This window comes from Virgisporangium aurantiacum (genome assembly GCF_016863635.1).
Taxonomy (GTDB): Bacteria; Actinomycetota; Actinomycetes; order Mycobacteriales; family Micromonosporaceae; genus Virgisporangium; species Virgisporangium aurantiacum.
Window position 1 is genome coordinate 1 of record NZ_BOPG01000065.1, and the last position, 112757, is coordinate 112757.

Genomic DNA, 112757 nt, shown 5'->3' on the forward strand with positions numbered 1-112757 from the left:
CCACCACGCCAACCGCTACGCCGACACCATCCGCGCCAGCGGCAACCGGGTGGTCGTCGAGTCCGGCTTCGGCTGGAAGACCGCCTGACCCAGCAGCACCCCTGACCAAGCAGCACCCCGAAGCCCCACCCCCGCGCGGAACCCCCGGCGCGCGGGGGTGGGGCCGCCCGTGTTTGCGGATCTTGGACTCCGTGCGGGCCTGTGGCACCTCGCGCAGTCCAAGATCTCGGAAGCGGCCGAGCGCCACGGGTCACCCGGATGGGGTCGGCCGGATGGGCGTGGCTTTTAGGACTTGGCGCGCCGTTTGTACTATAAGTTCTCCGTGGCGCTACAGCAGCCGACCGAGGTCGGCAGGGTGGTCCGCCCCATCCGGCGCCCGCGGCCCCGAGGTGGGGCGGACGTTCCAGCGGCGACGGCCGCCCACCCGCCCGCGACCGACGGATCCGCGCAGAACAGCAAGCGCTCACGCCGTCTCGGATGGGTTTTTGCTTTGAGCGCCGGTGTGCCGTTGGCCGCGCTGTCCGCGATTCTGCCCGCGACCGCGGCCGTGCCGCTCACGCACGGAGTGCGGGGAGCGGCCGTCGTCGCGGCCGCGATCGCGGTGGCGCGGCGCGGGAAGGCCTGGGCCCTGATCGTCGCGGCCTGCGCGGCCTGGGGAGCACTCGCGGCCGTGCCCGGGCCGAGCCTGCTCATGCTGCTGCCCTACCCGTTGGTGGCGGCCGGGCTGGTGTGGCTCTCGCGGACCGGTGGGCCGGTGGCGCCGGGACTCCTCGTCGACGCCGCCGTGATCACCGGTGCGGCGGCGATCGGTGGCTGGCTGATCGTGGTCGAGCCGGCCGGGGGGAGGCTCGGCACCGGGCTGGCGTACGTGGTGCTCGACCTTCTGCTGGTGGCGGCGGCCTTGCGGCTGGTGGGGTTCGGCGGACGGCCGCCGCCCGCGCATCTCATGCTCACCGCGGCCGTGGCGGCGCTGGTCGGCGGCGACATCGTGCACGCGCTCGGATCGCCCGCGTTTCCGCTGCACACGCTCTGGACGGTGGGCGTTGCCGCCGCCGCCCTGCATCCGGCCAGTGCGCGCCGGCCGCGGGGACGGTCGGGGCCGGTGGCGGTGTCGCCGCGGCGGCTGGCGGTGTTCGCGGTGCTCGCGCTCGGGGTACCGGTGGCGCCGGCGCTGGTGCAGGACGCGCCGGCCACCGCCCTGGTGCCCGGGTTCCTCGGCGCCGGCGTGGCGCTGCTGCTCGTGGTGCGGCTGGCGATGCTGGCGTCGCTGGTGGGGAAGACCGCCGAGGCGCTGGCCTACACGCGCGCCCAGCGGGAGGCCCTGCGCGACGAGCTGGCCCACCGCGCCAACCACGATCCGCTGACCGGGCTGGCCAGCCGTGCCGCGCTCACCACCCGCCTCACCGGGCCGCAGCGGCACAGCAGCCTCGTGCTGTTCGACCTCGACGGCTTCGCCGAGATCAACGACGCGCACGGGCACGAGATCGGCGACGCGCTGCTGATCGAGGTGGCCGGCCGGTTGCGAACGAGTTTCAAGGGTTCCGTGCTCGCCCGCCTCAGCGGCGACGAGTTCGCGGTGCTGTGCCGGGGCGACGGCGAGGCGGCGGCCCGGCGGGCGCTCGCCGCCCTGCGGCCGGCCTACCGGATCGGCGGACGGGAACTGCACGTCACCGCGAGCGCCGGGATGGTGCGCATCTCCACCGCGGCCGAGGCGCTGCGCGACGCCGACCTGGCCCTCGACGCGGCGAAGACCACCGGCCGCGACCGGCTGGTGCTCTTCCGGCCCGAGCTGAAGGAGGCGCTGCTGCGCCGGAGCACGCTCGCCGGCGCGCTCCGCCACGCGGTCACCCGTGGCGAGCTCGAACTGCACTACCAGCCGGTGGTCGAGCTGGCGACCGGGCGGATCGTCGCGGCCGAGGCGCTGATGCGGTGGCGGTACGCCGGCGAGTCGGTGCCGCCGCTGCACTTCGTGCCGCTGGCCGAGCAGACCGGGCTGATCGTCCCGATGGGGTGGTGGGCGCTGCGGGAGGCATGCGCGCAGGCGGCGCGGTGGTTTCCAACGGCGGTCACGGTCAACGTGAGTGCGCACCAGCTCCGCGAGGACGACTTCGCCGGCCGGGTGCTGGCGATCCTGAAGGCGGCGAAGGTGCCGGGCGAGGGTTTGATCATCGAGGTCACCGAGTCGGTGCTCATCACCGACGCCGACGCGACCCGGGCCACCCTTGAGCGGCTGCGGTCGCACGGGGTCCGGGTGGCCGTCGACGACTTCGGGACCGGCTACTCGTCGCTGTCGTACCTGATGTCGCTGCCGGTCGACGTGCTGAAACTCGACAAGGCGTTCGTGGCGCAGCGTCAGGACGCCATCACCGGCGCCGTCCTGAAACTGGCCGAGGTACTCGATCTGGTGACGATCGCCGAGGGCGTCGAAGACGAGGATCAGGCCGGTGTGCTGGCCCGTCTCGGGTGCCCGTGGGCACAGGGTTACCTGTACTCGACCCCTGTCCCAGCGGCCGACATCGATGCGCTCCTCGCAGCCGACAAAACCCGTGCTCACTGATTCGCACCGGCTGTGCGTCTCCCCCGCACCAATCCGGAGGTTGTCTAGGTGACGAAGTACACATGACGACTTCGGGAGGGGTGACATGGTGGTGCAGGAACTCGCGAGCATGCGGGCGGAAGCCCTGTTCGTGTCCGACGTGCAACGATCCGACCCGCTGACCGCCGACCTGGTGCGGGAAGCGGTGTCGCAGAACGTCCGCCGGTACGGCCCGCGCGGCCTCGCCGCCAGGGTCGCCGAGGAGTACGGCGAGCACCCCGAGTGCGCCGTCGGCCGCATGAGTTGGTGCCTGGGCACTGTGGAACTCGCTTACGCGTGATTGATTGGGTCCGTGCTGTTCGCGGACCTCGCGGCCACGTCGGCCGCGGTGGCGGCCACCTCCGGCCGCCTCGCCAAGATCGACCTGCTCGCCGCCTGCCTGCGCCGGCTGGCCACCGACACCGCGGATCCCCGCGGGCTCGCCGCCGGCGCCGCCTATCTCGCCGGTGAGCTGCTCCAACGCCAGACCGGCGTCGGTTACGCCAGTCTCCGCGACCTGCCGGCACCGGCCGAGGTCCCGACCCTCACCGTCGAGTCCGTCGACCAGAAGATCGGCGCGATGTCCGTCGTGGCCGGGCGCGGATCGCAAGCCGAGCGCCGCCGTTTACTTCAAGATCTTTTTGTGACGGCCACAGCGCCGGAACAGCGCCATCTTGTCGGTCTGCTGAGTGGCGAGCTACGCCAGGGCGCCCAGGCCGGGCTGCTCGCCGACGCGATCGCCCGGGCCGCCTCCCTTCCCGTCGCGGTGATCCGCCGCGCGCTGCTGCTCAGCGGGTCCCTCACCGAGGTCGCGGCCGTCGCCCTGGCCGGCGGTTCGTTGGACGACTTCAGCCTCACCGTCGGCCGCCCGCTCGCACCGATGCTCGCCTCCAGCGCACCCGACGTCGCCGCCGCCCTGGAGGCGGTGGGCCTGCCGGCCGTCGCCGACGTGAAACTCGACGGCATCCGGGTGCAGGTGCACCGCGACGGCGATGAGATCGCAGTGTTCAGCCGCAGCCTCGACGACATCACCGCCCGGGTGCCGGGGGTGGTGTCGGTGGTGCGCTCGTTGCCCGTACGCACCGTGGTGCTCGACGGCGAGGCGCTGGGCGTCGGCCCGGACGGGCGTCCGCTCCCGTTCCAGGAGACGTCGAGCCGCGCCGCCCGCCGCGACGGGGCGATGCCCGTGCAGCCGTACTTCTTCGACGTGCTCCACCTCGACGGCGCCGACCTGCTCGACGCGCCGCTCACCGACCGGTGGGCCGCCCTGTCCGCGCTCGTTCCCGCGTCGTCGCTGGTGGGGCACTTCGTCGTGTCGTCGCCGGAGGAGGCCGACGCGGCGTGGCAGTCGGCGCTGGCCGCCGGCCACGAGGGGCTGGTGGTCAAGTCCTCCTCCGCGCCGTACGACGTGGGCCGCCGCGGCGCGGCCTGGGTGAAGGTCAAGCCCCGGCACACCCTCGACCTGGTGATCCTCGGCGTGGAGTGGGGGAGCGGCCGCCGCAAGGGCTGGCTGTCGAACCTGCACCTCGGCGCCCGCGACCCGGCCACCGGCGGCTTCGTGATGCTCGGCAAGACGTTCAAGGGCCTCACCGACGAGATGCTCCGCTGGCAGACCGAGAAGCTGCTGTCGCTCGCCACCGAGAAGGGCGACTGGGTGGTGAAGGTGCGGCCGGAACTGGTAGCCGAAATCGCGTTCGACGGGGTGCAGCGCTCGTCCCGCTATCCGGGCGGGGTGGCACTCCGCTTCGCGCGGGTGGTGCGCTACCGCGACGACAAGACCGCCGCCGAAGCCGACACCATCGACCAGGTCAAAGAGCTGGCGACCTGGCTTACCGCATAGCCATGGCGCGGGCGTAGTTGACCTGGTTGTGGACGTGCTGGGCCTGTGCCTGGTTGTAGACCGGGATCCGCGCCACGTAGGTGAACGGGCCGTTGGTGACCGTCACCGCGATGGTGCCGTTCAGCACGGTCTCCTTCGCCAGCAGGAACAGCAGGCTGAAGATCGTGAGGATGCAGAAGCCGACGATCGCCAGGACGATCGCCCAGGTGGGGGTCTTCTGGGTGGAGATCCACTGATCCTGCGCCGTCCACTGCGACCCGTGCAGCGGGCAGCCGCCGACCGGGGTGTGCACCATCGTGGTGGTGACGGCGATCTCGCCGATCTGGCACAACGGCTGCTCGCCCATGCCCGGCCCGGGGCCGCTGACCGGCACCATCGCGCCGCTCACCGGCGCGCCCGTGTTGTACTGCGGCCCGCTGACCGGCGCGTAGGGCTGGCCGTACTGGGGGCCGCTCACCGGCTGGCCGAAGGCGGGTCCGCTCACCGGCTGGCCGTACTGGGGCTGGCCGGGTGGCGGGCCAGGCTGGGCGGGCGGGTACGGCCCGGGCACCGCCGGCGGCGGGTACTGGGGGCCGGGATTCGGCGGGCCGCTGGCGGGCGGACCGCTCATCGGCGGACCCCCGTATCCCGGTTGGCCCGACCACGGCTGGTCAGGCTGCTGCTGGTGTGCCCCGTGCTCCGCCATGGAACGGATGCTATCGGTAGCCACCCGCCGACGGATCAGCCGGCGGGTGCCGATTCCCGGTCGAAGTCCCTTTCGGCCGGTTCCGGCCGGTTCTCGCGGACCTGCCGGCGCACCAGGTAGACGTACCCCACCACGGTGAGCGCGGCGAACGCCCACCACTGCAACGCGTACCCGCCGTTCTGCAGCGTCCCCTCGTACTCCACCTCGATCGGCCGGAGCCCCTCCTGCTCGATCGACACGTAGCCGCCCAGCACCGGATACGGCAGCTCACCCGCGAGGAGCGCCGGGTTGATGCGGCGCACCTGGAGGCGGCCGCCGGTGCGCTCGACCGTGCCGAGCCGGCGTTCGGGCAGGCGCACCGCGCCGGTCACCGTGACGTCGCCGCTGGGCGCGGCCGGGTAGTCGGGGACGGTCGCCGCGTCGACGCCCGCCGCCACCCACCCGCGGTCGACCAGCAGGGCCGTGCCGTCGGGCAGCACCAATGGCGTGATCACCTCGAAGCCCACCTGGCCGTCGACGGTGCGGCCGCGGGCCAGGATCTCGTTGGCGGAGTCGTAGCGGCCGGTGGCCGTCACCTTCGTGTACCGCTGCGCCTTGCCGGGGGCCCGCCCCGTTACCAGCACGTTCGTCACCGGGACGGGCGCGGCGGTGGCCGCCGCGTCGATGCGGTCGTTGATCGCGGTCTTCTGGTGGTACCGGTCGAGCTGCCAGTTGCCCAGGCCCACCATCACCACGGCGAGCCCGGCCATCAGCGCGGCGAGGCCCAGCCACCGACGCGTGAGCAGGAACCGGTACACGGTGCAACTCTAATGAGGCTCACGCATGGTTGTTCCGTCGCGGTATCGTGCGCGACGTACGTCGCGACCGTGCTCGGGAGGCTTGACGGGGTATGAGCTCGATTCCGCGAATCGTGATCAGCGCACCCTCCTCGGGGCACGGCAAGACCGCCGTGTCGGTCGGGGTGCTCGCCGCGCTGGCGGCGCGTGGGCTGCGGCCGGCCGGGTTCAAGATCGGTCCGGACTACGTCGACGCGGCCTACCTGGGGCTCGCGGCCGGGCGTCCGGGTCGCAACCTCGACCCGCGCATGGTCGGCTCGCACCGCATCGCGCCGCTGTTCGCGCACGGCGCCAACGGCAGCGACGTGGCGATCGTCGAGGGGACGATGGGCCTCTACGACGGGCTCACCAGCCGCACCGACAGCGAGTCCACGGCGCAGATCGCGGGCCTGCTGCGGGCGCCGGTGATCCTGGTGGTCGACGTGGCCGCGATGGGCCAGTCGGCCGCCGCGCTCGTGCACGGCTTCCGCACCTACGACGAGCTGCTCTGGCTCGGCGGGGTGGTGCTCACCCGCACGATCTCCAGCCGGCACGAGCACCTGCTGCGCGAGTCGCTCGCCGACATCGGCGTCCCCGTGCTGGGCGCGCTGCGTCGCCGCGACCTGGCCGCGCTCGGCGCCGGCGGGGCCGCGCTGCCGCCGCGCGAGCACGGGCTCGCGCCGGCGGCCCACAAGAATTTGGACGCGCTGCGCGGCATCCGCCGGCTCGGCGAGCTGATCGCGGGCGCGGTCGACCTGGAGCGGGTGCTGATGCTGGCCCGGTCGGCGCCGCGGTTGGCGACCGACGCGTGGTCGCCCGCCGACGCGGTGGCGCTCGACGAGCCGACCGGCGACGTCTTCGCGCCCTACGGAACCGGCCACCGGCCGGTGATCGCGGTGGCGGCGGCCTACGGCTACGCCGAGACGCCCGAACTGCTCGCGGCCGCAGGCGCCGAGGTCGTGCACATCGACCCGCTGCGCGACGAGCGGCTTCCCGACCGCATCGACGCGCTGGTGATCCCGGGCGGGCTGCCCGAGGCGTACACCGACCAGTTGTCGGCCAACACCCGACTGCGCGGCGACGTGCTGGCGCTGGCCCGCACCGGTCGCCCGATCATCGCCGAGGGCGCCGGCATGGTGTGGCTGGGCCGGGAGGTCGACGGCCTGCCGATGTGCGGAGTGATCGACGCGACCGCGCACACCTCCGACCGCTACGTGGTCGGCTACCGCGAGGCGTCCGCGGTCATGGCGTCCGTCGTGCACGGGCGCGGCGACTCGGTGACGGGGCACAAGCTGCACCGCACGAACGTCACGCCGCGGGCCGGTGGCCGGCCGGCCTGGGTCTGGGCCGGTGGGCATCCGGAGGGCTTCATCGAGGGCGCGGTGCACACGTCGTACCTGTCGCTGCACTGGGCGGGCGTGCCGCGGATGGCGTCCCGGTTGGTGAGCGCCGCGGGCGCGCTGTCGGCGGCCTACTCGCCGCCCCAGCTGCCGACGTCGGCGTCGGTGTCGCAGAGCTGGCCGCTGCCGACCGCGGGTACGTACAAGTCCCCGGCCGCGTCGGTAACGCCGGCGCTGCCCCCGCCGTACGTCACCGACGGCGAAGACCTGCCGCCCCTGGAGCCGTGGGCGCCGGAGATCCCGCCCCGTGTGGAGCCGGGAGTGTCGAGCCCACCGGCCTTCGGCACGGCGACCGTGCCGGCGTCGGCGATCCCGGCATCGGCGATCCCGGCATCGGGCGTGCCGGCATCGGGCGTGCCGGCGGGCCCGGTGTCCGCGGACGCCGCGCCGGCCGACCCCGTGCCGGCGGCCTCCGTCTCCCCGGCCCCGTTGACGGCGGGTTCGGTGCCCACCCACGACCCGGAGCCGCACCCGGGTGACACGGGCGGGTGGCCGAAGCTCCCCACGCAGCTCGGCAACAAGCAAACGGACGAACCGGCGTCGGTACCGGTGTCCGCGACCCCCGGTTCGGCGGATCCGGTCTCGGCGACACCGGTATCGGCCGCGCCAACCCCGGCGGCGCCGACCCGGGACGACGCGAACGCGCCGGAGCCGACGTCGCCGGCGGCAGCGGAAGAGGTTTCCGCCGCGCGGGACGGGGAAGACGACCCGGGCAAGCCGTCCGGGGGCGATCAGCCCGGCGGTCCCCGGACCCGGCCGGCCGGCGTGGAGGCTGTCTGATGCACACCGGCTGGCCGGTGCCGGTCCGCCGGTTTCCGGACCTGACGGTCGCCACCCCGCGGCTGCACGTGCGGCAGCTCGCCGTCGCCGACGCGGAGCCCGTCACCGAGATTTTCGCCGATCCCCGCACCCGGCGGTGGCTGCCGTTCCCGCCGCAGCACCTGGTGGTCGACGGCCTGTCCTGGTGCACCGACCTGGCCCAGGAGCGCCGCCACAACGGCGACGGCGACCACTACGGCGCCGTCCGGCGGGAGGACGGCTGCCTCGTCGGCTGCCTGTGGACGCACCGGACCGACTGGGTGGCCGGCACCGTGGAGGTCTCCTACGCCGTGGCGGCGTCCGCGCGCGGGTTCGGGGTGGCCGGCGAGGCCGTCGACGCGTTGGCGATCGCGCTGCTGTTCGAGCACGGCTTCGAGCGCGTCGAGGTGCGGGTGGCACCGGGCAACATCGCGTCCCGCCGGGTCGCCGAGAAGGCCGGCTTCAGTTACGAGGGGCTGCTCCGCAACGCCGGGTTCGTCCACAGTGGACGCGTCGACGTCGAGGTGTGGTCACTGGTGAAGGCCGACCTCAGGTCCGCGTAGCCGGCTTGGTGTGCTTGGCGGGCTTGGTCGGCTTGCCAGCCATCCACGACGGCGGCGGCGTGAACCCGAGCACGGGCGTGCCGGCCAGCGCGTCGCGCAACAGGTACGCCACCGCTTCCTTCGGTTTGGTGCGGTCGTCGGCGGCCACGGTGTGGAACGGGTTGTCCGGGTCGGCGATGAAGGCGGCCGCGGTGAGGCTCGGCGTCATGCCGATGAACCAGATCGCGCGGTTGTCGTCGGTGGTGCCGGTCTTGCCGGCCACCGGGCGTCCCACCAGTTTGTAGACGGCGGGCGCCGTGCCGCCGTTGCACTTGCCGGCGGCGGCCTGGTAGCCGGTGACGCAGCGGGCCGCGTCCAGCCCACCGCGGGCGACCTCCGGTGCGATGGCCTGGGCGCAGCTCGGCCCGGGCGCCAGCGGCTTGCCGTCACCGTTGACCGTGACCCCGCCCGGCGCGGTCACCGACACCACCGGCAGCGGCGCGCAGTACTTTCCGTCGGCGACGAGCGTCGCGTAGGCGCCGGCCATCTCCAGCGGGCTGGTGTCGGCGACGCCCAGCGTGAACGAGCCCCACGTGCGCGCCTTCGCCGGTGACGCCTGGAGCCGGTCGATGTCGGTGTGCCACTGCAGCCCGAGGCGCTCGGCCATCCGCACGGCCGCCTCCGGCCCGACCCGCTCCTCCAGTTGGACGAAGAACGTGTTCACGGACTTGCCGAAGCCGCTCCACATCGTGTGGGCGCCGGACATCGACGCGGACGCGTTCGACGGGCACCAGTACAACCCGTTGCACCGCGTCGGGCTGTTCCACTCGGTCTTCCACTTGGACTGGTACCGCTGCGGGCTGTTGATCACCGTGCCCAGCGGCATTCCGCGTTCCAGCGCGGCGAGCATCGTGAACAGCTTGAACGTCGAACCGGCCTGGTAACCGGGCAGGTTGCCGCCGCCGAGCAGCGGGTTCACCGTCGCCGGGTAGTTGCCGCGGACGCCGAACTTCGCCCGGCGCGGATCGCTGTGCCGGCCGTTGCCCGCCTGGTTGAGCGAGTAGACCCGGTTCACCGCCATCGCCCGCACGTTGCCGGTGCCGGGTTCGACGGCCACCGTGCCCAGCGCGAACGCCGAGCCGATCTTCTCCCGGCTGGTCATCTGCGCGAACGCGGCGGCCTGCGTCTTCGGGTCGAGCGTGGTGACCACGGTGAGCCCGCCCCGGCGGAGAAAGTCGAGCCGCTCCATCGCGTTGCGGCCGTACTCCGGCCGGCTCATCCACCAGGTCTTGAACAGGTCGCAGAAGAAGCCCCAGTGGTTGACGGCCGGCGCCACGTCGACGCAGTCGTTCGACGGCTCGTGCAGCTTCAGCGTGATCGGTTCGGTCTGTGCCACGTACGCGTCGGCCGGCGTCACGAAGGCGGAGTCGACCATGCGGTCGATGACGTAGTTGCGCCGGTCGTGCGCGGCCGTCGGGTCGCTGCCGGCCGGGTCGTACGCCGACGGTGCCTGCACCAGCCCGGCCAGCAGCGCGGACTCGCCGACGGTCAGCTCCGCGGGCGTCTTCGAGAAGTAGACCTCGGCCGCGGCGTAGATCCCGTAGGCCCGGTGCCCGAAGTACGCGGCATTGAGGTAGCGCTCCAGGATCTCCTGCTTGTCGAGCTGCTTTTCCAGGTCGATGGCCAGCCGCATCTCGCGCAGCTTGCGGGTGGGCGTCTGCTCGGTGGCGGCGAAGATCTCCTCGGGGGAGTCGGCCGAGTCGCGCAGCGACATGCGCACGTACTGCATGGTGATCGTCGACGCGCCCTGCGAGACGCCGCCGGCCCGCTGGTTGGCGACGAACGCCCGGGCGATGCCGCGCGCGTCGACGCCGTTGTGTTCGAAGAACCGGGTGTCCTCGGCCGCGACGATCGCGTGCTGCATGTGCGGCGAGACCGCCTCGATCGGGACGGGGATGCGGTACTCCTCGTAGAACTGGGTGATCAGCGTGGTGCCGTCGGCGGCGAACACCCGCGACACCTGCGACAGCGGGGCGATCTTGAGCCGGCCGAGGTCGGCGCTGATTTCGCTGGCACCCTGCCTAACGCCCAGCCCGCCGATCGCCACCAGCGGATACAGCAGAACAGCGACCACCACACCCGCAAGGATTCCGGTTCGGACGAGGGTCGCGACCCGCCTTATGAAACGGACTCGCGCCATGGCTCTAGGCTAGGACAAATCATCCCAATTCATAGCCGAGTCCGTTTGGCGGATCATAATCCTGTGAACCTGTACCCGCTGGGGCTGAAGCTCGACGGCCTGCGCGTCCTCGTGGTCGGTGCGGGCGCCGTGGCCACCCGACGGGTGCCCGCGCTGCTCGACGCCGGTGCCGAGGTGGTCGTGGTGGCCCCCGCGGCCACGCCGGCCATGGAAAGCCTCGCCGCGACGGGGAAACTCACGTGGCACCGCCGGACGTTCGAGCCCGCGGACGTCGACGGTGCCTGGCTCGTCCAGGTGGCGGTCGACGATCACGAGGCGGGCAACGCGGTCAGCGCCGCCGCGTTCGAGCGTCGCGTGTTCTGCGTCCGCGCCGACGACCGGCACGCCGCGACCGCCTGGACCCCGGCGGTGACCCGACACGGCCCGGTCACGGTGGCCGTCCTCGGCGGCGGCGACCCCAAGCGGTCCGCCGCCGTCCGCGACTCCATCCGCACCCACCTGGAAAGCGCAAACGAGGAAGCGGCCGAGCCGGCGCGCGGGACGGTGGCGCTGGTCGGTGGGGGACCGGGCGACCCGGAGCTGATCACGGTGCGCGGCCGCCGACTGGTCGCCGCCGCCGACGTCGTGGTGGTCGACCGGCTCGCGCCCGGCCTGCTGCTCGACGAACTGCGGCCGGACGCCGAGGTCGTCGACGCGTCGAAGATCCCGTACGGCCCGGCCCGCACGCAGGAGGAGATCAACGCGATCCTGGTCGACCGCGCGTCCGCCGGGAAGTTCGTCGTCCGCCTCAAGGGCGGCGACCCGTACCTCTTCGGTCGCGGTGGCGAGGAGGTGCTGGCGTGCGCGGCGCAGGGCGTCCCCGTGCTGGTCGTTCCCGGGGTGACCAGCGCACTCGCCGCCCCGGCCGCGGCCGGCATTCCGGTGACCCACCGGGGCGTCGCCCACGAACTGGTGGTGGTGTCCGGTCACCTCGCGCCCGACAACCCCGCCTCGCTGGTCGACTGGCCCGCTCTCGGCCGCCTTCGCGGCACCGTGTGCGTCCTCATGGGCCTGGCGAACCTGCCGAAGATCGCCGCCGCCCTGATCGACGGCGGCCGCCCCCCATCGACCCCGGCCGCGGTCGTCCAGGAAGCCACCACGCCCGCCCAGCACGTCGTCCTAGCCACGCTAGCCACCGTTGCCGAGCTCGCCGCGGACATCCCCCCACCCGCCGTGGTGGTGATCGGCGACGTCGTGCACGCCCTCACCCCTCCGGGTTGATCTTGCAGTTGTGCTCGCTTGAAAGCGGGGCGAATCAGGTCAAAGAGGCGAGCACAACTGCAAGATCGACGGGGGTCAGGGGTGCTCGGCGAACAGCCACTCGCGCCGGGTCTGCAGGAGCACGGCGAGCAGCCGGGCGGCGTCGAGCGGGTCGGCGACCCGGTACCGGGCGAGCGTCTCGCCGGGGCCGACCTTGACCCCGACGTCGGGCCCGCGCAGGTGCGCGAACGCGTTCTCGTCGGTGACGTCGTCGCCGACGAACACCACCGCGCTCGCCGACAACTGGGCCCGCAGCGTGTCGAGCGCGGTCCCCTTGTGGGTGGTGATCACCGACAGCTCGACGACCTCCTTGCCGTTGGTCACCTGGATGCCGTCCCAGGTCGCCGGGCCGTCGCGGACGGCGGTGGCGACCCGCCGGGCCACGTCGCGCGGCGCGGTGCGCAGGTGCACGGCGACGCTGGCCGGCTTCACCTCCAGCTTCACGCCGGGCTGGTCCCGGATGACGTTCTCCAGCTCGCGGTGCAGGTCCGCGCGCAGCCGGTGCCGGTCGGGCGGCAGAGCGTCGACGAACCCGACGTCGAACTCGGACCCGTGGCTGCCCACCAGGTGCACCTCGCTGGGCAGCCGGGACAGGGCGGTCAGGTCGCGCAGCGCGCGTCCGGAGATGACCGCGACGCTGGTCTGCGGCAGCGCCGCCAGGCCCCGGATCGCGGCGACCGCCTCCAGCAGCGGGGCGGCCATGGCCGGGTCCTCGACGATCGGCGCGAGCGTGCCGTCGTAGTCGCACGCCACGAGGAGCCGGGGCACCCGGGCCACCCGGGCGGCAACGGTTCGGAGCTCACGGTCGAGCACCCCGGCGGGGTCTTCTCCAGACGTCATGCAGGTCGGCCCGTTCGATCAAGAGCGGTCAGGAACGATTCGGCCCACGCCTGGACGTCGTGGGTTCGCAGGTAACGGCGCATCGCGCGCATCCGGCGGGCCGCGTCGCCCGGCTCGATCTTGACCGCGCGCAGCAGCAGTTCCTTCACTCCGTCGAGGTCGTGGGGATTGCACAGGAACGCCTGGCGCAGCTCCGCCGCGGCGCCGGCGAACTCGCTGAGGACCAGCGCGCCACCGTTGTCGGCCCGGGCCGCCACGTACTCCTTGGCGACGAGGTTCATCCCGTCGCGCAACGGGGTGACCATCATGACGTCGGCCGCCAGGTACAGCGCGGCCAACTCGGCCCGGTTGTACGACTGGTGGAGGTAGTGGACGGCGGGCTCGCCGACCCGGCCGTACTCCCCGTTGATCCGACCGACCTCCCGTTCGACCTTCACCCGGAGCGACTGGTACTGCTCGATCCGCTCCCGGCTCGGCGTGGCCACCTGTACCATCACCGCGCCCGGCACCGTCAACCGTTTCTCGGCCAGCAGTTCCCGGAAGATCTTCAGCCGGCGCTCGATCCCCTTGGTGTAGTCGAGCCGGTCGACGCCGAGGATGACCGTCGCCGGCTTGCCCAGCTCCTCCCGGATCTCGGTGGCGCGCCGGCGCACGTCGTCGCTGGTGGCCAGCCGTTCCATTTCGGCGAAGTCGATCGAGATCGGGAACGCGCCGGCGCACACGGTGCGCCCGTCGGGCAGCTCGACGCTGTCGCCGCGCGGGCGCAGCCCGAGCACGTGCCGCGTGAGCTGCAGGAAGTTGTGGGCACCGAGCGGACGCTGGAACCCGACCAGGTCGGCGCCGAGCAGGCCCTTGAGCACCTCGGCGCGCCGCGGCAGCTGCATGAACAGCTCCACCGGCGGGAAGGGGATGTGCAGGAAGAAGCCGATGCGCAGGTCGGGCCGCTGTTCGCGGAGCATCGCCGGCACCAGTTGAAGCTGGTAGTCCTGAATCCACACCATCGCGCCCTGCGCGGCCACCTTCGCGGTGGCGTCGGCGAACCGCTGGTTGACCTTGCGGTACTCCTCCCACCACCGCCGCTTGTAGACCGGCGGCTCCACGGCGTCGTGGTACAGCGGCCACAGGCTGGAGTTGGAGAAGCCCTCGTAGTAGCGCTCCATCTCGTCGGCCGAGAGTGGCACAGGACACAGATCCATTCCGTCGACCTCGAACGGGTCCGGTGCCGGCCGGCCGACCTTGGTGGTGCCGCCGGTCCACCCGATCCAGGTTCCCTTATGCTGCGCCAGGACGGGTTGTAACGCCGTGACCAGGCCTCCCGGGCTGCGCCGCCAGGTCGTCCCCTCGGGGGTCTGCACCTGATCCACCGGCAATCTGTTGGCGACCACGACGAACGAACTGTTTCCCGTCACTCTGTGATCCCTCCGCAATGCAGCACGTTCGTCCAAGCTACCGAGCCTTCTACCGGAAACGTGCCTCGATATCACCTTGTGCTGGGCGTTCATCGACGCGCCTGCGATGCTCTAACCCTTGTCGTTTCTCTTGTGGGGGCCCGTAGATGTCCGACTTCGACGATGAACCACGTGGCCGGTCGGCGACCGGTGCGGTGATCATCGCCGTGATATTTCTCGCGATTCTCGGCACCGGGGTCGGCATCGTCCTCGGGTCCGCGAACAAGAAAGACGGCGACGACCGGGCGGGCGGCAACCCCTCCCCGACAGTGACCGCGACCGATGTCCCGAGTGCCAGCGCGACCGGCGGAGGCAAACCCACCAACACCAAGGCGCCCACCGGCACCAGGACGTACGCGGCGACCACCCGCGACAAGTGCCCGGAGCAGACCCAGGAGGCGACCGGGACGACGATGAGCGTCAAGCGCTACATCAAGACCAACCGCTCCGAGGTCTGGATCTGCAGCGGCGGCGGGAAGACCGTCTACCAGGGCCACCGCCTCGACAAGCCGTTCCGGGCGGCCACCAGCGACGACACGCTGTTCATCGGGTCGGTGCGGTACGAGGGCGGCGTGTACGCGGCGACGAACGGCGACACCACCTACTTCGTGGGCGCCGAATCGCTGCGCCGCGAGAAGAACGGCGTCGAGGAGGCGACCGAGCCGGTGGAGGATCTGTACGAGACCTGATCAGGGGCGATTTGAGCTAGCGGTGGACCGCCTGGAACAATTCCAGGCGGTCTCTCGCTGTACAGGCCGGATCACTCCCAAGACATTGAAGGGGCGCCGCACCGTGGCCCAGTTCATTTACACGCTCGAAAGGGCACGCAAGGCGCACGGCGACAAGGTCGTGCTCGACAACGTCACGCTCCATTTCCTGCCCGGGGCGAAGATCGGCGTCGTGGGCCCCAACGGCGCGGGTAAGTCCAGCCTGCTGCGGATCATGGCGGGGGAGGACCAGCCGAGCAACGGCGAGGCCCGGCTCATGCCCGGTTACACGGTCGGCATGGTCGCCCAGGAGCCCAAGCTCGACGAGTCCCTGACGGTCCTGGAGAACATCGAGTTGGCCGTCGCCGACACCAAGGCGAAGGTGGCCCGCTACAACGAGGTCGCCGAGCTCATGGCCACCGACTACACCGAGGAACTGATGGAGGAGATGGGCCGCCTCCAGGAGGAACTCGAACACGCCGACGCGTGGGACCTCGACTCCAAGCTGGAGCAGGCCATGGACGCGCTGCGCTGCCCGCCCGGCGACGCCGAGGTCGGCCCGCTCTCCGGTGGTGAGAAGCGCCGCGTCGCCCTGTGCAAGCTGCTGCTGGAGCAGCCCGACCTGCTGCTCCTCGACGAGCCCACCAACCACCTCGACGCCGAGAGCGTGCTCTGGCTGGAGCAGCACCTGGCGAAGTACCCGGGCACCGTCATGGCGATCACCCACGACCGGTACTTCCTCGACCACGTCGCCGACTGGATCCTCGAACTCGACCGCGGTCGCACCTACCCGTACGAGGGCAACTACTCCACGTACCTGGAGAAGAAGGCCGAGCGGCTGCAGATGCAGGGCCGCAAGGACACCAAGTTGAAGAAGCGGCTCGAAGACGAGCTGCAGTGGGTGCGGTCGAACGCCAAGGCCCGCCAGACCAAGTCCAAGGCCCGCCTGGAGCGGTACGAGGAGATGGCCGCCGAGGCCGAGAAGACCCGCAAGCTCGACTTCGAGGAGATCCAGATCCCGCCGGGCCCGCGCCTGGGCAACACGGTGATCGAGTCGCAGAACCTGCGCAAGGGCTTCGGCGACCGGGTGCTGATCGACGACCTGTCGTTCTCGCTGCCGAAGAACGGCATCGTCGGCGTCATCGGCCCGAACGGCGTCGGCAAGACCACGCTGTTCAAGACGATCGTGGGGCTGGAGAAGCCCGACACCGGCATCGTGCGGGTCGGCGAGACCGTGCACCTGTCGTACGTCGACCAGGGCCGCGAGGGCCTGGAGGGCAAGGAGTCGGTGTGGGAGCTCGTCTCCGACGGGCTCGACCACCTGATGGTCGGCAAGGTCGAGATGCCGTCGCGGGCGTACGTGGCCGCGTTCGGCTTCAAGGGTCCCGACCAGCAGAAGCCGGTCAACGTCCTGTCCGGTGGTGAGCGCAACCGGCTGAACCTGGCGCTCACGCTCAAGCAGGGCGGCAACGTGATCCTGCTCGACGAGCCCACCAACGACCTCGACGTCGAAACGCTCGGAAGCCTGGAGAACGCGCTGCTGGAGTTCCCCGGCTGCGCCGTCGTGATCTCCCACGACCGGATGTTCCTCGACCGCGTGGCCACCCACATGCTGGCGTGGGAGGGCGACGACGAGAACCCGGCGAAGTGGTTCTGGTTCGAGGGCAACTTCGAGGCCTACGAGAAGAACAAGATCGACCGGCTGGGCGCCGAGGCCGCCCGTCCGCACCGGGTGACCCACCGCCGGCTCACCCGCGACTAGTGGGCCGGTTCCACTACCCCTGCCCGTTGCGCTGGTCCGACCTCGACGCGTTCGGCCACGTCAACAACTCGCGCTTCCTCACGCTGTACGAGGAGGCGCGGGTGGCGTTGATGTTCGTCGAGGCCCGCAAGGGCGGGGTCACCGGCTTCGAGGAGGGCGTGGTGGTCTCCCGGCACGAGATCGACTACCTGCTACCGGTCGACTACACCGATCAGGTGCACATCGAGATGTGGATCGAGGAGATCCGTGCGAGCCGGTTCACGATCGCGTACGAGATGTTCGACGGCATTGCGGTCGTGAGCCGGGCGCGCACGGTGTGCGTCCCCTTCGATCTTGCCAACGGGCGGCCGCGCCGGCTCTCGACCGCCGAGCGGGAATTCCTGGAACCGTGGCAGGAGTGATCCCGGAGCCCGCCCGGGCCGACGTCGGCGCGTTCCTCAGCCGGCTGCTGCGGCTCGACAAGGCCGCCGTCGTCCGCCTCGTGCCGGGGGTCGGAAGCACCGCGTTGTGGGCCCACCTGCCGTTCGGGGTGCTGGTCGTGCGGGGGCTTCCGGCGGTCGGTGGTCGCGACGTCACGGTCCGCGCGGAAGAACTATTGGACGCGCTGAGCGGCGACGCCGCACTACCGGCCTCGCGAGATCCCGACTGGCGGTGGCTGCTGCCACCCTCGACCGGCCGCCGCGTCGAGGAGATTCCCGCCGCCGAGGTGCTGCGCGTGGCCGCCGCGGCGGCGGAGACCGCGCGCACGGCGCTCGACGAGGGCGTCGGCGGGCGCGCGGTGGGCAGCCGGCGGGTCCGCGACGCCCTGCTCGACCACGTGCCGATCGTCGTGGAGACGGCCGACGGCCGGGTCGACGTCCCGCAGCGGCTCGTGCAGGCGGTGATCCGCATGAACTTCGTCGGCGGGCCGGACGGGCCGCCGGTCGGCGTGCGCCGCGCGGGGCCGTGGGTCGGTCTGGCCGGCGCGTACGGAGCGGCCTGGCATCGGCCGATCGGGGAATCCCTCAACCTGCAGGTCTCGCCCTACCGAACGAACGGCTGACGGCTTATCATCCGATCACTCGTACGGGAAAATTGGGGGGATGCCATCCTTCCCCCGAACGGGTACCGTCGTGCCTCGGGTCCAACACGCGGTACTTATATGAATACTCACCGATATGTGCGGGCCCACTGGGGAGAGTAGCGCCGAAGCAGGGAGCGCGGGCTATGCCATGGTGGTCCTGGCGTGCCGGCCAAGCCGACACGTCGCCGGGTAACGAGTCACCGTCAGCGGTCGCGACGGTCGCGGGGATTCCGTCCGATGTGGACACTGCCGAGAGCGACGGCACAGTCCGTCCCGTCAATCTGGAGCGGCTGTCACAGGCGCTCGACGCCGTCGATATCCGTTTTCTCACTGATGTGTCGGGCAGCCTGCTCGCGTTGTGGGAGCGGCACGCCGTCCTGTTCACGCTGGAGGGCCCGACCGACGAGATCCTGGTGATGCGGGTCCGTCCGCACGCCACCGTGCCGCCCGACTGGGGCGACCGGGCGTACCGGGTGGTCAACGAGTGGAACCACACGCGCCGGTTCTGCAAGGCCTACGTCGGTGACCCCACCGACCGCAGCCAGTTGCCGATCTACGCCGAGATGCAGGTGCCGCTCGGCGCCGGCGTGCACGACGCGCTGCTCAACGAGATGGTCGACTGCGCGGCGGCCGTGGCCACCGGCTTCGTCGACTGGCTGCACGACGACGGCGGCCTGCTGTAACTGCCGGCTCAGCCGGCGGCCGCTACTTCGGCGGCGCCGCCTTGGCGCCGTTCGAGCCATCCGAACAGGCGCCGGGAACCGTGGCCGACGGTCGTGAAGACGATCGTCGGCGGTGCCGTCACCGCCAGCGCCACCGTCCACGCCACGAGTGCCCCGGTGCCCGACCCGGAAGCGATCAGAACGGCGCCCGGAATGTAGAGGGCCAGCAGCAGGGCGGCGCTCCCGAGCGTCGCTGCCAGCGTCTTCGTCCATTGCCAGCGGCGGGCCCGGCGGCCGGCGAGGTGGCCGAGCGCGGCGGCCGGTACGCAGACCAGGGCCGTGACCACGATGCCCAGCACGGCGGCCAGCGCGACCAGCAGCAGCCCGGCCAGCGGGCCACCGGTGTCCCGGTCGAAGGCGACCGCGGCGACGAGCAGGCCGCCGTACAGCAGCACACCCTCGATCACGAACACCAGCCAGGCCGCGAGAACGGCGGAGCCGTAGCCGGCCACAAACGCCAGTACCGTACGTGCACGCATCCGACAGCCACCCCGTCCCCGTTGATCACCACCTTATCGGTCGATGTCACGGATCCGGCCAGCGCGAACGACCGTGCACGCCGGTCGGGGCCCCGTTCGTGGGACGATAGAGGCTGACTCCCGCGTCACCTTAAGGAACGGACCCCTCTGTGCCACCGATGCTCGATCCCGGCAGCCACCCCGGCGCGACCTCGCCCGAGCGCATCCGGAACTTCTGCATCATCGCCCACATCGACCATGGCAAGTCGACGCTGGCCGACCGGATGCTGCAGCTCACCGAGGTGGTCGACGCGCGCCAGATGCGCGCCCAGTACCTCGACCGGATGGACATCGAGCGCGAGCGCGGCATCACGATCAAGAGCCAGGCCGTGCGCCTGCCGTGGGCGGTGCGCGAGGGTGAGCGGGCCGGCGAGCCGTTCGTCCTCAACATGATCGACACCCCGGGGCACGTCGACTTCACCTACGAGGTCTCCCGCAGCCTGGCCGCCTGCGAGGGCGCGGTGCTGCTGGTCGACGCGGCGCAGGGCATCGAGGCGCAGACGCTGGCGAACCTGTACCTGGCGCTGGAGAACGACCTGCACGTCATCCCGGTGCTGAACAAGATCGACCTGCCCGCCGCCCAGCCGGAGAAGTACGCCGAGGAGCTGGCCCACCTCATCGGGTGTGAGCCTTCCGACTGTCTGCGCGTATCGGGCAAAACCGGCGAGGGCGTCGCGCACCTGCTCGACGAGATCGTGCGGCAGTTCAAGCCGCCGGTCGGCGACGCCTCGGCGCCCACCCGGGCGATGATCTTCGACTCCGTGTACGACGTCTACCGGGGCGTGGTCACCTACATCCGGGTCATCGACGGGCGGCTCGATCCGCGCGAGAAGATCAAGATGATGTCCACCGGTGCCGTGCACGAACTGCTGGAGATCGGGGTCATCTCGCCCGAGCCGATCAAGTCGACCGGTGGTCTCGGCGTCGGCGAGGTCGGCTACCTGATGACCGGTGTGAAGGACGTGCGCCAGTCCCGGGTCGGCGACACGGTGACCATCAACGGCAAGCCGGCCACCGAGGCGCTCGGCGGCTACAAGGACCCGAAGCCGATGGTCTACTCGGGCCTCTACCCGATCGACGGGTCCGACTACCCGAACCTGCGCGACGCCCTCGACAAGCTCAAGCTCAACGATGCCGCCCTCAACTACGAGCCGGAGACCAGCACCGCGCTCGGTTTCGGCTTCCGGTGCGGCTTCCTCGGCCTGCTGCACCTGGAGATCATCCGTGAGCGGCTCGAGCGCGAGTTCGGCCTCGACCTCATCTCCACCGCGCCGAACGTGGTGTACCGGGTCGACCTCGAAGACGGCACCGAGCACATCGTCACCAACCCGAGCGAGTACCCGGCCGGGAAGATCGGCCAGGTCTACGAGCCGACGGTGCGGGCCACGGTGCTCACCCCGAACGACTACGTCGGCGCCGTGATGGAGCTCTGCCAGGGCCGCCGCGGCCAACTGCTCGGCATGGACTACCTCTCCGCCGACCGCGTCGAACTGCGCTACACGCTGCCGCTGGCCGAGATCATCTACGACTTCTTCGACCAGTTGAAGAGCCGTACGAAGGGCTACGCCTCGCTCGACTACGAGCCCTCCGGTGAGCAGGAGAGCGACCTCGTGAAGGTCGACATCCTGCTGCACGGCGAGGCCGTCGACGCGTTCAGCGCGATCGTGCACAAGGACAAGGCGTACAACTACGGCGTCACGATCGCGGCGAAGCTGCGCGGGCTCATCCCGCGTCAGCAGTTCGAGGTGCCGATCCAGGCGGCGATCGGCAGCCGGGTGATCGCCCGGGAGACGATCCGCGCCATCCGCAAGGACGTCCTCGCCAAGTGCTATGGCGGCGACATCACGCGTAAGCGCAAGCTGATCGAGAAGCAGAAGGAAGGCAAGAAGCGGATGAAGATGGTCGGCCGCGTCGAGGTGCCGCAGGAGGCGTTCATCGCCGCCCTGTCGACCTCCGACGGCACCGACGGCAAGGCGCCCGCCAAGAAGTGATCCGCTTCTGCCCGTCCTGCTCCGCTGCCCTGCCCGGGCCGCCGCCGGTCTCCTGCGGTGCGTGCGGGTATGCCCTCTTCGTCAACCCCAGGCCCACCGGGTTGACGATCATATTGGACGGCGAGAGCGTGCTCGTCGTGCTTCGCGCGCACGAACCACGGGCCGGCCAGTGGGCGCTGCCCGGCGGATTCTGCGACGGATGGGAAACGCCGGCACAGGCCGCCGTGCGCGAAGCGCGCGAGGAACTGGGTGTCGGCGTCGAGCTCACCGGATTCGTCGGCATGTTCCTCGGCGATTACGAGTTCCAGAACGAGACGCTGCCGGTTCTCGACTGTTTCTGGACCGCCCGCATCGACGCCGGCGATATTCACCTGGACGCACGTGAGCTGGGCGGATTTGAATGGGTAAAGATTGGCGATACCCCGCCGATGGCGTTTGAAACCATGCAATCGGCACTCGATGAGGTGGCCAGAAACCTCATTCATCGCGTTTGACTTCCGAATGCCCGGGGCATCCCTCTAGCACCAGCTAATAACCCCGGATCGGGAGGAATAAGGCCGTGACTGTCACTGGCATCATCACCGCACTCATCGTGGGTCTGGTCATCGGTGCGCTCGGTCGGCTCGTGGTACCGGGCCGGCAGAACATGCCGATCTGGCTGACCATGGTCATCGGCGTCGTCGCCGCTCTCCTTGGCACCGTGCTGGCTCGCGCCATCGGCATCGCCACCGAGACCAACGGCATCGACTGGATGGAACTGCTCGTCCAGGTGGTTCTCGCCGCCGTCGGCGTGGCCCTGGTGGCCGGCTTCAGCGGTCGGAGCCGCACCCGCCGCACGTACTAAGTAGTCCGTCCTCGGACGTGGGGAGGCCCCCGGTGCTGACGCACCGGGGGCCTCCCCACGTCCACCGAGGTGCACCTCGGCGCCGATCTTGCAGTTGTGCTCGCCGAAAAACGGGCGAATTCCGGCGAAAAGGCGGACACAACTGCAAGATCGACAACCGAGGGCTGTGCTCCGGCGCCGATCTTGCAGGTGGGGTGCCTTGTTCGCCCGCTTTTGCCCCTGTTTATAGCCCACCACAACTGCAAGATCGACTCTTGGCGGACGGGCGCGAGCCGGCGCGCGGCCTGAGGGCGGCGTACCCCGGCAACGGAATGGGAACGGCCCCGGTGCGTCAGCACCGGGGCCGTTCCCATTCGTACGGCGTTACCTAGCGGAGCCAGGGGACGGAGCGGTCGAGGCAGCCGCGGGTCTTGAGTTCCTTGCGCAGGGGGATCTCGTCGTCGACGTAGCCGTTCCAGTTGATGCCCCAGTAGTTCGCGGAGCTGGAGGCCTCGCCGCAGATCTGGCGCTGCACCGGCGTGCGGTTCTGCCACCACTCGCCGTTGTAGTCGATCGGCATGTCGTCGAGGTGACGGATCCAGCGGTAGGTGTACCCGACGAACAGCATCTTGCGGGTCACGTCGCTGTAGTTGGGCGAGCGCGAGTGCCAGAGGCGCCGGTCGAAGATGAAGCAGTCACCCGGGTTGGCCGTGATCTCCACGGTGCCCTCGGGGTCGGGGTTGTGCACGGTGGTGTCGGCCGGACGCGGCAGCGAGTTCCACAGGTGGCTGCCCGGGATGACCTTGGTGGCACCGCGGCCCGTCTCGGAGAGATCCGAAAGAACGTAGGCGACCTTCAGCGAGAACATCGGGCGGGGCAGGTTCGGGTCCATCGTCTCCGGGTCGGAGTTCTGGCGGTACCCGTCCTGGTGCCAGCCCCACGACGGGGGCTCCTCCTCGGGCGTCGGCGGGGTGACGTCGAGGTGGTTGTGGTGCGTGTAGATGTTCCAGCCGGCCAGGCCCCACATGTACGGGAACACGGTCGGGTGGGTGAGGAGCTGGCCGAACAGCTCGTCCCGGTTCAGGAACCCGAGCAGGTGCAGGACGCCGGTCTTCGCCTTGACGTTGCCCGCGAGCTTCTCCTCGTCGTACACCCGGTCGACCGCGGCTTCGAGCGCTGTCCGGTGCTCCTCGGTGAGGACGTTGCGTACCTGGAGGAAGCCCTGCTCGAGAAACTCCTTCCGGTCGGCGTCGCTGATCGGCTCGTAGCCGGTCAATCCGCCGTAGTCGAACGGTGCCGACACTTTCCACCCCTTGTTGCGACTCGGGCGAGGCCGGCCCCTGACCGGCTCGGTGGACTAAAGAACGCCCGATAGTAACCCTTGCGCCCAATGGGGCAACCCGACCGCCGTCCGCCCGACGGATACACCACAACGCGTAACGGAGAGTGGCCGACGACCCGTCAGGAATGGACCTCCGCGACGACGACCGTCCCGGTGGCCGTGCCGTCACCGCCTGCCCAACTGCCGGATTCCGAGGTCCACTGCCGGCCGCCGAAGGTGACCCGCTTGACGCCACGGTCGGTAGCGTGCGCCACCAGCCAGTGGGCGTACTGCCAGCCGGTCTGCTCGGTCTTGACGGTCACCGACACCCCGGCGGCGTCGAGGGTGCCGGCCTTGTCGCCCCAGTCGAGGCGCAGCCCCTGCACCAGCGCCTCGGCGGCGGCGGCACCGCGCGACTCGGGCTTGTCCGGGACCGTGCAGCCGACCGTCGCGCCGGCCTCGCCCGACAGGGCGCTGGCGAGCGTCACTGACCGGCCGGCCCACTGCTCGTACGCCTCGGGGTAGGCGCTGCGCTGGACGGCCTGTGCCGCGTCGGTGGTGCGCATCGTCTGCCAGCCCTTGACCTTGACCAGCACGTTGTAGAAGTTGGCTGACGCGTACCGCGGGTCGGCGATCTGCTCCGCCGAGCCCCAGCCCTGGCTCGGCCGCTGCTGGAACAGGCCGACCGAGTCGCGGTCGCCGCCGGCCAGGTTCTCCAGCTTCGACTCCTGCCACGCGGTGGCGATCGCGACCACGATGCCCTGCCGCGGGATCCCGCGGCGGATGCCCACCGCGGCGATCGTGGCGGCGTTGGCCAGCTGCGGAGCCTCCAGTTCGACCTGCTCGGTACCGGGCGCGCCGACCTTGCACGGGTACCCGGACGGCACGAGCAACGGCACATTGCCGAGCATCCGGACGACGGCGAAGACGCCGAGCCCGGCAAGCACGACGAAGGCCAGGAAGCCCGCGAGTACCGCCCATTTCCGCATGGCACAAAGGGTACGACCGCCAATTGAGAAAGTTGTGAAGATCCGATTGGGGTGGCCCGAACTAGGGAATCCAGTTTGGCTGGCGCTTCGCGAGCAGGGCGCCGATTCCCTCCCGGCCCTCGTCGGAGGTGAAGTAGCGCACCGACAACTCGGTCAATTCGGCCAGCCGGGCGCGGATCGGCGCACGGAGCAGGTCCTTCGTACCGGCCAGCGCGCCGGGTGCGCCGCGCAGCAGCGCCTGCGCGTACGCGTCCACCGAAGCGTCCAGAGAAGAGGCCGGCACCGCCGCCGTCACCAGCCCGACCTCGACGGCGCGGCGCGCGTCGAAGGTGTCGCCGGTGAGGAACAGTTCGGCCGCGGCGCGCGGGGTGAGGCGGGGCAGGACCGTCGCCGAGATCACCGCCGGGATCACGCCGATGCGCACCTCGGTGAACGCGAATGTCACGTCGTCGGCACAGACCGCGATGTCGGCCGCCGCGACAATGCCGAGGCCGCCGGCCCGGGCGGCGCCGCCGACGCGGGCGATCACGGGCTTCGGGGACTCCCACAGCGCCGCCAGCACGTCACCCATCCGACCCGCCGGCACCTGACCGGACTCGAAGCCCGCAACGGTCTCCTTGAGGTCGGCACCGGCGCAGAACGCCGGGCCGGTGTGCGACAGCACGATCACCCGGGTGCCGGGGTCGGCGACAGCGGCGGCCACGGCGTCGAGCAGCGAGGTGATCAGAGCCTGGGAGAGCGCGTTGCGGTTGTGCGGGCTGTCGAGCGTGATCGTGGCCACGCCGCCCGCGACTTCATGCCGAATCATGGGCGAAAGGTAGCGTGGGCGGCATGCCCGGCGCGCTACCCATGGGGGACCCGGTGCCGGAGTCAGGTCCGGTCGCGGGAGGCCCCACAAAAGGACCATTCGGCGTCTACGCGCACGTGCCGTTCTGCGCCAGCCGCTGCGGCTACTGCGACTTCAACACCTACACGCCCGACGAGGGCGTCGTCCGGGACGGCTACGTCGACACGATGCTCGCCGAGCTCGCCAAGGCGGCCGAGCTCGTCACGCCGAAAAGCGTCGACACGGTGTTCGTCGGCGGCGGCACGCCCACGCTGCTCCCGCCCGGCGAACTCGGCCGGCTCCTCGACGGCATCGACAAGGTGTGGGGCCTCGCCGCAGACGCGGAGATCACCACCGAGGCCAACCCGGAATCGGTCACGCCCGACTCGTTGAGAGCGCTGCGCGCCGCCGGGTTCACCCGGATCTCGCTGGGCATGCAGTCGGCCGCTCCGCACGTCCTCAAGGTTCTCGACCGCCGGCACACCGCGGGCCGCGCGGCCGCCGTCGCGGGCGAGGCCCGCGCGGCGGGTTTCGGCCACGTCAACCTCGACCTGATCTATGGGACGCCGGGGGAGCGGCCCGAGGATTTTCAAGCGTCGTTGGACGCGGTGGTGGCCGCCGGTGTCGACCACGTGAGCGCCTACGCGCTGATCGTCGAGGACGGCACCCGGCTGGCGGCCCGGATCCGCCGCGGCGACCTGCCCCGGCCCGACGACGACGTGGCCGCCGACCGGTACCTGGCGGCCGAGGCGGCCCTCACCGCGGCCGGCTTCCACTGGTACGAGGTGTCGAACTGGGCCCGCGACGACGACGCCCGCTGCCGGCACAACCTGCTCTACTGGCACGGCGCCGACTGGTGGGGGCTCGGGCCGGGCGCGCACAGCCACGTCGGCGGCACGCGGTGGTGGAACGTCAAGCATCCGGCGGCCTATGCGAAGGCCCTGGAAGGCGGCGACTGGCCGGCGGCGGGCCGCGAGGTGCTCGGCGCGGAGGAGACGACCACCGAGGAGATCATGCTGCGGCTCCGGCTGGCCGACGGCCTCCCGCTGGAGCGGCTCACGCCCGCCGCGCACCGGGCCGCGCGCACGCTCGTCACCGATGGGCTTTTGTCCGGTGACGCGTTCGCGGCCGGAACCGCCGTTCTCACGCTGCACGGCCGCCTCCTCGCGGACGCGGCCGTGCGAACGCTCCTGTTGGCCTGACTACTTGATCATCGGGATGGCCATCGGGTACTGGTAGTACTCGCCGTTGGTGGCCTTGATGCCGCCGATGATGCCGAAGATCAACGGCACCAGGAACACCAGCATCGGCACGAAGAACAGCACGCCGCAGGTGACGATCGCCAGGATGATGCTGGCCACGTAGGCGCCGGCCCAGGTGATGTGGAAGTTCAGCGCCGTGACGGCGTGCGCCCGGACCACCGGCGACTGGGTGCCCTTGGCCATGTAGGCGATCAGCGGCCCGACCCAGCCGAGGGCACCGCCGCCGAGGAAGACGCCGGCCACGCCGCCCCAGTGCGCGATCAGCGCGTAGGTCTTGTCGTCGTTGGTGGGGTAGCCCTGCGGCGGGGGTCCGTACCCGCCCGGCTGCGGACCGTAGCCGGGCTGGACGCCGTACCCGCCCGGTTGGCCGCCGTATGCGGCCCCGTACGCCGGACCGGGCTGCTGGTTGTAGGCCTGCTCCGACGGGTACGTGTGGCCGGCGCCGCTGGCCTGCCCCGGGTACCCGGCGCCGCTGCTCGGCGGCGCGTAGCCCGCGCCGCTGCTGGGCGGTGCGTAGCCCGCGCCGCTGCTGGGCGGTGCGTAGCCGGCGCCGCTGCTCGGCGGTGGCGCATATCCGGCGCCGCTGCTCGGCTGGGCGTATCCGCCGGACTCGGGCGGGGCGTAGCCGGAGTCGCCGCCGGACGTCGCCGGCGTGGTGTAGCCGCCGCCGCTGCTGGGCGCCGGTGGTGTGTAGTCGCTCCCGCCCGGCATGCTGTACCCACCGCCCGCGCCGCTGCTCGGAGCCGGCGTCGTCGGCGGGCTGTAGCCCGAGCCGGGGGTCTCGCCCGGCACGGTGTAGGGGGAGCTGCTGGGCGCGGCCGGATCCTGGCCCGGATCTCCGCCTGGGCGAGGTGGTTCAGTCATGCCGCCACGGTAGGACTGCCGCACCAGCCCGCGCCACCGACACACGGCCGATGCCGCCCTGAGTTATCCCTGGTGATCGCGGAGTAAGGGCACGGGGCATCGCGCTTGCGGGCGGTGCGTCGTAGACTGGCACTCGTTGACAACGAGTGCCAGCCGGCCCGCGAAGCGGCCGGCTGTCGGCGGTTACCCCTCGGAACGGAGGTGCTCATGTCCTTAGACGAACGCAAGCTCGAAGTACTGCGCGCGATCGTCCAGGACTACGTCGCCACCCAGGAGCCGGTCGGCAGCAAGGCGCTCGTCGAGCGGCACCACCTCGGGGTCTCCCCGGCCACTGTGCGTAACGACATGGCTGCGCTGGAGGACGAGGGCTACATCCATCAGCCCCACACCAGCGCCGGCCGGGTGCCCACCAACCGGGGCTACCGGCTGTTCGTCGACAAGTTGTCCCGGGTCAAGCCGCTGTCGCCGGCCGAGCGGCGGGCGATCGAGCAGTTCCTGGTCGGCGCCGTCGATCTCGACGACGTGGTGCACCGGTCGGTGCGGCTGCTCGCCCAGCTCACCCGCCAGGTGGCGGTGGTGCAGTACCCGAGCCTGAGCCGGTCGAGCGTGCGGCACCTGGAGCTGGTGCCGGTGTCCACCACCCGCATCATCCTGGTGATGATCGCCGACACCGGCCGGGTCGAGCAGCGGCTGGTCGAGCTGCCCGGTCCCACCCCGGCCGACGACGTCACCGAACTGCGCCGTCTGATCAACGACAAACTCGGCGGCCGCCGGTTGATCGACACGCCGCCGCTGGTCGAGGCGCTGTCCGACGAGGTGCCGCAGAACCTGCGCCCGGCGATGGCCGTGCTGTCGTCGGTGCTGCTGGAGACGCTGGTCGAGCGCACCGAGGAGCGGGTGGCGCTGGCCGGCACGTCGAACCTCGCCCGCGGCACGATGTACGACTTCCAGGGAACGCTGCGCCCGATTCTGGAGGCGCTGGAGGAACAGGTCATCCTGTTGAAGTTGTTCGGTGAGATGGAGCCGAGCACGCGCGTCCTCATCGGCGACGAGAACGAGATCGAAGACCTGCGCAGTACGTCGGTCGTCAGTACCGGTTACGGCCCGGGCGTTACCGTCGTCGGAGGGATGGGTGTACTCGGCCCGACCCGGATGGACTACCCGGGCACGATCGCCACGGTGCGAGCGGTCGCCCGTTACGTGGGCGACCTGCTGGCCCAGGGCTGAGTTAGAGGTAGACGAACAGGGATGAGCGGACCGAGCGATAGGGCGGGCGTGGCGAAGGACTACTACGGGATCCTCGGTGTGAACAAGGACGCCGGTCCCGACGACATCAAGCGGGCCTACCGCAGGCTCGCCCGCGAGCTGCATCCTGACGTGAACCCCGACCCGGTGGCGCAGGAGCGGTTCAAGGAGATCAACGCGGCCTACGAGGTCCTCTCCGACCCGCGCAAGCGGGAGATGTTCGACCTCGGCGGCGACCCGATGCAGGGCGCCGGTGCGGGCGGCGCCGCCGGCAGCCCGTTCGTCGACTTCCAGAACATCATGGACGCGTTCTTCGGCACGTCGCAGGCCCGCGGCCCGCGTCCGCGTACCCGTCCGGGTGCCGACGCGATCCTGCGGCTCGAGCTCGACCTCGACGAAACGGCGTTCGGCGTCGAGGCGCCGATCACCGTCGACACCGCCGTGCTGTGCACCACCTGCGGCGGCGCCGGCACGGCCGCCGGCACCCACCCGGCCACCTGCGACATCTGCGGCGGCCGCGGCGAGGTCCAGGCGGTGCAGCGCACGTTCCTCGGCCAGGTGATCTCGGCCCGCCCGTGCGCCGCCTGCCAGGGCTTCGGCACCGTGATCCCGCACCCGTGCGCCACCTGCGGCGGCGACGGCCGGGTGCGCACCCGGCGCAGCCTCACCGTCAAGATCCCGGCCGGTGTCGAAGACGGCATGCGCATCCGCCTCGCCCAGCAGGGTGAGGTCGGCCCCGGCGGCGGCCCGGCCGGCGACCTGTACGTCGAGATCGCCGAGCGCCCGCACGACGTCTTCTCCCGCAAGGGCGACGACCTGCACTGCCGCGTCACCGTGCCGATGACCGCCGCGGCGCTCGGCACCCGCCTCACGATCAAGACCTTGGACGGCGAGGAGGCCGTCGAGGTGCGGTCGGGCACCCAGCCCGGTGCCACGCTGCGCATCCGCGAACGCGGCGTCCAGCACCTGCGCGGCGCCGGCCGGGGCGACCTGTTCGTGCACCTCGACGTCCGCACCCCCACCAAGCTCACCGCCGACGAGGAGCGGATCCTGCGCGAGTTCGCGCGCGCCCGCGGTGAGGAGGTCGCCGAGCTCAGCAAGCACGGCGGGTTTTTCAGCCGGGTGAGAGACGCGTTCAACGGCCACTGATCAGGGAGTTCTAAGATCGGTCAGTGAGTGGGCTGCTGCTTGTCCTCGCGCTGGGCGCGATCGCCGTCATGGCGTTCGGGCACCGGATCGGGCTCCAACCGGGTCTCGCGATCCTGGTCGCCGCCGCCGGGGTGTCGTTCATCCCGGGCCTGCCCCGCTGGGAGCTGGAGCCGGAGCTGATCCTCGGCGTCGTGGTGCCGCCGCTGCTCTACGCCGCGGCGCTGGAGTTCTCGTTCTTCAGCTTCATGCGCAACCTGCGGTCGATCATCGGGCTGGGGGTCGGCCTCGTCGTCGCGACGGCGTTCCTCGCCGGGCACGCGGCGGCGTGGGTGCTGCCCGGGCTGGGCGTCAGCGTGGCCCTGGTGCTCGGCGCGATCGTCGGGCCACCCGACACGGTCACGATCGCCTCGCACGGACGTGAGCTGGGGCTGACCCGCCGGGTCAACGCGCTGCTCACCGGCGAGAGCCTGGTCAACGACGCCGCGGCGCTCACGATGTTCTCGGTGTTCGTCGCCGGGGTCGCGGGCACGGAGACGTTCATCGACGGGCCGGTGCAGCTGTTCCTGTACTCGGTGGTGGTCGGCGTACTGATCGGGATGGTGCTGGGCTTCGCGGCCACCTTCGTCCGGCCGCGGTTGCACGAGCCGACGCTGGAGACGGCGATCGGGCTGGTGCTGCCGTTCGCCGCGTTCTTCGTCGCCGAGCACGTGCACGCGTCCGGGGTGCTGGCGGTGGTGATGGCCGGGTTCTCGGTCAGCATGAACTCGGTGTACTCCGACGGCGGCTTCGAGGGTCACCGCCAGGAGGACCTCGACGACGAGCGCTACCGGAAGCGGCTCGAGCGCCGGCACCGGATCGCCCGGCGCCTGGACTACCGCACCCGGCTCACCGAGGGCGCCATCTGGCCGGTGGTGAACACCCTGCTGGAGGCGTTCGTGTTCGCCTACACCGGCCTGCAACTGCGGTTCGTGATCGAGGAGCTGGTCGACTCCGACGAGCCGCTCGGCCGCACGCTGCTGGCGGGAACCGTGATCCTGCTCGTGGTCATCGGCATCCGCGTCGCGTACATCATGTTCCTGTTCCGGCCGTCGCCGCGGCGCGAGGCCCGGCGGGCCCGCTCCCGCGAGCTGCGCCGCAAGCGCCGGGTCGAGCGCCTGATGAGGGCCGGACAGCTGCGCCGGGCCGAGCAGGCCGACCAGGTCGAGAGCCGGCCGAACCGGCCGCTGGGCTGGTCGGAGGCGTTCCTGCTGAGCTGGGCCGGCATGCGGGGGATCGTGACGCTCGGCGCCGCCGGCGGTATCCCGTTCGCGCTCGACGACGGCACCCCGTTCCCGCACCGGTCCACGATCCAGTTCCTGGCGTACTTCGTGGTGATCGGCACGCTCGTGGTGCAGGGCCCGACGCTGCCGCTGTTCGCGCGCTGGCTGCGGATCGACACCACCGAGGAGGACGCGATCGCCGGGAGCGAGCTCGCGGCCGCGCGGGCGCTGGCCGACGAGAAGGCGCCCGGCGGCTACGACGCCCAGCGCGACGCGGTCACCATGGCCGTCGTCAACCGCGTCTTCGACGACGAGGCCGCCCGGCTGGTCCTCGCCGACGTCGACCAGCAGGAGGCGGCGGCCGTCTCCCGGGCGCGAAGCACCAAGCCGGCAGAATGAGCCGGTGAGTCCACCGCTGTTCCTCGTCGACGACCTGCCGAGCGGCGACGTCGTGCGCCTCGACGGCCCCGAGGGCCACCACGCAGCCGTCGTGCAACGGCTGCGCGTCGGCGAACGCATCATGGTCGGCGACGGCCGCGGAACGCGGGCGTCGGCGGTGGTCACCGCCGTGAAGAAGAGCATTTTGGACGCCGAGATCGTGGCCCGGTCGTACCTCGGCGCGGCCCAGCCGGCCCTCACGGTGGTGCAGGGCATCGCCAAGGGCGACCGCGCCGAGCTCGCCGTGGCGACGATGACCGAGGTGGGCGTCGACCGCATCGTCCCCTGGCAGGCGGCGCGCAGCGTCGCCCGGTGGAAGGACGACCGTCCCCTCGCCAGGTGGCGCTCGACGGCGCGCGAGGCGGCCAAGCAGTCCCGCCGCGCCTGGCTGCCCGACGTGGCCGAACCGGCGCGAACAGCCGACGCCGCGCGGGCGCTGGCCGCCGCCGCGGCGGCCCTGGTGCTGCACGAGGAGGCCGACCGGCCACTGTCCACCGTGGACCTTCCCGACCACGGCGAGATCGCCGTGGTGGTCGGCCCGGAGGGCGGCATCGACGGGGCGGAACTGGAGGCGTTCGTGGCCGCGGGCGCGGTGCCGGTGCGCATGGGGCCGGCGGTGCTGCGCACGTCGACGGCCGGCGCGGCGGCGCTCGCGGCCCTGTCGGTGCGCCTGGGCCGCTGGTGATCCGTACTATCGCAGAGGTGTCCGAAGACTGCCTGTTCTGCCGCATCAGCGCCGGCGAGATCCCGGCGACCGTCGTCCACGAGACCGGCACCGTCCTCGCGTTCCGCGACATCGCGCCGCAGGCGCCGGTGCACGTGGTGGTGATCCCGCGGGCGCATCACGCCGACGTGATCACCCTCGCCGAGGCCGACCCGGGCCTCGCGAGCGAGGTGCTGGCCGCGGCGGGCGCGGTGGCGAAGGCGGAGGGTCTCACCGGGACCGGGTTCCGGGTCGTCTTCAACACCGGCGCCCATGCCGGGCAGACGGTGTTCCACGTGCACGCGCACGTTCTGGGCGGCGGCCCGCTCGGAGCGCTCGCGTCCCGATGAAGGCGGGCGAGTGAAGGCCTACGAGCGGCACGTCCGGCTGGCCCAGCGGAAGGGCCGGATCCCGGCGGTGTCGGTGGCCGTGCACCGCGCCGACCGTCCACTGTGGTCTTTCCAGGTCGGGAGCGACGCCGACGCCCGGTTCCGGATCGGCTCGATCACCAAGACCTTCACGGCCGTGCTGGTGCTGCAGTGCCGCGACGACGGCCTGCTCGACCTCGACGACCCCATCGGCCGGCATCTCGACGTGCCGGCGCACGGCGACATCACCGTCGCCCGGCTGCTGTCGCACACCGGTGGCCTGCAACGCGAACCGTACGGCGACATGTGGGACACCTTGCGCGCCCCGAGCGACGCGGAACTGCTCGCCACCCTCGACCGCGCCGAGCGGGTGCTCCCCGGCGGCCGGCAGACGCACTACTCGAACCTCGCGTACGCGCTGCTCGGCCAGGTGGTCGCGCGGCTGCGTGGCGTGCCGTGGGCGGCGGCGCTCGCCACCCGGATCCTCGAACCGATGGGCCTGTCGGCGACGACGGTCGAACCCACGTCACGGGCCGTGCCGGGTTACCTCGTCGACGCGTACTCCGACCACGCGCGGCGCGAACCCGTGCTGGAGTGCCGCGCGCTCGCGCCCGCCGCCCAGCTCTGGAGCACGGCCACCGACATGGCCAGGTGGGCCGGTTTCCTCGCCGATCCGTCCACAGTGGACCCCGCCGGCGCGGTGCTCGCGGCGTCGACCGTCGACGAGATGCGCTGGCCCCGCACCGTCGCCGAGGAGGCCCGCTGGTACGCGGCGTTCGGGCTCGGCCTCAACGTCGTCCCGCAGGCCGGTGACGACCGGATCCTCCACGTCGGGCACGGCGGCGCGATGCCCGGCTTCCTCGCCGCCGCCTACGGCCGGCGCGGCGGCGAGGGCGTGCCGCCCGGCCTCGGCGTGGCCACGCTCGGATCGTCGGGCACCGGCGTGGAGGTGCTGCAGCTCGCGCACACGTTGCTACGCGCCGTGGTCGCCGAGGACCCCGCCGACATCGAGCCCTGGACGCCGGGCGAACCCGCGCCCAGCGCGCTGCGCTCGGTGCTCGGCCGCTGGTGGGGCGAGGGCTTCGAGTACGTCTTCTTCTGGCGCGACGGCCGGCTGCACGCCCGCGACGTCGACGATCCCCCCGCGCGGCCGCCGGCGGTGTTCGCCGCGGTCGAGGACCGGCCCGACGTGCTGCGCACCGAGTCCGGTCGGGAGGCCGGCGAGCTGCTCCGGCTCACCCGCGACGGGTCGGGTGCGGTGGTGCGGATGCACTGGGCGACGTACCGGTTCACCCGCGGTCAGGAGTCCTTCGACGGGACGGTCGCCAGCGAGCCCGGCTGACACGCCGCCGTGTATGGTGCTCCTTCCGCCGGGAAGGAAATTCACATGCGTAAATTGATATTGACCGCGATTTTCGCGTCCGCCGTCCTGTTCGGCGCCGGTTGCGACGGATCGTCCGGAGGGAACGACTCGGCGCCGCCGGCCGCCTCCTCGACCGGCACGGCCGACAACACCAAGCAGGTGTGCACCGACGCCAAGGCCCTCGGCGAGGAGTACAAGAAGAAGATCGCCGAGATCCTCGCCCGCGCGGTGCAGAAGACCGACGAGGCCGAGATGGAGAAGGTCCTCAACGAGGTCGTGCCGCTGTCGAAGGAGTACAAGACCAAGTTCGAGAACCTGGGGAAGACCGCGAACAACCAGCAGCTCAAGGACGCGCTCACCGTCCTCGCCAAGGACATGGACAACGCGACGGCGGACACCGCCGGCGAAGCGGCCGGCGCCGCCGAGGAGACGCTCACCGGGATCTGCGGGGCATGAGACGTCTTCTTCTTCCGGTCCTCACTCTCCTGGCGTTGGCAGCGTGCGGGTCCGACCCCGACCCCACGGTCGCGCCCCCCGCCGGGTCCCCGGCGGCGTCGGTGACGGCGACAGCGTCGGCGCCCGACGTGCCCACCGAGAACTGGAACGACCCGCAGCCCGCCGACGCCGCCGGCACCAGCTACCCCGCCTGCGCGGTGCCGGCGATCTTCGACCTGGCCGACAAGTGGACCGCCAGGGCCGTGCCCGCCGACGCCGCCAAGCTCCTCGGCCCGCACACCCTGGCCTGCGAGATCGACGGCAAGGCCGCCGGGGTGATCGGGTTCATCCGGGTGTTCCGGGCGACCGGTACGGATATCCGGGCGGCCCTGCTCGCCCAGGTCGGCGACAAGGCCGCCGGCCTGCGGACGCGCGAGTTCACCGCGGCGCCCGGCCCCGGCCGGGAGGTGGCGTTCGGGCCGGCCGACAAGCCCGAACGCGCGTTCGCCGTCGCCACCGGGACGGAGACGGTGATCGTCCACTGGTCCGGCCTCGACGCCGACGAGCACACGGCCGGGCTGCCCGCGTACCTGCTCGCACAGGCCTCGTTCGCCAAACGCGGAGGATAAGGGCGGGACCGGTCGCGCGGGGGCGGATACCATGGGGCGAGTCACCGAGACTTGAGAACCAGGAGTACCAGGCCCCAGTTGGCCGCCCATGACCGAGACGCAGCCCCCCGCGAACCCCGGCGTTCCAGCGGCACACGTGCAGACCAGGATCACCGTCGACGACCCGCACGTGATGGTCAGGCTGCTCGGCGCGCGCGACGAACTGCTCAAGCTCGTCGAGAGCTCGATCGCCAGCGACGTCCACGTCCGCGGCAACCAGATCACGATCACCGGCCAGCCGGCCGACAACGCGCTGGCCGAGCGCATCTTCTCCGAACTGCTCGAACTCATCCAGAAGGGCGAGACACTGACCGCTGACGCCGTGCGGCGCACCGTCGGCATGCTCGAGGAAGGCACCACCGAGCGGCCCGCCGAGGTACTCACGCTCAACATCCTGTCCCGGCGCGGGCGCACCATCCGCCCCAAGACGCTCGGCCAGAAGAAGTACGTCGACGCGATCGACCAGCACACCATCGTGTTCGGCATCGGCCCCGCCGGCACCGGCAAGACGTACCTGGCCATGGCCAAGGCTGTGCAGTCGCTGCAGGCCAAGCAGGTGAACCGCATCATCCTCACGCGGCCCGCGGTCGAGGCCGGCGAGCGCCTGGGCTTCCTGCCCGGCACGCTCTACGACAAGATCGACCCCTACCTGCGTCCCCTGTACGACGCCCTCCACGACATGATCGACCCCGAGTCGATCCCCAAGCTGATCGCCGCCGGCACGATCGAGGTGGCGCCGCTGGCCTACATGCGTGGGCGCACGCTTAACGACGCGTTCATCATTCTCGACGAGGCGCAGAACACCACGCCCGAACAGATGAAGATGTTCCTCACGCGGCTCGGGTTCGGGTCGAAGATCGTTGTCACCGGTGACGTCACCCAGGTCGACCTGCCCGGTGGTACGCGCAGCGGCCTGCGGGTGGTGCGAGACATTCTCGACGGGCTGGCAGACGTCCACTTCTCGATGTTGGGGAGCGCCGATGTCGTGCGGCACCGGCTGGTGAGCAATATCGTCGACGCGTACGACCGGTGGGACGCGGCTCAGGAGAGCCAGGAACAGCAGGGCCAGCAGGGCGTCCACGCGATTCCCGGCCGGCAGGCCCACGGCCGCGGCCGCCGCCGCTAAGCCGGCACAGCAGCGTATAAAAGAGACATAACCCACAAAGAGGAACCCGTGTCGATCGAGATCGCCAACGAGAGCGGTGTCGAGGTTGACTCCGACGCCATCCAGTCGGTCGCCCGTCACGCCCTGGACGAGATGGGGGTCAACCCGCTCGCGGAGCTGTCGATCCTGCTGGTCGAGGCCGAGTACATGGCGGAGCTGAACCACCGCTGGATGGACGGTGACGGCCCCACCGACGTGCTCGCGTTCCCGATGGACGAGAGCAGCGTCGACCACGGGCCCGGTGAGTCCAACGGTGGTGAGCCGGCGCTGCTCGGTGACATCGTGCTCTGCCCGGAGGTGGCCGCGAAGCAAGCGGCGCAGGCCGGGCACAGCACGGGCGACGAGTTGGCGCTGCTCACGGTCCACGGCACGCTGCACCTGCTCGGCTACGACCACGCCGAGCCCGACGAGGAGCGCGAGATGTTCGGGTTGCAGGCCCGCCTGCTCGACAGTTGGCGAACGTCCCGATCCGGCCCGGCGAAGTAGGTCCTGATCATGGCGACGACGACCCTGCTCACCACGGCGGCCGGGTTGGTGGTGCTCGCCGGGCTGTTCGCCAGTACCGAGGCGGCGCTGGCCGCCGTCTCCCCGGCGCGGGCGGGGGAGCTCGCCCGGGAGGGCGTCCGGGGCGCGAAGGCGCTCCAGGCCGTCGCCGTCGACGCGCCGCGGCACATCAACCTGCTCCTGCTGCTGCGGCTGGCGTGCGAACTGGTCGCGACCACGCTGGTGGCGCTGGTGACGATGGGCCAGTACGGGGCCACGTGGAGTGCGGCGCTGATCACCGCCGGGTCGATGACGGTGGTGAGCTTCGTCGTGGTCGGTGTCGGTCCGCGGACGCTGGGCCGTCAGCACGCGTACACGGTGGGACGCGCGGTGGCCCCGCTGGTGCGGTGGCTCGGCCGGGCCCTCGGGCCGCTGGCGTCCCTGCTCATTCTGGTCGGTAATGCGGTGACGCCCGGCAAGGGCTACCGCCAGGGCCCGTTCGCGACGACGGTGGAGCTGCGCGAGCTGGTGGAGCTGGCCGAGCAGCGGGGCGTGGTCGAGCACGGCGAACGCGAGATGATCAACTCGGTGTTCGCGCTGGGCGACACGATCGCCCGCGAGGTGATGGTGCCGCGCACCGAGATGGTGTGGATCGAGGCCACGAAGACGCTGCGGCAGGGGCTGGTGCTGGCGTTGCGTAGCGGCTTCTCCCGGATACCGGTGATCGGCGAGAACGTCGACGACGTCCTCGGGATCGTCTACCTGAAAGACCTGGTGCGCCGCACGAGCGACGACGATCCGGAGGCGGGGCTCGAGCCGGTGGGCGGCATCATGCGGCCGGCGACGTTCGTGCCGGAGTCCAAGCCGATCGACGACCTGCTGCGGGAGATGCAGGCCGGCCGCACGCACATGGCGGTCGTGGTCGACGAGTACGGCGGCACGGCGGGGCTGGTCACCATCGAAGACATCGTGGAGGAGATCGTCGGCGAGATCGCCGATGAGTACGATGTCGCGGAGCGTCCTCCGGTGGAGCGGCTCGACGACGGTGCGGTGCGGGTCACGGCCCGGCTCCCGGTCGAGGATCTCGGCGAGCTGTTCGGCGTCGAACTCGACGACGGCGAGGTGGAGACCGTCGGCGGCCTGCTCGCCCAGGCGCTCGGCCGGGTGCCCATTCCGGGTGCCACGGCGGAGATCCGCGGCCTGCGCCTGGTGGCGGAGGGCACCACCGGCCGGCGTAACCGCATCGACACGGTGCTGGTGCAGCGGGTCGACGCCGAAGACCGGGAGTACGACGACGTCCAGGAGAGGCAACCCGCCGATGCTTGAGCAGTTGTCCGCGGAGGACGCGAAGCTGGTGACGCTCGCCCGGTCGGCCCGGGCGCGGATCAACGCGATCGAGGGCGCGGCGGTGCGTGACGGCGACGGCCGCACCTACGCCGCGGCCGGGGTGGCACTGCCGTCGATGACGCTGTCGGCGTTGCAGGTGGCGGTGGCGAGCGCGGTGTCGGCGGGTGCGGCGCGGCTGGAGGCGGCGGCGGTGGTCACCGAGGCGTCCACTGTGGACGACCCGGGGCTGGCCGCGGTCCGCGACCTCGCGGCCACCGCGCCGGTGCACCTGGCCGCGCCCGACGGTGCCCTGGTCGGCACAATCATCAACTAATGGACTACAAAGCTGGATTCGCCTGCTTCGTCGGGCGACCGAACGCCGGCAAGTCGACGCTGCTGAACGCGCTCGTCGGGCAGAAGATCGCGATCACCTCCAACCGCCCGCAGACCACCCGGCACGTGATCCGGGGCGTGGTGCACCAGCCCGACGCGCAGGTGATCCTCGTCGACACGCCGGGGCTGCACCGGCCGCGCACGCTGCTCGGCGAGCGGCTGGGCGACCTGGTGCGCCAGACGTGGAGCGAGGTCGACGTGATCGGCCTGTGCATGCCCGCCGACGAGGACGTGGGCCGGGGCGACCGGTTCATCGCCGCCGAGGTCGGCGAGCTGAAGGCGACCGTGATCGCCGTCGTCACCAAGGCCGACCTCGTGCCCCGGGAGAAGCTGGCCGCGCGGCTGCTCGCCGTGCAGGAGCTGCACCCGTTCGCCGACATCGTGCCGGTGAGCGCCGTGAGCGGGGAGAACCTCGACCGGCTCATCGAGGTGCTGACCAGCCACCTCCCCGCGTCACCTCAGCTTTATCCCGACGGCATGATCACCGACGAACCGGAACAGGTGCTGATCGCGGAGATGGTGCGGGAGGCGGCGCTGGAGGGCGTCCGCGACGAGCTGCCGCACTCGATCGCCGTGGTGGTCGAGGAGCTGATCCGGGAGGGCAATCTCACGAAGGTCTACGCCGACGTGTACGTGGAGCGGTCGAGCCAGAAGGCGATCGTGATCGGCCACCGCGGCGAGCGGCTCAAGGGCGTCGGCACCAAGGCGCGGGGCGAGATCGAGGAGCTGCTCGGTACGAAGGTCTACCTCGATCTGCACGTCCGGGTGGCGAAAGACTGGCAACGTGACCCTCGTCAGCTGCGCAAGCTCGGTTTCTAGACTGACGTTCGTGCCCCACTTCCAGCGCAAGCTCTACCGCGACGACGCCGTCGTCCTGCGGGTGCAGAAGCTGGGCGAGTCCGACCGGATCATCACGATGCTCACCCGGCGGCACGGCCGGGTGCGCGCCGTCGCCAAGGGCGTGCGTCGGACGCTGTCGCGGTTCGGCGCCCGGTTGGAGCCGTTCGGGCACATCGACGTTCAGTTGGCCGAGGGGCGCACCCTCCACACGGTCAACCAGGTGGAGGGCATCGACCTGCTGGGCCGGGCCTTCCTCGAGGACTATCCGCGGTACACCGCGGCGAGCGCGATCGCCGAGACGGCCGAGCGGCTGTCGCCGGAGGAGCACGAGCCGTCGTTGACGCTGTTCCAGTTGACGCTGGGCGCGTTGCGGTCGCTGGGTGCCGGTGAGAAGCCGGCGCCGCTGGTGCTCGACGCGTACCTGTTGCGGGCGATGTCGTACGCTGGGTGGGCGCCGGCGCTTCGGGAGTGTGCCGTCTGCGCATCGCCAGGACCGCACCGTGCCTTCTCGGTGCCCGCAGGCGGTAGTGTCTGCCCGGACTGCCGGCCACCCGGCGCCGCGAACCCAGCCCCCTCGACGCTCGTGCTCATGTCCGCCCTCATCGAGGGCGACTGGGTCGGTGCCGAAGCCAGCCCGGTTGCGGTGCAGCGGGAGGCGAGCGGCCTGGTGGCGGCGCACCTGCAATGGCACCTGGAACGCGCGCTACGCTCGCTGCCGCTGGTCGATCGATCCGGCACATGAGGGAGAGAGAAGAGCAGTGAAGTACCGCGACCCGACGCCGCACCCCTCGGGAGTGAAGCCCCCGGCCATTCCGGCCGAGGCGGTGCCACGGCACGTCGCGGTGATCATGGACGGCAACGGGCGCTGGGCGAAGTCCCGTGGCCTGCCCCGCACCGCCGGCCACACCGCCGGCGAGCACGCGCTGTTCGAGATCGTCGAGGGCGCGCTTGAGCTCGGCGTCCAGTGGGTGTCGGCGTACGCGTTCTCCACCGAGAACTGGACGCGGTCGCCCGAGGAGGTCCGCTTCCTCATGGGCTTCAGCCGCGACACGATCCACCGGCGGCGTGACGAACTGCACGAGCGCGGGGTGCGGGTGCGGTGGGCCGGCCGGCGTCCCCGGTTGTGGCGCAGCGTCATCTCCGAGTTGCAGGAGGCGGAGAACGTCACCCGTGACAACAAGCGGATGACGCTCACCATGTGCGTCAACTACGGCGGGCGCGCCGAGCTGGCCGACGCCGCCGCGCGGATGGCCGCCGACGCCGCGGCCGGCAAGCTGAACCCCAACCGCGTCTCCGAGGCGACGCTGGCGAAGTACATGTACGTCCCCGACATGCCAGATGTCGACCTGGTGCTCCGGTCGTCGGGCGAGCAGCGGCTGTCGAACTTCCTCATCTGGCAGGCCGCGTACGCCGAGTTCATCTCGCTCGACACCATGTGGCCCGACTTCGACCGCCGCCACCTCTGGTACGCCTGCGAGCTGTTCGCCAAGCGCGACCGCCGCTTCGGCGGCGCCCTGCCCAACCCGGTGGCCCCGGAGATCCACTAACCGATCTTGGACTCCACGCGGGCCTGGAGCACCGCACGGAGTCCAAGATCTCTGAGCGTCAAAACAGGGGGCGGAACGTCCCCAACGCCACGCTCAGGGTCACCGCCAGCACGCCGAGGGCCACGCACGCGACCACCAGAGCGGCGTCCGCCGCCCCGAAGGGCTGGGGGCGGGCCACCGTTCGGGAGTGGCCGGCGTCGAAGGCGCGGGCGTCCATCGCCGCCGCCAGGCGGGTGCCGCGCCGGATCGCGCCGACTAGCAGGGCGAACGTGGTGCCCGCGAACAGGTGGATCCGGGCCACCGGGTTCCAGCCGGCGTCGATGCCGCGGGCGCGCCGTGCCAGCGTCAACGCCTCCCAGTCGGCGGCCAGCAGCGGGGCCAGCCGCCACGCGGCCAGCGCGCCGATCGCGAACCGGGCCGGCACACGGGCCTGCTGCACCAGCGCGTCGGCCAGGTCGGTGGGGTCGGTCGACGCGAACGCCAGAACTCCCGGCAGCGCCATCGCCACCAACCGTAACGACATGCCAGCGGCCGTCCACAGCGCCTCGTCGCGGCGGGTGGTGAACAGCAGCGTCACCACGAACACCCCGAAAGCGGCGAAAAGCAACGGCAGCAGCCGCCGCGCCAGCGCACCGTACCGGATCCCGAACAGCGGCACCGCGGCCAGCACCCCGGCCAACGCCACCAGGGCGGTGACCGGATCGGCGGCCACCACCAGCACGAACACCAGCCCGAACGCGCCACCGAGCTTCGCCACCGGGTTGCGCCGGCCCAGGAAAGACGACCCCGACGCCAGCGGAGCCAGCAGTCTCACAGCCGGAACCGCCGGTCGGCCACCGCCATCACCAGGGCCTCGTCGTGGGTCACCAGCACGATGCCGCGGCCCTCGTCGCGCAGGTCGGCGATCAGGTCGACCAGTTCGATCCAGGTGCGCCGGTCCTGCCCGAATGTCGGTTCGTCGAGCACCAGCACCGCCGGCGCGGCCGCGAGCGCCGTCGCCACCGACAGCCGCCGGGCCTCGCCGCCGGACAGCGTGAACGGGTTCGCCTCCGCCAGGTGCGCCAGCCGCAGCCGTTCCAGCAGGCCGTCGGGCACCGGCCGGTCCAGGCGGCGCGGACCCAGGGCCACCTCGTCACGCACCCGCGACGTCACGAACTGGTGCTCGGGGTTCTGGAACACCGACCCGATCCGCCCGGCCAGCTGCCGCGCCCGCCACTTCCACGGCGGCGTCGCGGCGTCGGCACCGGCGAGCCGCGCGGTCGCCGCGACGCTACCGGCCGTCGGCGCCAGCAGGCCGCCGAGCACCAGCGCCAACGACGTCTTGCCGGCCCCGTTCGGGCCGAGCACCGCGAGCGCCTCACCCTCCGCGATTTCAAGATCAAGATCTGAGAATACGCGCGTGTCCTCTCCGGGGTACCCCAGCGCAGCCCCACGGGTCGAAAGGAGCACCCCTCCGCGCGTCCCCCCGCTTCTGGCCGCGACGGGCGACGGACCCGGCACCCACACGCCCTGCTCAGCCAGCGCGGCGCCGGGTTTCCCGAAAATGTCGGCCGGCGGGCCGTCGGCGACGACGCCCGCCGGCGACAGCACGACCACCCGCTCGACCAGCGGCAGCGCCTCGGCCACCCGGTGCTCCACCAGGATCATCGTGGTGTCGAGCCCGGCCAGCAGCAGGCGGATGAGCTCGGCGCCGGCCGGGTCGAGGTTCGCCGTCGGCTCGTCGAGCAGCAGCAGCCCCGGCCGCAGCGCCAGCACCCCGGCGAGCGCCAGTCGCTGCTGCTCGCCCCCGCTGAGCGCGTTGGTGTCGCGGTCGCGGCCGTACGGGAACCCGACCGCGGCGAGCGCCCCGTCGACGCGCGGCCAGATGTCGGCCCGCGGCACGCCGAGGTTCTCCAGCCCGAACGCGACGTCGTCGCCGGCCCGGGCCATCACCAGCGCGGTCTGCGGGTCCTGGAACAGCATCCCCGCCTCGGCCGCCCGCGGTGGCTTCCCGTCGACGAGCACGGTGCCGGCCTGCTCACCGGAGTCCTCGGCGAGCAGGCCCGCGAGCGCGGCGAGCAGGGTGCTCTTGCCGGCGCCGGAGGCACCGAGCAGCAGCACCCGCTCGCCGTCGTCGATGCGCAGGGTGACGTCGCGCAGCGCCCAGGCCTTGCGTCCGGCATGCCGCCAGCCGAACCCCCGCAGTTCGACTCTTGTCACACGACGGCTCTCTCCCGCCCGACGGGGAACCGGTCGAGCACACCGGTGCGGGCCACCGCCGTGGTGAGGGCCCAGCCGCCCACACCCGCGATGACGGCGGCGCTGAGCGCGGTGATCACCACGTACGGTACCTGGAACGTGAGCAGGTTGTTGGTTGCGTAGTAAGCGAAGGTGTCCCAGATCGCGGCGAACGCGCCGGCCGCGAGCCCGGCCAGCGCCGCCACCGGCAGCGTGAACCTGCGGTACAGGAACGCCGCGAACACGATCTCCGCGCCGAGGCCCTCCACCGCGCCCTGCAGGATCACCAGGCCGCCCCACTGCGATCCGAGCACCGCCGACAGCGTCGAGGCGACCAGTTCGCAGTACACGGCCGCGCCCGGCTTGCGGATGATCAACCCGCCCAGCACGGCCGGCAGCAGCCAGACGCCGTACAGCACCGACTGCAGCGGGGGATAGAAGGCGAAGGCGGCGCCGGTGGCGCTCCAGAGCAGGTTCCAGGCCCAGAACACGACCCCGAACGCGACGGCGATGACCGAGGCGACGACGATGTCGACGGTCCTCCAGCGGTTGTTCACGGCGGTTGCCACGATGGATACCTCCGAACTCCCTGCGCTGGCATTACCCAGATCAGGTTCGAGGGTCTGCGGCCGTGCCGTCTCCGCGGCAACCGCACTCTCAGCGCACTGCGCTCCCCTGCCGGACATGAATTTGTCTCTGCACCGTATACCGACCGGCCTGCGGATACACCCGTTGTCCTATGGTGATCCCCGTGACGCAGACCGAGTCTCCGGCGGAAGCCCCGGAGAAACGACCGCAGAAGTGGCGGTTCGGGTCGGTAGAGGCCCTGGCGGCGCTCCTCGTCGCGGTCGTGGTGTTCCAGGGCCCGATCAGCGACGTCCTCTCCCGGGCCGCGCTCGCCACCTGGACCACCGTGTTCGTCGCCGTGGTCACCCAGGCGATGCCGTTCCTCGTGTTCGGGGTCGTGCTGTCGGCGGTGATCGCGGTGTTCGTCCCGCCGTCGTTCTTCGCGCGGGTGCTCCCGTCGAAGCCGGTGCTCGCCGTACCGGTGGCCACCAGCGCCGGCATGGTGCTGCCCGGCTGCGAGTGCGCGTCGGTGCCGGTGGCGGGCGCGATGATGCGGCGCGGGGTCACCCCGGCGGCCGCGCTCGCGTTCCTGCTCGCCGCGCCGGCGATCAACCCGATCGTGCTCACCGCCACCGCGGTCGCGTTCCCCGGCAACCCGGAGATGGTGGTCGCCCGGTTCGTCGCCAGCCTGCTCGCCGCGTGCGTCATGGGCTGGCTCTGGATGCGGCTCGGCCGGACCGAGTGGCTCAAGCCGCCGTCGCGTCCGTCGTTCGAGGGGCAGGGCAAAGCGGCGGCGTTCTGGGGATCCGTGCGGCACGACATCGTCCACGCCGGCGGGTTCCTCGTGCTCGGCGCGATGGCCGCCGCCACCCTGAAGGCCGTGGTGCCCGAGGAGTGGCTGAGCGCCGTCGCCGGCAACCCGGTGATCTCGGTGCTCGCGCTGGCCGTGCTCGCCGTGCTGCTGTCGATCTGCTCCGAGGCCGACGCGTTCGTCGCCGCCTCGCTGTCCCAGTTCTCGCTCACCGCGCGGCTGACGTTCCTGGTGGTCGGCCCGATGGTCGACCTGAAGCTGTTCGCGATGCAGGCCGGCACGTTCGGCCGCAGCTTCGCGATCCGGTTCGCACCGGCGACGTTCGCGGTGGCGATCATCATATCGGTCATCGTGGGGACGGTGCTGTTGTGAACCGACAGGCTCAGGCGGTGGTGCTGCTGCTCGTCGGTGGCGCGATCCTGCGGGCGAGCGTCACCGACCTGTACCTCAGGTACGTGAAGGCCGGGCTGCAGCCGTTCCTGATCGCGTCCGGGATCCTCCTGGTCGCCGCGGCGGTGGCGACGCTGTGGTACGAACTCCGGTCGAAGCATGATGATCACGAGCACTCCCACCGGGAGCCCGCCGTCGCCTGGCTGCTGGTCCTCCCGGTGTTCGCGCTGCTGCTGGTCGCTCCGCCCGCGCTCGGCTCGTACGCCGCGAACCGGTCCGGCACCGCGCTCCAGGAGACGAGCGACTTCCCGCCGCTGCCGGCCGGCGACCCGGTGAAGGTCGGCCTCGTCGACTACGCCACGCGCGCCGTCTACGACGAGGGCAAGTCGCTCGACAAGCGCCGCGTGCAGCTCACCGGGTTCGTCCTGATCGGCCACGACGGGGCGCCGTACCTGGCCCGCATGACGCTGAGCTGCTGCGCCGCCGACGCGCGTCCGGTGAAGATCGGGCTCGACGGGCAGGTGCCCACCGGCCTCGCCGCCGACAGCTGGCTGGAGGTGGTGGGCAAGTACACCACCCGCTCGACGAAGGACGACGTCAACGACGGCGTGATCCCCTACATCGAGATCGAGGAGGCCCGCCGGATTGACGCGCCGACCAACCAGTACGAGGGTTGATCGCATGGTCGAGGCGCGCGGGTTCACGTTCGAGGTGTCGGTCGAGGGTCCGGCGGATGCCGCCGGCACCGTGCTGCTGCTGCACGGGTTCCCGCAGAACGGCACGATGTGGTCGGCGGTGCGTCCGGCGCTGCACGCCGCCGGGCTGCGCACGGTCGCGCCCGATCAGCGCGGCTACTCGCCGGGTGCGCGTCCCGACGACCCCGCGGTCTACACGGCCGCCGAGGGCACCGCCGACGCCCTGGCGATCCTCGACGCGCTCGGCATCACCGGCCCCGTGCACCTGGTCGGGCACGACTGGGGCGCGATCGTCGGCTGGTACGCCGCCGCCCACCACCCCGACCGCTTCCGCACCTGGACGGCGGTGTCGGTGCCGCACCAGTCGGCCGTGGCCCACGCGCTGGCCACCGACGAGGACCAGCGCCAGCGCTCCGCGTACATCAGGCTCTTCCGCATCCCCGGCAAGGCCGAGGACACCCTGCTCGAAGACGACGGCCGCCGCCTGCGCGCCATCTTCGGCGACTCCGGCCTCGACGCCGCCGACATCGACCGGTACGTCGCACCGCTGCTCGACCGGGCCGCCCTCACCGGCGCGCTGAACTGGTACCGCGGCCTGCGCCGCGACGCCCCCGACCTGCCACCGGTGACGATCCCCACCACCTACGTGTGGAGCGACCAGGACCTGGCCCTGGGCCGCACCGGCGCCGAGAAGTGCGCCGAGTACGTCACCGGCCCGTACGAGTTCGTCGAGCTGCGCGGAGTGTCCCACTGGATCCCCGACCAGGAGCCGAAGCGCCTCGCCGAGGCGATCCTCACCCGGGTGAACTCAGCGGCCTAGCACCGAGCCGCCGTTGACGTGGATGATCTGGCCGGTGATGTAGCCGGCCGCCGGTGAGGCGAGGTGGTCGACGGTGGCCGCGATGTCGTCGGGGACGCCGCCGCGGCCGACCAGGGTCTGGCGCACCCGGGACTCGTGGAACTCGGGCGACATGCGGTCGCCGAAGAACTCGGTCTCGGCGACGTAGCCCGGCGCCACCACGTTGACCGTGATGCCCTCCGGGCCGAGCCGGGTCGCCAGCGAGTACGCCCAGCCGTGCAGGGCCGCCTTCGCCGCGCCGTAGACGCCGCCGCCCTTGACCGCCGCGACCGAGCTCATCAGGATGACGCGGCCGCCGGGCCGGGTCACCTTGGGCAGCAGGGCGGTGGTGAGCAGCGCGGCGGTGAGCACGTTGGCGTCGAGTTCCGCGCGCCACGCGGCGGCGTGGTCCGCCAATGTGGACAGTGGACCGTCGTAGACGGCGCCGCCGGCGTTGTTCACCACGACGTCGACGCTGTCGAGCGTCGCGGCGACGCGTTCCACGTCGGCCGGCACGGTGAGGTCGGCGGCCACCGCCGTCACCGTCTCGTACTCCGCCGCGACCTTCTCCAGCACGTCGGCCCGCCGGCCGACGATCGTGACGTGGTCACCCGCCCGCGCGAACGACGCGGCGATCGCGCGACCGATTCCCGTGCCCCCGCCGGACACCACGATTCGTCTGTTCATCGAACCCACACTATCCAGCGGCAAGGCGGTCCAGCAGGTCGGCGGTGGACGCCGTGGCGGAGTCGACGACCGTGCGCTCGTCGGCCCACGGCTCGAACTCGCGGCCCGCAACGGCGGCCCAGTCGGGCTTCCACGGGTCGGCGGCGTGCCGCTTCTCGACCCGGTCGCGGTGCAGGGCCCGGTCGGAGCAGACCACCTCGACGAACCGGAGTTCGGCGCCGGTGCGGTCAGCGAGGTCGCGCCACTGCTGCCGGGCCACCTCGACGGCGTTCACCGCGTCGACCACCACGCCGCGGCCGCGCCGCAGGTGCTCCTCGGCCAGCGCCTCGACCACCACGTACGCCGTCACGCCGGGCCGGCTCTCGGTGACGCCCATCGCCTGCATCGCCCGGTCGACGGGATCGATGGACAGGACGGGCACGCCGAGCCAGTCGCCGTACGCCTCGGCGAGGGTGCTCTTGCCGGCACCGGGCAGCCCGGAGAAGACGATCAGGTCGCTCACAACGCCTTCCGCCAGACCTGCTCGGTGAGGTCGACGCCGAAGTTGGGCTTCGGGCCCTCGTATTCGAGCGTGAAGCCCGCCCGCTGGTAGACGCGACGGGCGGCGTGCAGGATGTTGTTCGTCCACAACATCATTTCACCGTAGCCGGCAGCGGTGGCGAACCGGATGCACTCGTTGACCAGCGCCGTGCCGACGCCGGCGCCGCGCGCCGACGGCTCCACCAGCAGCAGCCGCAACTGGGCCACCTTCTCGTCCTTGCGGGTGCAGAAGACGCAACCCACCGGCTCGCCGTCGAGTTCGGCGATCCACGCGGCCTGATTCGGGTCGTCGCCGGCCAGACCGAACTCGCCGACGATCTGCGCCACCAGGCCCTCGAACGTCACGTCGAAGCCGTACTCCTCGGCGTACCGGGCGCCGTGCCGCTGCACCACCCAGCCGAGATCGCCGGGCCGCAGCGACCGCAACGAAACGGGACCGCGAGGGGTGCGGGACAGGATCGAGCGGACCGTGGCCAGCGCGCCCACCAGCGCCTCGCGCTCGGTGCCGGCGGCGCCGTCGAGCAGGCCCGCGACCTGTTCGCTGGACCGGGCGTCGAGGTCCCGTTGCACCTCGCGGCCGGCGTCGGTGAGGCGCAGCACCTGCCTGCGTCCGTCCACTGTGGATCTTTCGCTGGTGACGAGCCCGGCGGCGTCGAGCTTCGCGACGATGCGACTGAGGTAGCCCGGGTCGAGCGACAGCCGGGTGCGCAGGTCGAGCGTGTCGGTGGCGTCGGCCTGGCCGAGCTCGTACAGCACGCGGGCCTCGGTGAGCGAGTAGGGCGCGGCGAGACGGTAGTCGCCCAGGAGGCCGATCACGCCGGTATAGAAGCGGCTGAACTCCCGGACGGCGAGGACTGCGTCGGTCATGCCGCACAGCGTTCCCATATTCTTTGACTTTGTCAAACGTATCGGGGTTTCAGCGAACTTAACTCGCGGGTAACGTGGGGCTCACGACGCAGGGCGCGAGCAGGAGGCCGACCATGACCAGCACGGACAGCCGACATGTCTCCGAGAAGCAGGCACGCCAGGTCGCGGAGGCGGCCCGGGAAACCGAGTGGCGTAAGCCGAGCTTCGGCAAGGAGCTCTTCCTCGGCCGGTTCCGCCTCGACCTGATCGACCCGCGTCCCGAGCCCGATCCCGCCAAGGTGGCGCGCGCCGAGGTGTTCCTCACCAAGCTGCGCGACTTCATGGCCACCGTCGACGGGCTGGCGATCGAGCGCGACGCCCGCATCCCCGACGACGTGCTGCGCGGCCTCGCCGAACTCGGCGCGTTCGGGATGAAGATCGACGAGCAGTACGGCGGCCTCGGCCTGTCGAACCTGCACTACTGCGAGGCGCTGGCGCTGGCCGGCTCGGTGAGCCCGGCGATCGGCGCGCTGCTCTCGGCGCACCAGTCCATCGGCGTGCCGCAGCCGGTGAAGCTCTTCGGCACCGACGAGCAGAAGAAGTCCCTGCTGCCCCGGTTGGCCGCCGGTGAGGTCTCCGCGTTCCTGCTCACCGAGCCCGACGTCGGCAGCGACCCGGCCCGCCTCGGCTGCACCGCCGTCCCGACCGAGGACGGCGACTACGTGCTCAACGGCGTGAAGCTGTGGGCCACCAACGGCACGCTCGCGACCCTGCTCGTGGTGATGGCGGCGGTGCCGAAGGGCGAGGGCCGGCGCGGCGGCATCACCGCGTTCGTCGTCGAGGGCGACGCCGACGGCATCACGGTCGAAAAGCGAAATGCTTTCATGGGACTGCGTGGGCTGGAGAACAGCGTCACCCGGTTCAACAACGTGCGGGTGCCGAAGGAGAACGTCATCGGCCGCGAGGGCCAGGGCCTGAAGATCGCCCTGACCACGCTGAACACCGGGCGCCTGTCGCTGCCGGCGATGTGTGTCGGCGCCGGCAAGTACTCGCTCGCCGCCGCCCGCGACTGGGCCGCCGAGCGGGTGCAGTGGGGTCGCCCGGTGGCCGGGCACGAGGCGGTGGCGAAGAAGATCTCGTTCATCGCCGCGTCCACCTACGGCATGCAGGCGATGCTCGAACTGTGCTGCCTGATGGCCGACGACGACCGCAACGACATCCGCATCGAGGCCGCGCTGGTCAAGCTGTTCGCCAGCGAGATCGCCTGGAAGGTCGCCGACGAGCTGATCCAGGTGCGCGGCGGGCGCGGCTACGAGACGGCCGAGTCGCTCAAGGCGCGCGGTGAGCGTCCGGTCGCGGCCGAACAGATGCTGCGGGACCTGCGGATCAACCGCATCTTCGAGGGCTCGACCGAGATCATGCACCTGCTGATCGCCCGCGAGGCGGTCGACGCCCACCTCTCCGTGGCCGGCGACATCATCGACCCGGAGGCCGATTTCGGCCGCAAGGCGAAGGCCGCGGCCAAGGCCGGCGGCTTCTACGCGAAGTGGCTGCCGAAACTGGCCGTGGGGCGCGGCCAGCTGCCGTCGTCGTTCAATGATTTCGGACCGTTGGCAGCGCACCTGCGCTACGTCGAGCGGGCCGCCCGCAAGCTCGCCCGCGAGACGTTCTACGGGATGAGCCGCTGGCAGGGAAAGATGGAGTTCCGGCAGGCGTTCCTCGGCCGCATCGTCGACATCGGGGCGGAGCTGTTCGCGATCAGTGCGGCGTGCGTCAAGGCGCGCACCGAGCGCGGCGAGCACCCGGAAGGCATGGAGCTGGCCGACCTGTTCAGCCGCCAGGCCCGGCACCGCGCCGAGGCGCTGTTCGCCGAGCTGTGGAGCAACACCGACGCCGTCGACGTCAAGGCGGCGAAGCGCGTGGTGGCCGGCCGCTACACCTTCCTGGAGGAAGGAATCATCCCGCCCTCCACCGAGGGCGACCTGGTCCAGAAGTGGCAACCCGGCGAGTCCACGGAGAAGGACGTCCGCCGCCGCCTCTGAGCTACTTCAGGCCCTCGGCGGCCAACTCCAGCCTCGCCAGGCGGTCGACGGCGTCGGCGTCGCCGCGGCGCCACGCGGCGGCGATGTCGGGGTCGATCGCGGCGAGCTTCGTCAGGGGTTGGGTGGCGAGGGCGCGCAGGGCCAGGAGGTCCTTGCCGGCGGCGGAGCCGCGCATCTTCGCCGCGGCGCTGGCGCGTTCGATCCACCGCAGCCGGCGCGGCAGCCAGAACAGCAGCACCACGCTGAGCGTCAGCGCGAGCAGCCCGATCGACATCGCCAGCGCGATGTTGTGGACGATCTCCTGCTGCTGGCGCCCGGCCTCGGCCACCCCGGCGGCGGCGTCGCCGGCCTTGTTGAACGGGCCGGCGAGGTCGTCGCCGGCGATCGGTACCCGCTTGACCTTGCCACCGGCGTCGCGCAGTTGCTGGGCGAGGCCGTTGCCGGCGCCCTCCAGCTTCTCGCCCGGAACGGCCAGCTTCTCGAGCCCGTCGTAGACCCCCATGGCCGCCTTGATCCACAGGTAGATCCAGAGCACGACGAGGAGGTCGGTGATCAACTGTCGGAGTGCCTTGCCCGGCTTCTCGGCATAGAGCTTCACATGGAGAACGGTGTCACGAAGCGCTGCCGGTCGCAGCACAGCGCGGACACGTTCCGAAGATCTCCAGCGTATGGCTGACGTCGATGTAACCCTGCTCGGCGGCGACCTTGTCGGCCCACGTCTCGACGGCCGGGCCGAGCACCTCCACGGTGCTGCCGCACGACCGGCACACCAGGTGGTGATGGTGCCCGCGGCTGCACCGCCGGTACAGGTGCTCGCCGCCGGGCGGGCGCATGACGTCGACCTCGCCCTCGTCGGCCATGGTCTGCAGGGTGCGGTAGACGGTGGTCAGCCCGACCCGGTCGCCCCGCGACCGCAGCATCGCGTGCAGGTCCTGTGCGCTGTGGAAGCCGTCGACCTCGTCGAGGATCAGCCCGACGGCGCCGCGCTGCCGCGTGTTCCGCTTCACCGGCGACGTCATTGGCCGCCCTCCTTCGCGTGGCTCACCGCGTCGGCGACGATGCGGGCGATGTGGTCGTCGGTGAGGGAGTACGCGATCTCCCGTCCGCGCCGGGCACCGCGCACGACGTTTGCCCCGCGCAGCACGCGCAGGTGCTGCGAGATCAGCGGCTGGGGCGCGTGGAGCGCGTCGACCAGTTCGTGGACGCACCGAGGGCCGGCCGCCAGTTCCGTGACGATCCCGATCCGCAGCGGCGCGGCGAGCGCCTTCAGCAACTCGCCCGCCGCGGTGTACCCGGTACCGGTATCCATTGTCGACAACGGTACCCGGACTCAGGGATGCAGCACGCACTCCGGATCATCGGTCGGATCGGGCCCCGTCGGCGTCCTGGCCATCAGCCGGCTCAGCCGGGCCCGCGCCGCCACGGCGAGCGTCACGACGACGAAGCCGCCGATCGCCACGAGCACGATCGTCGCGCCGGGTGCGCTGTCGATCTTCCAGGCCGTCCACAGGCCGCCGGCGCTCGCCGCGACCCCGAGCCCCATCGCGCCGACCATCGTGGCCGTGAACCCGCGGCTCACCTGCTGCGCCGTCGCGACCGGGATCACCATGAGCGCGCTCACCAGCAGCAGCCCGACCGTGCGCATCGCGGCGGTGACGGTGACCGCGGCGGCCACGGCCAGCGTCAGGTTCAACAGGCGCACCGGCACCCCGCTGACCCGGGCGTGCTCCTCGTCCTGGCACACGGCGAAGAGCCACGGCCGCAGCAGCAGGGTCACGGCGAGCACGGCGGCGGCCAGTCCCGCCGTCACATAAAGATCGTTCTTGGACGCGGTGAGCGGCGAACCGAACAGGTACGACATCAGGTTCGACCCGCTCGCGTTGCTGGACATGCTCACCAGCACGACGCCGCCGGAGATCCCGCCGTAGAACAGGATGGCCAGGGCCACGTCGCCGGACGTGCGACCCCGCTCGCGCACCAGTTCCACCGCCACCGCGCCGAGCGCCGCGACGATCACCGCCATGAGCACCGGCTGCTGGTTGAGCAGCAGGCCGACACCGACCCCGGTGAGCGCGACGTGGCCCAGGCCGTCGCCGATCAGCGACAGCCGCCGCTGCACCAGGTAGATGCCGATCGCGGGCGCGATCAGGCCGGTCATCGTGACGCCGATCAGCGCCCGGATCATGAAGTCGTACTCGAACATCAGGCCGTCCCCTTGAACAGCGAGGGCTCCGTTTCGGGGGCGTGCGGGTGCACGTGGTCGTGATCGGGGTGCGCGTGGTGGCCGGCCGGCTCGGGCACCGGCCCGTCGTGGACGATCCGGCCGAGGTGCACGACGACGGCCCGGTTCACCAGCGGCGCCAGCGGTCCCAGTTCGTGCGCGACCAGGAGCACGGTGCCGCCGGTGCCGACGAAGTCGCCCAGGGCACCGGCGAACGCTTGCTGGCTGGTGGCGTCGACCCCGGCCGTGGGCTCGTCGAGCACCAGCAGGTCGGGCTCGCCGGCGAGCGCGCGGGCGATCAGCACCCGCTGCTGCTGACCACCCGACAGCGTGTCGGCCCGGTCGCCGGCGCGATCGGCCAGGCCCACCGCGTCCAATGCCTTTTGAATGGCGGACCGGTCGGCCGCGCGGGCGAATGGCGCCCAGCCACGCCGGGCCAGCCGACCCGACGCGACCACCTCGCGCACCGTGGCCGGCACCCCGCTGCCGGCCCCCAGTCGCTGCGGAACGTAGCCGACCCGGCGCCAGTCGCGGAAGCGCCGGAGCGGCGTGCCGAACAGCGCCGCCTCGCCCCGGCTCAGCGGCACCAGCCCGAGCGCGGCGCGGATCAGCGTGGACTTGCCGGAACCGTTGGCGCCGAGGACGGCGACCACCTCGCCCTTGGCGACGGCCACGGAGACGTCGAGCAGAACGAGGCGATCACCATAGGTGACCACCCCGTTCGTGACGCTGAGGACTACCGGCATCCGAGGGCTTCGCGCAGTTTGGTGAGGTTCTGGCGCATCACCGAAAGATAGTCCTCCCCCGGTGCGGCGTCGGCGCGCAGTCCCTCGATGGGGTCGAGCACCTCGGCCCGGGCGCCGACCTCGGTGGCCAGCGTCTGTGCGACCTTCGGGCTGACGAGCGTCTCGAAGAAGATCGTGGTGACGCCCTTCTCCTTCGCGAGCGCGGCGACCTCGGCCACGCGCTGCGGGCTGGGCTCGGCCTCTGGGGAAAGACCGCTGATCGGGACCTGGGTGAGGTTGTACCGTTTCGCCAGGTACCCGAACGCGGCGTGGCTGGTGACGATGTCCGTCCGGGCACAGTTCTGCAGGCCCTTCGTGTACTCCTCGTCGAGGGCCGTGAGGTCGATCTTGAGCTTGACGGCGCCGAGCTTGTAGGCGTCGGCGTTGTCCTTGTCGACCGCGGCGAGGCGCTCGGCGACCTGGTCGGCGATCGTGGCGAGCCGGGTCGGGTCGAGCCAGACGTGCGGGTCCTTGCCGTTCTCTTCGCCGTCGGCGGCGTCATCGAGGGGCTGCACGGTGGCGACGTCGAACGACGTCTTCTTCGCTTCCGCCTCGACCGCCTCGTCGACGGCCGGCTGGAACCCCTTGAGGTAGAGGGCCAGGTCGGCGTCGGCGATGCCGGCCAGCTGCTTGGGTTCCAGTTCGAGGTCGTGCGGCTCGACGCCCGGCCTGGCCAGGTTGGTGACCTTCACCGCGGCACCGCCGACCCGTTCGGCGACGAACTGCAGCGGATAGAACGCGGCGACGACGTCGACCGTGCCGTCGGCTTTGCTGTCGGAGGAGCATGCACTGATCGTGGTCAAGGCGATACCCGCGGCAAGCAGGAGGGGGAGCGGTCTCACGCCATTCACTGTGCTCGCTAATGACAATCATTGTCAAAGCAGCATGAGTGCACCCGTTCTGTTGCGCCCCATCCATGATCACGTCGATCTTGCAGTTGTGGTGGGCCACAAACAGGGGCAAATATGGGCGATCGAGGCACCACAACTGCAAGATCAACTCAGCGGGAACCGGTGGGCGGCGGGCTCAGACGAAGCGTTTGATGGCCATGATCACCAGGAGGGCGAGGATGACCAGGCGGGCGCCGCGGCCGACCAGGGGGAGCCGGTGCCAGGTGCCCATGAGCAGGGCCGCCGCCACCGCGGCGACCAAAAGCAGCAGCGCGCCGCCGACCGGGCCGGGGACGAACAGCGCAACGAGGACGATCAACGTTCCCACGAGGAACACCACCGTGGGGTTCACGTTCTTCACGCGGCTACCATCCTTCTCGCTGATCTGACGCCCTAGCGTAGAGGTGGCCCGAGGTGTTGGTGGTCAACCGCTTCGTCGTCGACGACGAACCGACGTTCACATCCCGCGCCCGAGCGGCGCTGGCCGCGCTGGCGGGCCGGCCCGGGTACCGGTCCGGCTCGTTCGGGCGGTCCGTCGACGAGCCCGACCACTGGTGCCTGGTGACCCGTTGGGAGTCGGTGGGGGCGTACCGGCGGGCGCTGTCGGCGTTCGAGGTCAAGGTCGAGGCGACGCCGTTGCTGGCCGAGTCGCTCGACGAACCGTCGGCCTACGAGGTGCTGCTGGAGGGCGAGCCGGGCGGAAACGTGACTGCGACTCGCAGTGACCGTGCCACGAATCAGCCGCCCCCACTACCATCGCAGTCATGAGTTTTCACCCGGCCGGCGGCGTCGGAGTCGACCCGGGCCTCGTGCCGCCGCCCGGCCAGGGTGTTCCGGCTCCGCCGCCGGGCCCCGGGGCGGCGCCGCCGTTCGCGACCCCGCCCACCGAGCGCGACAAGCGACGGTTGTGGATCAGTCTGGGCATCGGCGCCGCGGTGCTGCTGCTGTGCTGCGCCGGTGCCGTCGGCGGCATCGGCGTGGTCGTCAAGGCCGGCATCGAGGATTCCAAGCGGCAGGCCAAGGCCCGCGTCGGGGCGTTCCTCGACGCGATCCAGGACGGCAACACGCGCGGTGCGCGGCTCCACGTCTGCACCGATCTCGGGCCCGGGGTCTCGATCTCGGAACTGGTCTCGCGCACGAGTTCCACCGACTTCACCAGCTACACGCTCGGCGAGCCCGACCTCACCTCCACCATCGACGTGCCGGCCACCCTGTCGACCCCGCGTGGCGAGGTGCGGCAGTTGTACCTGGTGGGCAGCCAGGGAACCACTACCTGCATCGTCGATATCCTGGCTGGGTAATGTTGATGCCCGTGCGGGGCGCGTAACCGTACGCTTCAGCGGCGCGTTGAGATCTAGACCCGACTTCGCGCGTCAATCCGTCGTTGACCGAACATCCGCGCCGACACCCAGCCGGCGCTTGAAGGAGAGAGCATGGCCGCCGATCGCTTCGACTCCGTCGTCAGTCTCGCCAAACGGCGCGGCTTCGTCTTCCCGTCGAGCGAGATCTACGGCGGAACGCGGTCGGCGTACGACTACGGCCCGCTGGGCGTCGAGCTGAAGGAGAACGTCCGCAAGCAGTGGTGGCGGGCGATGGTGCAGCAGCGTGACGACGTGGTGGGCCTCGACTCGGCCATCGTGCTCGCGCGCCAGGTGTGGGTCGCCTCCGGCCACGTCGAGGAGTTCACCGATCCGCTCACCGAGTGCCAGTCGTGCCACAAGCGCTTCCGCGCCGACCACCTGGAAGAGCAGTACGCCGAGAAGCACGCCGGCGCCACGGTCGCGCTCAGCGAGCTCAACTGCCCGAACTGCGGCAACAAGGGCACCTTCACCGAGCCCAAGCAGTTCAACGGCCTGATGAAGACCTACCTCGGCCCGGTCGACAACGAGGAGGGCCTGCACTACCTGCGGCCCGAGACCGCGCAGGGCATCTTCGTCAACTACAACAACGTGGCCGTCGCGGCCCGCAAGAAGCCGCCGTTCGGCATCGCGCAGGTCGGCAAGAGCTTCCGCAACGAGATCACCCCGGGCAACTTCATCTTCCGGACGCGCGAGTTCGAGCAGATGGAGATGGAGTTCTTCGTCGAGCCGGGCACCGACGAGCAGTGGCACGAGTACTGGCTCAGCGAGCGCTGGAACTGGTACACCGACCTCGGCATCCCCGAGTCGGAGCTGCGCTTCTACGAGCACCCCAAGGAGAAGCTCTCCCACTACTCGAAGCGCACCGTCGACATCGAGTACCGGTTCCAGACCGGTGGCAGCGAGTTCGGCGAGCTGGAGGGCATCGCCAACCGCACCGACTTCGACCTCACCACGCACGGCAAGCACTCCGGCGTCGACCTGTCGTACTTCGACCAGGACAAGCAGGAGCGCTGGGTGCCGTACGTGGTCGAGCCGGCCGCCGGCCTCACCCGGGCCACGCTGGCGTTCCTGCTGCAGGCCTACGACGAGGACAGCGCGCCGAACACCAAGGGTGGCGTCGACAAGCGCACGGTGCTCCGCTTCGACCCGCGGCTCGCGCCGGTGAAGGTCGCCGTGCTCCCGCTGTCCCGTAACCCCGACCTTTCGCCGAAGGCGAAAGACCTGGCGACGGCGCTGCGCCTGCGCTGGAACACCGACTTCGACGACGCGGGCGCGATCGGCCGGCGCTACCGGCGGCAGGACGAGATCGGCACCCCGTACTGCATCACCGTCGACTTCGACACGCTGCAGGACAACGCGGTGACGGTCCGCGACCGCGACACGATGAAGCAGGAGCGGATCTCCCTGGACCAGGTGGAGCGCTTCCTCCTGGACCGCCTCCCGCCCTGTTGAGTTTCAGCACGTCACGGCCTGGGTACTGAGGACCTCCACATCGATTGATGTGGAGGTCCCCGCCGTGTCCGTCCTCGATCGGTTCCCGACCAAGCACCTGCCCCCGGTCTCCACCCGCGACGTGCCCGAACCCCCGCGCTCGCTGTGGCGGGTCATCGGACCGGGCGTCGTCGCCGCCGGCGTCGGCCTGGCGTCCGGCGAGTTCATCCTCTGGCCCTACATCGCCTCCCAGGTGGGGCTGGTGTTTCTGTGGGCCGCGTTCGTCGGCATCGTCACCCAGTGGTTCATCAACATGGAGATCGAGCGCTACACGCTGGCCACCGGCGAGACCGCGCTGACCGGATTCTCCCGTTTCTGGCGTCATTGGGGTCTGGTGTTCGCCATCATGATCTACTTCGCGAACCTCTGGCCCGGCTGGGCGACCAGCTCGGCGACGATGGTGACCTACCTGTTCGGCGGCGACGCCACCTGGATCGCGATCGGCATGCTCGTCGTGATCGGGATAACCCTGACGCTGGCGCCGGTGGTCTACGTCGCCCTGGAACGGGTCGAGTTCGTCAAGGTCGGGCTCGTGCTGCTGTTCATCGTGGTGGCGGTCGTGTTCGCGATCACCGCCGGCGCGTGGGGCGAGTTGCCGAAGAACGTCACCGGGCCGGAGTTCCCGGCGGAGGAACTGGGCTTCGCGTTGGTGCTGTCGGCGCTGGTGTTCGCGGGCGCGGGCGGCGGCCAGAACCTGTGCCAGAGCAACTGGATCCGCGACAAGGGCTACGGCCTCGGCGCCTACGTGCCCCGGCTGGTCAGCCCGGTGACGGGCAAGGAGGAGGCGGCGCCCGACGCCGGTGCCGGATTCATCTTCGAGCCGGACGAGGCCAACCTGGGCCGGTGGCGGCGCTGGTGGAAGATCGCGAACATCGAGCAGGCCGTGACGTTCGGGGCGATCTCGTTCATCACGATCGTTTTCATGTCGATGCTCGCCTACTCGACGGTGTACGGCCAGGAGGGGCTCGGCAACAGCGTCGCGTTCCTGGAGGCCGAGGGCGAGGCGCTGAAGGACGCCGTGGCGCCGTGGTTCGGGACGCTGTTCTGGGTGATCGGCGCGCTGTCGCTGTTCGCCGCCGCGATGGGCATCGTCGACTACACCAGCCGGGTGGCCGCCGACGTCCTGAAGACCTGCTACCTGCCCCGGTTCTCCGAGAGCAAGATCTATTTCGGACTGGTGTGGGGCCTCGTGGTCATCGGCTGCGCGATCCTGCTCGCCGGCTTCGACCAGCCGCTGGTGCTGCTGGTGATCTCCGCCTGCGTCGGCGGCGGGATGATGTTCATCTACTCGATCCTGCTGCTGGTGCTGAACCGCCGGGTCCTCCCCGACGCGATCCGCATCCGGTCGTTCCGGGTGGCCGCGCTGGTATGGGCGGTGCTGCTGTTCGGCGTGTTCTCGGTGCTGACGGTGTGGCAGCAGGGGCAGAAACTCTTCGAGTAGTTTTGGTTCATGCAGATCGGTCCGTTCGAGGTGACGCCGCCGGTGGTGCTCGCCCCGATGGCGGGCATCACCAACGTCGCCTTCCGGAAGCTCTGCCGCGAGCAGGGTGCCGGCGTCTACGTCTGCGAGATGGTGACCACGCGCGGCATCGTCGAGCGCAACCCGAAGTCGCTGCGCATGATCGCGTTCGACGCCGACGAGAACCCGCGCAGCCTGCAGGTGTACGGGGTCGACCCGGCCGTGGTGGGCCGCGCGGTCGCCATCGTCGCCGACGAGGGCCTGGCCGACCACGTCGACATCAACTTCGGCTGCCCGGTGCCGAAGGTGACCCGCCGCGGGGGTGGCGCCGCGCTGCCCTGGCGTCACAAACTCTTCGAGCGCATCGTGACGGCGGCCGTGAGGGCCGCCGCACCCTCCGGTGTCCCGGTGACGATCAAGATGCGCATGGGCATCGACGACGACCACCTGACCTACCGGCGGGTCGGGCTGATCGCGCAGGAGGCCGGCGTCAAGGCGGTGGCGCTGCACGCGCGGACGGCCGCCCAGCGCTACTCCGGCACCGCCCACTGGGACGCGATCGCCGACCTGGTGTCCGTGCTGGACGTGCCCGTGCTGGGCAACGGCGACATCTGGGAGGCCGACGACGCGCTGCGCATGGTCGCCGAGACCGGCTGCGCCGGCGTGGTGGTGGGCCGCGGCTGCCTCGGGCGCCCGTGGCTGTTCGCCGACCTGGCGGCCGCGTTCGCCGGGTCGTCGCACCGCGTGATGCCTTCGCTGGGCGAGGTGGCCCAGGTGATGCGCAGGCACGCCGCCCTGTTGGTGGAGTGGTTCGTCACCGAGGTCGACCCGCGCGGGCGGATCACCAGCGAGCACCACGCGTGCGCCGACTTCCGCAAGCACGTCGCCTGGTACCTGAAAGGATTCCCGGTGGGCGGGGAACTGCGGCGCGCGCTGGCGATGGTCTCGTCGCTGGCCGAGCTCGACGACCTGCTGGGCAAGCTCGACCCGGCGGTCCCGTTCCCGGAGAGCGAGCTGGGCCACCCGAGGGGTCGCACCAACGCCCCGGGCAAGGTCGCCCTGCCCGAGCACTGGATAGAGGACGCCGACAGCGACGAGGTCCCGACCGGCGCCGAGATGGAACACAGCGGCGGCTGAGGGGGTGCGCCGACCGGGCCCGTCGAGGCAAGGTAGGGGGATGTGTCGGAACATCCGTGTGCTCCACAACTTCGAGCCGCCCGCCACCGAGGACGAGGTCGAGGCGGCCGCCCTCCAGTACGTGCGGAAGGTGAGCGGTACCACCAAGCCGTCGGCGGCGAATCAGGAGGCGTTCGACGAGGCGGTTCGGGTGGTCGCCGAGGCGACCCGGGCGCTGCTCGAGAGTCTCACCACGAAGGCGCCGCCGCGCGATCGTGAGGTGGAGGCGGCGAAGGCCAAGGCCCGGGCGGCCGAGCGCTACGGCGTCCGCGCCTGACCGTGACGCGGTGGGCCTGCCCGGAGTGTGAGCGGGAATTCGACCGCGCCCGGCAGTCGCACGTGTGCGTGCCCGGCTGCACCGTCGACGACACGTTCCGGGGACGGGAGTGGCAGCGCCCGATCTGCGACGAGATCCTGGCGTTCCTCACCGACCTCGGTCCGTTGCACGTCGACGCCGTCGGGGTGGGCGTGTTTCTCAAGCGGCAGCGCAAGCTGGCGGAACTGCGTCCGATGGCGCGGGCCCTGTCGGTGAACCTGTGGCTGCCGCGGGTGGTCACCGACCCGCGGGTGCTGCGCCGGTTCGACACCTGGCACGTGCTGCGGCTCACGGGCGTGGAACAGGTCGACGACCGGGTGCGTGACTGGCTCACCGAGTCGTACGACGCCGCCGGCTGAGGCGATCTTGGGCCGGGAGGGGTAGTAGTTAGGTACCCCAGCGCCGGAGGTGCCCATGGCCGCATCTGTGTTCGTCTACGACTTTGCCGACGGTAACCGGGACATGAAGGACCTGCTCGGCGGCAAGGGCGCGAACCTCGCCGAGATGAGCAACCTGGGCCTGCCGGTGCCGCCCGGTTTCACCATCACCACCGAAGCCTGCCGGCACTACCTCACCACCGGCGATGTTCCGCCGGAACTGGCCGAAGAGGTCGGCGAACACCTGAAGACCCTCGAAGAGACGATGGGCAAGCGGCTCGGCGACCCGGCCGACCCGCTGCTCGTGTCGGTGCGGTCGGGCGCCGCGTTCTCGATGCCGGGAATGATGGAGACGGTGCTCAACGTCGGCCTCTCCGACGCGAGCGTCACCGGGCTGGCCGAGCGCACCGGCAACGAGCGGTTCGCCTGGGACTCCTACCGCCGGCTCATCCAGATGTTCGGCCGCACCGTCTGCGACGTGCCGGCCGAGGCGTTCGAGAACGCGCTCGACGAAGCGCGGACGTCGAACAAGGTCGAACACGACACCGGGCTCGACACGACAGCGATGAAGGAACTCGTGACGGCGTTCAAGGAGATCTTCGCCGCGCACGCCGGCCGCGACTTCCCGCAGGATCCGCGCGAGCAGCTGGAACTGGCCACCCGCGCGGTGTTCGACTCGTGGAACGCCGACCGGGCGGTGCTGTACCGGCGCCAGGAACGCATTCCCGCCGACGCGGGCACGGCGGTCAACGTCGTCGCGATGGTGTTCGGGAACATGGGCGACGATTCGGGGACGGGTGTGGCGTTCACGCGCGACCCCGGCACCGGCGCGCAGGGCGTCTACGGCGACTACCTGCAGAACGCGCAGGGCGAGGACGTCGTGGCCGGCATCCGCAACACGGTTCCGCTCGGCGACCTGGAACGCATCGACAAGGCCGTCTTCGACGAGCTGTTGCGGACGATGTCCACATTGGAGGATCACTACCGCGACCTGTGCGACATCGAGTTCACCGTCGAGCGGGGCAAGCTGTGGATGCTGCAGACGCGCGTCGGCAAGCGCACGGCCGCCGCCGCGTTCACGATCGCCACGCAACTGCTCGACGAGGGCGTCATCGACCTCGACGAGGCGCTGCGCCGCGTCACCGGGGCCCAGCTCGGCCAGCTGATGTTCCCGACGTTCGTCGTGGACGGCGACCTGAAGCCGGTGGCGCGCGGGGTCGCGGCGTCGCCGGGCGCCGCCGTGGGCAAGGCCGTGTTCGACTCTGGCCGCGCGGCGGAGCTGGGCGCGGCGGGCGAGAACGTCATCCTGGTGCGCCGGGAGACCAACCCCGACGACCTGCCCGGCATGATCGCGGCGCAGGGCGTGCTCACCAGCCGCGGCGGCAAGACCTCGCACGCGGCGGTGGTGGCCCGCGGCATGGGCAAGACGTGCGTCTGCGGCGCCGACAAGCTGGATGTCGACGTCCACAGTCGACAGTTCACAGTGGACGGTCAGACCGTGAACGAGGGCGACGTGGTGTCGATCGACGGCAGCACCGGCGACGTGTACCTCGGTGAGGTGCCGGTCGAGCCGTCCCTCGTGGTCCGCTACTTCGAGGGCGACGTCGAGCCCGACAGCGATCCGCTGCTCCACGCGGTCCACGCGCTTCTGACCCACGCCGACCGGAAGCGGGCGCTGAACGTCCGCACGAACGCCGACACCGGCGCCGACGCCGCGCGGGCGCGGCGGTTCGGCGCCGAGGGGATCGGCCTGTGCCGCACCGAGCACATGTTCCTCGGCGAGCGCCGGCCGCTGATCGAGCGCCTGATCCTCGCCGCCGACGACGAGGAGCGGCAGAAGGCGCTCGACGAGCTGCGGCCGTTGCAGCGCAAGGACTTCACGTCGTTGCTGCGCGAGATGAGCGGGCTGCCGGTGACGATCCGGTTGATCGACCCGCCGCTGCACGAGTTCCTACCGTCCCTTGTGGACCTGTCGGTGAAGGTGGCCGTCGCGAAGGAACGGGGTGAGGACCCGGGCCGCGACGGGAAACTGCTCGTCGCGGTGCGCCGCATGCACGAGGAGAACCCGATGCTGGGCCTGCGCGGCGTGCGGCTCGGGCTGGTGGTGCCGGGCCTGTTCGACATGCAGGTCCGCGCGGTGGCCGAGGCGGCGAAGGAGGTGCGGGCCGCCGGCGGCGACCCGCGGCCGGAGATCATGGTGCCGCTGGTCGGCGCCGTGCAGGAACTGGAGACCGTGAAGGCCGCGGCCGAGCGGGTGATCGCCGACGTCGATCCCGGCGTCGACGTGCTGATCGGCACGATGATCGAGCTGCCGCGGGCGGCCCTGACCGCCGGCCAGATCGCGACCGCGGCCGAGTTCTTCTCGTTCGGCACCAACGACCTGACCCAGCTCGGCTGGGGCTTCTCCCGCGACGACGTGGAGAGCTCGTTCTTCGCCCGCTACCTGGAACTGGGCATCTTCGGCGTCTCGCCGTTCGAGTCGATCGACACCGAGGGCGTCGGGCGGCTCATCCGCATCGCGGTCGCCGAAGGGCGGGAAACGCGCCCCGACCTGAAGGTCGGTGTGTGCGGCGAGCACGGCGGGGATCCGGAATCGGTCCACTTCTTCGCCGACGCCGGACTCGACTACGTTTCCTGTTCGCCGTTCCGGGTACCGGTGGCCCGGATCGAAGCGGGACGGGCCGCCGTCGGCGGAAGCACAACCACGCATTGAGCCATCGCGAAGCGTAGTATTTCCTCACTTTCGGCCCCCGGAGGGACATGCGGATGGGAAGTCGATGGCTCGGCATCGTCGTTGACTCGAGCGACCCCGCCCGGCTCGCCCGGTGGTGGGCCGAGGTGCTCGGTTACCACGTGACCTTCGAGGATCCCGGCCTGGTGTCGATCGCCGGTGACGACAAGACCCATCCCGGCATCGCGTTCGTGTCCGTGCCGGAGGCGAAGGCCGGCAAGAACCGGCTGCACCTCGACCTGGAGCCCGACGACCAGCCGGCCGAGATCGAGCGGCTGGTCGACATGGGCGCCCGGCACGTCGACATCGGGCAGCCGGCCGATCGCGGCTGGACCGTGCTCGCCGACCCGGAGGGCAACGAGTTCTGCGTCCTCCGGGGCGGGAAGACACCGTGACCGCCGACTCGTCCGCTGAAGAGATACTGCGGCGCGAGCCCGCCGGCGGCGCGCCACCGGTCGACGAGGGGCCGCCGGGTCGGGTCGGATTCGGGCAGGTCTACCGGTGGGGGATCGCCGCGGCGCTCGGTGTGCTGAGCGTCGCGCTGGCGGCGTTCGCCGTCTACGCGGTGCGCAGCGTGCTGGTCCTGGTGATCATCGCGCTGTTCATCGCGGTCGGGCTCGATCCGGCGGTGCGGTGGCTGGTGCGGCGCGGGTTCCGGCGCGGGGTCGCGGTCGGGATCATCTTCCTGGCGGCGTTCGGGATGCTCGCCGGGTTCCTGGCGGCCGTCATCCCGCCGCTGCTGCGCGAGGGCGGCGACCTGTTCACCAACCTGCCCGGCTACGTGGAGCGGCTGCCCGAGCAGTCCAGCCTCTACCGCGACCTGGCCGAGCGGTACCACTTCACCGAGAAGCTCAGCCAGTACGCCGCGAACATCCCGCAGAAGCTGGTCGGCAACGCGTGGGGGTTCGCGCGGCAGTTCCTCGGCGCGCTCGCCTCGGTGCTGACCGTGCTCGTCTTCACGATCTACTTCATGGCCGACCTGCCCCGGCTGCGGCGCGGCCTGGTGCGGCTGTTCCCGCGGCCGCGCCGGCCGCAGGCCGCCGAGGTGGTCAACGTGGTGGTCGAGAAGGTCGGCGCGTACATGGTCGGCAACCTGATCGTCTCGCTGGTGGCCGGCTTCACCAGCTTCGTGGTGCTCATGGTGCTCGGCGTGCCGTACGCGCTGCCGCTGGCCGTCGCGGTGGCGATCACCGACCTGATCCCGCTGGTCGGCGCCACGATCGGGGCCGTGCTGGTCACGGCGATCACGTTCTTCACCAGCGACCTGTGGCCGGAGACGGTCGTGGTCATCATCTTCTTCGTGGTGTACCAGCAGTTGGAGAACTACATCCTGGTGCCGCGGGTCATGCGTAACACCGTCGACATCTCCTCGATCGCGGTGCTGCTGTCGGCGCTGGTCGGTGCCACCGTGATGGGCGTGATGGGCGCGCTCATGGCGATCCCGATCGCGGCGGCGGTCAAGGTGGTGCTCACCCCGATGATCGAGCGGCACACGGAGAGCGCACCGCCGGCGGTGCCGGCCCAGGCGCCGGCACCGAGAGAACCCGACACCGCCTCGGAGTAGCGGCGATACCCTGGCGATCGTGATCGACAGCGACGGTGACGCCCAGCGCTTCGTCGCCGAGCCACCCAAGTTCTCCGGTAGCCGGTCCGAGCGCAGCCCGTACGAGCGCGACCGCGGCCGGGTGCTGCACTCGGCCGGGTTCCGCCGGCTGGCGACGAAGACCCAGGTGCACCCGGCCGGCGAGGACGGCTTTGTGCGTACCCGGCTGACCCACTCGCTGGAGGTCGCGCAGATCGCCCGCGAGCTGGGCGAGCGGCTGGGCTGCGACCCCGACGTCGTCGACACCGCCGGGCTGGCGCACGACCTCGGCCACCCGCCGTTCGGGCACAACGGCGAGGACGCGCTCGACGCGATGGCGCAGGCGTGCGGCGGCTTCGAGGGCAACGCGCAGACGCTCCGGGTGCTGACGCGGCTGGAGGCGAAGGTCTTCGACGCCGCCGGGCGGTCGGCGGGACTGAATCTGACGCGGGCAGCGCTCGACGCGGTGTGCAAGTACCCGTGGTTCCGCGCGCCCGGGCAGCGCAAGTACGGCGTCTACGCCGACGACGCGGCGGTCTTCGACTGGCTGCGCGCGGGTGTCGACGGCAGCCGTCGCTGCCTGGAGGCGCAGGTGATGGACTGGTCCGACGACGTGGCCTACTCCGTCCACGACGTCGAGGACGGCATCCACGGCGGCTACGTCGACCTCGACCCGCTGCGCCACGACGACGACGAACGGGCCGCCCTGTGCGCCGACGTGGCGGCGGTCTACTCCGGCGAGTCGGCCGGCGACCTCGCCGAGGTGCTCGACGGGTTGCTCTCCGACCCGGTGTTCGCCCCGCTCAGCGGCTACGACGGCAGCCACGGCGCGCAGGCGGCGCTCAAGCGCGTCACGAGCGTGCTCACCGGCCGGTTCGTGGTCGAGACGATCCGGGCCACCCGGGACCGGTACGGGCCGGGGCCGGTCCGCCGCTACGACGCCGACCTGGTGGTGCCGCGCCGGACCCGGGCACAGGTGGCGCTGCTGAAGGGCATCGCGCTGCGGTACGTGATGCGCCGGCCGGGGGCCGGGCCGTCGTACGCGCGTCAGCGGGAGATGCTGCGCGATCTGGTGACCGTTCTGATCCACAAGGCCCCGGCCGAGCTGGACCCGATCTTCACCCCGCTCTGGACGGCCGCGGCCGACGACGACGCCCGGCTGCGCGTGGTGATCGACCAGGTGGCCAGCCTCACCGACCCCGCGGCGATCGCCTGGCACCGCCGGCTGTGCGGCTAGGTGCGGGTGCCGCCGACGACCGTGGGGTTCAGCGCCCAGTTCAGGGCGTAGTCGGCGATCTCCTCCCAGCCCGGCTGGCCCACCGTGTAGTGGCTGCGGTCGGGGAACTCGCGGTAGGCGGTGAGCGCGCTCGTGCGCCGGTACTTGCGGGCGTTCTCGCGGTTCACCGCCGCCGGGATCACGTGGTCCTTGCCGCCGGCCAGGAACAGCAGCGGCGCCCGGTTGACGTTGGTGAAGTCGACCCGGAGCGGGGTCTTCGGGGCGACGTTCGCCAACGCGCCCTGGAACAGGACGTTGGCGGCGGCGGGGACGTGGTACCGGTCGTAGACCGTGCGTGACTCGGCCTTCGACAGCGTGTTGCAGAACGCGTAGCGGAACTGGTCCGGGGTCAGCGGCACCGCCTTGTGCCGGTTCGCCGGGTTGCGCAGCACCGGCGCGGTGACCCGCAGCGTCGAGAACGGCAACCGGCGCACGCCGCGGACCGGCGACGGGGCCAGGGCCACGCCGGCCGCACCGAGACCGCGGTCGAGCAGGAGTTGCACGAACGTTCCGCCGAAGGAGTGACCGATGATCATCGGGGGCCGGTCGAGGTCGCGGATGATCCGCTCGTAGTGGTCGACGATCATGGTGACGTCGAGCCGGGTGAGCGGCGTCGGGTCGCCCCGCAGCGCGTCGACCTCGCCCTCCAGGCCCGGCCAGGCTGGCGCGATCACGTGGTAGCCGGCGGCGGTGTACCGCTCGACCCAGTGCTCCCAACTGCGCGGGGTCATCCACAGCCCATGGATGAGCACGATCGTGTCGGACGTCAGCTCGCTCACGTGAGCAACATACCCACCAGTGGACGGTGCCCCTCCCGGACGGTGCAGGATGTACGTCATGACCGCCCGCATCCGCCAAGAGGACATCACTCTGCTGCGCGAGCGCGTCTCCGTGGTCGACGTGATCTCCGATCACGTCACCCTGAAGTCGGCCGGTGGCGGCAACCTGAAGGGTCTCTGCCCGTTCCACGACGAGAAGACGCCGTCGTTCAACGTCAAGCCGTCACAGGGCGTGTACTACTGCTTCGGCTGTGCCAACGGCGGCGACGCGATCAAGTTCGTGATGGAGATCGACCATCTCACGTTCCCCGAGGCCGCGGAGCGGCTGGCCGCCCGCGCCGGCATCGAACTGCGGTACATCGAGGGCGGGCCGGCACCGGTCCGCCAGGCCGGCCAGAAGCAGCGGCTGATCACCGCGCACCGCGACGCGGCGGCGTTCTACGCCGAGCAGCTGCTCACCCAGGGTGCCCGGCCGGCCCGCGAGTTCCTCGCCCAGCGCGGCTTCGACCGGGCCGCCGCCGAGCGGTACGGCTGCGGTTTCGCCCCCGACGCCTGGGACGTGCTCACCAAGCACCTGCGGAACCAGGGCTACACGGCGCAGGAACTGGTGACCGCGGGCCTGTCGCGGGAGGCGCGCAGCGGCAGCCTGATCGACCGGTTCCGGCGCCGCCTGCTGTGGCCGATCAAGGACATCAGCGGCGACGTGATCGGCTTCGGCGCGCGCAAGCTCTTCGACGACGACGACGGCCCGAAGTACCTGAACACGCCCGAGACGCCGCTCTACAAGAAGTCGCACGTGCTCTACGGCATCGACCAGGCCAAGCGGGAGATCGCCAAGCAGGGCCGGGCGGTGATCGTCGAGGGGTACACCGACGTGATGGCCTGCCACCTGGCCGGGGTGCCGGTCGCGGTGGCCACCTGCGGCACGGCGTTCGGCGGCGACCACATCCAGGTGCTGCGCCGGCTGCTGATGGACGTCGACGCGTACACCGGCGAGATCATCTTCACCTTCGACGGCGACGCCGCCGGGCAGAAGGCCGCCCTGCGGGCGTTCGAGGACGACCAGAAGTTCGTCGCGCAGACCTACATCGCGGTCGGCCCCGACGGCATGGACCCGTGCGAGCTCCGGCTGGCCCGCGGCGACGCCGCCGTGCGCGACCTGGTCGCCCGGCGTGAGCCGATGATCGACTTCGCGATGCGCGCCAACGCCGCCCGGTTCGACCTCGACACCGTTCCCGGGCAGGTGGGCGCCGCCCGCGCGGTAGCGCCGCTGGTCGGCCGGCTCAAGGACCGCTCGCTGCGCGACCAGTACATCAACCGGATGGCCAACATGCTCGGCGTCGACGTCGAACTGGCCCGGCGCGAAGTCGCCGCGGCCGGTGACGGTCCGGGCCGCGCCGCGCCGGTGCAGCGCCAGCCGATGGTGTCCACAGTGGACGGTGCCGAGGCCGCCGTCGAGCGCGAGGCGCTCAAGCTCGCGCTGCAGGCGCCGGCCCTGTCCGGCCCGATGTTCGACCTGATCGGCGCCGAGGCGTACGCCCATCCGGTGCACGCCGTCCTGCGCGAGGCGATCACGCAGGCCGGCGGCGCCGCCGGCGGCCTGTCCGGTGCGGTGTGGACGGAGAAGGTACGCGACGCGTGCCCGGACCTCGCGGCGAAGGCGCTGGCGACCGAACTGTCCGTGGAGTCGCTGCGGCTCGACCACGATCCCGACCCGCGCTACGTCGACCAGACGTTGACCCGGTTGCAGATCCCGGCGGTCAACCGCCGGATCCGGGAGATCAAGTCGAAGCTGCAGCGGCTGAACCCGGTGACGCAGCGGGAGGCGTACCTCACGCTCGCCGGTGAGCTGTTCTCCCTGGAGCAGCAGGCGCGCGGGCTCCGGGAACGGGCGGCGGGGGGTATCTGAGTGTCGCTGTTCCGTCGCCGCCGGCTTCCGGCGGATGCGCGTCCGCCCCTCGACCGCGACGAGCGGGTGCTGGCGTGGGCGGGTACCGCGAACCATGCTGTGGTGGTCGTCACAAACTTCGGCCTGTGGCTGCCCGGAATCTCCGGCTCGGCGCGGCTGGGCTGGCACGAGATCCACAAGGCGACGTGGTCGGGCCGGGCGCTGCTGGTGGTGCCGGCCCGGGTGAAGGAGTCGTTCGACACCTACGCCGAGATGGTCGACGAGGAGACGGTGAGCGTCACGCTGCTCGACCCGGACAAGGTTCCGGAGCAGGTCCGGGCCCGGGTGACGAAGTCGGTGGCGTACACGAGCCACCACGTGCTGCCCGGCGGCGGCGTGCGGGTGGTCGCCCGCCGCGTCCCCGGAAAGGACGGCCTGCGGTGGACGGCGCGGTACGACCCCGCCACGCCGCCCGCCCCCGACGCCGTGGCCGATCTCGTGGCCGACGCCCGCGCGGCAATAACTGCCGGGCAGACCGTCGCACCCTCAGGTTAGGGTCGCCGGGTGGTCGAGACGAAGCCAACGGACGCCCCCGAACGGCCGGATCAGCCGATGATCGCCGCCAAGGGGCTGGTGAAGCGGTTCGGGTCGTTCACCGCGGTCGACGGCATCGATGTCGAGGTGCGGGCCGGCGAGGCGTTCGGGTTCCTCGGCCCGAACGGCGCCGGAAAGTCGTCCACGATGCGCATGATCGGTTGCGTGTCGCCGCCCACCGCGGGATCGCTGCGCATCTTCGGGATGGATCCGGTGCGTCAGGGCCCGCAGATCCGGGCCCGGCTCGGCGTGTGCCCGCAGCAGGACTCGCTCGATCTCGAACTCACCGTCCTCGAGAACCTCACCGTGTACGCGCGGTACTTCGGCATCCCCCGCAAGGTGGCCCGCGAGCGCGCCCGCGAACTGCTCGACTTCATGCAGCTCGGCGACCGCGCCGGCGACACCACCGATCCGCTGTCCGGCGGCATGAAGCGGCGCCTCACCATCGCCCGGGCGCTGATCAACGAGCCCGAGATCGTGCTGCTCGACGAGCCGACCACCGGCCTCGATCCGCAGGCCCGGCACCTGGTGTGGGACCGCCTGTTCCGGCTCAAACAGCGCGGGGTGACGCTGGTGCTCACCACCCACTACATGGACGAGGCCGAGCAGCTGTGCGACCGGCTGGTGGTGATGGACGGCGGCCGCATCGTCGCCGAAGACTCGCCCCGGGCGCTCATCGCCGAGCACTCCACGCGCGAGGTGCTGGAACTGCGGTTCGGGCTCGACCCGCTGGAGCCCATCGCCGAGAAGCTCGACGGAATCGGCGAGCGGGTCGAGGTGCTGCCCGACCGCATCCTCCTCTACACGCCCGACGGCGACGAGGCCGGCGCCGCCGTCACCGGCCGCAAGCTGCACCCGTCGAGCGTGCTGGTGCGGCGCAGCACGCTGGAAGACGTCTTCCTGCACCTCACCGGCCGGACGTTGGTCGACTGACATGTTGCAGCCGTCGCTCGCCGTTCTCGAGTACAACCTGGCCACCTACCGGCGCGTGTGGAAGGCGTCGGTGCTGTCGTCGTTCGCGTTGCCGCTGCTGTTCCTGGTCGGGATGGGCGTGTCGGTCGGCTCGTATGTCGACGCGCGCGGCGCCCTCGACACCGACTATCTCGACTTCATCGCCCCCGGGCTGCTGATGTCCACCGCGTTGCAGGTGGCGGTCGCCGAGTCCACCTGGCCGGTGTTCGGCAGCTTCGCGTGGACGCGCGTCTACCACTCGATGCTCGCCACGCCGGTGCGTATCCGCGACGTCCTGGCCGGCAGCTTCGCGTTCGTGCTGGTGCGGGTCGCGCTGGCGAGCATCGGGTTCCTGGTCGTGATGCTGCTCTTCGGCGCCGTGCAGTCGTGGCACGCGCTGTTCGCGCTGCCGATGTGCGTCCTGCTGGGTCTGGCGGTCGCGGCGCCGTGCTTCGCGTACAGCGCGTCGGTGAAGTCCGACGGCATGTTCGCGGTGCTGCTGCGCTTCGGCGTCATCCCGATGACGCTGTTCGCCGGCGTGTTCTTCCCGATCGAGTCGCTGCACCCGGTGCCGCGGGCGCTGGCGTACGCGTCGCCGCTGTGGCACGGCGTCGAACTCGGCCGGGCGTCGACGCTGGGCATCGAGACCGCGTGGGGCTGGCCGACGCACGTCGCGTACCTGCTGCTGTGGTGCGTGGGCGGCTGGTGGCTGGCCCTGCACCGGTTCACCCGGAAGCTCACGGACTGATGCCGGCCCAACCGAGCGGGGGAGTAGCGCGATGGTGAGCACGCTGGCGCTGCCGACGGTCGCGAAGCGCATGGAACGGCGCTGGGCCAACACGGTCGCGGTCACCAACCGCAACGCCACCGCCGCCCGGCACTCCGCCTACTGGTGGGTGCTGCTGTCGGGGTTCTTCGAGCCGCTGCTGTACCTGCTGTCGATCGGCATCGGGGTGGGCCGCCTGGTTGGCGACTTCCGGCTGGCCGACGGGCGCATCGTCACCTACGCCGCGTTCGTGGCGCCGGCGATGCTCGCCGCGTCGGCGATGAACGGCGCGCTCGCCGAGAGCACGTTCAACTTCTTCGGAAAAATGAAGTTCATGAAGGTCTACGACGCGGTGATCGCCACCCCGGTGACACCCGTCGAGATCGCGGTCGGCGAGTTGCTGTGGGCGATGTTGCGCGGTGCCGTCTACTCGGCGGCGTTCCTGGCCATCATGGTGTGGATGGACCTCACCACGGTCGGGTGGGCGCTGGCGGCGTTCCCGGCCACGATGGTGGTCGGCTTCGCGTTCGGCGCGGTCGGCATGGTGCTGTCGACGCTCGTGCGCAGCTGGCAGGACTTCGACTACGTGATGGTGGCCCAGTTCGCGCTGTTCCTGTTCTCCGGCACGTTCGCGCCGGTGCAGTCGTTCCCGATCGTGATGCGGATCCTGGTCGAGTTCACGCCGCTGTACCACGGGGTCGAGGTGGTGCGGGCGCTCACCACCGGCGTGCTGGAGTGGACGCTCGCCTGGCACCTCACGTACCTGGCCGCGATCACCGTGCTGTGCCTGCGGATCGCCGGGCGCCGGATGAACAACCTCCTGTGTAAGTGAGCCGGTTCGAGCGCGCGCTGGAGTACGTCGCCGCCCGCTCGGCCGGCCCGCCGATCGACCGTGCTCACCGCGTCACCGTGAATTTTCATCCCGATCGGGGTGACCTTCTCGATTCGCTCGCGCGCGGCGGGTGTTATGTCTCGCAGTTCGTCACCGGAACCAGCAACGGCGGATTGACGGCATTCCCCGGCGGCGACCGGTGGCGCTGGGAGAGCCGGATGTTCGGCGGCGCGTACGACGACGCGCCCGCCGCCGACCGGCCGGTGTACGGTGCGCTGAACCTGCGCCGGAGCGCGGTCGGCGCGGCACCGCGGTTCGGGTCGGCCCACCTGCGGCTGACGGCCGACTGCCTGCGCCGGGCGACGTTCTGCTACCCCGACAGCTTCCTGGAGCCGACCGACTTCGGTGTGGCCGCGAACATGCGTCTGGCCGAGCTGGCGGCGGAGTGGGACGGCGATCCGCTCGACGGCTACGTCGAGGCCCACGTGCACGGCCCGGTGCGGGTCGACGCCGACGTCGAAGCGATCGTGCTCGATCCGTGTTACCGCGGTACCGCCGTGGAGTCGGCCGCGGCGCGGTTGCCGTGCGCCGTGGAGTGGCATCCGGGGTTCCGGCTGTCGGTCGACGAGCTGCGCCGGCATCCGCACTATCGCGGGCCGGAGTTCGTGGCGCTCGGTGTTTCGCTTTCCGTGGACGGGTTTCTCGACCCGGCGGTGATCGGGGCGGCCGTCGGGTTGCACGACCCGCAGGCGCTGAAGCGGGTCTGGCACTACGTGGCCCGGTTCGGGTGCCTATCGTGATCCGATGCGGGTTCTCCTGGTGTCGGCGCCCCTGATCGGGCACGTCTTTCCGCTCGTTCCGCTCGGCCGGGCCCTGGTGGCGGCGGGGCACGAGGTGTGCGTCGCGACCGGTGGCGACGGCATGGCGGTCACGAAGGCGGGGTTGACGGCCGTCGACCTCGTGGTGTACGAATCGCTCGCAGTGGCCGGCGCGCTGGCCGCCGCCACGCTCGGCGTACCGGCCGTGCTGCACGAGAACATGTTGTTCGACGGGCCGACGCTGGTGCGCGTCACCTCGTCGCGGTTGGGTAAGGCGCTGCGCCGCCACGGTCTTGACGCGCTCCCGGCGGACGCCGCGACGATCAGCATCGCGCCGCCGAGCGTGTTGCCGGACCGGCCCGGCCGGCCGATGCGGCCGGAGCCGTACGCCACCGGCGACCTCGACCTGCCCACGACGGCGCGGCCGCGCGTGGTGGTGACCCGCAGCACCGTCGGCGCGTCGGGCGGCGGGCTGATGCCGCTGGTGGCCCGGGCCGCCGCCGGGATCGACGCGGAGTTCGTGTTCCTCAACCCCGACCGGAGGACCCGGATACCGGCGAACGGGCGGGCGGTCGCGTCGGCGCCGATGCCGGCGCTGCTGGAGACGAGCGCGGCGGTGATCCACCACGGCGGTGCGGGGACGGCGATCGCGGCGCTGTGCGCGGGTGTGCCGCAACTCGTGGTGAACGGGACGGGCGACCGCCGCCACAACGCGTCCCTGATCGCCGCGCGCGGCGCCGGCCTTGCGGTCGACGAACCCGACATCGATGCCGACCTGATCCGCCGGCTCCTGACGGACCCGGCGGTGGCCGGTGCCGCGGGCGAGGTTCGCGCCGAGGTGGCGGCGATGCCCTCGCCCGCGACCCTGGTCCCGGTGCTGGCGGCGCTGCTGTAGGTCAGGCGGCGGCCATCGTGAGCATCAGGGAGATCTGGTCGGACCTTGACTCCTTGATGCGCCTGGCGAGGTCCTGGGTTTCCGGGTTCCTGCCGCTGCCGTCGCCCACCAGGTTGGTCAGTTCGACGGCGTTGTGCTGGTGGCCGATCAGCAGGTTCAGGAACATGCGGTCGAAGTCGGCGGCCGGGGCCTTCTTCAGGTCGGCCAGCTGCTCGGCGCCCAGCGCGGGCAGCCCGCCGTGATTGGCGTGCATGTTCGGGTCGTGGGCGCTCTGGGTGGGCTCGTCCCAGCCCTGCAGCCACGTCGTCATGACCTTCGCCTCCTCGCCCTGGGTGGCGTCGACCGCGGTGGCGAGGTTCTTCACGTCCTCCCGGGTCGACCGCTGCTCGGCCAGCGCGGCGAGTTCCCGCCCCTGTCCGGTGTGGACGATCATCATCTGGAGGAACATCACGTCGTTGCTGTTGTGCGCGGAACTGGCCGGCACCGCCGCGGTGGTCACCTCACCGGCGGCCGCCGGGCCGCCGGCCGCGTCGTCCTTTGTGGACGATGAGCAGCCGGCGAACCCGAACAGCGCCAGCAACGCGAACGCCGTCACGTAGCGCTTGACCATCAGACCGGCAGCCACAGCGCGAGCGTGAAGATCGACGGTTCCCACGACCGGATCGACGTGTGCGCCTGACGGCACTTGAACTTCTTGCCGTCGAAGGTCACGACGTCACCGACCTTGTAGGCGGTGCCCGGAGCCCAGCCACCGTTCGGCTGGGCTCCGGGCTGTTGGCCCCCGGGCGGAGGGGCCGGCACCGGCGCGGTGGACGAGCCACCGGTCGGTGCTGTCGTGGGCGGCTTGGTGCCCGTGCTCGTGGGCGCCGGGTTCGTCGGTGTCGAGCCGCCGCCGGTCCCGCCGATGTTCACGTCGACGCAGCTGTAGAACGCCATCGGGGTGTCGCCGATGTTCCACACGGCGAGAATCGTCTGCCGGCCGCGGAAGCCACCGAGGTTCACCTTGTGCGTCACGACGGCTTCGGGCTGGGCGTTCCCGCCGTCGACGACGCCGACGCGGGTGTTGCCGATGAAGTACTCCCAGTTGCTCGTGCGGTGGCGGGCGGTGAAGACCCAGGTGAAGTCGAGGCTCGTGCCGACGTTGCGGGCCGGCCAGGCGCGGCTGTTGTCGCTGAGCACCTTGAACTGGGGGAGGCCGCCGTCGCAGCTCTTCAGCCCCTTGACGCCTTCGACGCTCTGCGGCTCGAACTGGATGGCGCCACAGTCGGACACCGCCTTTGTGGCGCAGAGCGCCTGGCGGCTGGGCGGAGCGGAGACGTACCCGTGAGCGGAGGCGGCGGCCGCGGTGGCGAACACACCGGCGGCGGCGGCGCCGAGCACGACCGACGGATAGACGAGAGCCTTCTTCCAGAACATGCGCCGGACGCTACGGAGCGTTTTCCTAAAGGGACCTTAACGATGTCGGGACAATCATTAAATAAACCCGGGCGCCGCCGAGCGGTCCGTAGCCGATCTCCAGCCGGCCGCCCGCCGCCCGCGCCACCCGCTGGGCGATGTCGAGCCCCAGCCCGGTCGATCCGGCACCGCTGGCACCGCGCCGCACCGCCGCCTCCGGGTCGCGGATGCCCGGGCCGGCGTCGTCGACGATCAGCCCGTGCTCGGAGACGGTCACCTGCAACGGTGTTCCCTCGGGCGTGTGCGCGAACACGTTGCCCAGCAACGCGTCGATCGCCAGGATCAGCTCACCGCGCGGAATCGGTACCGGAACCGGCTGCTCGCCGCCGACGATCCGGGTGTGCCGGCCCTGGTCCTCGGCCAGCACCGACCAGAACGCCAGCCGGTCGGCGAGCGCCTCCACCAGGTCGGTCTCCTGCGCGGTGCGCTTGCTCGCGCTCAGCCGGGCGCCGGTGATGATGGCCTCCAGTTCCGCGTCGAGGACGTCGAACGCCTGCCGCAACCGGTCGGCGACCGGACCCGGCGGCACCGCGTCGGCGTCGAGGCGCAACGCGGTGAGCGGGGTGCGCAGCCGGTGCGACAGGTCGGCGGCGAGTTCGCGTTCGGCGTCCATGCGTTCGCGGAGGTTGTCGGCCATGGCGTTGAAGTTGCGGGCCGCGTCGCGCAGTTCCGGTGGACCCTTCGGTTCGGCGCGCACCGTGAGGTCGCCGGCGCCGAACCTCCGTGTCACATCGGCAAGATCGCGGGTGGCCCGCACGGTGCGGCTGCCGAGCCGGTCGGCGAACAGCGTGGAGCCGGCCACCAGCACGATCGCGAGCCCGGCCAGCGCCAGCCACGCCGGCCACACGCCGCGGTACAACTCGTCGCTCGGCACGAACACCTCGATGACGGCCACCTGACTGGCGTCCAGCACACTGGGTTGGAGGTAGATCAGCCCTTCGTCGTCCGTCCGCGTGAATGAGCGCCCGCCCCGCGCGGCCGCGACATCGGCCGCGGCCGCGTGGGAGACCCCGATCGGTGCCGAACCGGGAAGGTGGACGGCGAGCCGCCCGGCGCCACCCGCGGCCGTGCTCGCGACGGCGCGCGCCAGCAACGCCGGGCTGCTGTCGACGGCGAGCGCGGTGACCATCGCCGCCGCCTGCTGGCGCGCGTCGCCGAGCGCGCGGTCGTGGGCCAGTTGCCGGGTGACGCCGGCCAGCGGCACGAGGAACGCCAGCGCCACCATCGCCGTGATCGCGACGGCCAACCGGTTCAACGCGAGCCTCATGAGGGCTCCACCATCATCACGCCGACGCCGCGCACGGTGACCAGAAACCGTGGCTGTGCCGCCGTTTCACCGAGTTTGCGGCGCAGCCACGAGATGTGGACGTCGATGGTCTGTTCCTCGCCGATGTGCGCCTGCTGCCACACCTGCGTCATCAGTTCGCGCCGCGACACCACCCGGCCGGCGCGCTCGGCGAGATACTGCAGGACGTCGAACTCCCGCCGGGTGAGCCGCAGCGGCGCACCGTCCAATGTGGCCTGTCGCTTGTGCGGCTGGATGGTGAGGGTGCCGACGTTGATTTCCCGTTGCTCCTGCTCGGGCGCCTTGTGCCTTCTGAGCACCGCGTTGACGCGGGCCAGGATGTGCCCGGCGGAGAACGGCTTGGTGACGTAGTCGTCGGCGCCGAGGTTGAGCAGCTTGATGATTTCGCCCTCGCCGCGCCGCGCGGTGGCCACGATCACCGGGACGTCGGACACGCTTCGCATCATGCGGAGCGCGTCGGCGCCGTCGATGTCGGGCAGGCCGAGGTCGAGAATCACCAGGTCGGGTCGGTCGTCATTGACCATCTTCAACGCGTCGACGGCGGTGCCCGCGGCCCGCACGAGGTGGCCCGCGTCGGTGAGCGACCGGGACAGCGCCGCGGAGATGATGCGGTCGTCCTCGATCAGCAGGATCACGGCCATGGGCTGCACGCTACTGTGTCGGGTGATGAGGTCGCGGTGGGTCCTTCCCGTGCTCGGCTGGTGCGCCGCCACGCTGGCTTCGGTGGCGCTGGCTTCGGTGGCGTTGCTGCCCGTGTTGCGCACCGGCACTCCGAGTGCCGACGACACGGCGGCGGAGTTCGCGGCGGCGCCGATCGGCCCCGAGCCGACGTCGGTCGCGCTGCCGCCGGGTTCGGCGTCTCCCTCCACCGCCCCGCCGTCGTCCCGGCCGCCGGCTTCCCGGTCACCGAAAGCCCCGCCGCCGTCGCAGCCGGTCCGGGTCGTCGACGGCTGGACGGTGACCACCAACCCCGACGGCGAAACCGTGTACGTGCGCTCGTTCCGGGTCGACGGCGGGCAGGCGGTGATCCAGATGACCGAGGGCCGGGTCGACCTGGTGACGGCGACCCCGAGCCCGGGCTACACCGTGCAGACCGTGCAGAACGAACCGGGCAACCTGGCGGTGCAGTTCACCGAGCAGAACCACTACTACATAATCCACGCGTTGTGGCACAACAACGCGCCTTTCGCCCAGGTGAGCGAGGTCGGCGGCTGACGCGTGTGGGGCTTGCTGTGAAGCCCACGCGGGATCATGCTCTCGGCATGGATCTGCGGACTCGGCGGGCGCGGGTGGCCGTCGCGATGGCGTTCTTCGCGCAGGGCTTCTGCTTCGCCGCATTGTTGACGCAGACCAACGTGCTCAAGGACCGGTTCGAATTCAGCGACGGACAGTTGTCGCTCGTGCTGCTTGTCGTGCCGGTGGTCGCCGGTGTCGGCAGCGTGCTGGCCGGCGTCGCGGCGGCGCGGCTGGGCAGCGGGATCGTTCTCCGCGCCGGCGGGGTGCTGGTGGCGCTCGCGGTCGCCGGCACGGGCGCGGCCGACGAGCGGATCCAGCTGTACCTGGCGCTGGCGGCGCTGGGCATCGGCCTCGGCTCGGTCGACGCGGCGATGAACATGCAGGGGTACGGGGTCGAGCGGCGGTACGGGCGTCCGGTGCTGTCGTCGTTGCACGGCGTGTGGAGCGTCGGCGCGATGGCGGGCGCGCTCACCACCGCCGCGACGTCGGAACTGGACTTCACCACGTTCGAGTCGCTCGGCACGGCGGCCGTGATCGGTGCGGCGATCGCGCTGTCGGCGGGTCCGTTGCTGCTGCGCCGGTCCGAACTCGAGGGCGCGGCCGCGCCGGTTCCGGCCGCGCCCGCGGCCTCCGCGCCGGCCGGTCCGCTTCCGGCCGCGGCGGCCGGTGGCGTGGCGATTGGTGGACCCGGGGACGCGGCGCTCGCCGCACCGGGAGCGAACCCACCGGCGGCGAGCCTGCCGTGGGGGCCGATCGCCCTGCTCGGCGTCGCGATGATGGCGATGTACATCGCCGACTCCGCGACGTCGAACTGGAGCGCGGTGTTCCTCGACGACGAGCTCGGGGCGTCGGGCAGCGTCGCCGCCCTCGGGCTGTTCTTCTACCAGACCTTCATGGTGCTCGGCCGGGCCGTGAACGACCGCCTGGTGCGGCGGTTCGGACCGGCCAGGATCGTCCGCGTGGGTGCGGTGATCGGCGGGCTGGGCCTGGTCGTTGTCACGGTGGCACCGGTGCCGGCGATCGGGCTTGCCGGGTACGCGTTGCAGGGCCTCGGGTTGTGCGTGGTGGTGCCGCTGTCGTTCTCGGCGGCCGGGCGGCTCGACCCGGGCGGCACGGGGGTCGCGATCGCGCGGGTGAACCTGTTCAACTACGCCGGGTTCGTCATCGGCGCCGGCCTGATCGGCGCGGTGGCCGAACTGGCCGACCTGCGGTTGGCGTTCGCGGTGCCGGCATTGCTGACGCTGGTGATCGTCGCGCTAGCGCGCTCGTTCGAGGTCGACGCCCGGCCGGCGCCGCTCCGGGCCAGCGCATAGGGACTACCCGGTCGGTGCGGCTTGGGCGCGGGCGGTCTCGCGCTGGCGGCCGAGTACGGGCACGAGGCATGCCGCGACCGCGAGGTGCATGAGCGCGAGCACGGCCTTCGTGCCGCCCGTCGCCCCGACGGCCAGGATCGGCAGGAACGACACGAGTAGTACCACGCCGGCGACGACCGTCCAGATGCGGGCGGCGTGCCGGGTGAACCGGCCGAGCAGCGCGCGGGTGCCCCAGCCGAGCAGCGCGGCCACGAGCGCCATCGCGGCGGCGAACGGCAGCGCGATCTCGCCCGGCGGCCGGCCGTTCTGCGGGTCGACGCGCAGGTCGACGTCGAAAATCCGGGCGATGATCCACAGGGCGGCGGTGCTGAGGACGGCGCCGCCGATCGCGTACAAAGGCTTCATGACGGCGACCGTATGCCCGCCGAACGAGACGAACCATGAGTCACAGTCCTCGTTTTGTACGCGATCGTCTCGGCGGGGATACCATTCCGAAGATGGACGTGCTGAGTGACGTGATCACGGTGCTCCGCAGCGGCGAGACGCGCTCGGCGCGGTTGGAGTTCCACGCCCCGTGGGGGCAGTGGTTCGCGCCGTTCCCCGGGTCGGCCGGGTTCCAGATGATCCTGCAGGGGCCGTGCTGGCTGCTGCGCGACGTCGCCGGCGCCGAACCGCTGGCACTCGGCGCCGGCGACATCGTGTTCCGCCCGCACGGCGGCGCCCATGCGCTCGTCGACAGCCCGTCGACGCCGCACATCGAGCCGGCGTGCGACCCCGGCGAGGCCCGCCGGCTGCAGCGCTACGCCAACGAGACCATCGGCAGCAACGGACACAGCGTCACGGTGACGCTCTGCGGCGCCTACCAGTTCGACCCGGCGAGCGGGCACCCGCTGCTCGACTCACTGCCCGAGGTCGTGCACCTGCCCGCCCACCTCGGGCGCAACCCGGGCCTACGGTCCACAGTGGACCTGCTCGCCACCGAACTCGCCCAGCCGCGCCTCGGCACCGACGCGATCGTCCCGGCGCTCGTCGACACGCTGCTGCTGTACGTGCTGCGGACGTGGTTCGACGCTCAGCCGGTCAGCACGGAAGCCACCGGCTGGGCGGCGGCCCTGACCGATCCGGGCACGGCCGCGGCGTTGCGGGCCATCCACGGCGACCCGGCGCACCCGTGGACGGTGGCCTCGCTGGCCGCCGAGGCGGGCATGTCGCGGGCGCCGTTCGCGCGCCGGTTCGCCGCCCTGCTCGGGCAGCCGCCGCTGACGTACCTCACCTGGTGGCGGATGACCACCGCGGCCCGCCTGCTGCGCGAGTCGGACCGGCCGCTGAACGCGGTGGCGGCCCGCGTCGGGTACGGGTCGGAGTTCGCGTTCTCGGCCGCATTCAAGCGCCGGTACGGGGTGGCGCCGGGCCGCTTCCGGCGCTCGTGAAGGCGTTGCGCCGGGCGGCCGCAGCCGTTGCCGCCGGGCGGCCTCGCGGCCGCGGCCTCGCGTGCCGGGCGCCTCAGCGGCCGTCGGCCAGGTCCATCAGGCGGCCGAGGACGCGGTCGCCGTCGGAGCGGAGTCCGTTGTGGAGATACTCGTTCGTGAACCAGGCGCGCATCCCGCGGACCCGGCCGACCGTCTCCATCGAGAATCCGGCCGGCACGAACGGATCGTCGGCGTAGACCGTGGCCGCGACCCGGACCTCGTTGCGGCGCAACACGTCCGGGTCGTAGAGGTGCGGCCACTCCCGCTCGGCGAGCAGGTTCGCGGCCTCCTTCAACTGATTGAGCGCCGTATATTCGTCGAGCATCCAGGGGAACAGGTGCTCGCCGGTGAACAGCGTCGGGTCGTCGTGGAACTCTTGCGGCATCACGCGGTCGGCCGCCCAGCGGGTGGCGGTGCCGTTCGCGTAGCACGCCTCGTGGATGACGGCGTAGAGCGGGTTGCGGGCGAACGGCAGCACCTGCTGCAGGTCGTGCCGGAACGCGGGGCTGTCGGGCGGCAGTTCGAGGAGATAGTGCAACTGTTCGGCGCCGCCGTCCATGCCGAGGTGGTTGCCGGCGCAGCGCAGGCGGCGGGCGGTGAGCGGGTCGCCGTTGGCCAGCGTGCCGTCGAGTTTCAGGTTCCGCACCCGGTCGCGGTCGGCGGGGTAGCGGTCGTAGTAGCGGCGGTTGAGGTCGAGCATGCGGTCGAACGTCGCCGCGTAGATCTCGTCGGGTGACCGGTCGAGCGGCGGGACGCCGCCGGTGATGTACGCCGCGGCGAGGCTGTGCGGCGCGAGCGACAGGTAGGTCAGCGCGCAGAAGCCGCCGAACGACTGGCCGAGGATGCTCCACCGGTCGACGCCGACCGCCGTGCGGATCAGTTCGGCGTCGCGCACGATCGAGTCGGCGCGGAAGTGCGCGAGGTATTCGGCCTGCTCCCGCGGCGTCCCCGCAAGGTCGCCGACGGGCGTGGATCGCCCGGTTCCGCGCTGGTCGAGCATGAGGACGCGGTGGCGGCTCAACGCCCGGTCGAGCCAACCGGGTGACGAGGGATGCCGCGTCGGCCGCGGCGCCTCGTACCCCGGGCCGCCCTGGAGGTACACGAGGAACGGTCGGTCACGGCCGGCCGGATCGGCGACCTCGCGGGCGAACACGGTGATGGTGGGGCCGTCGGGATCGGCGTGATCGAGCGGGACGTCGAACTCGTGCTCGATCAGCACCAGACCCTGGGTGTAGACCATCATTCTGTGATCATGCCGCCAACGCCGCGTACCGTCCACCGGCGTCGACCAGGGTGGTGTGCGTCCCCGATTCCTCGACGCGGCCATGGTCGATCACCACGATCTGGTCGGCGTCGCGCACGGTGGACAGCCGGTGGGCGATGGTGACCGTGGTGCGGCCGGCCGCCAGGCCGGCGAACGCCCGCTGCACGGCCCGTTCGGTGTCGGTGTCGAGCGCGCTGGTCGCCTCGTCGAGCACCAGGATGCGCGGATCGCGCAGCAACGTGCGGGCGATCGCGATGCGCTGCTTCTCGCCGCCGGAGAACCGGTGCCCGCGCGAGCCGACCACCGTGTCGTACCCGTCGGGCAGCGCCGCGATGTGGTCGTGGATCTGCGCGGCGCGGGCGGCCCGCTCGATCTCGGCGTCGGTGGCGTCGGGCTTGGCGTAGCGCAGGTTCTCGCGGATCGTCGTGTGCAGCAGATACGTCTCCTGGCTGACGACGCCGACGATCGCGGCGAGGTCGTCGAGCTTCATGTCGCGGACGTCGATGCCGTCGATCGTCACCGTTCCGGCCGACGGGTCGTAGAGCCGCGCGATGAGCGCGGCGACCGTGCTCTTGCCCGAACCGGTCTCGCCGACCAGCGCGAGCGTTTCGCCCGGCGGGACGTCGAGGGTGACGCCGTCGACGGCCGCGGTGTCGCTGCCGGGGTACCGGAACGTGACGTTCTCCAGCCGCAGGTGGCCGTCGATCGCCTCGGGCCGCACCGGAACCGGGTGGGGCGGGTCGTCGACCTCCACGGGCAGGTCGAGGTACTCGAAGATGCGCGCGAACAGGGCCAGCGAACTGGTGATCGACACGCCGACGCTGAGCAGCCCCATCAACGGCCGGAACAGGCCGGACTGCAGGGCGGTGAACGCGACGATGGTGCCGATGGTCAGCTTTCCCGCGGTGCCGGGCAGCCCGGCGCTGAGGTAGATGACCGCGGGGATCGCCGCGAAGAGGACGCTCATCCAGGCCATCCGCCAGCGGCCGGCGAGCTCGGAGCGCAGCTCCAGGTCGATGAGCCGGGTGGACGACGCGGTGAAGCGGTCGATCAGCGCGGTGCCGGCGCCCATCGTCTTGCTCAGCTGCACGCCGCTGATCGACAGGCCCTCCTCGATGGTGACGTTGAGGTCGGCGAGTTCGCGCTGGCGCTGCGCGGTGATCGCGCGGCGCATCCCGGCGACCTTGCGGGTCAGGATGATCGCCGGCGGCAGCACCACCAACGAGACGAGCGAGAGCTGCCACGACAGCGCGAGCATCGCCACGATCGTGGCGACCACGGTGGTGAGGTTCGACGCGACCGCGGTGGCCGTGTTGGTGACGACCGACTGCATGCCGCCGATGTCGTTGGTGATCCGGGACTGCACCTCGCCGGTGCGAGTGCGGGTGAAGAACGCGATCGACTGGCGGTGCAGGTGCCGGAAGACGTCGGTGCGCAGCCGGTGCATGACCTGCTGGCCGACGGTGGTGGAGATGAACGTCTGCACGACGCCGAGCGCGGACGTGGCGGCGGCGACGCCGACCATGCCGAGCACGAGCCAGACGAGCAGCGTGGTGTCGAGCGTGGGCAGCGCGACGTCGATGACCTCACGCAACAGGAACGGCGACGCCATCGAGATGATCGAGGACGCCACGATCATCGCGACGACCACGGTGAGCTGACGCCGGTGCGGGGTGAACAGCCGCCCGATGCGGCGCAACGAGACCTCGCGGGCCTGCGCCTTCTCGGCGGCGGTGACGGTGTGCGATCCGCCTCGGCGGCCTCGCTCCATGGGAGTGTCTTCCAAGGGTTCTCTTCCTTCTGCCGGTCCTTCCGATAATGCTGAGGTTACCTCAACATGAGGGAACAACAACAGTGGCTGGTACGGTATTCCGCGTGAGCGCCTCTCCCTCGGACGACGACGACCTCGCCGGCCTGTTCTGGGCGGTGGCCAGGCGGTTGCGGCACGCGTCGAGCGTCCAGTTGGAGCAGTGGGACATCACGCCCGGGCAGTCGCGGGCGCTCCGCGTGCTCGCCAAACACGGCGACATGCGGCTGAACCACCTGTCGGAGCACCTGCGCATCGCCCCCCGCTCGACCACGGAGGTGGTCGACGCGCTGGAGGAGCGCGGGCTGGTGGAGCGGCGCCCGGACCCGACCGACCGCCGGGCCACCCTGGTCACCCTGACCGAGCGCGGCTCCGGAGTGGCCGACGACCTCCGCAAGGCCGCATGGGCCGAGACCGACCGCTCCTTCGCCGCGCTGAACCCGGAAGACCGGACAACACTGGCACGCATCCTGCGCGCCCTTCGTGACTAGCCGTTCGACTCCGGTGCGAACTGGCTGACCGTGAACTCGGCCCCCCACGGGTCGCGGACCACGGCCGTACGACTCCACTCCGACTTGTCGGAGCTGAGCACCGTGCCGCCCGACCGCTCCACGATCTCGACGGACGCGTCACGGTCGGCGACCGTGAAGACCACGTGCCAGTGGGCCGGCTGCCCCTGCTCGCCGGGCACCAGCCAGCCGACCGCGTCGGCGAAGCCGGGCGGGACGCCGACGCCGCTCTGCCGCTCGTGGATGTCGGGATCGGTGGTGGACGCCAGATGGTCGCCGTACCCCGGCACCCGGATCATCGTGGCGAAGCCCACGTCGTCGAGCGACCAGCCGAACACGGTGGAGTAGAACGCGGTGGACCGCTGCGGATCGGGCGTGTGCAGGTTGCCGAAGTTCCACGCGCCCGGCTCGTTCGTGGCCTGCACGCCCAGCCGCATGCCCGGCTGCCACAGCCCGAACCGCGCCCCCAGCGGGTCGACGCACAGCGCAGACCGGCCGGCCGGGCCGACTTCCTGCGGTTCGGCGAGGATCCGGCCACCCGTGTCACGCACCCGTTTCACCGTGCCGTCGGCGTCGTCGACGGAGATGTAGGTGTTCCAGCCGGCGCCCTCGCCACCCGGTTGCCGACCGGCCTCGATGAGCCCGGCCACCTCGCGGCCGCCGAGGCGGGCGATCGTGTAGCCGCCCGGCCGGTCTTCGTACGCCCAGCCGAACAGTTCGCCGTAGAACGTGCGGGCCGCGCCCGGATCGGGCTGCTCGGTCTCGATCCAGCTCGGCACGCCGTGCGGGTATGTTCTCGATTCAGCCATGCGGCCGACCCTACGCCCGGGCTACGACATATCCGTGTGGCCGCGCACCCGGTCGCACGAGCGGCAGCGGAACGCGTGGAAGTCGATCGCGAGGTCGTCGATGCCGTGCTGCCACATCCACGCCTCGGCGCCGTCGAAGATCGCCAGGAGCGCCGCCTCGGGGTCGGCCGGCAGGTGCCGGACCACGTCGTCGCGCGTCCACCGTCCGATGTAGACCATCGCGGACCCGCAGCAGAACAGCCAGCGCTCGCCCTGCCACGTCTGGTAACCGGGCGTGCGGACCAGTTCGAGCAGCACCATCGGCGGGATCTCGACGCTGACCCAGCCGTCCTCGTTCGGCTCGGTCAGCGGAAAGCCGTCGGCCCACCGCAGGTCGGGGACGCCGTGCGTGCGCCCGGCCACGGCGTCCTCCCACAGCACCATGCCGAACTCGGTGTCGCGGATGAACGCGACCTGTCCGGCGCGCAGGCACGGCACGCAGACCGCGGCGTCACGGTGCGGCGCCGGGCGCTCCTCCGGGCCGACGATCCGGCTGCCGCCGTCGAGTCTCAGGCGCTCGTCGGCCTCGGCGCCGCACACCTCGCACGGCCCGGCGCCGGTGTAGCCGGATGCCTCGGCGAGCGGCGCCGCGAACAACGGGAAGGGCTGGCTCACCCGCCCAAGTAAACATCCTTCAGGTACGTCTCGATGTCGGGGCCGGCCGGGTTGGCGATGACGTGGCGGCGCCAGGCCCCGCCCTCGTGTGCGGCGATCGCGAGTTCGCAGATCCCGCTGATTGCCGCGGTGTCCAGCGGAGCCAGGCTTGCCGGCGAGTCCGGGGGAGCGGCGAACGTGTGCTGGTACAGCTCGTCGGGGCGGACCCACCAGTTCAGCTGGGCCAGCAGGCGGCACTCGGTGAGGTGGACCACCAGGAAACCGACCCCGAACGCGCCGACCCGGTCGGGCCGGTCGGGCAGCGTCGCCGCCACGCTGCGGCGGGCCGCCGTCACCATCGCCGCGGACGCCGGGGAGACCCGGTACGTCTTGATGCGCCAGCCGTCGATGTCGGTCGTGCCGACGAACCGGGACCCGAAGGTCACCGGATCGACGGTGACCGCGACGTTCACCGCGCGGCCGCCATTCCGTTGTAGCCGTTCGATCCATTGTGGCCGTTGTGCCCGTTGTGTCCGTTGTAGACGGGACGCCGCGAGCGGCGCTCCGGCAGCGGCGTGGTCGGCGGCGGGTTCTGGTACGAGCCGTTCGAGTAGGCGCCGGTGGAGTACCCACCGTCGGAGTACTGGCCGCCGCCGCTCGGCAGCGATCCGGCGCTCGACAGCGAGCCGAGATTCATGATGCCGGTGCCGGTGATCGGCAGGTCGCCGGTGAGCGGGTCGTCGTTGTAGCTGACGTAGTGCGGCTCGGGCCGCAGGGTGCGCTCGTACGTGGCCATGCCGTCGATCAGCTTGGCCACGTCGTCCTCCGGGCGCACGACCAGACGCAGGAACTGGCTGGTCATGCCGAGCTTGTTGCCGCACTCGCGGACGTACACGCCGTGCTGGCTGATCAGGTGGTCGCGCATGTCGACGCCGTTCCAATTGCCCGGCACCTTGATGAGGATGAAGTTCCCCTGCGACGGGTAGACGGTGAGCCCCGGCACGCGCATCAGCGACTCGGCCATCCGCATGCGGTCGCGCGAGAGCAGGCGCAGGCTCTCCCGGTACTCGGCCTCGTAGTCCTTCAGCATGAAGACGACGGACTCCGCCAGCGAGTTCAGGTTCCACTTCGGCAGGGCCTTGCCGATCTTCGCGGTGATCGCCGGGTTCGCGATCATGTAGCCGAACCGGATGCCGTGCAGGCCGAAGTTCTTGCCGAGGCTCTTGAGCACCACCACGTTCGGGCGGATCACCGCGTCGGGACCGACCGACGGGTACCGCTCGGCGTCGACGAAGTCGATGAACGACTCGTCGATGACCACGAGGTCGAGGTCGGTCAGCTGGTCCATGAACCGGATGACCTCGCGGCGCGGGATGTAGTTGCCGTCGGGGTTGTTGACGTTGCAGATCACGGCCACCCGCGAGCCCCGGGACCGGATGAACGAGATGTAGTGGTCGAGGTTGAGCGCGAAGTTGTCGCGCTCCTGCAGCGGGTACATGTCGACCCGCTTGCCGGTCTCCATCGGCTGGTCGGTCCACCGGCCGAACGTCGGGATCGGTATCGCGACGCTCTCCTTGATGAGCAGGTGGTCGATCCAGGTGATGAGCTCGGTGGACCCGTTGGCCATCGCCACCGTCTGCGGGTGCAGCCGCAGCACCTGGCACAGCTGCTTGGTGATCGTTCCCGAGTCGCTCGGGTAGTACTTCAGGATGTCGACCAGGCTCTCGCTGAGCTTGGCGAACATGTCCGGCGTCGGGAAGTACGGGTTGCAGGGGATGCAGAAGTCGGCGAGCTTCTCCTTGGCATCCGGGCCCATGCTGCGGGAGAGCGCGAAGTACGAGGGACTGTGCGCGCCTTGCCGCAACAGGCTGGTGTCAACTGAACCGTGGCGCAACAGAAACCTCCATAGTCGGTGCCCGCGTTTCCCCGATGAGGGACGGTACGCGTAATCGTTCCCATGAATCCGATCCGCAATGGTGATTTGGGGCCTACCTAACGCCCCGCTAAAGATCGATTGGCATCGTGGCGAGCTGACCGGCGCGCGCCTAAGGTGGGCTCAATGACATCCACGTAGATCGATTCAGGGGGCACCCGATGAGATCAAGGACGCTGATCGCCGCGCTGCTCGTCGTCCCGTTGCTGTGGCCTGCCCCGGCAAAGGCCGAGCCGGCGCCACCACCGCAACCGACGATGCTGGCCGCGCCCACCGCCCTGGTTCCGTCCGAACCCACGCCCGAGCAGGTCGGATCGGCCCTCGCGACGATCGCGCGGGCGAGCGACGGCCGGGTGCGCCTCCGGGCGATCGGGCAGAGCAACGAGGGGCGTCCGCTGCGGTTGGCCACCGTCGGCCGCGGGCCGACGCGCCTGCTGTACGTGACGCAGCAGCACGGCGACGAGCCGCTCGGGACGCCCGCCGCGATCCAGGCTCTGTGGGCGCTCGGCGTGCCCGACTCGGCCTGGCACCGCTGGCTGCGCAGCCGCCTCACGATCGACGTGGTGGTGCAGGCCAACCCCGACGGCGCGGTGCGTGACCAGCGCTGGAACCACGACCCGTCGGCGACCGGTGAGTTCGCGCAACCGGGCGTGGGCTACGACATCAACCGGTTCCACAACCCGCTGACGCCGATCGAGGAGAACCCGGTGCCGGAGTCGCGGGCGGTGCTGCGGTGGTGGCACGCCACCCGGCCGGCGGTGGTGGTCGACTACCACATGCAGGGCCGCTACCTGCAGCCCGACGGCCGCGAGACCACCGCGTCGATCCTGTGGCCGACGTCGCCCCTGGCCGGCGCCGACGCCGTGACCCGCGGCCGGCAACTGGCGGTCCGCAACTACACGGCGATGACCTACCTCGCGGGCGCGAACGTGACCCGCTACCCGGGCGGCGACTACGAGGGCATCGCCCGCAACGCGTACGGCGTCCTGGGCAGCGCATCGCTGCTGGTAGAGCTGTCGAACCTGCCGCCCGAGCAGGTGCCGGCCCAGATCCGCACCGCGTTCGTGTCCATGCTCGCGACGGCCCAGGGCGCCGCCGACCGCACGTTGTGGAAGGCCGATCCGGCGGACGCCGACGCCATCCCGGCGCGCGGCCCCTCGCTGCCCGGCTGAGGATTCCGCGATCTTGGACTCCGTGCGGTGCCATGGGCCCTGCGGGAGTCCAAGATCGCGGGTCACGGGAGGTCGCGGGACGCCAGCTCCTGGATGAAGGGCCATGGGGGGTCGGCTTTTGTGATGTCTTCGGGCCAGCCCTCGACGGTCTTGCGGGCCTCGGCGGCCCAGTCGGCGATCGCGTCCCAGTAGCTCGTGAGGAACGCGGCGACCAGGGCGTCCTGGGCGGTTCGCTCCGGGAAGGGGCCGGCTCCCTCGACGTACTCGCGGGCGACCTCGATGTTCTGGCGCTGGCGTTCCGCCGCCCACTCGGCCGCCGCGGCCAGGTTTGCCAGCAGGTCGGCCTTGCTGCCGTGCTCGCCGAAGAAGACCTTCAGCAGCAGTTCGAACTCCAGTGCCGGCCCGGCGCCCGGAACCGCGACCCATTGCGCCAGCGCCGCGCGCCCGGCCGGCGTGATCTCGTAGACGGTGCTCGTCCGGCGGCCGACCGTACGGGTGCTCGCCGTCGCCAGGCCCTGTGCGACCAGCTTCTTCGGCTCCTCGTACAGCTTGCTCTCGGCCCGCGGCCAGAAGTGGTGCAGGCTGCGGCTCATCTGCTTGGTGAGCTCGTAGCTCGTCCAGGGGCGGATGGCGAGCAGGCCGAGGATGGCGTGCGACGTCGTTGTGAGCGCAACCGTCATTGCCCAATACTCCCCTAGGGAGTATCGTCGGCGCCATACTCCCAAAGGGAGGGAAAATGGTCGCACCGTCGAATGCCGAGATGGCGAGCGCGTGGGACGGCGACGAGGGTGCGCACTGGGCCGCGCACGCCGAGCGTTACGACGCGGCGATGGGCGCACACCGTCCCATCTTCAACGCCCGCGCGGCGATCACGGCGACCGACACCGTGCTCGACGTGGGGTGCGGCAACGGCGAGTCGGCCCGCGACGCCGCCCGCGCGGCGAAAGCGGTGCTCGGCGTCGACCTGTCGGCCGCGATGGTGCGGCGGGCGCGCGAGCGGGCCGCCACCGAGGGCCTGGCCAACGTGACGTTCGAGCAGGGCGACGCGCAGGTGTACCCGTTCCGGCCGGCGTCGTTCGACGTGGTGATCAGCCGCGCCGGCGCCATGTTCTTCGGCGACCGGGCGGCGGCGTTCGCGAACCTGGCCCGGGCCCTGCGACCCGGCGGCCGCATGGTGCTGCTCGCGTGGCAGGCGTTGCACCGCAACGACTGGATCACCGTGATCCTCGACAGCCTCGGCGCGGACGGCTCTCCACCACCCGGTGCGCCGGGGCCGTTCGCGCTCGCCGACCCGGACATGGTCACGGAAACCCTTGTGAAGGCCGGGTTCCGGAACATCGGGTTCGAATCGCTCGACGTACCGGTCTGCCTCGGCGCCGACGTCGACGACGCGACCGCGTTCGCCGCCGGCACCGGCCTCGGGCGGTCACTGCTCGGCCGGCTCGACGAAACCGGCCGCGCACAGGCCCTCGCGCGCCTGCGGAACACGATGGCGGCACACGCCACGGCCGACGGTGTCCACATTGGATCGTCGGCCTGGCTGATCACCGCTAGGGCGCGTCCGGTGGATCTTGTCGAGCCGAGGCGAGGCTCAGGCGGCGATCCGGCAAGGCGCGGCTTTGTCCGGATACCGGTGTTGTATCCGGGCGAAGCCGCAACGCCGCCGGGCGTCGCCTGAGTCCGCCGCAGGCCGGCAAAGATCCACCGGACGCGCCCTAACGCCGGCCCTCGATGAGCCGGAACGTCGCGGCGGCCTGAACCGCCGCGAGCGCGAGCAGGGCGCCGCCGAGCGCAAGTTGCGCGGGCCAGTACCGCGCCAGCCACCCGGAACTTCCATACGGGACGCCCGTGAGCGCACCGATCGCCGCGATGCTGGCCAGCAACGTGCCACCGAGCGCCGGTACCGTTCGCCGGATCACGGCACCGGCGAGCGCGCCGAACGTCACCGTGAACGCCGCCAACGCGTACGGAAGTGCTCCGTGTACGAGAAAGGAGGAGCTGCCCGGCCGCACCTCGACGTCGGTCGGGATCGCGGTGAGCGTCACCTGCAGCGTCGCGACCGCGAGCAGCGCGACGCCCACCGCGCCACCGAGCCGGAACGCCAGCCAGCGCCGGCGGGTGACCGACTGCGTCCACGCGAACTGGTGTGTGCCCAGCTCGAACTCGCGGCTCACCAACGGCGCGCCGAGCAGCAGGGCGAGGAACAGGAACAGGTACGGCGTGAAGCTGACCGTGATGCCGCTGACCCGTGGCTGCGCACGTTCGACGGTTGCCAGCACCCCGTAGAGCGCGACGATTCCGGCCACACCCAGCGCGGTGGCCCGCGTCTGCCGCCACACCACCCACCTCACGACGACACCAGTTCCGGGCCGGGAAGCGTTGCGGCGTCGGGGTTCCGTAGGTAGGCGAGCACGATCTCCTCCAGGCTCGGCGCGCGGGTGGCCCAGCGCGGATCGACGAAGCGTCCGTTGAGACGCAGCAGCGCGGTCGCCTGCCGGCCGGCGCCGCCCTCGGCCACCACGTCGTGCCGCGCCAGCGCCGCGGCGTGCTCGCGCAGGCCGTCGACGGCGAGGTGGGCGGCGCGCAGGTCGTCGACGTCGCCGGCCAGTTGGATCCGTCCTCTGTGGACCATCACCAGGTGGTCGCAGGAGTCCTCCAGGTCGGCGAGCACGTGCGACGACAGCACGACGGTGAGCCCGCGCTCGGCGGCGACCGCCATCAGGTCGCGCATGACGTCGCTGCGGCCCAACGGATCCAGGTCGGCCATCGGCTCGTCGAGCAGGATCACGTCGGCCCGCTTGGCGAGCGCCAGGGTGAGCGCCACCTGCGCGCGCTGGCCGCCGGAGAGCCGGCCGATCCGTTGCGCCGCGGGGATTTCGAGGCGGTCGAGCCGGTCGCGGGTGAACGGCTCGTCGAACCGCGGGTTGAGCTCGCGGCAGAACCGCACCGCGTCGTCGACGGTGAACCGCGGGTACAGCGGCTTGCTCTGCGCCAGGAACGCGACGGTGGCCAGGCCCTCGGCGCCGGCCGGATCGCGGCCGGACAACCGCACCGCGCCCTCGGTCGGGCGGAGGAGGCCGGCGAGCACGCGCAACAGCGTCGTCTTGCCGGCGCCGTTCGGCCCGACGAGCCCGACCACCCGCCCGGCCGGGACGGTGAACGAGCACTGCCGCAGCACCCACCGGTTGCCGAACCGCTGCCCGACTCTCGTGGCCAGGATCGCGCTCATGCCGAGGCCCGCCCGTACGTTTCGGTGAGGGTGGCCTCGAACAGGGCGCGCACGTCGCCGGTGGCCAGGCCGGCCTGGTGCGCCGCGAGCATCCAGGTGGCCAGGCGGGTGCGCAGGCGCGGATGCTCGGTGACGGCCGCGCGCGGCGCGGAGGCGAGCACGAACGTGCCCACGCCGGCGCGCATCTCCACCACCCCGGCGTGCTCCAGTTCGCGGTACGCCTTGAGGACCGTGTTCGGGTTGATGCCCAACGCCGCGACGACGCTCTTCGCGGTGGGCAACTGGTCGCCGGGAACCAGGACGCCGAGCCGCACCGCCTGCTCCACCTGCCTGATCAGCTGCTGGTAGGGCGGTAGGCCGGCATGCCGGTCGAGATGGAATTCGAGCACACGAGAACCATAGACAGCTAAAGAACTAGTTGTCTAGCACTTTACCCCCGCTTCCGGGCGAGCACCTCCTCGGCGAACGCCAGCATCTTCTCCCAGCAGTAGATGAACGTGTCCGGGCCGAACGACTGGTGGCCGCCGTCCAGCCAGTCGAGTTCGATCTCCTTGCCGTGCTCGCGCAGGCGCCGTTCGAAGTTCTCCATCTGCGTCGCCCCGATGCGGCTGTCGTTGCGGGCCTGGATCGCCAGCACCGGCGCGGCGAAGTCGGCGGCATAGGTGATCGGCGACGAGCGGGCCCACGCCTCCGGACGGTCCTCCGGCGACCCGCGCATCCAGCCCCGCATCGCGGCCCGCAGCGCGTCGGACACCTCGGCGTAGCTCGCCGCCAGATCGGCCTCGGCGACGATCGCCATCCCGCCGGCCCACAGGTCGGGACGCCGGCCGAGCGCGAACAGCGTCAGGTAGCCGCCGTACGAGGCGCCGAACGCGAGAATCTCGTCGGGCCGGGCGATGCCCTCGCGCACCACCCACTCGTGGGCGGCCACCATGTCGGTCAGCTCCCAGTGGCCCATGTCGCCCCAGATCTTCTCGGTGAAGTCACGGCCGAAGCCCACCGAACCCCGGTAGTTGACGGAGATCCAGGCGTAGCCGTGGTCGAGCCAGGCCTGCGTTCCCGCGTCGAACTTCTCGTACTGGGCCCAGTGCGGGCCGCCGTGGGTCTCCAGGATCGTCGGGAACGGGCCCGCTCCCTCGGGAACGGCCACCCATGCCTGCACCTCGGTACCGTCGGCGCTCGGGAAGGTGACGGACCGCCACGGACGCCCGCTGGGCGCCGGGCCGGCCGGGTACAGCGTGCGGCGCAGCCCGCCGGTGGTACCGGAGAGCTCCACAATGGACGGTGGCGCCTCCGCCGTCTGCCGCAGCCCGACGATGTTGCCGTCGGGGTCGAACGTCGCGCCGCCGTCGATCGCGTCGTAGTAGGTGCCGGGCGGGTGGTCCAGGGCGGTCGTCGTGCCGGTGGCCACGTCGTGGCTGTACAGCCGTTGCGCGCCGCCGAGCTGGCACAGCAGGATCGTCGCGGCGTCGGCCGACCAGTCCAGCGGTACCACGTCGGTGGCGAGGTCGGGCAGCGGCAGGTCGGTGCGCTCGCCGGTGCGCGGGTTCCAGATCAGCGGACGCTCGAGGCCGCTGCGCGTCGTCTTGGCGAGGATCCGGTCGTCGCCGTCGACCTGGCTGAACACCGTGGCGACCACGCTGGTCTCCGGGCCGTCGTCGAGTTCGGCGACCCGCTCGCCGGTGCGCGTGTCGAACACCAGCAGCGTGTACTGGCGCACGCCGCGGGCGCGGGCGGCCGACCAGCACGCGGCCAGGTCGCCGCGGGCCGAGGCCAGCGCGCCCCAGTTCTCCCAGGTGTCGCGGTGCAGCAGGCGGGGTTCGCCGCCGTCGGGGATCGCGTAGAGCGCGAAGCCGTCGGCGTTGATCGGGTTGAAGACGACGAGCGAGCCGTCGCCGTTGAAGCCGACCCCGCGCAGCGTGTAGGGCGGCAGGTCGGGCGTGAGGTCCTCGACCTCGCCGCCGCCGATCGGGATCCGCACCAGGTGGCCGAGCTCGGAGCCCTTCTCGTCCTGGAGGTGGTAGATGTACCTGCCGGCCGGGTCGATCCAGCCCTCCCACGTGCTGAGCGGGTCGCCGGTGCCGGCCGCGACCTCCCCGGAGCCGGTGTCCCACGCGTAGAGCTGGGTGGTCGAGCCGTCCCGGTTGGCGACCACGAGCCAGCGGTCGGGGCGGTGCCGGGCGGGATGAGCTGTCCAGATCTGCGGGGTCCGGAACCGGGTGCGCCAGTCGCTCATGATGATGCTCCTCCTACTGATTGAGGAAACCCAATCAGTAGGGTAGTGCGCACTACGTGCTGAGGGGAAGGCTGAGCGTGAACGTCGTGCCCTCGCCGATCCGGCTCGTCACGCGGAGCTGGCCCTGATGGTCGACGGTGATCTGGCGGGCGATCGTGAGGCCGAGGCCGCTGCCGCCGGAGGCCCGGTCGCGGGCCGCATCGGCCCGCCAGAACCGCTTGAAGACGTGCGGCAGGTCGGCATCGGCAATGCCGCGCCCGGTGTCGGTGACCTCCACGACGCCGAATCCGGCGGACGCGTACGAGTACAGCGTCAGCTTGCCGCCGTTCGGCGTGTACCGGATCCCGTTGGTGACGAGGTTGCCCAGCACCTGCCGGATCCGGTCCTGGTCGACGTCCACCGGCACGGCGGTGCTGGCGTACGCGTTCAGCTCGACCCCGGCGGCCTCCGCCACCGCGAAGTGGGCCCGGGCGCTCATGCCGACCAGTTCGGCGAGGTCGGTCGGCTCCCGGCGGTAGGCCAGGCTGCCGGCCTCGGCCAGCGCGAGGTCCTGGAGGTCGTCGAGGATCCGCCGCTGCAGCAGCACCTCCTCGTACAGCGAGCCGAACAGTTCCGGGCTCGGCCGCACCACGCCGTCCTGCAGCGCCTCCAGGTACCCCCGCAGGTTCGACAGCGGCGTCCGCAACTCGTGCGCGACGCTTGCCACCAGCCGGCGCTGGTCCTCCTCGGCGTGCTGGATCGCCTCCGCCATCCGGTTGAACGAGTACGACAGCTGCCCGAGTTCGTCGTCGCCGTCGACCTCCACCCGCGCGTCGAAGTCGCCGTCGGTCAACCGGCGCGACGCGGCGGTCAGCGACCGGATCGGCCGGCTCACCCGGCGCGCGATGAACGCCGTACCGAGGAGCGCGAGCAGCGTCACCGCGCCGGCCGCGACGATCATCGGCGTGCCGATCAGGTTGGCGGCGTCGTCGTCGACGCTGCCGAGGAACAACTGCAGCGGGGCCGGACCGGTGTTCTCCACCCGCTCCGTGAACACCCGTTCCAGGCAGGCGATGAACGTGTTCTCGTCGGACCAGGGGCAGGTCTCGACGGCGACGGCGTCCTCCTTGGCGCCTTCGGCGGCCCGGGTCAACGCCTGCGCGTCACAGGACCTGAGATCGGTGCCGACGGTCTGCGGTGTCGCGACGCCGTTCTCGTTGTCGATCAGGGGGACCACCAGTCCCGTGCCGGTCCAGGCGCAGGCGGTGAGGTGCACGGTGTACCGGTAGTCCTGGATCGCCTGGCGTACCCATTCGCGGGCCTCGCTCGTCAGCTGGAAGTCTTCCCGCTTGAGCTTGTCGGCGAGGGCGGGGTCGGCGCTCGCGCGGAGTGCGGGCGGCCGGACCCGCTGCGGGATCACCAGCTTCGGCCGCGGGTCGACCAGGCTCGCGGCGCCGACCGTCGGGCGGGCGGCCTTCCCGGCGAGATGGTCGGTGTCGACGATGACCTCGCCGCTGATCGTGGCCATCCGGATGCGCACCTTGTAGTTGCTCGACAGGTTCTGGACGAACCCGTCGACGCCCGACCAGGTGCCACGGTCGTGGGCGAACCTGCCGAGGTTCTCGGCGATCACGTCGGTGTTGCGGTTGCTGGTGGCGACCGCGTCGGAGATCTGCTTGGACGCCAGGCTGAGCGTGAGCCACGCGGTGGCACCGATCGCCGTGACGGCGACCAGCATGACCAGGAGGAACACCCGCAGCCGGAACGACACTACTGATCAGCCATCCGGTACCCCCGGCCGTAGACGGTCTGCACGTACCGGGGCGCGGCCGGGTCGGCCTCGATTTTCCGGCGCAGGTTGACGACGTGCGCGTCCACGGTACGCGCGGACACTTCGTAGTCGAACCCGAACGTCCGGTTGATGATCTCACCGCGGGTGTAGACGCGGCCCGGCTCGCTCGCGAGCAGTTCGAGGATCCCGAACTCCTTGGCCGTGAGGTGGACCTGGACGCCACTCACCCGTACCTCGAACCGGTCGGCGTCGATCTCCAGGTCGCCGACGCGGCGCACCGGCTTGTTGCTGCCGGCGTTGACCCCGGTGCGGCGCAGCAGCGCGCGGACCCGGGCGGTGAGCTCCCGCGGGCTCACCGGCTTGGTGAGGTAGTCGTCGGCGCCGAGGTCGAGGCCGAGCAGCATGTCCTCCTCGGTGGTGCGGGCGGTCACCAGCAGGATCGCCACGTTGGACTCCGCGCGCAGGATGCGGCAGACGTCGAGACCGTCGACGAGCGGCATCATCACGTCGAGCACGACGAGGTCGGGCCGGCGGGCGCGGCACTGGTCGAGCGCGGCCCGCCCGTTGCCCACCGTGAGGACATCGTGGCCTTCGCGTTCGAGGTAGAGGCGGATCAGCTCCGCCTGCTTGCGGTCGTCGTCCGCGACCAGGATTCGGGCACCCATCGCCGCACATTGTGACCCGACGGCGCACCCTTGGCGGGTCGGATTGTCAGGATCCTGTGAAGAAGCTGTGCGAACCCGTTGGTGATAGATGTGCCATGTTTTCCGGCCCGGTTCTTCATAAGTTCCGCACAGGTGGTTCCCTACGGTCCGTCGCATGTGCGGATTCATCGTGTTCATCGGCCCTAACGGCGCGGTGGACGTGCGTTTCCCCGAGGCGCTGGAGACCCTTCACCACCGTGGCCCCGACGCCACGGGCATGGAGGTCCGTGACGGCGCCGTGCTCGGCTTCAAACGACTCTCGATTATCGAGGTGGTCGACGGACAGCAACCGGCCCGGTACGGCCGTTGGACGGTCGTGTTCAACGGTGCGATCTACAACTACCGGGAGTTGCGCGACGAACTGCGGATCGTGGCGACCGAACCGATCGTCAGCGAGGCCGAGGTGATCGCGGCCGCGTTCGAGCACTGGGGACCGTCGGCGCTGCACCGCCTGCGGGGCATGTTCGCACTGGTGGCATGGGACGACGAGACGGGCACCGGGTACGCCGCCCGCGATCCGTTCGGCATCAAGCCGCTGTACCACCTGCGCACGCCCGACGGGCTGTACCTGGCGAGCGAGAAGAAGGCATTGCTGCCGTTCGCCGGACCGGTTGCCGGCCGGATCGACCACGACGCGCTGTCGCACTACATGAGCATGCAGTACGTGCCCGAGCCGGCCACGCTCACGCCGACCGTGCGGCGCCTGCCGGCAGGGCACGTGTTGACGGTGCGCACCGTCGATCCGACGCCGGTCGTCGAGGCCTATTTCCGGCCGACGTTCCGGCCGGTCCCGATCGGCGAGCGCGCCGCGGTCTCCGTCATCCGGGACGCGCTGCGCGACTCCGTGCACCGGCACCTGCTCGCCGAGGTCCCGGTGGGCGCGTTCCTGTCCAGCGGCGTCGACTCCACGGCGGTGGTGGCCCTGGCCCGCGAGGTGAACCCGGACATCCGGGCATACACCGTCGGTTTCAGCGGCGGCTCGTACTCCGAGGTCGACGTCGCGCAGCGGACCGCCGACGAACTCGGCGTGCGGCTGACGGCCACGTTCGTCACGCCGTACGACGTCATCGAGGCACTGCCCCGCATCGTGTGGCACCTCGACGACCCGGTGGCCGACCCTGCGCTCGTCCCCTTGTATTTCCTCGCTCAACGCGCGGCCCGCGACGTGACCGTGGTGGTCTCCGGCGAGGGCGCCGACGAACTGTTCGGCGGCTACGAGATCTACCGCGAGCCGTCGGCGCTGGCGGCCGTCGCCGGGCTGCCGGCGCCGGTGAAGCGCGGGCTGCGCAAGCTGTCGACGGTGCTGCCGGAGGGCATGCGGGGACGCAGCTTCCTCGACCGCGCCACCACGCCCATCGAGGAACGGTACTGGGGCAACGCGCGCATCTTCAGCCCGGAGCAGAAGGCCGATCTGCTGCAGGGGCACGTGGTTCCGCTCACCGACGTCACCGGCCCGGTGTACGAGCGGGCGGCCGGCCTCGATCCGGTGTCGGCGATGCAGTACGTCGACCTGAACACGTGGCTGCCCGGTGACATCCTCACCAAGGCCGACCGGATGACGATGGCCCACTCGCTGGAACTGCGCGTGCCGTTCCTCGACCGGGTCGTCTACGCCGCCGCGGCGGGCCTGCCGGCGCACCTGAAGCTGGGCCGCACCACCAAGTACGCGTTGCGCGAGGCGGTGCGCGGCATCGTGCCAGCGTCCATTGTGGACCGTCCGAAGCTCGGCTTCCCGACGCCCACCCGGATCTGGTTGCGCGGCATGGTGGGCGAGTGGGCCGGCGACGTGTTCGCCGCCTCGGGCGCGGGTGACCTGATCGACCTCGCCTACGTCCAGCGGCTGCTGGCGGCGCACCGGGCCGGCAGGGCCGACCACTCGCGCAAGATCTGGACCGTGCTGATGTTCTGCCTGTGGCACACCCAGGCCACCGCGCCCGCGCCCGCCGTACCCACCTTCACCCGCCCCCTGGCCGACACGTTGGTCATGGCCGCGATCCACTGATCCCTTTCGCGGATCTTGGACTCCTGACGGTGCCATAGGCCCGCCCGGAGTCCAAGATCGCGCAGTGCCGATGGCCGCCCACCCCATGGTGGGCGGCCATTCGTGTTTGACTGTCACTCCCCGTCGGGAGTCCGCCACGGGGTGGGGGGCTTTTGTTGGGGTGAACAAAAGTTGGAAACGATTCGGTGGAAGCTCTTTACGCCGCTCACCCAAGCGCCTACAGTTCGGACGCAACGAGCGCGTTACATGCATCACACACCTGCGCAACTGCTCGAACCCCTGCCTGAACCCTCATTCGAACCCGTCGAGGCGGTGCACCCCATGCGTGGCCCCCATGAGTGACACCGAGGGACCGACCCGAACCCGGCTGCTGCGTCTCCTGCGCGATCAGGGCGCCCTGTCCCGGGCGGAGTTGGCCGATCGGTTGCAGGTGCCGCGTCCGCGGCTGCTCACCGATCTTGACGGGCTGCTCGCCACCGATCTCATCCAGGAGGCCGGTCCGGCCGCCAGCCGTGGCGGGCGCCGGTCGACGCTCGTGGAACTGAACCCCTCGCTGCGGTTCGCCGCCGTCGACCTCGGCGCGTCGTCGATCGACGTCGAGATCACCGACGGCCGGCTGGAACCGGTGGCGGCCGCCACGATGGTCTCCGACATCCGCAACGGCCCGAAGGAGATTCTCCATTCGGTCAACGAGATGCTCGCGAAGTTCCACACCGACGGCGCGTACGAGCGGCTCTCCGCGGTGGGCATCGGCGTACCCGGTCCGGTGAGTTTCCGTGACGGCGTACCGGTGTCACCGCCGATCATGCCCGGCTGGGACCGCTACCCGGTGCGTGACCTCATCGCCCGCGAGCACGGCTGCCCGGTGGTGGTCGACAACGACGTGAACATCATGAGCATCGGAGAGCGGTACGGCGGGGTGGCCGACTCGGTCGACAACCTGCTGTTCGTCAAGATCGGTACCGGCATCGGTTGCGGCATCTACCTCAACGGCGAGGTGTACCGCGGCACCGACGGCTCGGCCGGCGACATCGGGCACATCCAGGTCGACAGCCACGGGCCGGTGTGCTCGTGCGGCAACGTCGGGTGCCTGGAGGCGTTGTTCGGTGGCGCGGCGCTCGCCCGCGACGCGCTGGCGGCGGCCAAGGCGGGCACCTCGCCGGCGCTCGCCGAGCGGTTGGCGGCCAACCGCACCGTCACCGCGAAGGACGTCGCCGACGGCGCCGCCGAGGGCGACGTCACCTGCATCCGGCTCATCCGCGACGGTGGCCGACGCGTCGGCGGCGTGCTGGCCGGCCTGGTCAGCTTCATCAACCCGTCGATGATCGTGATCGGTGGCGGGCTGGCCGGGCTCGGGCACATCCTGCTCGCCGAGATCCGCAGCGTCGTCTACCGGCGGTCGTTGCCGTTGGCGACCGGCAACCTGCCGGTCGTCCTGTCGGAACTGGGTTCCCGCGCCGGCGTCGTCGGTGCGGCGTTACTCGCCAGCGAGATTGCGTACGGGCAGCCGTCATGACAGATCTGACCAAGAAGTCACCCGAGCGCGAAACGGTTCTCACGCTCACCGACGTCGTGAAGACGTTCCCCGGTGTGCGCGCCCTCGACGGCGTCCAGCTGGAGGTGCGCGCGGGCGAGGTGCACTGCCTGCTCGGCCAGAACGGCGCCGGCAAGTCCACGCTCATCAAGGTGCTCTCCGGCGCGCACCGGCCCGACAGCGGCGAGGTGGTGTGGCTCGGCCAGCCGGTCGCGTTCGCCAACCCGCAGGCCGCGATGAAGGCCGGTATCGCGACCATCTACCAGGAACTCGACCTCGTCGACGGGTTGAGCGTCGCCGACAACATCTTCCTCGCGCACGAGCCGCGCACCGCGGGGTTCGTCAAGCGCGGTCAGGTGCGGCGCGACGCCGGCGAGATCCTCGCCAAGCTCGGCCACCCCGAGATCCCGGTGCGCCGGGAGGTCGGCAAGCTTCCGGCCGCCGCCAAGCAGATCGTGTCGATGGGACGCGCGTTGTCGCGCGAGGCGCGACTCATGATCATGGACGAGCCGAGCGCCGTGCTCGCCCACGACGAGGTGGCCAACCTGTTCCGGGTGATCCGGGGCCTCACCGAACAGGGCATCGCGGTCATCTACATCTCGCACCGGCTCGACGAGATCCGCGAGATCGGCGACCGGGTGACCGTCCTCAAGGACGGCCGCACCACGGCCGCGAACCTCGACGCGAAGACCACGCCCACGACGGAACTCGTGAGCCGGATGACCGGCCGGAACATCGAGTACGTGTTCCCGCCGCGGCCCGAGGAGGTGCCGCCGACACCCGACGGTGCCCCGCTGCTGGTGGTGGAGGGGCTCACCCGGCACGGCGAGTTCGCCGACGTCGACCTCACCGTCCACAGTGGAGAGATCGTCGGGATCACCGGCCTGGTCGGGTCCGGGCGCTCGGAGCTGATGGAGACCATCTTCGGCGCGCGCCGCCCGCACGGCGGGCGGGTCACCGTCAACGGCAAGGGTTTGCGGGCCGGCAGCGTGACGGCCGCCGTGAAGGCCGGCCTCGGCATGGCGCCGGAGGAACGCAAGAGCCAGGCGCTCGTGCTCGGCGAATCGGTGTACCGCAACATGACGCTGGCGAACTTCGCCGGCTACGCGAGGGCCGGATTCACCGACGCCGCCAAGGAGCGGCAGGCCGCCGACGAGGTCGCCGAGCGGCTCGAACTGCGCCCGCGCGACGTGCGCCGGGTGGTGCGGACGCTCAGCGGCGGAAACCAGCAGAAGGTGGTGGTGGGTCGCTGGCTGCTCGGCGGCACGCGGCTGCTGCTGCTCGACGAGCCCACCCGCGGCGTCGACGTCGGCGCCCGGGCCGAGCTCTACCAGGTGATCCGCAAGCTGGCCGACTCCGGGGTCGGCGTGCTCATGGTCTCCAGCGAGGTGCCCGAGGTGCTCGGCCTCGCCGACCGCGTGGTCGTCATGCGCGAGGGCCGCATCGTGCGGCAGGCGCCGGCGGCCGACATCGACGAAGAAACCGTTCTCGACCTCGTGATGGCGGGGTCGCTGCTGGAAGGAAGTCCGGCGGTATGAGCGAGCACTCGTGCGAGCGAATCATTAACTCAGCCGCCGGTCATTCCGCGGCGCAGCGAAGCGGAGCCGTGGCATGACCGATCTGAAGCCGGCTACGGCGCCGGAACAGCCGACCGCCGCCGCCGAATTGTCGAAGAGACAGGGCTGGTGGTCCAGCGACGCGAGCGAGTCGGTACGCCGCAACCTCGGCCTCGTCGGGGTTCTCGTGGCGATCTGGATCGTCGGCGCCATCACGGTTCCGCGCATCTTCCTCCACGCCGAACAGCTCTGGAACAACGAGCTGATCATTTTCCAGCAGTCGGCGGCGATCGGCGTCATCGCGATCGGCATGACGTTCGTCATCATCGGCGGCGGCATCGACCTGTCGGTCGGCGCGCTGGTCGCGTTGACGAGCGTGTGGTGCACCACCCAGGCGACACAGGAGTTCGGCCCCACCGGCATGGTGTTCACGGCGTTGCTCGTGGGCACGGTCGCCGGTCTGGTCAACGGGTTCCTCATCGCGTACGGGCGGGTGGTGGCGTTCATCGCCACGCTCGCGATGCTCGTGTCGGCCCGCGGTCTCGCGCAGCTCATCTCCGGCAAGCGGACGCAGCGGGTCAACATCGAGAACGTCGCGATCACCAACATCGCCGAGAAGGACTTCCTCGGCATCCCGTACCTGGTGTGGATGTTGCTGGTCGTCGGCGTGATCGGCTGGATCCTGTTGAACCGCACCACGTTCGGCCGCCGCACGTTCGCGGTCGGCGGCAACCCGGAGGCGGCCCGCCTGGCCGGCATCAACCTGCGGCTGCACACCATGCTGCTGTACGGGTTGTCGGGGCTGTGCTGCGGCATCGCCGCCATCATGGTGGTGGCGCAGGCCACCGCCGGCGCACCCGACCACGGCGACCTCTACGAACTCGACGCCATCGCGGCGTGCATCATCGGCGGCACCGCGCTGGCCGGCGGTCGCGGCTCGATCGTGGGCGCCATCCTCGGCGTCCTCGTCTTCAAGGGCATCACGAATCTGTTCATCGTCAACAACCTCGAGCAGGAGTACCAGCTCATCGTGAAGGGCGCCATCATCATCGGCGCCGTTCTCCTGCAGCAGGTCAACTTCAGCTCACTTCCGCAACTCCGAAAATCGCCAACGTAACAACCCCATCCGAATGGGTCGGTAACGCCGGCCAGGCACCTCACACCCATCCACCGTCCACATTCGACTCACGGAGGTCGAAATGAGTAACTTCTCCCGTCGGCGTATGCTGCTCGGCGGCTCCGCGGTAGGCGCGGGCCTGCTGCTGAGCGCGTGCACGTCCAACGACACCGGCGACGACGACAAGCAGGCCGAAGACCAGACCAAGGTGGCCGCCGGCAAGAACGCCGAGCCCGGCAAGAAGGTGACGATCGGCTTCTCCGCGCCGGCGGCCGACCATGGCTGGATCGCGGCGATCACCAACAACGCGAAGGCACAGGCCGGCAAGTACTCCGACGTCACGTTCAACGCGGTGGCGGCCGGCAAGGACGTGCCGGAGCAGCGGGCCGCGCTGGAGACGCTGATCCAGCAGAAGCCCGACATCATCGTCCTGCTGCCGCACGACGGCGCGCAGATGACGGCCACCGGCCGCAAGGCGATGGACGCCGGCATCCCGGTCATCAACCTCGACCGCGAGTTCTCCGACCCGCTGGCCTACCGCACGCTGGTCAAGGGCGACAACTACGGCATGGGCGTCGCGGCCGGCAAGCTGATCGGCACGCGGCTCAAGGGCAACCCGAACGCCGTGATCGCCGAGATCGCCGGCATGGACGAGCTTCCGCTGACCCAGGACCGGTCGAAGGGCTTCCGGGACGCGCTGGCGGTCTTCGGGCTGAAGGTCGGCCCGCGCCAGGCGGCCCGCTTCACCGTCCAGAGTGGACAGGAGGTCACCGCGAACCTCCTGCAGGCCGCGCCGAAGATCGACGCGCTGTGGAACCACGACGACGACCAGGGCGTCGGCGTGCTGGCGGCCATCAAGCAGGCCAACCGCAGCGAGTTCTACATGGTCGGCGGCGCCGGGTCGCTCGACGCCATGGAGATCATCAAGGCCGACAACCAGCCGTTGAAGGCCACGGTGACCTACAGCCCGACGATGGCGTCGTCGGCCATCGCGCTCGCCCGCCTGGTGGCACAGGGCAAGGGCATGGAGGACCTGGTGGAGCTCCAGGTTCCGAAGCTGGTGATTCTCCAATCGGAAACGATCACCAAGGAGAATGTCGACCAGTACATGCCGCTCGGCTTCCGCTCCTGACCAGGGACCGGCAGTCGCAGGCGCGGAGAACGTAAGGAGACGGCCGATGTCCCCATCGGACACCAACGGAGAACTGCGGGTCGGCATGGTCGGCTACGCGTTCATGGGCGCTGCGCACTCCCAGGCGTGGCGCACCGTGAACCGCGCATTCGACCTCCCGGTACGAGCCAGGATGACCGCGGTGGCCGGCCGCGACGACGCCAAGGTGCGGGCCGCGGCCGCCCAGCTCGGCTGGGAACGGACCTACACCGACTGGCGCGAGCTGGTGGCCGCTGACGACATCGACGTCGTCGACATCTGCACACCGGGTGACAGCCACTGCGAGATCGCACTGGCGGCGCTGGCGGCGGGCAAGCACGTGCTGTGCGAGAAGCCGTTGGCGAACACCGTCGAGGAGGCCCGGGCGATGGTCGCCGCGGCCGAGACGGCGCGGGCGTCCGGGGTTCGTTCGATGGCCGGGTTCAACTACCGGCGGGTGCCGGCGGTGGCCTTCCTGCGGCAGCTCATCGCGGGCGGCCGGCTGGGCACCGTGCGGCACGTGCGCGCGGTGTACCTGCAGGACTGGATCACCGATCCCCAGTTCCCGCTGGTATGGCGGCTGCAGAAGGAGAAGTCGGGATCCGGCGCGCTCGGCGACATCGGTTCGCACATCGTCGACCTGACGCAGTTCGTCACCGGCCAGTCCATCACGGGCGTGTCGGCGATCACCGAGACGTTCATCAAGGAGCGTCCGTTGCCCAGCGCGTCGAGCGGGTTGAGTGCCGAGTCGTCGACGGAGACGGGTCAGGTCACCGTCGACGACGCGGCGCTGTTCCTGGCCCGGCTGTCCGGTGGCGCGGTGGCCACCTACGAGGCGACCCGCTTCGCCACCGGACGCAAGAACGGCCTGCGGGTCGAGGTCAACGGGTCGCTCGGCTCCGCCGTGTTCGACCTGGAACGCCTCAACGAACTGGAGTTCTACGACGCCGCCCGCCCCGGCGCCGAGCAGGGCTTCACCCGCATCCTCGTGACCGAGGGCGACCACCCCTACATGTCCGCGTGGTGGCCGCCGGGTCACATCATCGGCTACGAGCACTCGTTCACCCACCAGATGCGCGACTTCCTGGAAGCGGTCGCGGTCGGAAAGGATCCCGAACCCTCGTTCGCGGATGCCCTGCAGGTTCAGCAGGTGCTCAGCGCGGTCGAGCAGAGCGCGGCAGCCGGTTCCGGCTGGACCGCCGTCACGGTGTAACCGAAGGCTTCCCGGCCGCGTTCCCGCGGCGGCTGCGCCCCGCTCGTGGGTGCGCGGCCGGGAAGAAACAACAACTCAAAACCATTGCTGGCGCGATCGGCGCGCGCCCTCCTGACGACCCCCAAGGTCAGGGAAAGGGAAATACGGCAATGCACAAACGCCTACTGTCCGCGGCGTTACTCGCCGCGGCTGCCACCCTCACCGCGACGGTCGCCGGCGCCCCGCCCGCGCAGGCCCATCCGGTGATCGACCCGGCCGCCTTCCAACAGGTGACGCTCGCCAAGGGCGTCGCCGAGATGGGCGAGCCGATGAGCCTGGCCGTGCTGCCCGACCGTTCGGTGCTGCACACCGCCCGCAACGGAACGTTGCGCCGTACCGACGCCGCCGGCAACACGGCGGTGGTCGCGAACATCGCCGTCTACAGCCACGACGAGGAGGGGCTGCAGGGCATCGGCGTCGACCCGAACTTCGCCACCAACCGCTGGATCTACCTCTACTACGCGCCGCCGCTGTCGACACCGGCCGGCGACGCGCCCACCACCGGCACCGACTTCAGCGCCTGGCGCGGCGTGAACCGCCTGTCGCGGTTCACGGTCACCGCCGGCTGGACGTTGCAGGCCGGCAGCGAGGTGACGGTCATCGACGTGCCCGCGGACCGCGGCCTGTGCTGCCACGTGGGTGGCGACATCGACTTCGACGCGGCCGGCAACCTCTATCTGTCCACAGGGGACGATACGAACCCGTTCGAGTCCGACGGCTACGCGCCGCTCGACGAGCGCGCCAACCGCAACCCCGCCTTCGACGCGCAGCGCAGCGCCGGCAACACCAACGACCTCCGCGGCAAGATCCTGCGGATCAAACCGTCGGCGGGCGGCGGCTACACGGTGCCGGCCGGCAACCTGTTCGCGTCGGGCACGGCGAACACGCGTCCCGAGATCTACGCGATGGGCTTCCGCAACCCGTTCCGGCTCGGCGTCGACAAGGCGACCGGTGTGGTCTACGTCGGCGACTACGGGCCCGACGCCGGCACCGCCGGCCCGCGCGGCCCGGCCGGGCAGGTGGAGTTCGCGCGCGTCGCGGCGCCCGGCAACTACGGCTGGCCGTACTGCACCGGAACGAACACGGCCGCGGAGACCTACGCCGACTACGACTTCGCCACCGGAACGGTCGGCGCGAAGTTCAACTGCGCCGGTGGACCCGCGAACACCTCGCCGCGCAACACCGGCCGCGCCACGTTGCCGCCGGCACAGCCGGCCTGGATCCCGTACGACAACTGCTCGCAGCCGGCGTTCGGGTGCGGCTCGGAGTCGCCGATGGGCGGCCCGGTGTACCGGTACAACGCGTCGAGCACGTCCACGGTGAAGTTCCCCGCGGACTTCGACGGGCACGCGTTCCTCGGCGAGTTCGGCCGGCGCTGGATCCGCGTGGCGCACGCTTCTGCTTCGCCGGGCGAGATCGCGGCGTTCCCGTGGAGCGGCACGCAGGTGATGGACATGGCGTTCGGACCGGACGGCGCGCTGTACGTCCTCGACTACGGCACCGGCTACTTCAACGGCGACGCCAACTCGGCGCTGTACCGCATCGAGTACATCGCGAGCGGTCCACGGTCACCGATCGCGACCGCTTCGGGGACGCCCACCAGTGGCCAGGCGCCGCTGACGGTCGCGTTCTCCTCGGCCGGGTCGAGCGACCCGGAGGGCGGCGCGCTCACGTACTCGTGGACGTTCGGCGACGGCGGCACGTCGACCGCGGCGAACCCGTCGCACACGTACACGTCCAACGGGACCTTCACCGCGACGCTGACCGTCCGCGACCCGCAGAACCTGACGGCCACCGCGAGCGTCCCGATCACCGTCGGGAACACGGCGCCGACGGTGACGCTGCTGGCACCGCTCGACGGGCAGTTGTTCTCCTTCGGCGACACCGTGCCGTTCCAGGTGCGGGTCACCGATCCGGAGGACGCGTCGATCGACTGCTCGCGGGTGAAGGTGCGGTACCTGCTCGGGCACGACTCGCACGCGCACGAGATCACGTCGGCCACCGGGTGCAACGGCACGATCGCGGTGCCCGTCGACGGCGAGCACGACGCCGCGGCGAACATCTTCGGCGTCTTCGACGCGGAGTACACCGACAACGGCGGTGCGACGTCGCACACGCAGAACGTCACGCAGCCGCGTACGCGGCAGGGTGAGCACTTCTCGGCCGCGCAGGGCGTCACCGTCTTCGACAAGGCCGCCGCGCACGGCGGCCGCGCGGTCGGCGACATCCACAACGGAGACTGGATCGCGTTCGACCGCTACAACGTGTCGACCGCGACCGGCTTCTCGGCGCGGGTCGCGTCGGGCGGGATCGGCGGAACGCTGACGCTGCGGGCCGGTTCACCGACCGGCCAGGTCATCGGTACGGCCACCGTGCCGGTCACCGGCGGCTGGGAGACGTTCGTCAACGTCAATGGCGTGTTGAGCGCCGTGCCGTCCGGGACGATCCGGCTGTACCTCGTGTTCACCGGCGGAACGGGAGCGCTGTTCGACGTCGACGACTTCGCGTTCACCACCGGCGTGCCGGGGCGGGTCACCGGGGCCGGCGGCAAGTGCATGGACGTCGCCGGCGCGGTCTCGACCGACGGCACGGCCGTGCAGCTGTACACCTGCAACAACACCTCGGCGCAGTCGTGGACCCGCACCGGGCAGACGATCCGCGCGCTCGGCAAGTGCCTCGACATCTCCGGCGGCGGCACCGCCAACGGCACGAAGGTGCAGTTGTGGACATGCAACAACACGGGAGCGCAGAACTGGGTCGTGGAAGCGGGTGGCGCCGTTCGCAATCCGCAGTCGAACCGGTGCCTGGAGGCGCCGGGCGGCCAGACCGCCGACGGCACGCCGTTGCGGATCTGGGACTGCAACGCCGGTACCAACCAACGTTGGACATTCTCATAGACCTGGGGAGGCATACGATGAGAACACTGATGGGACGCTTGGCCGTAGTGGCGACCGCGCTGGTGACGATCGTCGCCGGCGTGACCTCGACCGCCTGTGCGGCTGAAAGCTCAGCCGACGACCCCTACTCCGTACTCGTCTTCTCGAAGACCGCCGGCTTCCGTCACGACTCCATCGCGGTGGGCACGCAGGCGATCCGCGATCTGGGCGCGGCCAACGGCTTCTCGGTGACGGCCACCGAGGACGCGGCGGCGTTCACCACCGCGAACCTGAACCAGTACGACGCGGTGGTGTTCCTCAACACCACCGGCGACGTGCTGAACGCCGCGCAGCAGACGGCGTTCGAGTCCTACATCGGCGCAGGAAACGGGTACGTCGGCGTGCACGCGGCGGCCGACACCGAGTACGACTGGCCGTTCTACGGAAACCTGGTCGGCGCGTGGTTCCAGCAGCACCCGGCGATCCAGCCCGCGCGGGTGGTGATCGAGGACCGGGCGCATCCGGCCACCGCGCACCTCGGTCCACAATGGACCCGCACCGACGAGTGGTACAGCTTCCGCACGAACCCCCGCTCGACGGCGCACGTGCTCGCGTCCCTCGACGAGTCCAGCTACTCCGGCGGAGGCATGGGCGACCACCCGATCACCTGGTGCAAGGGCCTGAACGGCGGCCGGTCGTTCTACACCGGGTTCGGGCACACCCAGGAGTCGTACGCCGACCCGGCCGTGCGACAGGTGATCCTCGGCGGCATCCGGTACGCGGCCGGTCAGGCGAACGCCGACTGCCGGCCGGAGACCGGGTACACCGCGCTGTACAACGGGTCCACCACCGGGTGGTCGCAGGCCGGCCCGGGCTCGTTCACCAACGTCGACGGCACGCTCACGTCGACCGGTGGCATGGGCATGCTGTGGTATTCGGCGAAGGAGTTCCGGTCCTACTCGCTGAAGGCCGACTGGCGGATGGCCGGCGACGACAACTCCGGCATCTTCATCGGCTTCCCGCCGTCGAGCGACCCGTGGTCGGCGGTCAACAACGGCTACGAGATCCAGATCGACGCGACCGACACCCCCGACCGCACCACCGGGTCGGTGTACGGGTTCAAGGGCGCCGACACGGCGGCCCGCGACGCCGCGCTGAACCCGCCGGGGGAGTGGAACACGTTCGAACTGCTCGTCGAGGGCGAGCGGGTGCGCATCTACCTGAACGGCGTCCAGGTGAACGACTTCACGAACGCCGACCCCGTGCGCAGCCTCACCTCCGGTCACATCGGCATCCAGAACCACGGCGCCGACGACGAGGTGGCGTTCCGGAACATCCGGATCAAGGAACTCGGCGGCACCAACCCGAATCCGGGGCCCGGCCCGGTGAAGGGCATCAACGGCAAGTGCATGGACGTCAGCGGCTCCAACACCGCCGACGGCACCCAGGTGCAGCTGTGGACCTGCAACAACACCGGTGCCCAGAACTGGACCCGCACCGGCCAGACGATCCGCGCGCTGGGCAAGTGCCTCGACGTGTCCGGTGGCGGCACCGCCAACGGCACCCGCGTGCAGTTGTGGACGTGCAACAACACGGGAGCGCAGAACTGGGTCGTCGAGTCGACCGGTTCCGGAGCGACTCAAGTCCGTAATCCGCAGTCGAACCGGTGCCTGGAGTCACCGGGCGGCCAGACCGGCGACGGCACGGCGTTGCGGATCTGGGACTGCAACAACGGCGCCAACCAGCGCTGGGTGTTTCCCGCGTAACCCCTAGACGCCGGGTGAGCGGGTCGCGACGCCGACCGGCCCGCTCACCCGGTCCACTTTTCCTGGTGCGGTACAGGGCATAGGGTGTTCCTGGGGAGGCGCAGTCCCCGCCTGACTTCTTGTTACGAACCGTCTGAGGAGCAGTCGATGGCGCGTCCGATCACGTTGTTCACCGGCCAGTGGGCCGACCTGCCATTCGAAACGGTGTGCCAGCACGCCTCCGAGTGGGGCTACGACGGCCTCGAGATCGCCTGCTGGGGCGACCACTTCGAGGTCGACAAGGCGATCTCCGACGAGTCCTACGTCGATCGCAAGCTGGAGACATTGGCCAAGTACAACCTGCACGTCTACGCCATCTCCAACCACCTGCTGGGCCAGGCCGTCTGCGACCACCCGATCGACGAGCGGCACCAGGGCATCCTGCCGGCCCGCATCTGGGGCGACGGCGAGCCCGAGGGCGTGCGCCAGCGGGCCGCGGAGGAGATGAAGGACACCGCGCGGGCGGCGGCCAAGCTCGGTGTGCGCACCGTGGTCGGCTTCACCGGGTCGTCGATCTGGCACACCGTGGCCATGTTCCCGCCGGTGCCCACGTCGATGATCGACAAGGGCTACGAAGACTTCGCCAACCGCTGGAACCCGATCCTCGACGTGTTCGACGAGGTGGGCGTGCGCTTCGCGCACGAGGTGCACCCGAGCGAGATCGCGTACGACTACTACACGACCACGCGCACGCTGGAGGCGATCGGCCACCGCGAGGCGTTCGGCCTCAACTGGGACCCGTCGCACTTCGTGTGGCAGGAGCTCGACCCGGTCAACTTCATCTTCGACTTCGCCGACCGCATCTACCACGTCGACTGCAAAGACGCGAAGGTCCGCACCGGCGACGGTCGCCGCGGCCGACTGAGCTCCCACCTGCCCTGGGCCGACATGCGCCGCGGGTGGGATTTCGTCTCCACCGGCCACGGCGACGTCCCGTGGGAGGACTGCTTCCGCGCCCTGAACGCGATCGGCTACGACGGCCCCATCTCCGTCGAATGGGAAGACGCCGGAATGGACCGCCTCGTCGGCGCGGCGGAGGCCGTCCAGTTCGTCCGCCGGCTGGCGTTCGACCCCCCGAGCGCCGCCTTCGACGCCGCCTTCTCCAGCAGCTGACCCGAGTCGATCTTGCAGTTGTGGTGCCAGTTTCACCCCGGTCTACCCGGGTTTGTGAGGCACCACAACTGCAAGATCGCCGTGGGTCAGTGGCCGCGGGCGGGGAGGGTGAAGCGGTAGCCGGCCGCTCTGAGCAGGGGGATCGTGCGGTTCACGGCCTCGACGGTCTGGCTGCGGTCGCCGCCGCCGTCGTGCATGAGGACCACGGCGCCCGGCGTGATGCCGTCCATCAGGCGGCGGACCAGTTCGTCGGTGCCGGGCGGCTCCCAGTCGGTGATCGCGAGGCGCCAGCCCAGCGGTTGCATGCCCAGTCCGGCCGCGACCTCCGGCGTCGCACCCCAGCTACCGAACGGCGCCCGGAAGTACGGGATGTGGGCGTGCGGCACGGCGGCGCGGATCGCGGCGTTCGTGGCGAGCAGGTCGGCCCGGATCTGGTCGACCGTCCAGGTGCCCAGGTCGTCGTGCTTCAGGCTGTGGTTGCACAGCAGGTGGCCCTCGGCGGCGATGCGCCGGACCAGCGCGGGGTACTCGCGGGCATGATCACCCTGCACGCAGAACACGGCTCGCACGTGCCGCGCCCGCAGCACGGCCAGCAGGCGCGGTGTGTCGACCGGGTTCGGCCCGTCGTCGAAGGTGTAGCTCACCACGGTGCCGTGGCCACGGGCGGTGTCGACGATCGTCGGGGTCGGGTGCCCGGTGGACGCGCCCGCCGGGGAGGCGGCGGCCAGGGTCACGGTGAGGGCGAACAGCGGTGCGGCGAGGTGGCGCAGGCGGACGGCGGGGGGCCGGGATCCGGTCACGGGGCGTGCTCCCTTCGAGGCGGGCGGCCAGGGGGAGGCGTCCGGCGAAAGTTTCAGGCCGCGTTTCGATAGCTCACGTGACCGTATGACATCGAGACTTGTCGAACAAGGGTCAAGTGAGGAGGTCGAGGAACCGCGCCAGCACGGGCGACGGGTCGTCGGCGCGCCACATCGCCGCGGAAACGACCGGCTGATCGGCGTCGGGCACACCGAGAAAGGCCAGCCCGTCGGCGCGCAGCATCCGGGTCGACTCCTGCACCAGGGCGATGCCGAGCCCGGCGGCCACCAGCGTGAGCAGCGCACCCAGCTCGCCGGCGTACCGCACGGTGCGCGGCGTGAAGCCGCCCCGCTCGGCCATGGCCAGCAGGTGGTCGTGCCAGTACACGCACACCTCGCGGCCGAGCATCACCAGCGTCTCGCCGGCGAGATCGGCAAGGGAGACGTCCTCGGCCGCCGCCAGCGGATGGGACGGCGGCACCGCGACCACGAACCGCTCCGTCGCCAGCACGTGCACGCCGAGCGTGGGCTCCCCGCAGTGGACCTGGCCGAGCGTGCTGAGGAACGCGACGTCGACCACGTCTTCGTGCAGCGGTTGACCCAGCTCACCCATGGCCAGCTCGTGCAGGCTCAGCTCGACCGACGGCGCGACCTTCTCGAACGCGGCCAGCGCCGCGAGGAACGGCCCCGACGACGCGGTCGGGTGGTAGCCGACCCGCAGCCGGCCCAGTTCGCCGCGCCGCGCCCGCTCGGCGACCGACTCGGCCACCCGCGCCTGCGACAGCGTGCGCCGGGCCTCCGCCAGGAACAGCCGGCCGGCTTCACTCAGGCCGGTCCGCCGCTTTGAGCGCACCAGCAGGTCGACTCCCAGTGCCGACTCCAGCCGCAGGATCTGCTGCGACAGCGCCGGCTGGGCGACGTGCAGCCGGCCGGCCGCGCGTCCGAAATGAAGTTCCTCCGCGACCGCGACGAACGCCTCCAGGTGCCGCAGCTCGAACTTCATGCATCCACGTTATCAAGTCATCGAGAACAAGTCATTGATCTAATGAACGGACGCTCCTAGCGTCGATCGCATGACAACTGATCTGGACGGCAGGGTCGCGGTGGTCACCGGCTCCACGGGCGGCATCGGCGCCGCGATCGCGCGCGGTCTCGCCGCGGCGGGCGCGGCCGTCGTCGTGGTCGGGCGCCGCGAGGAGGAGGGCGCGGCCGTCGC

111 protein-coding genes, 1 pseudogene and 1 riboswitch (1 of these 113 running past the window's edge) are annotated in these 112757 nt (G+C 71.0%); of the genes and pseudogenes, 68 read left to right on the forward strand and 44 right to left on the reverse strand.

Translation table 11 applies throughout. The features are described 5' to 3' along the window. Positions 1-490 precede the first annotated feature (490 nt). From Vau01_RS44025 to Vau01_RS44035, 3 genes are all read left to right on the forward strand, one after another. Positions 491-2557: a putative bifunctional diguanylate cyclase/phosphodiesterase gene (locus Vau01_RS44025; protein ID WP_204006157.1), complete on the forward strand. Its 2067-nt coding sequence runs from the start codon at positions 491-493 to the stop codon at positions 2555-2557. Positions 2558-2642: 85 nt separating this feature from the next. Continuing rightward, positions 2643-2876, forward strand: a complete 234-nt coding sequence (locus Vau01_RS44030) for a hypothetical protein (RefSeq protein ID WP_204006158.1) — start codon at positions 2643-2645, stop codon at positions 2874-2876. Between the two features lie 12 nt (positions 2877-2888). Next, complete coding sequence (locus Vau01_RS44035; RefSeq protein WP_204006159.1) at positions 2889-4415, forward strand: ATP-dependent DNA ligase; 1527 nt, start codon at positions 2889-2891, stop codon at positions 4413-4415. Here the strand turns inward: Vau01_RS44035 and Vau01_RS44040 are convergent. Further along, a complete protein-coding gene (locus Vau01_RS44040; RefSeq protein ID WP_204006160.1) occupies positions 4405-5100 on the reverse strand; it encodes a hypothetical protein in 696 nt (231 codons plus the stop codon). The two genes, Vau01_RS44035 and Vau01_RS44040, sit on opposite strands and share 11 nt — an antisense overlap. Before the next feature lie 35 nt (positions 5101-5135). Beyond that, positions 5136-5897, reverse strand: coding sequence for an SURF1 family cytochrome oxidase biogenesis protein (locus tag Vau01_RS44045; RefSeq protein ID WP_239152329.1), 762 nt, complete (start codon positions 5895-5897; stop codon positions 5136-5138). 113 nt (positions 5898-6010) lie between these two features. On the opposite strand from Vau01_RS44045, the gene Vau01_RS44050 reads away from it, so the two are divergent. Together Vau01_RS44050 and Vau01_RS44055 are read left to right on the forward strand one after the other, a co-directional pair. Then, positions 6011-8095, forward strand: a complete 2085-nt coding sequence (locus Vau01_RS44050) for a cobyrinic acid a,c-diamide synthase CobB (protein ID WP_308440511.1) — start codon at positions 6011-6013, stop codon at positions 8093-8095. Further along, positions 8095-8676 carry a GNAT family N-acetyltransferase gene (locus Vau01_RS44055; RefSeq protein WP_204006164.1) on the forward strand — a complete coding sequence of 194 codons (582 nt, stop codon included), beginning with the start codon at positions 8095-8097 and terminating at the stop codon, positions 8674-8676. Before Vau01_RS44050 ends, Vau01_RS44055 begins: the two co-directional genes overlap by 1 nt. Here the strand turns inward: Vau01_RS44055 and Vau01_RS44060 are convergent. Continuing rightward, entirely contained in the window at positions 8663-10792 is a 2130-nt protein-coding gene (locus tag Vau01_RS44060) for a transglycosylase domain-containing protein (RefSeq protein ID WP_308440512.1), read from the reverse strand. The genes Vau01_RS44055 and Vau01_RS44060 overlap by 14 nt on opposite strands. A gap of 126 nt (positions 10793-10918) precedes the next feature. Here Vau01_RS44060 and cobA point away from each other — a divergent pair, with 126 nt between their 5' ends. Next, a complete protein-coding gene (gene cobA / locus Vau01_RS44065) occupies positions 10919-12115 on the forward strand; it encodes a uroporphyrinogen-III C-methyltransferase (protein ID WP_204006168.1) in 1197 nt (398 codons plus the stop codon). Positions 12116-12199: 84 nt separating this feature from the next. Here the strand turns inward: cobA and otsB are convergent. Together otsB and Vau01_RS44075 are read right to left on the reverse strand one after the other, a co-directional pair. Next, positions 12200-12994: pseudogene (gene otsB / locus Vau01_RS44070) on the reverse strand (trehalose-phosphatase); the annotation flags it as partial. Continuing rightward, the gene (locus Vau01_RS44075; protein ID WP_239152331.1) at positions 12991-14403 is read right to left on the reverse strand and encodes an alpha,alpha-trehalose-phosphate synthase (UDP-forming); all 1413 of its coding nucleotides are present in this window, start codon (positions 14401-14403) and stop codon (positions 12991-12993) included. The gene Vau01_RS44075 and the pseudogene otsB, both read right to left, overlap by 4 nt. A gap of 146 nt (positions 14404-14549) precedes the next feature. Here Vau01_RS44075 and Vau01_RS44080 point away from each other — a divergent pair, with 146 nt between their 5' ends. The 5 genes from Vau01_RS44080 to Vau01_RS44100 all read left to right on the forward strand — a co-directional run bounded on the left by Vau01_RS44080 (position 14550) and on the right by Vau01_RS44100 (position 18657). Then, positions 14550-15131: a hypothetical protein gene (locus Vau01_RS44080; protein WP_204006174.1), complete on the forward strand. Its 582-nt coding sequence runs from the start codon at positions 14550-14552 to the stop codon at positions 15129-15131. A 103-nt stretch (positions 15132-15234) separates the two neighbouring features. Beyond that, positions 15235-16911 (forward strand): energy-dependent translational throttle protein EttA, encoded by a 1677-nt coding sequence (gene ettA / locus Vau01_RS44085; RefSeq protein WP_204006176.1) that lies wholly within the window; start codon positions 15235-15237, stop codon positions 16909-16911. Positions 16912-16937: 26 nt separating this feature from the next. Then, on the forward strand, positions 16938-17312 hold the full coding sequence (locus Vau01_RS44090) for an acyl-CoA thioesterase (protein WP_204006178.1): 375 nt from the start codon (positions 16938-16940) through the stop codon (positions 17310-17312). Further along, positions 17309-17953 carry a DUF8185 domain-containing protein gene (locus tag Vau01_RS44095; protein WP_204006180.1) on the forward strand — a complete coding sequence of 215 codons (645 nt, stop codon included), beginning with the start codon at positions 17309-17311 and terminating at the stop codon, positions 17951-17953. The genes Vau01_RS44090 and Vau01_RS44095 overlap by 4 nt, the downstream gene beginning before the upstream one ends. 164 nt (positions 17954-18117) lie before the next feature. Beyond that, positions 18118-18657 (forward strand): type III secretion system chaperone family protein, encoded by a 540-nt coding sequence (locus Vau01_RS44100; protein ID WP_204006181.1) that lies wholly within the window; start codon positions 18118-18120, stop codon positions 18655-18657. An 8-nt stretch (positions 18658-18665) separates the two neighbouring features. On the opposite strand, the gene Vau01_RS44105 is transcribed toward Vau01_RS44100, so the two are convergent. Continuing rightward, positions 18666-19175 (reverse strand): hypothetical protein, encoded by a 510-nt coding sequence (locus tag Vau01_RS44105; protein ID WP_204006182.1) that lies wholly within the window; start codon positions 19173-19175, stop codon positions 18666-18668. A gap of 149 nt (positions 19176-19324) precedes the next feature. Between Vau01_RS44105 and lepA the strand changes: the two genes are divergently transcribed. From lepA to Vau01_RS44120, 3 genes are all read left to right on the forward strand, one after another. Further along, the gene (gene lepA, locus Vau01_RS44110; RefSeq protein WP_275424011.1) at positions 19325-21205 is read left to right on the forward strand and encodes a translation elongation factor 4; all 1881 of its coding nucleotides are present in this window, start codon (positions 19325-19327) and stop codon (positions 21203-21205) included. Beyond that, positions 21202-21699, forward strand: a complete 498-nt coding sequence (locus tag Vau01_RS44115) for an NUDIX hydrolase (RefSeq protein WP_275424012.1) — start codon at positions 21202-21204, stop codon at positions 21697-21699. The genes lepA and Vau01_RS44115 overlap by 4 nt, the downstream gene beginning before the upstream one ends. Before the next feature lie 65 nt (positions 21700-21764). Then, on the forward strand, positions 21765-22049 hold the full coding sequence (locus tag Vau01_RS44120; protein ID WP_204006184.1) for a GlsB/YeaQ/YmgE family stress response membrane protein: 285 nt from the start codon (positions 21765-21767) through the stop codon (positions 22047-22049). A 367-nt stretch (positions 22050-22416) separates the two neighbouring features. Here Vau01_RS44120 and Vau01_RS44125 read toward each other — a convergent pair whose 3' ends face one another. The 3 genes from Vau01_RS44125 to Vau01_RS44135 all read right to left on the reverse strand — a co-directional run bounded on the left by Vau01_RS44125 (position 22417) and on the right by Vau01_RS44135 (position 25146). Continuing rightward, a complete protein-coding gene (locus tag Vau01_RS44125) occupies positions 22417-23331 on the reverse strand; it encodes a phytanoyl-CoA dioxygenase family protein (protein ID WP_239152332.1) in 915 nt (304 codons plus the stop codon). A gap of 158 nt (positions 23332-23489) precedes the next feature. After that, positions 23490-24338: a hypothetical protein gene (locus Vau01_RS44130; protein ID WP_204006185.1), complete on the reverse strand. Its 849-nt coding sequence runs from the start codon at positions 24336-24338 to the stop codon at positions 23490-23492. Between the two features lie 61 nt (positions 24339-24399). After that, positions 24400-25146, reverse strand: a complete 747-nt coding sequence (locus Vau01_RS44135; RefSeq protein ID WP_204006186.1) for an enoyl-CoA hydratase-related protein — start codon at positions 25144-25146, stop codon at positions 24400-24402. A gap of 23 nt (positions 25147-25169) precedes the next feature. Between Vau01_RS44135 and hemW the strand changes: the two genes are divergently transcribed. Next, positions 25170-26366, forward strand: coding sequence for a radical SAM family heme chaperone HemW (hemW, locus tag Vau01_RS44140; RefSeq protein ID WP_204006187.1), 1197 nt, complete (start codon positions 25170-25172; stop codon positions 26364-26366). On the opposite strand, the gene Vau01_RS44145 is transcribed toward hemW, so the two are convergent. Then, entirely contained in the window at positions 26367-27290 is a 924-nt protein-coding gene (locus Vau01_RS44145) for a DUF4870 domain-containing protein (RefSeq protein ID WP_239152333.1), read from the reverse strand. It abuts the gene before it with no gap. Positions 27291-27497: 207 nt separating this feature from the next. On the opposite strand from Vau01_RS44145, the gene hrcA reads away from it, so the two are divergent. From hrcA to Vau01_RS44220, 15 genes are all read left to right on the forward strand, one after another. After that, positions 27498-28517 (forward strand): heat-inducible transcriptional repressor HrcA, encoded by a 1020-nt coding sequence (hrcA, locus tag Vau01_RS44150; RefSeq protein WP_204006189.1) that lies wholly within the window; start codon positions 27498-27500, stop codon positions 28515-28517. Between the two features lie 48 nt (positions 28518-28565). Next, entirely contained in the window at positions 28566-29684 is a 1119-nt protein-coding gene (gene dnaJ / locus Vau01_RS44155) for a molecular chaperone DnaJ (RefSeq protein WP_204006383.1), read from the forward strand. A gap of 23 nt (positions 29685-29707) precedes the next feature. Then, positions 29708-31342, forward strand: coding sequence for a cation:proton antiporter (locus Vau01_RS44160; RefSeq protein WP_204006191.1), 1635 nt, complete (start codon positions 29708-29710; stop codon positions 31340-31342). A gap of 4 nt (positions 31343-31346) precedes the next feature. Beyond that, a complete protein-coding gene (locus Vau01_RS44165; RefSeq protein ID WP_204006193.1) occupies positions 31347-32066 on the forward strand; it encodes a 16S rRNA (uracil(1498)-N(3))-methyltransferase in 720 nt (239 codons plus the stop codon). A 17-nt stretch (positions 32067-32083) separates the two neighbouring features. Continuing rightward, positions 32084-32434: a histidine triad nucleotide-binding protein gene (locus tag Vau01_RS44170; protein WP_204006195.1), complete on the forward strand. Its 351-nt coding sequence runs from the start codon at positions 32084-32086 to the stop codon at positions 32432-32434. A gap of 10 nt (positions 32435-32444) precedes the next feature. After that, positions 32445-33794 (forward strand): serine hydrolase domain-containing protein, encoded by a 1350-nt coding sequence (locus Vau01_RS44175; RefSeq protein ID WP_239152334.1) that lies wholly within the window; start codon positions 32445-32447, stop codon positions 33792-33794. Between the two features lie 45 nt (positions 33795-33839). Further along, entirely contained in the window at positions 33840-34271 is a 432-nt protein-coding gene (locus Vau01_RS44180) for a hypothetical protein (RefSeq protein WP_204006198.1), read from the forward strand. After that, positions 34268-34879, forward strand: coding sequence for a lipoprotein (locus Vau01_RS44185; RefSeq protein WP_204006199.1), 612 nt, complete (start codon positions 34268-34270; stop codon positions 34877-34879). The genes Vau01_RS44180 and Vau01_RS44185 overlap by 4 nt, the downstream gene beginning before the upstream one ends. A gap of 88 nt (positions 34880-34967) precedes the next feature. After that, positions 34968-36044: a PhoH family protein gene (locus tag Vau01_RS44190; protein ID WP_204006200.1), complete on the forward strand. Its 1077-nt coding sequence runs from the start codon at positions 34968-34970 to the stop codon at positions 36042-36044. Positions 36045-36092: 48 nt separating this feature from the next. After that, entirely contained in the window at positions 36093-36569 is a 477-nt protein-coding gene (ybeY, locus tag Vau01_RS44195) for an rRNA maturation RNase YbeY (protein ID WP_204006201.1), read from the forward strand. Between the two features lie 9 nt (positions 36570-36578). Beyond that, positions 36579-37892: a hemolysin family protein gene (locus Vau01_RS44200; RefSeq protein ID WP_204006202.1), complete on the forward strand. Its 1314-nt coding sequence runs from the start codon at positions 36579-36581 to the stop codon at positions 37890-37892. Next, entirely contained in the window at positions 37885-38226 is a 342-nt protein-coding gene (locus Vau01_RS44205; protein WP_204006203.1) for a cytidine deaminase-like protein, read from the forward strand. The genes Vau01_RS44200 and Vau01_RS44205 overlap by 8 nt, the downstream gene beginning before the upstream one ends. Further along, the gene (era, locus tag Vau01_RS44210; protein ID WP_204006204.1) at positions 38226-39104 is read left to right on the forward strand and encodes a GTPase Era; all 879 of its coding nucleotides are present in this window, start codon (positions 38226-38228) and stop codon (positions 39102-39104) included. The genes Vau01_RS44205 and era overlap by 1 nt, the downstream gene beginning before the upstream one ends. A 10-nt stretch (positions 39105-39114) precedes the next feature. After that, a complete protein-coding gene (recO, locus tag Vau01_RS44215; RefSeq protein ID WP_204006206.1) occupies positions 39115-39867 on the forward strand; it encodes a DNA repair protein RecO in 753 nt (250 codons plus the stop codon). A 16-nt stretch (positions 39868-39883) separates the two neighbouring features. Beyond that, the gene (locus Vau01_RS44220; RefSeq protein ID WP_204006208.1) at positions 39884-40672 is read left to right on the forward strand and encodes an isoprenyl transferase; all 789 of its coding nucleotides are present in this window, start codon (positions 39884-39886) and stop codon (positions 40670-40672) included. Positions 40673-40730: 58 nt separating this feature from the next. Here Vau01_RS44220 and Vau01_RS44225 read toward each other — a convergent pair whose 3' ends face one another. From Vau01_RS44225 to Vau01_RS44235, 3 genes are all read right to left on the reverse strand, one after another. Further along, positions 40731-41486, reverse strand: coding sequence for an energy-coupling factor transporter transmembrane component T family protein (locus Vau01_RS44225; protein WP_204006209.1), 756 nt, complete (start codon positions 41484-41486; stop codon positions 40731-40733). Next, positions 41483-42871 (reverse strand): ABC transporter ATP-binding protein, encoded by a 1389-nt coding sequence (locus Vau01_RS44230; protein ID WP_204006211.1) that lies wholly within the window; start codon positions 42869-42871, stop codon positions 41483-41485. The genes Vau01_RS44225 and Vau01_RS44230 overlap by 4 nt, the downstream gene beginning before the upstream one ends. Continuing rightward, positions 42868-43458 (reverse strand): ECF transporter S component, encoded by a 591-nt coding sequence (locus Vau01_RS44235; RefSeq protein WP_204006212.1) that lies wholly within the window; start codon positions 43456-43458, stop codon positions 42868-42870. Before Vau01_RS44235 ends, Vau01_RS44230 begins: the two co-directional genes overlap by 4 nt. Continuing rightward, a riboswitch (TPP riboswitch) is annotated at positions 43458-43576 on the reverse strand. (Overlaps the previous gene by 1 nt.) 52 nt (positions 43577-43628) lie before the next feature. Between Vau01_RS44235 and Vau01_RS44240 the strand changes: the two genes are divergently transcribed. Genes Vau01_RS44240 through Vau01_RS44250 form a run of 3 tightly spaced genes read left to right on the forward strand, consistent with a single transcriptional unit; the run spans position 43629 to position 46172 of the window. Next, a complete protein-coding gene (locus tag Vau01_RS44240) occupies positions 43629-44639 on the forward strand; it encodes a permease (protein WP_204006213.1) in 1011 nt (336 codons plus the stop codon). After that, positions 44636-45334 carry a TIGR03943 family putative permease subunit gene (locus Vau01_RS44245; RefSeq protein WP_204006214.1) on the forward strand — a complete coding sequence of 233 codons (699 nt, stop codon included), beginning with the start codon at positions 44636-44638 and terminating at the stop codon, positions 45332-45334. The genes Vau01_RS44240 and Vau01_RS44245 overlap by 4 nt, the downstream gene beginning before the upstream one ends. A gap of 4 nt (positions 45335-45338) precedes the next feature. Next, the gene (locus Vau01_RS44250) at positions 45339-46172 is read left to right on the forward strand and encodes an alpha/beta fold hydrolase (RefSeq protein ID WP_204006215.1); all 834 of its coding nucleotides are present in this window, start codon (positions 45339-45341) and stop codon (positions 46170-46172) included. Here Vau01_RS44250 and Vau01_RS44255 read toward each other — a convergent pair. The 3 genes from Vau01_RS44255 to Vau01_RS44265 are packed head-to-tail and all read right to left on the reverse strand — an operon-like array spanning position 46161 to position 48284. Next, positions 46161-46877, reverse strand: a complete 717-nt coding sequence (locus tag Vau01_RS44255) for an SDR family NAD(P)-dependent oxidoreductase (RefSeq protein ID WP_204006216.1) — start codon at positions 46875-46877, stop codon at positions 46161-46163. The genes Vau01_RS44250 and Vau01_RS44255 overlap by 12 nt on opposite strands. A gap of 10 nt (positions 46878-46887) precedes the next feature. After that, positions 46888-47379, reverse strand: coding sequence for a P-loop nucleotide/nucleoside kinase family protein (locus Vau01_RS44260; protein WP_239152336.1), 492 nt, complete (start codon positions 47377-47379; stop codon positions 46888-46890). Then, positions 47376-48284 carry a bifunctional helix-turn-helix transcriptional regulator/GNAT family N-acetyltransferase gene (locus tag Vau01_RS44265; protein WP_204006218.1) on the reverse strand — a complete coding sequence of 303 codons (909 nt, stop codon included), beginning with the start codon at positions 48282-48284 and terminating at the stop codon, positions 47376-47378. Before Vau01_RS44265 ends, Vau01_RS44260 begins: the two co-directional genes overlap by 4 nt. A 113-nt stretch (positions 48285-48397) precedes the next feature. On the opposite strand from Vau01_RS44265, the gene Vau01_RS44270 reads away from it, so the two are divergent. Then, positions 48398-50305: an acyl-CoA dehydrogenase family protein gene (locus Vau01_RS44270; RefSeq protein ID WP_204006219.1), complete on the forward strand. Its 1908-nt coding sequence runs from the start codon at positions 48398-48400 to the stop codon at positions 50303-50305. A 1-nt stretch (position 50306) separates the two neighbouring features. Here Vau01_RS44270 and Vau01_RS44275 read toward each other — a convergent pair whose 3' ends face one another. The 7 genes from Vau01_RS44275 to Vau01_RS44305 all read right to left on the reverse strand — a co-directional run bounded on the left by Vau01_RS44275 (position 50307) and on the right by Vau01_RS44305 (position 54562). Continuing rightward, positions 50307-50903, reverse strand: coding sequence for a hypothetical protein (locus Vau01_RS44275; RefSeq protein WP_204006220.1), 597 nt, complete (start codon positions 50901-50903; stop codon positions 50307-50309). 13 nt (positions 50904-50916) lie between these two features. Next, a complete protein-coding gene (locus Vau01_RS44280) occupies positions 50917-51324 on the reverse strand; it encodes a Fur family transcriptional regulator (protein ID WP_204006221.1) in 408 nt (135 codons plus the stop codon). After that, entirely contained in the window at positions 51321-51614 is a 294-nt protein-coding gene (locus tag Vau01_RS44285) for an ArsR/SmtB family transcription factor (protein WP_204006222.1), read from the reverse strand. Before Vau01_RS44285 ends, Vau01_RS44280 begins: the two co-directional genes overlap by 4 nt. Positions 51615-51635: 21 nt before the next feature. After that, entirely contained in the window at positions 51636-52508 is an 873-nt protein-coding gene (locus Vau01_RS44290) for a metal ABC transporter permease (protein ID WP_204006223.1), read from the reverse strand. Then, on the reverse strand, positions 52508-53272 hold the full coding sequence (locus tag Vau01_RS44295; RefSeq protein ID WP_204006224.1) for a metal ABC transporter ATP-binding protein: 765 nt from the start codon (positions 53270-53272) through the stop codon (positions 52508-52510). The genes Vau01_RS44290 and Vau01_RS44295 overlap by 1 nt, the downstream gene beginning before the upstream one ends. Beyond that, complete coding sequence (locus Vau01_RS44300; RefSeq protein ID WP_204006226.1) at positions 53263-54162, reverse strand: metal ABC transporter substrate-binding protein; 900 nt, start codon at positions 54160-54162, stop codon at positions 53263-53265. Before Vau01_RS44300 ends, Vau01_RS44295 begins: the two co-directional genes overlap by 10 nt. Positions 54163-54337: 175 nt before the next feature. Then, positions 54338-54562, reverse strand: coding sequence for a hypothetical protein (locus tag Vau01_RS44305; RefSeq protein WP_239152338.1), 225 nt, complete (start codon positions 54560-54562; stop codon positions 54338-54340). A 53-nt stretch (positions 54563-54615) separates the two neighbouring features. On the opposite strand from Vau01_RS44305, the gene Vau01_RS44310 reads away from it, so the two are divergent. The 11 genes from Vau01_RS44310 to Vau01_RS44360 all read left to right on the forward strand — a co-directional run bounded on the left by Vau01_RS44310 (position 54616) and on the right by Vau01_RS44360 (position 65931). Next, positions 54616-54969 (forward strand): antibiotic biosynthesis monooxygenase family protein, encoded by a 354-nt coding sequence (locus Vau01_RS44310; RefSeq protein WP_204006228.1) that lies wholly within the window; start codon positions 54616-54618, stop codon positions 54967-54969. Continuing rightward, positions 54966-55502, forward strand: a complete 537-nt coding sequence (locus tag Vau01_RS44315; RefSeq protein ID WP_204006230.1) for a hypothetical protein — start codon at positions 54966-54968, stop codon at positions 55500-55502. The genes Vau01_RS44310 and Vau01_RS44315 overlap by 4 nt, the downstream gene beginning before the upstream one ends. A 132-nt stretch (positions 55503-55634) precedes the next feature. After that, entirely contained in the window at positions 55635-57014 is a 1380-nt protein-coding gene (locus Vau01_RS44320; protein WP_204006232.1) for a glycine--tRNA ligase, read from the forward strand. A 64-nt stretch (positions 57015-57078) separates the two neighbouring features. After that, the gene (locus tag Vau01_RS44325) at positions 57079-58494 is read left to right on the forward strand and encodes an Nramp family divalent metal transporter (RefSeq protein ID WP_204006234.1); all 1416 of its coding nucleotides are present in this window, start codon (positions 57079-57081) and stop codon (positions 58492-58494) included. 9 nt (positions 58495-58503) lie between these two features. Continuing rightward, complete coding sequence (gene dusB, locus Vau01_RS44330) at positions 58504-59649, forward strand: tRNA dihydrouridine synthase DusB (protein WP_204006236.1); 1146 nt, start codon at positions 58504-58506, stop codon at positions 59647-59649. 40 nt (positions 59650-59689) lie between these two features. Continuing rightward, complete coding sequence (locus Vau01_RS44335) at positions 59690-59965, forward strand: DUF2277 domain-containing protein (protein ID WP_204006238.1); 276 nt, start codon at positions 59690-59692, stop codon at positions 59963-59965. A gap of 2 nt (positions 59966-59967) precedes the next feature. Further along, positions 59968-60363: a DUF5655 domain-containing protein gene (locus tag Vau01_RS44340; protein ID WP_204006240.1), complete on the forward strand. Its 396-nt coding sequence runs from the start codon at positions 59968-59970 to the stop codon at positions 60361-60363. 55 nt (positions 60364-60418) lie between these two features. Continuing rightward, a complete protein-coding gene (gene ppdK / locus Vau01_RS44345; protein ID WP_204006242.1) occupies positions 60419-63094 on the forward strand; it encodes a pyruvate, phosphate dikinase in 2676 nt (891 codons plus the stop codon). 53 nt (positions 63095-63147) lie between these two features. After that, on the forward strand, positions 63148-63507 hold the full coding sequence (locus Vau01_RS44350; protein WP_204006244.1) for a VOC family protein: 360 nt from the start codon (positions 63148-63150) through the stop codon (positions 63505-63507). Then, on the forward strand, positions 63504-64676 hold the full coding sequence (locus Vau01_RS44355; RefSeq protein ID WP_239152339.1) for an AI-2E family transporter: 1173 nt from the start codon (positions 63504-63506) through the stop codon (positions 64674-64676). Before Vau01_RS44350 ends, Vau01_RS44355 begins: the two co-directional genes overlap by 4 nt. A gap of 19 nt (positions 64677-64695) precedes the next feature. Then, positions 64696-65931, forward strand: a complete 1236-nt coding sequence (locus tag Vau01_RS44360; RefSeq protein ID WP_373320390.1) for a deoxyguanosinetriphosphate triphosphohydrolase — start codon at positions 64696-64698, stop codon at positions 65929-65931. Here Vau01_RS44360 and Vau01_RS44365 read toward each other — a convergent pair. Next, entirely contained in the window at positions 65928-66749 is an 822-nt protein-coding gene (locus Vau01_RS44365) for an alpha/beta hydrolase (RefSeq protein ID WP_239152340.1), read from the reverse strand. The two genes, Vau01_RS44360 and Vau01_RS44365, sit on opposite strands and share 4 nt — an antisense overlap. Positions 66750-66798: 49 nt before the next feature. Between Vau01_RS44365 and dnaG the strand changes: the two genes are divergently transcribed. The 7 genes from dnaG to Vau01_RS44400 all read left to right on the forward strand — a co-directional run bounded on the left by dnaG (position 66799) and on the right by Vau01_RS44400 (position 73493). Then, on the forward strand, positions 66799-68658 hold the full coding sequence (gene dnaG / locus Vau01_RS44370) for a DNA primase (RefSeq protein WP_373320391.1): 1860 nt from the start codon (positions 66799-66801) through the stop codon (positions 68656-68658). Continuing rightward, positions 68659-69192 (forward strand): hypothetical protein, encoded by a 534-nt coding sequence (locus Vau01_RS44375; RefSeq protein ID WP_204006248.1) that lies wholly within the window; start codon positions 68659-68661, stop codon positions 69190-69192. 57 nt (positions 69193-69249) lie between these two features. Beyond that, the gene (locus Vau01_RS44380) at positions 69250-70164 is read left to right on the forward strand and encodes an ABC transporter ATP-binding protein (protein WP_204006393.1); all 915 of its coding nucleotides are present in this window, start codon (positions 69250-69252) and stop codon (positions 70162-70164) included. Between the two features lies 1 nt (position 70165). Beyond that, entirely contained in the window at positions 70166-70930 is a 765-nt protein-coding gene (locus Vau01_RS44385; RefSeq protein ID WP_204006250.1) for an ABC transporter permease, read from the forward strand. A 31-nt stretch (positions 70931-70961) separates the two neighbouring features. After that, entirely contained in the window at positions 70962-71780 is an 819-nt protein-coding gene (locus Vau01_RS44390; protein ID WP_204006252.1) for an ABC transporter permease, read from the forward strand. A gap of 77 nt (positions 71781-71857) precedes the next feature. After that, positions 71858-72580, forward strand: coding sequence for a DUF3626 domain-containing protein (locus Vau01_RS44395; protein ID WP_373320394.1), 723 nt, complete (start codon positions 71858-71860; stop codon positions 72578-72580). A gap of 4 nt (positions 72581-72584) precedes the next feature. Continuing rightward, positions 72585-73493, forward strand: a complete 909-nt coding sequence (locus tag Vau01_RS44400) for a glycosyltransferase (protein WP_204006253.1) — start codon at positions 72585-72587, stop codon at positions 73491-73493. A gap of 1 nt (position 73494) precedes the next feature. On the opposite strand, the gene Vau01_RS44405 is transcribed toward Vau01_RS44400, so the two are convergent. From Vau01_RS44405 to Vau01_RS44420, 4 genes are read right to left on the reverse strand one after another with little or no spacing between them, the layout of a single operon-like run. Beyond that, entirely contained in the window at positions 73495-74118 is a 624-nt protein-coding gene (locus Vau01_RS44405) for a DUF305 domain-containing protein (protein WP_239152342.1), read from the reverse strand. Then, positions 74103-74909 carry a lytic polysaccharide monooxygenase gene (locus tag Vau01_RS44410; protein ID WP_204006255.1) on the reverse strand — a complete coding sequence of 269 codons (807 nt, stop codon included), beginning with the start codon at positions 74907-74909 and terminating at the stop codon, positions 74103-74105. The genes Vau01_RS44405 and Vau01_RS44410 overlap by 16 nt, the downstream gene beginning before the upstream one ends. A gap of 25 nt (positions 74910-74934) precedes the next feature. Continuing rightward, positions 74935-76215: a sensor histidine kinase gene (locus tag Vau01_RS44415; RefSeq protein WP_204006257.1), complete on the reverse strand. Its 1281-nt coding sequence runs from the start codon at positions 76213-76215 to the stop codon at positions 74935-74937. Continuing rightward, entirely contained in the window at positions 76212-76895 is a 684-nt protein-coding gene (locus Vau01_RS44420; protein WP_204006258.1) for a response regulator transcription factor, read from the reverse strand. Before Vau01_RS44420 ends, Vau01_RS44415 begins: the two co-directional genes overlap by 4 nt. Positions 76896-76920: 25 nt before the next feature. Between Vau01_RS44420 and Vau01_RS44425 the strand changes: the two genes are divergently transcribed. Both Vau01_RS44425 and Vau01_RS44430 read left to right on the forward strand, forming a co-directional pair. Further along, positions 76921-77469, forward strand: a complete 549-nt coding sequence (locus Vau01_RS44425; protein ID WP_239152343.1) for a DNA mismatch repair protein MutL — start codon at positions 76921-76923, stop codon at positions 77467-77469. A gap of 47 nt (positions 77470-77516) precedes the next feature. Continuing rightward, the gene (locus Vau01_RS44430) at positions 77517-78803 is read left to right on the forward strand and encodes an MFS transporter (protein WP_204006260.1); all 1287 of its coding nucleotides are present in this window, start codon (positions 77517-77519) and stop codon (positions 78801-78803) included. Positions 78804-78806: 3 nt separating this feature from the next. On the opposite strand, the gene Vau01_RS44435 is transcribed toward Vau01_RS44430, so the two are convergent. Then, the gene (locus Vau01_RS44435) at positions 78807-79208 is read right to left on the reverse strand and encodes a DUF6069 family protein (RefSeq protein ID WP_204006261.1); all 402 of its coding nucleotides are present in this window, start codon (positions 79206-79208) and stop codon (positions 78807-78809) included. Positions 79209-79300: 92 nt separating this feature from the next. Between Vau01_RS44435 and Vau01_RS44440 the strand changes: the two genes are divergently transcribed. Further along, positions 79301-80233 (forward strand): AraC family transcriptional regulator, encoded by a 933-nt coding sequence (locus tag Vau01_RS44440; RefSeq protein WP_204006262.1) that lies wholly within the window; start codon positions 79301-79303, stop codon positions 80231-80233. A gap of 73 nt (positions 80234-80306) precedes the next feature. On the opposite strand, the gene Vau01_RS44445 is transcribed toward Vau01_RS44440, so the two are convergent. Together Vau01_RS44445 and Vau01_RS44450 are read right to left on the reverse strand one after the other, a co-directional pair. Continuing rightward, entirely contained in the window at positions 80307-81515 is a 1209-nt protein-coding gene (locus Vau01_RS44445; RefSeq protein WP_239152344.1) for an alpha/beta fold hydrolase, read from the reverse strand. A gap of 7 nt (positions 81516-81522) precedes the next feature. Then, entirely contained in the window at positions 81523-83307 is a 1785-nt protein-coding gene (locus tag Vau01_RS44450) for an ABC transporter ATP-binding protein (protein ID WP_204006263.1), read from the reverse strand. Between the two features lie 104 nt (positions 83308-83411). Here Vau01_RS44450 and Vau01_RS44455 point away from each other — a divergent pair, with 104 nt between their 5' ends. Continuing rightward, positions 83412-83834 (forward strand): MarR family winged helix-turn-helix transcriptional regulator, encoded by a 423-nt coding sequence (locus Vau01_RS44455; RefSeq protein ID WP_239152345.1) that lies wholly within the window; start codon positions 83412-83414, stop codon positions 83832-83834. Here the strand turns inward: Vau01_RS44455 and Vau01_RS44460 are convergent. Genes Vau01_RS44460 through Vau01_RS44475 form a run of 4 tightly spaced genes read right to left on the reverse strand, consistent with a single transcriptional unit; the run spans position 83831 to position 87188 of the window. Then, a complete protein-coding gene (locus tag Vau01_RS44460) occupies positions 83831-84661 on the reverse strand; it encodes a VOC family protein (RefSeq protein WP_204006267.1) in 831 nt (276 codons plus the stop codon). The genes Vau01_RS44455 and Vau01_RS44460 overlap by 4 nt on opposite strands. Before the next feature lie 21 nt (positions 84662-84682). After that, entirely contained in the window at positions 84683-85315 is a 633-nt protein-coding gene (locus Vau01_RS44465) for a CbrC family protein (protein WP_204006269.1), read from the reverse strand. After that, positions 85312-85740, reverse strand: coding sequence for a hypothetical protein (locus Vau01_RS44470; protein WP_204006271.1), 429 nt, complete (start codon positions 85738-85740; stop codon positions 85312-85314). The genes Vau01_RS44465 and Vau01_RS44470 overlap by 4 nt, the downstream gene beginning before the upstream one ends. A 23-nt stretch (positions 85741-85763) precedes the next feature. Beyond that, on the reverse strand, positions 85764-87188 hold the full coding sequence (locus tag Vau01_RS44475) for a pyridoxal phosphate-dependent aminotransferase (protein WP_239152346.1): 1425 nt from the start codon (positions 87186-87188) through the stop codon (positions 85764-85766). Positions 87189-87388: 200 nt separating this feature from the next. On the opposite strand from Vau01_RS44475, the gene Vau01_RS44480 reads away from it, so the two are divergent. Next, positions 87389-88399, forward strand: coding sequence for a M14 family zinc carboxypeptidase (locus Vau01_RS44480; protein WP_204006273.1), 1011 nt, complete (start codon positions 87389-87391; stop codon positions 88397-88399). Positions 88400-88461: 62 nt separating this feature from the next. Here the strand turns inward: Vau01_RS44480 and Vau01_RS44485 are convergent, their stop codons facing one another. Then, positions 88462-89079, reverse strand: a complete 618-nt coding sequence (locus Vau01_RS44485) for a PadR family transcriptional regulator (protein ID WP_204006275.1) — start codon at positions 89077-89079, stop codon at positions 88462-88464. 56 nt (positions 89080-89135) lie between these two features. Here Vau01_RS44485 and Vau01_RS44490 point away from each other — a divergent pair, with 56 nt between their 5' ends. Further along, entirely contained in the window at positions 89136-90077 is a 942-nt protein-coding gene (locus Vau01_RS44490; RefSeq protein WP_204006277.1) for a class I SAM-dependent methyltransferase, read from the forward strand. Positions 90078-90114: 37 nt separating this feature from the next. On the opposite strand, the gene Vau01_RS44495 is transcribed toward Vau01_RS44490, so the two are convergent. From Vau01_RS44495 to Vau01_RS44520, 6 genes are read right to left on the reverse strand one after another with little or no spacing between them, the layout of a single operon-like run. Continuing rightward, positions 90115-90750, reverse strand: coding sequence for an ABC-2 membrane transporter-related protein (locus Vau01_RS44495; protein WP_204006279.1), 636 nt, complete (start codon positions 90748-90750; stop codon positions 90115-90117). Then, complete coding sequence (locus tag Vau01_RS44500) at positions 90747-91628, reverse strand: ABC transporter ATP-binding protein (RefSeq protein WP_204006281.1); 882 nt, start codon at positions 91626-91628, stop codon at positions 90747-90749. The genes Vau01_RS44495 and Vau01_RS44500 overlap by 4 nt, the downstream gene beginning before the upstream one ends. Beyond that, positions 91625-92017: a GntR family transcriptional regulator gene (locus Vau01_RS44505; RefSeq protein ID WP_204006283.1), complete on the reverse strand. Its 393-nt coding sequence runs from the start codon at positions 92015-92017 to the stop codon at positions 91625-91627. Before Vau01_RS44505 ends, Vau01_RS44500 begins: the two co-directional genes overlap by 4 nt. Positions 92018-92058: 41 nt before the next feature. After that, a complete protein-coding gene (locus tag Vau01_RS44510) occupies positions 92059-93864 on the reverse strand; it encodes a S9 family peptidase (RefSeq protein WP_204006285.1) in 1806 nt (601 codons plus the stop codon). A 52-nt stretch (positions 93865-93916) separates the two neighbouring features. Further along, positions 93917-95614 carry a sensor histidine kinase gene (locus Vau01_RS44515; protein WP_204006294.1) on the reverse strand — a complete coding sequence of 566 codons (1698 nt, stop codon included), beginning with the start codon at positions 95612-95614 and terminating at the stop codon, positions 93917-93919. Beyond that, a complete protein-coding gene (locus Vau01_RS44520; protein WP_204006296.1) occupies positions 95614-96300 on the reverse strand; it encodes a response regulator transcription factor in 687 nt (228 codons plus the stop codon). The genes Vau01_RS44515 and Vau01_RS44520 overlap by 1 nt, the downstream gene beginning before the upstream one ends. A gap of 154 nt (positions 96301-96454) precedes the next feature. Here Vau01_RS44520 and asnB point away from each other — a divergent pair, with 154 nt between their 5' ends. The 9 genes from asnB (at position 96455) to Vau01_RS44565 (ending at position 110744) form a co-directional block, all read left to right on the forward strand. Then, a complete protein-coding gene (asnB, locus tag Vau01_RS44525) occupies positions 96455-98341 on the forward strand; it encodes an asparagine synthase (glutamine-hydrolyzing) (RefSeq protein WP_204006298.1) in 1887 nt (628 codons plus the stop codon). A gap of 334 nt (positions 98342-98675) precedes the next feature. Continuing rightward, on the forward strand, positions 98676-99857 hold the full coding sequence (locus Vau01_RS44530) for an ROK family protein (protein WP_204006300.1): 1182 nt from the start codon (positions 98676-98678) through the stop codon (positions 99855-99857). After that, the gene (locus tag Vau01_RS44535) at positions 99854-101413 is read left to right on the forward strand and encodes a sugar ABC transporter ATP-binding protein (protein WP_204006302.1); all 1560 of its coding nucleotides are present in this window, start codon (positions 99854-99856) and stop codon (positions 101411-101413) included. Before Vau01_RS44530 ends, Vau01_RS44535 begins: the two co-directional genes overlap by 4 nt. A 73-nt stretch (positions 101414-101486) precedes the next feature. Further along, the gene (locus Vau01_RS44540; RefSeq protein WP_204006304.1) at positions 101487-102548 is read left to right on the forward strand and encodes an ABC transporter permease; all 1062 of its coding nucleotides are present in this window, start codon (positions 101487-101489) and stop codon (positions 102546-102548) included. Positions 102549-102630: 82 nt separating this feature from the next. Beyond that, a complete protein-coding gene (locus Vau01_RS44545) occupies positions 102631-103680 on the forward strand; it encodes a substrate-binding domain-containing protein (protein WP_204006306.1) in 1050 nt (349 codons plus the stop codon). 46 nt (positions 103681-103726) lie between these two features. Then, complete coding sequence (locus Vau01_RS44550) at positions 103727-104911, forward strand: Gfo/Idh/MocA family protein (RefSeq protein WP_204006307.1); 1185 nt, start codon at positions 103727-103729, stop codon at positions 104909-104911. Positions 104912-105060: 149 nt separating this feature from the next. Next, the gene (locus Vau01_RS44555) at positions 105061-107847 is read left to right on the forward strand and encodes a PQQ-dependent sugar dehydrogenase (RefSeq protein WP_204006308.1); all 2787 of its coding nucleotides are present in this window, start codon (positions 105061-105063) and stop codon (positions 107845-107847) included. Positions 107848-107864: 17 nt separating this feature from the next. Further along, positions 107865-109592, forward strand: coding sequence for a ThuA domain-containing protein (locus Vau01_RS44560; protein WP_204006309.1), 1728 nt, complete (start codon positions 107865-107867; stop codon positions 109590-109592). Positions 109593-109739: 147 nt separating this feature from the next. Next, complete coding sequence (locus Vau01_RS44565; RefSeq protein ID WP_204006310.1) at positions 109740-110744, forward strand: sugar phosphate isomerase/epimerase family protein; 1005 nt, start codon at positions 109740-109742, stop codon at positions 110742-110744. An 86-nt stretch (positions 110745-110830) separates the two neighbouring features. Here the strand turns inward: Vau01_RS44565 and Vau01_RS44570 are convergent, their stop codons facing one another. Next, positions 110831-111544: a polysaccharide deacetylase family protein gene (locus Vau01_RS44570; RefSeq protein ID WP_239152347.1), complete on the reverse strand. Its 714-nt coding sequence runs from the start codon at positions 111542-111544 to the stop codon at positions 110831-110833. A gap of 112 nt (positions 111545-111656) precedes the next feature. Then, positions 111657-112544 carry a LysR substrate-binding domain-containing protein gene (locus tag Vau01_RS44575; RefSeq protein WP_204006311.1) on the reverse strand — a complete coding sequence of 296 codons (888 nt, stop codon included), beginning with the start codon at positions 112542-112544 and terminating at the stop codon, positions 111657-111659. A 70-nt stretch (positions 112545-112614) separates the two neighbouring features. Between Vau01_RS44575 and Vau01_RS44580 the strand changes: the two genes are divergently transcribed. Continuing rightward, a protein-coding gene (locus tag Vau01_RS44580; RefSeq protein ID WP_204006313.1) for an SDR family NAD(P)-dependent oxidoreductase crosses the window boundary here: on the forward strand, positions 112615-112757 show its 5' end (the start). Its footprint extends 601 nt past the window's final position; only the first 143 of its 744 coding nucleotides appear in the window; its start codon is at positions 112615-112617; its stop codon lies beyond the right edge, outside the window.

Excerpts from the sequence above, each read along its gene's own strand:
- Vau01_RS44030 (WP_204006158.1), top strand. The coding sequence starts at position 2,643 with ATGGTGGTGCAGGAACTCGCGAGCATGCGGGCGGAAGCCCTGTTCGTG.
- Vau01_RS44040 (WP_204006160.1), bottom strand. The coding sequence starts at position 5,100 with ATGGCGGAGCACGGGGCACACCAGCAGCAGCCTGACCAGCCGTGGTCG.
- Vau01_RS44055 (WP_204006164.1), top strand. The coding sequence starts at position 8,095 with ATGCACACCGGCTGGCCGGTGCCGGTCCGCCGGTTTCCGGACCTGACG.
- Vau01_RS44080 (WP_204006174.1), top strand. The coding sequence starts at position 14,550 with ATGTCCGACTTCGACGATGAACCACGTGGCCGGTCGGCGACCGGTGCG.
- Vau01_RS44100 (WP_204006181.1), top strand. The coding sequence starts at position 18,118 with ATGCCATGGTGGTCCTGGCGTGCCGGCCAAGCCGACACGTCGCCGGGT.
- Vau01_RS44105 (WP_204006182.1), bottom strand. The coding sequence starts at position 19,175 with ATGCGTGCACGTACGGTACTGGCGTTTGTGGCCGGCTACGGCTCCGCC.
- Vau01_RS44130 (WP_204006185.1), bottom strand. The coding sequence starts at position 24,338 with ATGCGGAAATGGGCGGTACTCGCGGGCTTCCTGGCCTTCGTCGTGCTT.
- Vau01_RS44135 (WP_204006186.1), bottom strand. The coding sequence starts at position 25,146 with ATGATTCGGCATGAAGTCGCGGGCGGCGTGGCCACGATCACGCTCGAC.
- hemW (WP_204006187.1), top strand. The coding sequence starts at position 25,170 with ATGCCCGGCGCGCTACCCATGGGGGACCCGGTGCCGGAGTCAGGTCCG.
- Vau01_RS44145 (WP_239152333.1), bottom strand. The coding sequence starts at position 27,290 with ATGACTGAACCACCTCGCCCAGGCGGAGATCCGGGCCAGGATCCGGCC.
- hrcA (WP_204006189.1), top strand. The coding sequence starts at position 27,498 with ATGTCCTTAGACGAACGCAAGCTCGAAGTACTGCGCGCGATCGTCCAG.
- Vau01_RS44180 (WP_204006198.1), top strand. The coding sequence starts at position 33,840 with ATGCGTAAATTGATATTGACCGCGATTTTCGCGTCCGCCGTCCTGTTC.
- Vau01_RS44185 (WP_204006199.1), top strand. The coding sequence starts at position 34,268 with ATGAGACGTCTTCTTCTTCCGGTCCTCACTCTCCTGGCGTTGGCAGCG.
- Vau01_RS44190 (WP_204006200.1), top strand. The coding sequence starts at position 34,968 with ATGACCGAGACGCAGCCCCCCGCGAACCCCGGCGTTCCAGCGGCACAC.
- Vau01_RS44200 (WP_204006202.1), top strand. The coding sequence starts at position 36,579 with ATGGCGACGACGACCCTGCTCACCACGGCGGCCGGGTTGGTGGTGCTC.
- Vau01_RS44205 (WP_204006203.1), top strand. The coding sequence starts at position 37,885 with ATGCTTGAGCAGTTGTCCGCGGAGGACGCGAAGCTGGTGACGCTCGCC.
- era (WP_204006204.1), top strand. The coding sequence starts at position 38,226 with ATGGACTACAAAGCTGGATTCGCCTGCTTCGTCGGGCGACCGAACGCC.
- Vau01_RS44240 (WP_204006213.1), top strand. The coding sequence starts at position 43,629 with ATGGTGATCCCCGTGACGCAGACCGAGTCTCCGGCGGAAGCCCCGGAG.
- Vau01_RS44250 (WP_204006215.1), top strand. The coding sequence starts at position 45,339 with ATGGTCGAGGCGCGCGGGTTCACGTTCGAGGTGTCGGTCGAGGGTCCG.
- Vau01_RS44255 (WP_204006216.1), bottom strand. The coding sequence starts at position 46,877 with ATGAACAGACGAATCGTGGTGTCCGGCGGGGGCACGGGAATCGGTCGC.
- Vau01_RS44265 (WP_204006218.1), bottom strand. The coding sequence starts at position 48,284 with ATGACCGACGCAGTCCTCGCCGTCCGGGAGTTCAGCCGCTTCTATACC.
- Vau01_RS44270 (WP_204006219.1), top strand. The coding sequence starts at position 48,398 with ATGACCAGCACGGACAGCCGACATGTCTCCGAGAAGCAGGCACGCCAG.
- Vau01_RS44280 (WP_204006221.1), bottom strand. The coding sequence starts at position 51,324 with ATGACGTCGCCGGTGAAGCGGAACACGCGGCAGCGCGGCGCCGTCGGG.
- Vau01_RS44285 (WP_204006222.1), bottom strand. The coding sequence starts at position 51,614 with ATGGATACCGGTACCGGGTACACCGCGGCGGGCGAGTTGCTGAAGGCG.
- Vau01_RS44290 (WP_204006223.1), bottom strand. The coding sequence starts at position 52,508 with ATGTTCGAGTACGACTTCATGATCCGGGCGCTGATCGGCGTCACGATG.
- Vau01_RS44295 (WP_204006224.1), bottom strand. The coding sequence starts at position 53,272 with ATGCCGGTAGTCCTCAGCGTCACGAACGGGGTGGTCACCTATGGTGAT.
- Vau01_RS44315 (WP_204006230.1), top strand. The coding sequence starts at position 54,966 with ATGAGTTTTCACCCGGCCGGCGGCGTCGGAGTCGACCCGGGCCTCGTG.
- Vau01_RS44320 (WP_204006232.1), top strand. The coding sequence starts at position 55,635 with ATGGCCGCCGATCGCTTCGACTCCGTCGTCAGTCTCGCCAAACGGCGC.
- dusB (WP_204006236.1), top strand. The coding sequence starts at position 58,504 with ATGCAGATCGGTCCGTTCGAGGTGACGCCGCCGGTGGTGCTCGCCCCG.
- Vau01_RS44335 (WP_204006238.1), top strand. The coding sequence starts at position 59,690 with ATGTGTCGGAACATCCGTGTGCTCCACAACTTCGAGCCGCCCGCCACC.
- ppdK (WP_204006242.1), top strand. The coding sequence starts at position 60,419 with ATGGCCGCATCTGTGTTCGTCTACGACTTTGCCGACGGTAACCGGGAC.
- Vau01_RS44350 (WP_204006244.1), top strand. The coding sequence starts at position 63,148 with ATGGGAAGTCGATGGCTCGGCATCGTCGTTGACTCGAGCGACCCCGCC.
- dnaG (WP_373320391.1), top strand. The coding sequence starts at position 66,799 with ATGTACGTCATGACCGCCCGCATCCGCCAAGAGGACATCACTCTGCTG.
- Vau01_RS44380 (WP_204006393.1), top strand. The coding sequence starts at position 69,250 with ATGATCGCCGCCAAGGGGCTGGTGAAGCGGTTCGGGTCGTTCACCGCG.
- Vau01_RS44385 (WP_204006250.1), top strand. The coding sequence starts at position 70,166 with ATGTTGCAGCCGTCGCTCGCCGTTCTCGAGTACAACCTGGCCACCTAC.
- Vau01_RS44390 (WP_204006252.1), top strand. The coding sequence starts at position 70,962 with ATGGTGAGCACGCTGGCGCTGCCGACGGTCGCGAAGCGCATGGAACGG.
- Vau01_RS44400 (WP_204006253.1), top strand. The coding sequence starts at position 72,585 with ATGCGGGTTCTCCTGGTGTCGGCGCCCCTGATCGGGCACGTCTTTCCG.
- Vau01_RS44410 (WP_204006255.1), bottom strand. The coding sequence starts at position 74,909 with ATGTTCTGGAAGAAGGCTCTCGTCTATCCGTCGGTCGTGCTCGGCGCC.
- Vau01_RS44415 (WP_204006257.1), bottom strand. The coding sequence starts at position 76,215 with ATGAGGCTCGCGTTGAACCGGTTGGCCGTCGCGATCACGGCGATGGTG.
- Vau01_RS44420 (WP_204006258.1), bottom strand. The coding sequence starts at position 76,895 with ATGGCCGTGATCCTGCTGATCGAGGACGACCGCATCATCTCCGCGGCG.
- Vau01_RS44425 (WP_239152343.1), top strand. The coding sequence starts at position 76,921 with ATGAGGTCGCGGTGGGTCCTTCCCGTGCTCGGCTGGTGCGCCGCCACG.
- Vau01_RS44430 (WP_204006260.1), top strand. The coding sequence starts at position 77,517 with ATGGATCTGCGGACTCGGCGGGCGCGGGTGGCCGTCGCGATGGCGTTC.
- Vau01_RS44435 (WP_204006261.1), bottom strand. The coding sequence starts at position 79,208 with ATGAAGCCTTTGTACGCGATCGGCGGCGCCGTCCTCAGCACCGCCGCC.
- Vau01_RS44440 (WP_204006262.1), top strand. The coding sequence starts at position 79,301 with ATGGACGTGCTGAGTGACGTGATCACGGTGCTCCGCAGCGGCGAGACG.
- Vau01_RS44445 (WP_239152344.1), bottom strand. The coding sequence starts at position 81,515 with ATGATGGTCTACACCCAGGGTCTGGTGCTGATCGAGCACGAGTTCGAC.
- Vau01_RS44450 (WP_204006263.1), bottom strand. The coding sequence starts at position 83,307 with ATGGAGCGAGGCCGCCGAGGCGGATCGCACACCGTCACCGCCGCCGAG.
- Vau01_RS44460 (WP_204006267.1), bottom strand. The coding sequence starts at position 84,661 with ATGGCTGAATCGAGAACATACCCGCACGGCGTGCCGAGCTGGATCGAG.
- Vau01_RS44480 (WP_204006273.1), top strand. The coding sequence starts at position 87,389 with ATGAGATCAAGGACGCTGATCGCCGCGCTGCTCGTCGTCCCGTTGCTG.
- Vau01_RS44485 (WP_204006275.1), bottom strand. The coding sequence starts at position 89,079 with ATGACGGTTGCGCTCACAACGACGTCGCACGCCATCCTCGGCCTGCTC.
- Vau01_RS44490 (WP_204006277.1), top strand. The coding sequence starts at position 89,136 with ATGGTCGCACCGTCGAATGCCGAGATGGCGAGCGCGTGGGACGGCGAC.
- Vau01_RS44500 (WP_204006281.1), bottom strand. The coding sequence starts at position 91,628 with ATGAGCGCGATCCTGGCCACGAGAGTCGGGCAGCGGTTCGGCAACCGG.
- Vau01_RS44510 (WP_204006285.1), bottom strand. The coding sequence starts at position 93,864 with ATGAGCGACTGGCGCACCCGGTTCCGGACCCCGCAGATCTGGACAGCT.
- Vau01_RS44520 (WP_204006296.1), bottom strand. The coding sequence starts at position 96,300 with ATGGGTGCCCGAATCCTGGTCGCGGACGACGACCGCAAGCAGGCGGAG.
- asnB (WP_204006298.1), top strand. The coding sequence starts at position 96,455 with ATGTGCGGATTCATCGTGTTCATCGGCCCTAACGGCGCGGTGGACGTG.
- Vau01_RS44530 (WP_204006300.1), top strand. The coding sequence starts at position 98,676 with ATGAGTGACACCGAGGGACCGACCCGAACCCGGCTGCTGCGTCTCCTG.
- Vau01_RS44535 (WP_204006302.1), top strand. The coding sequence starts at position 99,854 with ATGACAGATCTGACCAAGAAGTCACCCGAGCGCGAAACGGTTCTCACG.
- Vau01_RS44540 (WP_204006304.1), top strand. The coding sequence starts at position 101,487 with ATGACCGATCTGAAGCCGGCTACGGCGCCGGAACAGCCGACCGCCGCC.
- Vau01_RS44545 (WP_204006306.1), top strand. The coding sequence starts at position 102,631 with ATGAGTAACTTCTCCCGTCGGCGTATGCTGCTCGGCGGCTCCGCGGTA.
- Vau01_RS44550 (WP_204006307.1), top strand. The coding sequence starts at position 103,727 with ATGTCCCCATCGGACACCAACGGAGAACTGCGGGTCGGCATGGTCGGC.
- Vau01_RS44555 (WP_204006308.1), top strand. The coding sequence starts at position 105,061 with ATGCACAAACGCCTACTGTCCGCGGCGTTACTCGCCGCGGCTGCCACC.
- Vau01_RS44560 (WP_204006309.1), top strand. The coding sequence starts at position 107,865 with ATGAGAACACTGATGGGACGCTTGGCCGTAGTGGCGACCGCGCTGGTG.
- Vau01_RS44565 (WP_204006310.1), top strand. The coding sequence starts at position 109,740 with ATGGCGCGTCCGATCACGTTGTTCACCGGCCAGTGGGCCGACCTGCCA.
- Vau01_RS44575 (WP_204006311.1), bottom strand. The coding sequence starts at position 112,544 with ATGAAGTTCGAGCTGCGGCACCTGGAGGCGTTCGTCGCGGTCGCGGAG.